This is a genomic window from Streptomyces sp. NPDC002092 (assembly GCF_053593775.1).
Window position 1 is genome coordinate 282,424 of record NZ_JBSFDG010000006.1, and the last position, 111,339, is coordinate 393,762.

The following is a 111,339-nucleotide window of genomic DNA, read 5'->3' on the forward strand; positions in this document are numbered from 1 at the left end:
TGAACGACAAGTCCACCTCCCTGTACCGCTCGACCGACGGCGGCAACACCTGGCAGGCCGTCTCCGGGCAGCCCACCGGCCGGCTGCCGCAGCACGGCGTGGTCTCCGGTGACGGCTCGCTGTACCTGACGTACACCGACGCCCTCGGCCCCAACGGCGTGACGGGCGGTTCGGTGTGGAAGTACACGCCGGCGAGCGGGGCGTGGAAGAACATCTCCCCGTCCCAGGGGTCCTACGGGTTCTCCGGTCTGGCCGTCGACCCGCGCAAGCCGTCCACGGTGATGGTCACCACCCTCGACCGCTGGTACCCCGAGGATGAGATCTACCGCAGCACCGACGGCGGTACGACCTGGAAGCCATTGGCCGGCAAGTCGGTCCGCAGCGCCTCCGCCGCGCCTTACGTCGGCACCCGCACCGGGCACTGGATGACCGCCCTGGCCATCGACCCCTTCGACTCCGGGCACGTGCTGTACGGCACCGGCAACGGCATCATGCGCAGCAAGGACGCCAACGCCTCCGACCGCGGCGGCACCAGCCACTGGAGCAGCGGGGCCCGCGGGCTGGAGGAGACCGCGCTGATGGACGCGATCGCCCCGCCCGGCGGCGCCACCGTCATCACCGCCATGGGCGACCAGGGCGGCTTCCGGCACGACTCGCTGACCAAGGTGCCCTCCGGGCGGCTGACGAATCCGCTGATGAGCAACAGCACCGACATCGACTTCGCCCAGTCCAACCCCGCGGTGATGGTCCGCGTCGGCCGGGGCGGCGCGCAGGACGGCGCCTACTCCACCGACGGCGGCAGCACCTGGAAGGGCTTCCCGGCGGAGCCGGTGGCCGCCGCCCAGGACGGCCATGTCGCGCTCTCGGCGGACGGCTCCACCATCGTGTGGACCGAGGCCGGCCAGGCCCCGTACCGCTCGACCGACAAGGGCGCGAGCTGGTCGAGGGTCGGCGGCCTGGGCACCGACGCCGTGGTCGTCGCCGACCGTTCCTCGGCCGGCACGTTCTACTCCCTGTCCGGTGGCACGCTCTACGCCAGCACCGACGGCGGCGCGACCTTCACCGCCCGGGCCGGCAACCTGCCCTCCGGCCGGCTCACCGCCGTCCCCGGCGTCGCCGGCGACCTGTGGATCTCCGGCGGTGGCAACGGGCTGCTGCACTCCACCGACGGCGGCCGGACCTTCATCACGCTCGGCTCGGTGCAGTCCGCCTCCGCCCTCGGCTTCGGCAAGGCCAAGCCGGGCACCGGCTATCAGGCGCTGTACCTGATCGGCACCGTCAAGAACGTCACCGGAGTCTTCCGCTCCACCGACAAGGGCGCCACCTGGCTCCGCGTCAACGACGACGCCCACCAGTGGGGCGCCATCGGAGCCGTAGGCGTCATCACCGGCGACCCCGACACCTACGGCCGCGTCTACATCGGCACCAACGGACGCGGCCTCCTGTACGGCGACCCGTCGTCCTGACCCTGACACCCGAGGGGGGCCGTAGCCACGACCTGCGGCCCCGCCAGGGATGAGGGCCCGGCCCACCTGGTTACCGCGCCCCTGCTCAGGACGTCCCCGGAGGAGCCGAACAGGCCGCCCGCGACACCGCGAACGGCCTGGACGGACTCGCTGGGAATCGGGGAGTCCGTCGGATGCCTGCACCGGTTCACGCCCGCCTCACGTCTTGGCAGGCGGTCGGCCGGGCTGGACTCGTCAAGCGGCGCGGCACCTGCTCGGGGTCGCGCCGCCCCGGTACTCCGGGACGCCCCGACCCCGACCGGTGCCCCCGTGACGTACGGCATGGAGCCGGGCTCACCTCCGGGGACGTATGGCGGCTGCTGTCGAGCGGGGGCGCGAAGGCCCGAGCCCCTTCACTCCGGCACCTGTCAGCCCGTACGCACCGGCCGGAGCGCCGTGGACCGCGGGACGACCTAGGCTGGAGGCAGCCGCTGGAAACCAGCCCTGACGGGCACGGATGTCCGGACGGAGGCATGGCGCGTGGAGATGGCCGGCAAGCAGGACGCCCCCACTGCCGTTGCCGTGGTGGGCCCCGACGGTTTGGTGAGCGGCTGGAGCGAGGGGGCCCGGCTGCTGCTGGGCTGGACGGCGCAGGAGACCGTCGGCCGCCCCGTGGCCGATCTGCTGGTCGATCCACCGCCACCCGGCTTCCCCGAGGGATACGGAGCCGGTCCCGACCCCACGGATTTCCTCCCCTTGCGCCACCGGGACGGCTCCACGCTGGACACCGTGGTGGCCGCTCACCCGTTGTTCGGCCCCGACAGCCGGGTGCTGGGCCACGCGCTGACCATCCAGCGCTGGGGACGCCGCCCGGTGATCGCCGATCGGGCCTTCGAGCAGAGCCCCTTCGCGCTGGGCGTCTACGACCCCCATCTGCGGTTCCTGTGGATCAACGCCTCCTCGGCCCGGGTGATCGCGCACACAGAGGCGCAGGTGCTCGGCAGGAAGTACCGCGAAGTGCTCCCCGAATTCGACCGCACCCTGTTCCCCGAAAGGGACGACAAGCCCTACACCGACGCGCTCGCCCAAGTGGCGAGGACGGGCGAGCCCATGCGTCTCATCACGGTCTTCCAGCCGCGTGGCAGCAACTACGCCAACGCCTGGGCCACCAGCATCTGGCCCGTCCGGGATGCCGAGGGCAGGGTCCGCGCGGTCGCCAACTGGGGATTCGACATGAGCGCCGAGTACTGGGCCCGGCAACGCCTGCTCCTCCTCAACAAGGCCAGCGGAGGCATCGGCCGGACACTCGACGTGATCGGCACCGCCCAGGAACTGGCCGACACTCCCGTGCCGGGATTCGCCGACCTCGTCACCGTGGATCTCTTCGACGAGGTACTGCGTGGGCAGGAGCCGCCCTCCGTGTCCGCGTTCGGCCCCGGCGAGACGATCGTGCTCAGCCGTGCCGCCCAGCACAGCGCGAACGAGGACACCGACCGCGCTCCCGGGCCCACGCCGCCGGTCGGCCACACTCCCGGTTCTGTCGCGGCCCGCTGCATGGCCACGGGCAGGTCCACGGTCCAGCTCGCCGCCGAGCCCGGCGAGGGCGGCGAATGGGCCTTCGGGCCCGGACTCGCCGCTGACCCGGCGCACTGGCCGCCGGACAACCCGGTGATCGACGAGTCCCTGGCCGCGGAGGGGCTGACCGGCCGGATCACCGTGCCGCTCCGGGCCCGCGGCGCGCTGCTCGGCGTCGTCGCCTTCTCCCGCCTCGACCGGCCCGAGGCCTTCACCGCCGACGACCTGATCCTCGCCGAAGAGCTGACCGCGAAGGCCGCCGTCGCCATCGACAACGCCCGCCGGTACTCGCGTGAGCGCACGACGGCGCTGACCCTGCAGCGCAGCCTCCTGCCGCAGGGGCTGCCCAGCCAGGAGGCGGTCGAGGTGGCATCCCGCTACCTGCCCGCCGGGACCGGCGCGGAAGTGGGCGGTGACTGGTTCGACGTCATTCCGCTGTCCGGTGCCCGGGTCGCCCTGGTCGTCGGTGATGTCGTCGGTCACGGACTGCACGCCTCGGCCAGCATGGGCCGGCTGCGCACGGCGGTCCGCACGCTCGCCGACGTGGACCTGCCGCCGGACGAGCTGCTGACCCACCTGGACGACCTGGTCCTGCACCTCGCCAGCGACCTCCAGGCCACCGGCGACTTCCAGCCGACGGGCGAGTCCGGGGCCACCTGCCTGTACACGGTGTACGACCCCGTCTCCCGCCGCCTCACGCTGGCCAGCGCCGGCCATCCCCTGCCACTGATCATCTCCCCGGACGGCACCAGGAGCCCGGTACCTGCCCATCCGGGGCCACCGCTCGGCATCGGGGGGCTGCCTTTCGAGGCCACCGAGCTGGAGCTGCCCGAGGGCAGCCTGCTGACCCTCTACACCGATGGACTGCTGGAAAGCCGCGAGCGCGACGTCGACGTAGGGATCGCCGAACTGCATGCGGTCCTGAACCGCTCGGCCACCTCACTGGAGGCCCTGTGCGACACGGTGATCGACGCCATGCTCCCCGAACGCCGTACGGACGACGCCGCCCTGCTCCTCGCTCGCACTCGCGCGCTGGATCCCCGCCACGTCGCCGACTGGGACGTCGAGCCCGACACCGCCCAGGTGCCGCTCGCCAGGAAGTTCGCCGTCGACCAGGTGGACGCCTGGGGCCTGGAGGAGGCCGCCTTCGTCACCGAACTGGTCGTCAGCGAGCTGGTCACCAACGCGATCCGATACGGCGAGCCGCCGATCACGCTGCGGCTGATCCGGGACACCTCCCTGATCTGCGAGGTCTCCGACGCCAGCAACACCGCTCCGCACCTGCGCCGGGCCCGCGCCTTCGACGAGGGCGGCCGGGGCCTGTTGCTCGTCGCCCAGCTCACCGAGGGCTGGGGCACCCGGCACACGACCAACGGCAAGACGATCTGGTGCGCGCAGTCCCTCGACGAGCAGCCGCACTGATCGCCGGATCAAGGGCCCAAGCCGTCCTCCACCTTCTCGAAGAAGAACTCGTGCTTGAGGAAGGAGACGTCGTACTCGTGGCCGGGCTGCGGTGGCAGCAGTTGGGAGGCCTGGAACAGACGCCACCCGTCGTGCAGTGCGGCAAGCCCTGTGGCGTAGGGCGGCTCGTCGCTGTCACCGGTCGTCGGACGGGTCCGGCCGGTCCCGTCGTATCGGGACCAGCCCACCACGGGAGAGTCCAGCGCGGACGTGGCGAGGTAGAGGACCAGAACCTGCTGCCTCATGCGTGGCTCCTCTTCAGGGTCGGCCGGTTGCTGACGCGCGTGACCCAGTACTCGACGTCGAACGAGTCGTCACCGGTCAGGGCCCGCCACAGCAGGACCCGGTTGTGGACCTCCAGTCGGCCCGTGGCCCACTCGTACCAGGGGAAGTACGTGTTGAGTTCCGCGGTCACCGCGGGGTCGTGCAGATCGGAGAGGTCCCACAGACGCACCTGCGGCACGGTCGGGTTGAGGCGGAGCTTGTACATGTAGCGGCGGCCCGCGGTGTCGTTGCGGCGGCCACCGTGCCAGATGCCGTGGTGCAAGAGAACGACCGTGCCTGCCGGGCAGGTCAGACGGGTCTGGCCCTTGAGGTTCTGGACGCGGCCGACGTCCGTCTCGTTGATCCTGCGCAGATGGCTTCCGGGCACGCTGAGGGTGCCGCCCATCTCGGCGGTCACCTCGTGCGGGTAGTACATGAGCTGGATGTCGAACGCATCCGGCCGCACATCGATGATCGCGTCTGCGTGGAGCGGCTGCGCCTGTCCCTCGTGCGGCTCGCGCACATGAACCGCATGGTGGTCGACGGTGGGCTCGGGGCCGACCAGGCTCTCGACGGCGCCCGCGACGACCGGCAGGGCGAGCAGTTCGTGGACGAAGGTGTCCGGCGCGAACGCCCCGCCCAGCGGGGTGCCGTAGGACACTTCCGGCAGGCCCTCGGTCAGGGCCGCGATGGCCCCTTCATTGATCTCCTGCGGCACCACCCCGTCCAGGCGCAGGTATCCCTGCGCGACGAAGCGCGCCACCTGAACCGATGTCAGGAGTTGCTTACTGGTTGACATGCGACGAACGTACGTGCCGAGTCCGGCTCGGTCGTGGGCTGAAATCGTCCAGTGCTGGTAGTTTTCCGACCTCGTGAAGCATGTGACGCTACGGCTCGACGAGACGCCCACCGTGGTCGCTGCCGGTATCGGGGTTCACGGCGTCTCCACCGCCCACGACGTCTTCCGGCTGCCCGACCTGTGGCAGCTGCACCTCTACCACTACGAGGGTGCCCTGTCCCTCGGGCAGTCGGTCCACCCCATACGCCCCGGCCACGTCAGCCTGGTGCCACCGAACACCGAGGTGCACTTTCACTACCGGGGCAGGTCGGAGCATTTCTACGTCCATCTGCGGCTGCCCGACGGCGGAACCGCGCGGGTGGTGCCGGTGATGCAGGACGCCGCGGCCGAGAGCACCCGCCTGGCCGATCTGCTGCGACACGCCGTCACGGCCATGCCGACCTCTCCCCCGCGAGCCACGGCCGAGGTCTGGACCGCTCTGTGGCGCATCGCCGAGTTGCCGAGGGGCGAGGGAGCCGGGCGCCGCCACCCCTTCGTGGCCGCCGCACAGGCCTACGTCGAGGAACACCTGGCCGGACCGCTGTCCGTACCGGAGGTCGCTCACGCCGTCGGAATCTCCCACACCCATCTGACGCGCGTGTTCCGTGCCGAAACCGGACTCACGGTCGTGTCGTACATCCGGCACCGACGCCTTCAACGCGCCCGCCACCTCCTGTTGTCGTCCACCCTTTCCATCACCGCCATCGCCGCGGCCGTGGGCATCGCCGACCTCCAGGCCTTCAACAAGGCCTGCCGCCGTGAACTCGGCGCCAGCCCACGTGACGTACGTGCGCACGCCCTCGCGGGGCTGGACATCAGGGATGCCACCGGGGCGGCGCCGGTCAGCCGACCGGGCTGAACATCCACAGCAGGTTGGTGCTCTGCTGCCACGCCCACTGCTTGGTCACGGCCCCTTCGGCGACCATTCCGCCGCCGTCGAGGACCAGTCCCGTACTGCGGTTGGCGATCGAGTACCGGCCTTGCCCGCGGTGGACGATCTGCCACTGCTGGGTGTTGCCGCCGTCCCAGGCCTTCTGCCGGGCCGGGTCGCCGTTGCCGGTGGCGCCCCAGCCGTCGGCCACCATGCCGTTGGTGCGGTTGACGAGCCGGTAGTAGCCGTTCCCGAGTTCGACCGCCTGCCACTGGAGATTGGTGCTGTCCACCGCCTCCCACTGCTTGAGGTTCGATCCGCTCGCGACGTCGCCACCGCTGTCCAGCACGAGGTGGTTCGTGACATTGGTCAGGCGGAAGTACTTGTCGGGCCGGAACGTCACCTTCAGTGATCTGATGACGTCGTTGTTGCCGGTGACCCGAAGGTCGGGGGTGTTCGAGGTGAACGTCCAGGCGGTGCCGGTGAAGTTGTCGCCCAGGTAGCCCGTCACCTGATAGCCGTCGGGTACCAGGACGGACGATGCCGTGGCGGGCGCCAGGCCGGCGGCGGACAACTGGGAGGACGTGTAGCTGCCCAACGGCAGGACGGCGCGGGCACCTTCGTAGTTGACGTCCGAGGTCACCGCCGCGGAAACGCTCACGGGCATGCCCTGGACCTCGACGCACACCACGGGGACGTCGGCGTTCGGCGCGGTGGCCGGCACGGTGACGTCGATCTGGTCGGTGACGGTGTACGGGAGTGACACCGAGGGGTTGTTCAGCAGGTAGACGCGGCTGATCGTGTTGTCGATCGCCGGGATCCGCAGCCGGCCGTTCGTGGGCCAGGTGAAGACGTGGGCGAAGAGCTTGCCGTCCTTCTTGGTGACCTTCCCCCATGAGGGTTCGGTGGCGAACGGGCTGCCGCTGGTGCCGTGAATGCTGTCGCTGTGCGTCGACATCCATGAGGCCAGGCCGTTCAGGACGGTCTGGGATCCGGCGGTGACCGATCCGTCGCCCTTGGGGCCGATGTTCAACAGGAGGTTGCCGTCCCGGGAGACCACCGTGATGAGTTCCTGGAGGATGTCCTTGACGGATCGATAGGAGTTCTCACGCCCCGCGTTGTAACCCCACGCGCCGTTCATGGTGGCGCACCGCTCCCACGGCCGGCTCATCGGCGCGGAGGGGATCCCGAACTCCGCGACCGCGTAGTCGCCGAGACCGTGGTCCCGCTTGACCCTTTCGTTGACGATGAGGCCGGGCTTGCGGGCGATCAGCCAGTTGTAGAGGTCGATGCCGTCCGACTTCAGCCACCAGTCCTCCAGGGTGGGGCTGGAAGGCTCGCCGAACCAGTCGCCGTCGAACCACAGCAGTGCCGGGTCGTAGCGGTCCAGCAGTTCCTGAAGCTGCGCCTTCAGATCGGCGATGTAGGCGGTGCGGGCGGCCTGCGAGGACATCGTGGTGAGACCGCTTTGGTGACGGTCCGTCTGGGACGGGTGGTTCCAGTCGAGTATCGAGTAGTACAGGCAGAACTTGATGCCACGGCTCTCGCACTCCCTCTTGAGGTCCAGGAGGAGGTCGGTCTGGACGCCGTTGTAGTCGTGCAGGTTGTACTGCCTCGTGCCGGTGGTGTCGGTGAACCCCGCGACGTCGGAGTCCCACATCGCGAAGCCCTCGTGGTGCTTGGAGGTGATCACGAGGTACTTCATGCCAGCGTTCTTGGCCAGTTCGGCGATGGTGGCGGCGCTGAACTGGGTGGGGTTGAACTGCTTGGTGACCTGACTCTGGTAGTCCGCCTTGCTCCACTGCTGGCTGTCGAAAGCCCACTCCCCCTGGCCGAGCTGCGAGTAGGACCCGAAGTGGATGAACATCCCGAACCTGGCCTGGTACCACCAGTCCATCTTCGAGGGGACGGCGTACGCCTCGGCGGTGGAGGGCCACAGGATCTGCGGCAGCCCGAAGGCCGCCACTCCCCCGGCAAGGGCGGCGGCCTTCATCAGAGAGCGTCTGCTGAGGGAGGCAGAGGACATGGGTGCGGCTCCATGAATCGAGGGAGACATCGGATGGATTTATAGGAGACATAGGATGGCTGCGTCTATAGCTGGGGCGAGATTGACCCAAGGAAGGGAACAGACACGGTATTTGAGAGACCCATGGAGACGTGACGCCCTACTCACCCATCGAATGAGCGCTATAGATAGGATCTATCGCAGGACCAGGTGCAGGACGTACATCAGCGTTCCGGGAAGCTGGGCGGCCGGCTCGGCGCGGGTTCCTCGCGGTGGAGCCGGCCCGAGGTTGGATTTCGGGAGGCACCCACGTCGGTCAAGCCACGGTAGGGCCGAATTTCGGCCACGACTTACTCAGTAACAGCACATGAACGCCCCAGGAAGAGCAAAGGAACGTTCCTGATTCAACCGCCACCTTGTTGTCGTGACCGCGACATCCGTACGGTCTGCGCGATCACGGTGCACACCCCGCACCGAGGTCGTACCGCGCACCCCCCACAGCCCTTCCCGGTTCACCCGCTATGTGAAGGACGTACGTTGCGCAGAACCGTTTCCCTTACCGCCGTGGCCACGCTCGCCACGGCCGCCCTCGCCCTGGCCGCCCCGCTCGGCCACGCAGCCCAGGCCACCGCCTCCCCGTCCCACGGTGTCACCGTCGCCCACGCCTGCGCGGCCCCGACGCAGAAGGGCGAGATGGCCTGCAACGCCCTTCAGGTCACCGCCGGCACCCCGAAATCGGCGCACGCCGAGAGCGACCTGACGGCCGCCGCCGCACCCTCCGGCTACGGCCCCGCCTCGCTGCAGTCGGCGTACAACCTGCCCTCCGCGAGCGGGGGTTCGGGCCAGACGGTGGCGATCGTCGACGCCTACGACGACCCCAACGCCGAGGCCGACCTCGCCACCTACCGCTCCCAGTACGGCCTGTCCGCCTGCACCACCGCCAACGGCTGCTTCAAGAAGGTCGGCCAGAGCGGCGGCACCAGCTACCCGCGCGGCGACTCCGGCTGGGCCGAGGAGATATCCCTCGACCTCGACATGGTCAGCGCGGCCTGCCCGAACTGCAAGATCCTGCTGGTGGAGGCCAGTTCGGCGTCCATGACCCACCTCGGCACGGCCGTCAACACCGCTGTACGGCTGGGCGCGAAGTTCGTCTCCAACAGTTACGGCGGCTCCGAGTCCTCCAGTGACTCGACGTACGACTCCAGCTACTTCAACCACCCGGGTGTCGCCATCACCGTCTCCTCCGGCGACAACGGCTACGGCGTGGAGTACCCGGCCGCGTCCAAGTACGTGACGGCGGTGGGCGGTACGTCCCTGAAGACCGCGTCGACCTCGCGCGGCTGGACCGACACCGTGTGGAGCGGTGCGGGCTCCGGCTGCTCCACGTACGACGCCAAGCCCAGCTGGCAGAAGGACACCGGCTGCACCAACCGCACGGTGGCGGACGTGTCCGCGGTCGCCGACCCGAACACCGGTGTCGCGGTCTACGACAGCTACCGCTCGGCCACCGGCTGGATGGTCTTCGGCGGCACCAGCGCCTCCTCCCCGCTGGTCGCAGCGACGTACGCACTGGGCGGCGCCCCGTCCGCCGGTTCCTACCCCGCGTCCTTCCCGTACGCGCACACCTCGGCGCTGTACGACGTCACCAGCGGCTCCAACGGCAGCTGCGGCGGCTCCTACCTCTGCACCGGCACCACCGGGTACGACGGCCCGTCCGGGCTCGGCGTCCCGAACGGGACGGCCGCGTTCACCGGCTGAACACCCGCATGACGTAAGCCGGTTGGACGTGTGCACCAAGCGGAGGACCACCGCCTGGTCGTTCGGGCATTCGTGGTCCTCTGCCATCGGGTCGGAGCCGGCGGCGACGTCGGCTCGTTGGTTACGGATGCCGGCCGCGGCCAGTGGGGCTCGGCGTGGGTGTCGGTGTGGGTGAGGTGCTGCCACCGGTGGTGCCGCCGATCAGCCCGCCGTCGCCCGCACCGCCGGTCGAGCCGCCGCCGGTGGTGGGGCCGGCGGTGTCGGTCGGGGTCGGGCTGGGGCAGTCCTTCTTCCGCCCGTGGCATGTTCCGGTGGTGGGGCTCGGTGCCGTTGGGGTGGCCGACGGCGTGCTCGCGGTGGCGGAGGGGGTCGGCGAGGGGGCGCCGTACTCGTCGCTGCTCTGGCCGAGTTGGGGTGCGGGCGGGAACTGTTGGACGGGTCGGCCGTTCAGAGCGGCGGTCATGTAGCCGGTCCAGATCTCGGTGGGCATGTCGGCGCCGAAGACCTTGGAGTAGCCGCCGACGCCCTGCATCGACTGCAGACCGGCTTTCTTCGGATCCTCCTTGAACATGCTGACCGACGTGACCAGTTGCGGGGTGTACCCGATGAACCAGGCGGACTTGTAGTCGTCGGTGGTGCCGGTCTTGCCGGCCGCCGGGCGGCCCAGCGCCTGGGCGTTCGTGCCCGTGCCGTGTTTGACCACGTCCTGCAGCACGTCGGTGACGGTGTCGGCGGTCGAGGCGGGCATGGCTGTCGTCCCCTTGGGCGCCTCGAATCCGGGCAGCTGCCGGCCGTCGGCGATGACCTTGGTCACCGAGTACGGCTCGTGCTGGACGCCGCCGTCGTCGAAGGTGGCGTACGCGCCGGCCATGCGGATCGCCGAGGGGGTGGAGGTGCCGATGTAGAAGCCGGGGGTGTCGTACTGCAGGCTGCCCCGCAGCAGTCCCGCCTTGAGGGCTTCGTTCTCCACGTTGTCGTAGCCGACGTACTCGCCGAGCTGGACGTACGGGGTGTTCACCGACTGCTCCATGGCCTTGCGCAGGGTGATGTAGCCCCACTTCGTGGAAACGTCGTTGCGCTGGTGCAGGAGCCCCGTGGGGTCACCCGGGTTCGGCATTTCCTGGCCCTGCTGGTTCTTGATGGTGATGCCGTCGTCGCCGTTGAACTTGGAGTCCGGGGTGATCGGTGAAGGCGAGTGGCCCGGGGAGAGTACGGCGCCGTGGTCAAGGGCGGCGGCCAGGTCGAACGGCTTGAAGGTGGAGCCGACCGGCACCCCCTTGGCGTCGGCGTTGTCGGTCCAGTGGCCCTTGTCCCAGCCCGCTCCGCCGTACAGCGCCACGACCGCACCGCTCGACGGATCGACCGACGCCGCACCGACCTGGACATCCTTGTCGGCCGAGCGGTGCTTCGGGTCGAGGTGCTTCTTCTGCATCGCCGCGACCGACGCCGCCAGCGCCTTCACCTTCTTCTTGTCGAAGGTGGTGTAGATCTGGTAGCCGCCGTGGCCGAGCTGCTGGTCGGTGAGGGACGTATGGGCCTCGACGTACTTCTGCGCCGTCTGCACCAGATAGCCGGTCTGCCCTGACATCCCCGCCGACGGCGTGTAGGGCTTGGGCGTGGGGAATCCGGCGGCCAGGTACTGCTGTTCCTGCGCATCGGTGATCTTGTGGATCTTGGCCATGCGCTGCAGGACGTACGTCCAGCGCGCCGTGGCCTGCGCCTTGGCCTGCGGGTCGGTGTCGGCGAGCATCATCACGCTCGGCTCATTGACCGTGGCCGTGAGGAACGCGCCCTGGCTGACGGTCAGTTGGGAGGCGTGGACGTGATAGTAGGTGTTGGCCGCGGCCTCAATGCCGTACGCGCCCCGCCCGTAGTAGCAGCTGTTGAGATAGCCCTGCAGGATCTGCTGCTTGGACATCTGCCCACCGATCTTGAGGGAGATCATGATCTCCCTCAACTTGCGGGTGACCGACTGGCTCTGGTCGAGGTAGGTGTTCTTCACGAACTGCTGGGTGATGGTGGATCCCGACTGCACCTCGCCGCCCGTGGCCATGTGGTAGACGGCACGCAGCATGCCCTGCGTGTCGATGCCGGGGTCGGAGTAGAAGGTGGCGTTCTCCGCGGCCAGGAAGTCCCACTGCACCGCCTTGGGCACCTGGGCCAGGTCGACGTTCTGCCGGTTGGTCGAGCCTTGCGTGGCCATCACCGAGCCGTCGGACCAGTAATAGGTGTTGCTCTGCTGCTGGGTGCTGGGATTCGCACTCGGAATCCTCGTCGTGGCGTAGGCGTACGAGAACAGGCCCAGCAAGCCCCCGAAGAAGAGCAGGAAGGTGCCCAGCATCTGCTTCCACGAGGGCAGCCACCGCCGCACGCCCCGCTTGCCCGCACGTGGGTAGTCGATCAGGCGCCGGCCGGAACGTGCCGCATTCGTGCGCCGCGCGGCCGCCCGGCCGGAACGCCCGGCCGCCGCACGAGGCCTGTCCGCCGCGCGGTGGCCCCGCCTGTCCCCCGCCCGCGCAGCCCTGCGCGCCTCGGCACGGCCGCCGTACGGTACACCGTCCGAGCCGGACGGCTCGGTCCTCCCCGACGGTCGGCGCCGGTGTTCACTCATCCTCGCCACTCCTCAGCCAGGCACAGGCCTGCTCGCCGCTGCGAAGCCGACCGGCCCCGCCATGACGCGTGAAGGGCCTGGCCTGGGGCCCACTGCCACTCTCGCCAATTACTACAAGTTGTAAGATTAAGCGGTGCGGAGCATACGACGGCAACCGGCTCCGCCAAAGCCCGGGTGGCCGGCGTGGGCGAAGCGCGGACGACCGCCGTCGATGCACGGCGCCGGTTTCTGGAGCAACGGGCCAGAACCTCTGCAACCGGCAAAACGGCTGGACCCGCCCGCACGAGGATTGGCTCAGAAAGCGTCATTCCGAAGGAATGCGAAACTCGAATTCGGGACGGTCCCACGGCACGGCGGGCGGGTTCGCGAACACGGTCCCGGTCCGCACCGCACCAACACGGCGATAGAAGTCCTCGGCGGGAACATGCGACACGACCCTGAGACGGTCGATCCCGGCGGCACGGGCCTCGGACTGCATATGCGCCACGAGCAGCCGTCCGATGCCCCGCTTCTGCACGTCGTCGGCGACGAACAGCAGGTCGAGCTCCGGTGGAGCGAGGACTAGCGAGTAGAACCCGAGGACCCGGCCTCCATGCTCGTCGGCGCCGACGGCCACGAAGGCACGGTGGGCCTCGATGTAATCAGGACCGACCCGGTAGCCCGCGACCGCGGCTGCGTACTTGCCCTCGTAGGCGCCTGAGCCGCGCACGAGCCGTGTGAGCCGTTTGGCATCCCGCGCGACGGCCCTCCGTATCGTGATCGGCTGGCTGACCGGGGAGGTGCGTGGACTCATCGGGAAAGTATTTCGCACCGGGGAGGGTCTTCGTGCGGCGGGTCGGCTGCTCGGGCAGGCGTTCCTGCACCGCTCCCGGGGCTGCCGTGGCGAGGCGGGTCGGCGTATTCGTCCAGCAGCGCGGACGAAGACGCCGCCGGCAGCTCGCGAAGCCGGCTCAGCCGCCGCGCCGCACCCGGGCCGCCTTACGGGCCTCCGCGAGCTTGCGGGCTTCGCTGCTCTTGCGGGAGGACGACCTGCCACCGGAACCGCTCTTCGCGTCCTTGGTGCTGCCCAGGCCGCCGAACGGGATGTTGTGGTTCTTGGGGCGCGGTACGGCCGGTCCGCCGTCGAGAGGCTTTCCGGAGGGGGCCCTGGCGCCGGTGATCCGGCTCAGCTCCGCCTCGCCGGACCGCACTTTGCTGACCTTGGGGGCGACGTCGGCGTCCGCCATGACCTGGCTCGTCTCGCGGCGCTGTCCCGACAGGACGAGTGTCACGACGGTGCCGGAGCGGCCGGCCCGGGCCGTGCGGCCCGCGCGGTGCAGATAGTCCTTCGGGTCGGTGGCCGGGTCGACGTTGACCACGAGGTCGAGGTCGTCGACGTGCAGGCCGCGTGCGGCGACGTTCGTCGATACCAGCGCGGTGATCTGCCGGTTCTTGAACTGGGCCAGGGTCCGGGTGCGCTGCGGCTGGGACTTCCCGCTGTGCAGGGCGGCGGCGGCCACGCCGCTGGCCCGCAGATGCCGCGTGAGCTGGTCGACGCCGTGCTTGGTGTCCAGGAACAGCAGAACGCGGCCGTCCCGGGCGGCGATCTCCGTGGTCACGGCGTACCGGTCCGGGCCGTGCACGACGAAGACGTGGTGCTCGATCGCGGAGACGGCGCTGGACGAAGGGTCCACCGAGTGGACGGCGGGGTCGCGCAGGTAGCGCTGCACCAGCTGGTCGACGTCGCCGTCGAGGGTGGCGGAGAACAGCATCCGCTGCCCGTCGGGACGCACCTGGTCCAGGACCCCGATGACCTGCGGCAGGAACCCCATGTCACACATCTGGTCGGCCTCGTCCAGGACCACGATGCGCACCCGTCCCAGTCCGCAGTCCTTGCGCTCGATGAGGTCGTGCAGCCGACCGGGCGTGGCGACGACGATCTCGGCGCCATCCCGCAGCACGGCTGCCTGCCGTCCGATGGACACGCCGCCCACCACGGTCGCGAGCCGCAGCCGCAGCGCCTCGGCGTACGGGGTGAGCGCCTCACCGACCTGCTGCGCCAGCTCCCTGGTGGGCACCAGAACGAGCGCCAGCGGCTCCTTCGGCTGCGCGCGCTGCCCGGCCGTCCGGGCGAGCATCCCCAGGCCGAAGGCGAGCGTCTTGCCGGATCCTGTGCGGCCCCGGCCCAGGACGTCCCGTCCCGCGAGCGCATTCGGCAGCGCCGCCGCCTGGATGGGGAAGGGCACCGTCACGCCCTGCTCATCGAGCGCCCGCAGAACCTCGGACGGCAGCCCCAGCTCGGCGAAGGACACCGCGGTGGGTCCTGCCGGAGTGGCGCGCGACGCCTCGGACACATCGCCCTGCTGCCGGGCATCGGCACGTGCTGAATCGCTCACAGAGAGCCTTCCTGCGAAGGGACCGTACCGAGGAAGGCGCGGCGGGGACGCGGCCGCCGACCAGCGACACTCAACGGAGCGCCGACACAGCGGCACAGCAAAAGCGCAACGCTAGCACGTGGCACACCGTCCGCGCCTCCCCGAGCCGCGCCGCTCAGCCCAGGAACGACAGCCGGACCTGGGATCCGGACCAGGAGCGGACCAACTTCGCTTCTCCACCCTGGAGACAGCTCCCTGCGGCGGGACGGGCGGGGCGTCGAGTTCTCACGTGCGGCTCCTTGGTCCCACTGAAAACCCTGATGTCCGGTATATCAAACAGAGTTCGACAAGTCGGCCAGAAGGTGAAGGTGAGCCCTGTGTGCGTCAATGGACTGAGCAGGCCTGGATGACACCTGCGCGGCGGTTGTGTTTCTGGCGAATCGCCGCCGAGGGAAGGGATGTTCGAGATGCCGTACCGCTTCGGCCCATGGGACGTTACCGTTCAGTAGACAACGCCGTCCCGGAGAGGTGTCCCGTATGACGCTCGACCGTGCCGCAGGCCTGGCGGAGTCCGCCCGAGCTCTCGCCGAGGGGGAGACCACCTCCCGGGCGCTCGTCGAGCAGGCCCTCGCGCGGATCGAGGCGACGCAGCCCTCCCTCAACGCCTTCCGGGTCGTGCGCGCCGAGGCCGCCCTCGCCGAGGCCGACGCGGCGGACCGGCAACTGGCCGCCGGGGTGCGCAAACCGCTGCTCGGCGTGCCCGTGGCCGTCAAGGACGACATGGACGTGGCCGGTGAGCCGACCGCTTTCGGCTGTGACGGGGAGTTCCCGCCGGTCGCGGAGGACGGGGAGGCCGTACGGCGGCTGCGGGCGGCCGGGGCCGTGGTCGTCGGCAAGACCAACACCTGCGAGTTCGGGCAGTGGCCCTTCACCGAGGGGCCCGCCTTCGGCGCGACCCGCAATCCGTGGCATCCGGAGCACACGCCCGGCGGCTCGTCCGGCGGGTCGGCCGCCGCCGTGGCCGCCGGTCTCGTGCCCGCCGCGCTCGGCTCCGACGGCGCCGGATCCGTGCGCATCCCCGCCTCCTGGACCCACCTCGTCGGCATCAAGCCGCAGCGCGGCCGCATCTCCACCTGGCCGCGCGGCGAGTCCTTCCAGGGCATCACCGTCAACGGCACCCTCGCCCGCACGGTCGCCGACGCGGCCCTGCTGCTCGATGCGGCGAGCGGCAACCACGAGCGCGATCCGCACCGGCCGGAGGCCATCAACGCCCTGGAAGCGGTGGGCCGCGAGCCCGGGCGGCTGCGCATCGCGCTCTCCCTCAAGCCGCCGTTCACCGCCGTGCCCGCCCGCCTCCAGCCGGGGGTACGCGCCCGGGTGCTCCAACTGGCCGAGCAGCTCAGCGCGTTGGGGCATGTCGTGGAGGAGGCCGACCCGCCCTACGGGCAGATCGGGCTCACCTTCGTTCCCCGCGCCACCGCCGGCATCGCAGAGCGCGTGGCCGAGACGCCGTTCCCCGCCCTCCTGGACCGGCGCACCCGCGAGGCCGCCCGGCTGGGCCGGCTGCTGGGCGGGGTGCCGCTGCGGGCGGCGCGGCGGGCGGAGGCGGTGCTGCAGCGCCGTATCGGCACCTTCTTCGAGTCGTACGACGTCGTCCTCGCGCCCACGACCGCCGCTCCCCCGCCACGCATCGGCGCGATGCTGCAGCTGAGCGGTTTCGCCACCGACCGGGCGATGATCGCCGCGTGCCCGTATGCCTGGCCGTGGAACGTGCTGGGCTGGCCCGGGGTCAACGTGCCCGCCGGGTTCGTGAACGGCGGACTGCCCGTGGGGGCGCAGTTGCTCGGGCCGGCCGGGAGCGAGCCCCTGCTGATCTCGCTCGCCGCGCAGCTGGAGGCGGAGCTGCGCTGGCACGAGGCGTGGCCGCCGCAGCGGGCCGTCACGGATTCCCCGGCGGCATAGGCGGTTTCGGCCCGTACCCTGTGCCCATGGACGATGCGTCGATGGTCGGGCTCATGGGGCGGGTCACCGGTACGGTCGGGCCCGGGCTCGTCGGCGAGGTGATCGTCCGGGTGCGGGGCGGGGCCGAGCACTTCCTCGCGTACGCGGCCGCCGGGAGCGACCGGATCGAGCGGGGCACGGTCGTGATGGTCGTCGAGTACCTGCCGCCCAGGACCGTCTACGTCACCGCCGCATACGACAGTTGAGCATGCTCCGCCCCAGGTGAGAGCCTTGGCAAGGGTCGGGCGTCAAGAAAACGACAAGGATTCCCAGGCGTCTTCTCACCGGCCTCGCGCAGGAGCACACTCCCTTCGTTCGGTGCCGGAAGGGCACCATGCAAAGGGGGCGTATGCCGATGGTTGTCGGCGTCGTTGCGGGAGTGGTGGTTGCCTCCATTCTCGTTCTGATCGGTCTGTTCAAGCTCATGTGGCGCGTCGCCGAGCCCAATGAGGCGCTCGTCATCTCCGGCTCGAAGCACAAGACGGAGGGGCTCGGCGAGGGCATGGGATTCCGCATCGTCACCGGGCGCGGCACGCTGGTGCTGCCCGGTGTGCAGGCGGTGCGCAAGCTCTCGCTCGACCTGAACGAGACCGAACTGCATGTGGACTGCGTGACCCACCAGGGCATTCCGCTCAAGGTGCGGGGCGTGGTCATCTTCAAGGTGGGCGACGACTACGTGTCGATCGCGAACGCGTCCCGCCGCTTCCTCGACCAGCAGAAGCTGATGGCGGAGCGGGTGCACAACGTGTTCGCCGGTCATCTGCGCTCCATCGTCGGCGGCTTGACCGTCGAGGACATGATCCGCGACCGGGAGAAGCTCACCGCGCAGACCCGGGCCGCCTGCGGCACGGAGATGGAGAAGCTGGGGCTCATCGTGGACTCCCTGCAGATCCATGAGATCGAGGACCCGACGGGGTACATCCAGAACCTGGCCGCGCCGCACGCCTCCGCCGTCCAGCGGGACGCGCGGATCGCGCAGGCGGAGTCGAACCGGCTGGCCACCGAGGCCGAGCAGCAGTCGTTCGCGCGGATGGCGGAGGCCACCCGGGACAGCGAGATCCTGCAGGCCGGCTACCAGGCCGAGCGGGACAAGGCGGCCGCACAGGCGCGGCAGGCGGGTCCGCTCGCCGATGCCGCGGCCCGGCAGGAGGTCGTCGTGCAGGAGACCCGGGTCGCCGAACTCGAGGCGCACCGGCGGGAGCAGCAGCTCCAGGCGGACGTCCGCAAGCCCGCGGACGCCAAGGCCTACGAGAAGCGCACGCTGGCCGAGGCCGAGCGCGACGCGCGGATCTCGGCGGCACAGGCCAAGGCGAAGGAGACCGAGCTGGCGGCCGCCGCCGAGGCGACCCGGGTCAAGACGGCCGCGAGCGCCGAGGCCGAGGCGACCAAGGCACGCGGTGCGGCGGCCGCCACGGCGACCAAGGCCACCGGTGAGGCCGAGGCCGCCGCCGCGCAGGCCAAGGGTCTGGCGGACGCCGAGGCCACCAGGGCCAAGGGGCTCGCCGAGGCGGAGGCCATCAAGGCGAGGGCCGCGGCCCTCGCCGAGAACCAGGAGGCGGTCGTCGCCCAGCAACTCGCCGAGAACTGGCCGGAGATCGTCAAGGCGGGCGCGTCCGCGTTCGGCAGCGTCGACAACATGGTGGTGCTCAACGGCGCGGACGGCATGGCCGACATGCTCGCCAAGGCGCTCACCATGGGCGGCACCGGCCTCGGGCTGGCCCGCCAGCTGCTGGCCTCGATGAACCAGAACGGGCAGACCCCGCACGGCACTTCGCCGTCCCTGAACGGGACAGCGGCACCGCCGTCGCAGAAGGTGCCGGTGGAGAAGGAGGGATAGCGGCACCGGCACGGTTACGACAACAGCTCCCGGGGGTCCTCGGTTTCGAGGGCCCCCGGCCTGCTGAGGCGCCCCGCCCCTCTAAGGTGCCTGCGTGACTGCGTTTATGGATGAGAACGTCCCGGGCCGCTTCGGCCCCACCGCCACCACCGAGGCCGACCCCCGCCAGGTCGGCAGGGTGCGCACCGAGTACTCCCCCGCGCACGACGGCGACCCCGACCCCGGCGAGATCGTGTGGACCTGGGTGCCCTTCGAGGAGAACGACGGCCGCGGCAAGGACCGCCCGGTGCTCGTCGTCGCCCGTGAGAGCGGCGGCACCCTGCTCGCCGTGCAGTTGTCCAGCAAGCGGCACGACGACGACCGGGAGTGGGTGGCAATCGGCAGCGGGCCCTGGGACCGGTCCGGGCGGGACTCCTGGATCGACGTGGACCGGGTGCTGCGGCTGCACGAGGACGGCATGCGCCGCGAGGCCTGCGCCCTGGACCGCGGCCGGTTCAACCTGGTGCGGCAGCGGCTGGCGGAGCGCTACGGCTGGAGCTGAACGCCAGGCCCCGGCCTGACCGGCCGGGGCCTCGCGCATGTCACGCGAGCTCGGGCTGAGGCTCCAGTTGCCGTGCCGGAGCTGCCGTCGGTTCCCACGCTCTGGTGGTCCGCACATAGTCGTGGATCACCGAGATCATCGCCAGCAGGAGCAGCGGCCCGAACAGCCACGCGTGCCTGGCCATGTCCATCGGCAGATAGCGGTACGACACCAGCAGTGCGGCGAAGACCGTTGCGCCGTGGGCGACCAGCTGGATCCCCGACCGGTCCCAGCCGCGCGTGTTCGCGCGCAGGGCTGCCTCGATGGTGAGGGTGAACACCGCGCCCGCGATGAGGTCCGCGCCGTAGTGGTAGCCGAAGCCCAGGGTGGCGCAGAGCGTCGCGATCAGCCAGAACGTGCCGGCGAAGCGCAGCGCCCGTGGGCCCTTCCGGGAATGGATGAAGATCGCGGTGGCCCATGCCGTGTGCAGGCTGGGCATGCAGTTGCGCGGGGTGAACGCGTCGAACGGCATCGGGTGCGGGGCGTTGAGCGGCGGCGCCGTGCCCGGCCACAGGTCGGCCACCGCCCAGTGCACGGTGGGCAGCGCGTCCGGCCCCAGGTCGGGTGAGGGCCACTGGTCGGTGCCGGTGCCGTAGGCGAAGATCGGCCCGACCACCGGGAAGATCATGTAGATGGCCGGTCCGAGGAGGCCGATCACCAAGAACGTGCGCACCAGATGGTGGCTGGGGAAGCGGCGCTCGGCGGCCACATTGCGCAGTTGGTACAGCGTCACGACGACGGCGGCCACCGCGAGTTGGCCGTAGACGAGGTCGAGCAGGTGGAAGCCGACCGGGCCGGTGGCCTTGACGACCCGGCCCACCAGCCATGACGGATTGCCCAGCGCGTGATCGGCGGTTGCCACGTACTGGTCGAGCACCATCGTGCGCGTCTTCGAGGTGATGAGCAGCCAGGTGTCACCGGTCTTGCGGCCGGCCACCAGCAGCAGGGCCAGCCCGACGCCCTTCAGCAGCAGGACACGTTCCTGGCCGGTGCGGCGGGTGACGGCGATGACGGCGCAGCCCAGAATCACCCACAACGCCCCGTTTCCGAACGGATGATGGCCCTCGGTCACCCTGACGTCACACGCCCAGCGCACCACCAGGAAGACGATGTCGATGCCGATCGCGGTACCCGCCGCGATGAACCGTTGCCGCCGGGTGAGCACCACCATCATCAAGCCCATGCTGGCGTAAAGCAGGAAGCCCGATTTCGGGGGCAGTACCACCTCTTGCACCTGGGTCGTGAGTGGCCCCGGCAGGCCGTAGCGGCGCGCGGCGACCTCCAACGCGAGGAGGAATCCGAGCACCACTGCACCCGCCGCGGTCCACAGCACCGTCCGCGGCCGCCACGAGGTGGCGAAGGAAGAACTGGATCTTATTCGCGAGAACAACCGCGATTCTCTGGGTATCAATTGGCCGGCCGATTTTTTTAGATGTTGGTTAGTCAGGTCGCTTTTTGTACTGGATGGCGAGGTTTTTCGGTAGAGGGCGGACTATGGCGGCGATCGCCGTGGGCTCGAACATGCTATCGGGGCAGTGCAAGTGGGTTTCGCTGGTCACGGGCGGTCTCGCAACGCCCGCACCGGCTGAGAAGACCTGTTCGGCCCGAACAAGGTTGCCTCACCGGGCAGTCAGCAGGCCGATTCCCAGGGCGATCAGCGCCGCGACCTTGGCGGCCTCGAGGGCGACGTAGTAGAGGTGGTCTCGCGAGCGGGGCAGGTCCTCGCCCGCCAGGACCCGGTCGGACCTACGGTTGAGGCGCGGGCGTACCGCGAGCAGTTGCGCGAGGAGCAGCGCCGCCGCCGCGGCGACCGGCCCCACGACCCGGCCGGGCGGATCGCCCGCCGCGACGGCGGCCACGACCACGACGGCGAGCACGGCCTCGGTGAGGTTCAGCGCCCGGAAGACCAGCCGGCCGATCCCCAGCCCGATGGGAATGGTCACGCCAGGCGCACGGAACTTCAGCGGTGCTTCCAGGAAGGAGATCGCCAGGACCATGCCGAGCCAGACGAAGGTGATCGCGGCCGCCACCGCGGCCCACGTGGGGTACATCAAGGATGCCTCTCTGCTGTCTGCTGCGGTGCGGGCGCCAGGTGGGCCAGGCACGCATCGGGTTCGGCGAACGGTTCCAGATCGGTCGCGGCCAACGGGGCGCGCAGCTCGGCCAATGCGCCCTGCATCAGCGCCAGATGCAGCGGGCAGACCAACTGGCCGTACTCCTCGGCGAGTTCGAGGAAGGGGCAGTGCCGCAGCCGGATCCGTGCGGGGACCTTGCCGCCTTCCGGGTCCGGGGCGAAGCCGAGGCCGTCCAGCAGCTCGACGAGCCGGCCCGCCGACTCCTCGGGGGTGGGCCGCCGGGACGGGGGCGGCGGCTCGACCAGGGAACGGCCCCAGGCCCGGCCGGCCTCCATCGCGGTGGACCGCGCGTCGGGCCCCGTGGCGGCGATCCGGCCGAGCAGCATCTGCGCGAGCAGCCGATAGCTGCGGGTTCCGCCTCGGTCCATGCCCGGCCTCGGGGCGTAGACGGTGCGCGGCCGCCCGGGCCCGGAGGGCTCCAGCACCTGCCGCTCGACGAGGCCCTCTCCGGCCAGGGCCTCCAGGTGGAAGCGAACGGTGTTCGGGTGAACACCGATGCGCTCGGCCGTCTCCGCGACGCCGAGCGGGACCGCGGCCGTGCGCAGCACGTCGAGGACCTCGCGCCGACGCCGGCTTCTGTGCGCCCCCGACATGCCCCTCACTCCCCTCCCACCTGCGACCATTTTCTCCAAATAATACTTGTAATAATTGGGGGCAAGCGGCAGGGCCGGCGAGTGCGCACAGATGGAGGGGAGCCGATGAGCAAGGCCGAGAGGCAGGCCGGCCGGGAGGCGGAGGTGGCGGTCCCGCGCATCCTGGGCAACACCGACGCCTTGAGCGCCACGGCTTCGAGCGACACCGCGGTGCTGTGGAAGCTCGCCGAGAGCGGACGCCAACTCGACGCCAATGTGGTCCGGTTGACTCCGGGCCGCCATATCGCCCCGCACGCGGAGCCCGACCTGGACGTACTGGTGCTCGTCGTCGCAGGCGACGGCGTCCTCGGCGCCGGCCGGCAGGACGAGCCGCAGTCCCTGACCACCGGCACCCTGCTCTGGCTCCCCCACGGCTCCACCCGCAGCATCACCGCGGGGGACGACGGCCTCGCCTACCTGACGGTCCACCGCCGCCGCCCCGGCCTGCAGATCGGCCAGGCTCCCTGAGACCACGTTCGCCAGCCCTCTGAGGCCTGTGCGAACGCAACGACAAGCAAAGTACTGGACCGGGGAACTCGGACCGACTTCCGTCCGTCTTCCTAGGTGAGTCCCCCGCAGCATCCCCCGTCTGCGGGGGACTCACCGACTCGGCTGCGGCTGCGCCACCGGAAACGCCTGTGCGAACGCACCTCGGACGGTATGGCCCGTCGTGCGGTCCAGGATCCCGAACGTCACCCGCTCGAAGGTCCGCGCGAATCGGCCGTCGGGGCCGAGCAGCGCCCGGAAGGCGCCCGCCACCTGCGCCGGGTCGTTCTGGAAGACCCCGCACCCCCAGGCGCCCAGCACCAGGCGCCGGTAGCCGTGGGCCGCCGCCGTCTCCAGCACCCGCTCGGCGCGCACGGCCAGGGCCTGCGGCAGTTCAGCGGCGCGCTGCGGCGCCGTACGCCTGATCACTCCGGCGTTCGGGGCGGCGGCGGTCAGGAAGCCCGCGGTGCAGGGCTCGTCCAGCAGGCGGCCGCGGTCGTCGCGGAAGACGGGCACCGCCGGGGAGTGGATGACCCGGTCGGTGTAGAACGGGTCGCGGTGGGTGCGGTGGTGGTCGTAGAACTCCGGGGCCCGCAGCAGGCACGTGTACAGCGCGGAGGCGCGGCACAGGGCCTCTTCCTGGGCCTGGGCGCCGTTGAGGAAACCACCGCCGGGGTTGCGGGCCGAGGCGAAGTTCAGCACCGCGACCCTCCCGCCGAGCCGGCGCGCCGCCTCCAGGCTGCTTTCGCCCGTGACCTCGAAGAACGTGTCGGCGGTGGCGGTCGGTGACACGGGCACGGGCTCCGGACCGTACATCCGCGTACCGGCCCGCGCCGCCTCCACCTCCGCGGCAATGGACACCTCGCGCCCGTCGGACGCCTGATACCCGCCCGCCGCCACGATCTGTTGCGTCTGCTGTGCGACGCCGCGCAGGCGCGCGCTCATGGCGCCACCCCCGTGTGCGCCGTGCGCGCGCGCCGTGCGCGCTCCCCCGTCGTGCTCATGGACCGATCATGGGCGATCCTGGACATGCGGTGCAACAGAGTTTCCGCGTCCGCGAACGCCCAGGAACGCCACAGGAAACGCCGGGAACGAGGAGATTACCGAGCCGGAACATGCCGATACGCACCCTTGTGCGATGCGGCGGGAGGGTCTTGGGTGGGACGGGTGCTGCCGTCCGGGTACCTGACGGGCCGGGCCGGCGACACGGTCGAATCTCAGGAGGTTCCCGACATGTCAGATACGCCGAGCGCCGCTCCGGCGAGCGACTGTACGGAGCCCCGCACCGCCCTCACCCCAGCCGAGGTGGAGGCACTGGTCCGGGGCATCTGTTTCAAGACCGGCCCACCCCGCACCGTCGGGGTCGAAGTGGAATGGCTCGTCCACGAGCTGCGCACACCGCAGCTCCCCGTCACATCCGAACGACTCGAAGCGGCCTACGCCGCACTGCGGACCGTGCCCCTGAGGTCGGCGCTCACCATTGAGCCCGGCGGCCAGCTGGAGCTGAGCTCGCCGCCCGCCACCTCCCTGATGGAGTGCATCGGTACCGTCTCCGCCGACCTCGACGCCGTCCGCTCGGTCCTCGCCGGGCAGGATCTCGGCATCGTCGGCATCGGCCACGACCCCTGGCATCCGCCCCGCCGGTACCTGCACGAGCGGCGTTACGACGCCATGGAGACCTGCCTGGACCGCACCGGCCCGTCCGGGCGCCGCATGATGTGCACCTCGGCCTCCGTCCAGGTCTGCCTGGACGCCGGATACGAGGAGCCCGGCCCCCTCGGCCACGGCCGCCGCTGGTGGCTGGCGCACCAGCTGGGCGCGGTCCTGGTGGCCGCCTTCGCCAACTCCCCGCTGGCCGGACACGAACCCACCGGCTGGCGCTCCACCCGGCAGCTGCTGTGGCTGGAGATCGGCCCCGGCCGCGCGGGCGCACCCCCGCTGGACGGCGATCCCCGTCGGGCCTGGGCGCGGCACGTCATGGACGCGCCGGTGATGTGCATACGGGGGGACGACGGGCCCTGGGACGTTCCGGAGGGGCTGACCTTCCGGGAGTGGACCAGGTCGGGGGCGCCGCGGCCCCCCACCCGCGAGGACCTCGACTACCACATCACGACGCTGTTCCCGCCGGTCAGACCGCGTGGCTTCCTCGAACTGCGCATGATCGACGCCCAGCCCGGCGAGGACGGGTGGATCGTCCCGCTCGCCGTGACGAAGGCGCTCTTCGACGACCCGCAGGCCACCGAGACCGCGTACCGCACCGTGAAGCCCCTGGCCGAACGGGCGCTGACGCTGCCGGCGCCGCACAATCCGCTGTGGATCGACGCGGCCCGGGTCGGCCTGGCCGACACTGAGCTGCAGGAGGCGGCGGTCACCTGCTTCACGGCAGCGCTCGACGCCCTGCCCCGGCTCGGCGCCACCACCCAGGTCACGGACGCCGTGTCGGCGTATCTGGACCGCTATGTCAGTCAGGGCCGCAGCCCCGCCGACGACCTGCTGGACCGGGTGCGTGGCACCGACCGGCGCCCGCACGGGAAGGACCTCCGCACATCATGACCGACCCCGCCCTCGACGAATCCTCGATCGACGCAGAGACCCTGCGCGAGCGGGCCCTGACCACCCTGACCACCGCTCGCGCCCGCACCACGCTCCTGACCAGCTGTGTCGAGGAGACCGACCTGACCGCGCAGCACTCACCGCTGATGTCACCGCTGGTGTGGGACTTGGCGCACATCGGCAACCAGGAGGAGCTGTGGCTGCTGCGGGCCGTCGCCGGCCGGGAGGCGATGCGCCCCGAGATCGACGGCCTCTACGACGCCTTCGAGCACCCGCGCTCCGAGCGGCCCTCGCTGCCGCTGCTGCCGCCCGCCGAGGCCCGCGCCTACGCGGCCGAGGTGCGCGGCCGGGTGATGGACCTGCTGGAGAGCGCCGACTTCCACGGCACCCGGCTCACCGAGGCCGGTTTCGCCTTCGGGATGATCGCGCAGCACGAGCAGCAGCACGACGAGACGATGCTGATCACCCATCAGCTCCGCAAGGGCCCGCAGGCCCTGACCGCCCCGGACCCGGAACCCGTGCCGCTGTTCACCGGCCCGGCCGAAGTCCTCGTCCCGGGCGGCCCGTTCACCATGGGCACCTCCACCGAGCCATGGGCGCTGGACAACGAACGCCCCGCGCACCGGCGCGAGGTGGCGTCCTTCTACATCGACACCACGCCGGTGACGAACGCCGCCTACCAGGCGTTCATCGACGACGGCGGTTACGACAACGAGCGCTGGTGGACGGCCGCCGGCTGGGCGCACATCCGCGAGCACACCATCCACGCACCGCTGTTCTGGAAGCGTGACGGCAAGCAGTGGCTGCGGCGCCGCTTCGGCATCACCGAGGTCGTACCGCCCGACGAGCCGGTCGTGCACGTGTGCTGGTACGAGGCCGACGCCTACGCCCGCTGGGCCGGACGGCGGCTGCCCACCGAGGCCGAGTGGGAGAAGGCCGCCCGCCACGACCCGGCGAGCGGCCGCTCGATGCGCTACCCGTGGGGTGACTCCGACCCTGCGCCCGAGCACGCCAACCTCGGGCAGAGGCATCTGCGCCCGGCCCCGGCCGGCAGCTACCCCGCGGGCGAATCCCCGCTCGGCGTAAGGCAGTTGATCGGTGACGTGTGGGAGTGGACGTCGAGCGACCTCGCACCCTACCCGGGCTTCGAGGCCTTCCCGTACAAGGAGTACTCGGAGGTGTTCTTCGGGCCCGAGTACAAGGTGCTGCGCGGCGGTTCGTTCGCCGTGGACCCGGTGGCCTGCCGGGGGACGTTCCGCAACTGGGACTACCCGATCCGGCGGCAGATCTTCTCCGGGTTCCGCACCGCCCGCCCCGCGGGAGACGTCTGATGTGCCGACACCTGGCCTATCTGGGGCCCGAGGAGCCGCTCGGCAGGGTTCTCGTGGAGCCCGCGCACGGCCTGTACCGCCAGTCGTGGGCGCCCCGGCGGCAGCAGTACGGGACGGTCAACGCCGACGGTTTCGGGGTGGGTTGGTACGCCGAGGGCGACCCGGTACCGGCCCGCTACCGCCGGGCCGGGCCCATCTGGGCCGACCTGTCCTTCGCCGACCTGGCCCGCGTCGTGCGCTCGGGGGCGGTCCTGGCCGCCGTACGGGATGCGACCCTGTCGGGTGCCGACGCGGAGGCCGCGGCGGCGCCGTACGCGGCCGGGCCCTGGCTGTTCAGCCACAACGGTGCGGTGAAGGGGTGGCCGGGTTCGCTGGCGCCCCTGGTGGCGAGCCTGCCCGCGGTCGACGTGCTGTCGATGGAGGCCCGCAACGACTCGGCACTCGTGTGGGCGCTGGTCCTGGCGCGACTGCGGACCGGGGACGACGAAGGGCAGGCGCTGGCCGACACGGTCGTGGAGGTCGCCGAGGCAGCCCCCGGTTCCCGTCTCAACCTGCTGCTCAGCAACGGCGAAACCATCACCGCGACCACCTGGGGCGACACCCTCTGGTACCTGTCCCGGCCCGGCCGCAGCGTCGTCGTCGCCTCCGAGCCCTATGACGACGATCCGCACTGGCAGGAGGTCCCCGACCGCACCCTGCTGGCGGCGAGCCGCACCGACGTGCTGCTCACTCCCCTCAAGGAGCCGAGCGACGCCTCGGCCCCCGCACTGCCGAAGGAGCCCCGTACGTGAGTCCGTTCCTTCTCACCCGCACCCTGCCCGAGGACGCCACGGACGCAGCCCTGCGCGCCGACGTCCTGCAGGGCCTCACCGGCAGCCCCAAGACGCTGCCGCCGAAATGGTTCTACGACGCCCACGGCAGCGAGCTGTTCGAGCAGATCACCGAGCTGCCCGAGTACTACCCGACGCGCGCCGAGCGGGAGATCCTCATCGCCTGCTCCGCCGAGATCGCCGCAGCGACACACGCCCGCAGCCTGATCGAACTCGGCTCGGGGTCGTCGGAGAAGACGCGCTATCTGCTGGACGCGCTGACCGGGCTGCACACGTACGTGCCCGTCGACGTCAGCGAGAGCGCGCTCACCCAGGCCGGGCAGGCGCTCGTCGCCGAGCGTCCCGGCTTCCAGGTCCATGCGCTGATCGCCGACTTCACCGCGAGCGTGACGCTGCCGGACACGCCGGGTCCCCGGCTGATCGCGTTCCTCGGCGGCACGATCGGCAACCTGCTGCCGGTAGAACGGGCCGCCTTCTTCGCCTCGATCCGCTCCCTCCTCTCCCCCGGTGACGCGCTGCTTCTCGGCACGGACCTGGTCAAGGACGAGCAGGTGCTGGTCCGGGCGTACGACGACGCGGCCGGTGTGACGGCGGCCTTCAACAAGAACGTCCTCGCCGTCGTCAACCGCGAGCTGGGCGCCGACTTCGACCCCGGCGCCTTCGACCACGTCGCCCTGTGGGACACCGCCAACGAATGGATCGAGATGCGCCTGTGCTCGCGCACCGCGCAGTCGGTGAAGATCCCCGCACTCGATCTCGCCGTCGATTTCGAGGCGGGCGAGGAGCTGCGCACCGAGGTGTCGGCGAAGTTCCGCAAGGAGGGCGTACGGACCGAACTGTCCGTGGCGGGACTGGAGTTGGCCCACTGGTGGACGGACGAGGAGGGCCGTTTCGCGCTGTCGCTGAGCGTGGCGCGCTGACCTGCGCACCCCGGGCCCGACCGCCGGGAACGGCGGTCGGGCCCGTAGCCTCCTGCAGGGAGACGTCGGACGCCGCGAGGAGGCCATGGTGCTCGAAAGGGGCACGCGGTTGCTTGCCGGCGCCATGGTCGTGGCCTGCATACTGCTCGTCGGACCCAGTGTCCCGGGCGGTGCCCTGTTCGCCAGGTCACTGCCCGCCGATGCCGCCAGGGATGTCGTACCGAACCGGGTCATGACGTGGAACCTCTGCAACCCCTGCGAAGCGGGCAACGTCGACCGGGCGGCGGAGATCGCCACGTATGCGCCCCAGGTCATCGGCTTGCAGGAAGCGTGCGTGAGTGACGTCGAGCGGATCCGGGACCACCTGAAGCGCCTCTACGGGCTGGTCTACCACGTCGAGTACGGGCCGGTCCTACGGAGTTGGGGTCGCTGCGGTGGGGCGCCGTGGAGTCCGGGAGGCTTCGGCCAGGCGGTCCTCGCGGCGGCGCCGATGACAGACCGCGCCACCGTGGAATACCCCGAAGGCGGCTCCGAGGACCGTGGCTACCTGGCCGTCACCACCACGGTGGACGGCCGGCCCGTCCGGGTCTTCGACACCCACCTCGCCCAACGGCGTCAAGAGGCAGTCCGCGCGGACCAGACCGCCGTACTCGCCACCGAGGTCGCGCGACACGACCGTGCCATCGTCCTCGGCGACTTCAACGCCGCACCTGACGCCCCCGAACTCGCCCGGATCTGGGCACTGGCCGCGGACACGGACCCCCGGTGCCGCCCCTCGCACGCCGGCAGCTGCGAGCCGACCACCGACTGGCACAGCAGGTTCGACTACGTCTTCCTGCGAGGCATCGCCCCGCTCGCGCACCGCGTGCAACCCACCACGTACTCGGACCACCACCTGCTCTTCGCCGACCTGGACGTGACGTAAGCGCATTCATCGACTTCGACGGTCCGGAAATCCTTCGAAACATTCGAGATGTCGCGCCCAGTCCTGGTTTGGATATCTCCTCCTCTGGCAGATAACTGCTGCCCAACCCTACGAATGTTTCGCGATCAATGCCGAAACTATTGACGCTTGACGGGGACAGGCCAACACTCTGGACCACAACCCGGCCTCAATCCGGCCTCGGACGACGAGGAGGAACCCCGCACATGGACATCGCACCCGCACACCCGATGAGCCGCAGGGGCGCCTGCGCGCTGCTGCTGGGCACCACCGCGGCGCTGGCCCTGCCCGGCACCGCCCGCGCCGCCACGGTCATCACCACGAACCAGACCGGCACCAACAACGGCTTCTACTACTCGTTCTGGACCGACGCCCAGGGCACGGTCTCCATGACCCTGAACTCCGGCGGCAACTACAGCACCAACTGGAGGAACACCGGCAACTTCGTCGCAGGCAAGGGCTGGAGCACCGGCGGACGCAGGAACGTGAGCTACTCGGGCAGCTTCAACCCGTCCGGCAACGGCTATCTGTCCCTGTACGGCTGGACGTCGAACCCGCTCGTCGAGTACTACATCGTCGAAAACTGGGGCACCTACCGGCCCACGGGGGCGTACAAGGGCACGGTCTCCAGCGACGGCGGCACGTACGACATCTACCAGACGACGCGGTACAACGCGCCGTCCGTCGAGGGCAACAGGACCTTCAACCAGTACTGGAGCGTGCGACAGTCGAAGCGGACCGGCGGCACCATCACCACCGGCAACCACTTCGACGCCTGGGCCCGCGCCGGAATGCCCCTCGGCAGCTTCAAGTACTACATGATCCTCGCGACCGAGGGTTACCAGAGCAGCGGCAGCTCCAACATCACGGTGTCGGGATGAGCACCGGACGAGGCCTCCCGTTACGCCCATGGACGACGACGCTGGCCGCCGTCGCCCTGGCCGCCACGGGCACCCTCACCCTCCACACCGCCCCGGCGCAGGCCGCCACCTGCAACGGCTATGTCGGGCTCACCTTCGACGACGGCCCGTCCGGCAACACACCGGCCCTGCTGGGCGCCCTGAAGCAGAACGGGCTGCGGGCCACGATGTTCAACGAGGGCCGCTACGCCGCCGCCTACCCGGCGCAGGTGAAGGCCCAGGTCGCCGCGGGCATGTGGGTCGGCAACCACAGCTACACCCACCCGCACCTGACCCAGCTCGGCCAGGCGCAGATCGACTCGGAGATCTCCCGCACCCAGCAGGCCGTCGCGGCCGCCGGCGGCGGCACGCCGAGACTGTTCCGGCCGCCGTACGGCGAGACCAACGCGACCGTGAAGGCCGTGGAGGCCAAGTACGGCCTGACCGAGGTCCTCTGGCAGGTCGATTCGCAGGACTGGAACGGCGCCGGTACGGATGCGATCGTGGCCGCCGCCGGCCGGCTCACCAACGGGCAGGTCATCCTCATGCACGACTGGCCCGCCAACACGGTCGCCGCGATCCCCCGTATCGCGCAGGGCCTGGCCGCCCGCAATCTGTGCGCAGGCATGATCTCCCCGCGGACCGGCCGCGCCGTGGCCCCGTCCTGACCGGAACCACCCGCACGAGCACCGGCCGCCATCCCGGTCACGATCCGACGGGGTGGCGGCCCTCCACTGCCACCATCACGACCAGTACGACCACGAGCAACAGGACGTAGGCGATGGAGTGGACGCGGTCCGTGACCCGGGCGGTGAGCCGCCTCGCCAACGCGATGGTGGGCAGTGAGCCGAGAAGCAGTGCGGCGCCCGCGGTGAGGTCGACGTAGCCGAGTCGCCCCGTACAGGCCGGTGCGGTCGGGGCGAGGGCGTAGACGAGGGTCGCGGCCACGGCGACGGGGACGCTGAGCGGGTTGGCCATGGCGGTCGCCTCGGCCATGGGCAGACCCCTGCGGCGCAGCAGCGGGACCGTCATGACGCTGCCTCCCACGCCCAGACCGGCGGCCACGAGACCGATTCCGGTTCCGCCGAGGGTGGTCGTGGCCCGCCCCAACGGCTTCGGGCCCGTCCGGTGGGCCACCGCAAGGAAGCCCTTGCGCAGCACACTGTCGGCGATCGTCACCAGCAGGTAGGCGGCGAACAGCAGCCGCAGTGCCGTACCGCCGATCAAAGTGGCCGCGAAGGATCCGGCACCCGCGCCGACGGCGATGAACGCCGCCAGCGGCCACACATACGCACGGCGCAGTCGGCCCTGACGCCACTGGGCCAGCGCGGCGGCCACGGAGTTGACGACCATGACCGCCGCGGAGGTCGCCACCGCGATGTGCATGGCGTCCGCCCCGGAACCCGTCGTCACGCTCAGGACGCCGTAGACGACGGGGACCGTGATGAAGCCGCCGCCGAAGCCGAAGAGGACCGTCGTCAGGCCGGTCAGGCAGCCGAAGAAGAGGAGGGTGGAGAAAGAGATCAGCACTGCTCAGACGCTACGGATCAGGCGACATGGCGGGCAATCGATGAATTGCCGATCTCCTACGCGCAGCAGACACAGCCGCGTGGTGGTGCGTAGTCTCGCGGCATGCGCAACATCCCGGTCGCGGAGGTGGACGACCTCGGCCGTGCCGTGCTGGCCATCGGCACCGACTACCCCCACGACCATCTGCTCGTCTGGCACGAGCACCGCCGCGCCCAGGTCCTGTATGCGGCCACCGGCGTCATGCGGGTCGAGACGGACGACGGCAACTGGACGATCCCCACGGCCCGCGCGGTACTGATCCCGCCCCTGACCAGGCATCAGGTCGCGATGACGGGCGTCAGCACCCGCAGTCTCTACATCGAACCGGCCACCGTGCCGTGGTTTCCCGCCCGCTGCCAGGCCGTCGACGTCTGCGACCTGCTGCGGGCACTGATCCTGGCCGCCGTCGACATGGAGCCGTGCTACGCCGAGCACAGCCGTGACGCGGCGCTCGCCGCCCTCCTCCTCCACGAACTCAGGAACCTCACCCCGCTGCCCCTCGATGTGCCGCTGCCGTCCGAGCCGCGGCTGCGCGGACTGTGCGAGGCGTTCCTGCAGCAGCCGGACATCCATGACCCGCCCGCGCGCTGGTGCGCGGCCCTCAACATCAGCGAACGGACCCTCGCCCGTCTGTTCCGCAGCGGCACCGGACTGAGCTTCTCGCAGTGGCGCGGGCGCGCCTGCATCCTGCACTCCCTGCAGCACCTCACCGCGGGCATGCCCGTCACCCGCATCGCGGCCCGGCTCGGCTACGACAACCCCGCCGCCTACACGGCCGCGTTCAAAAAGCTCCTCGGCCGGCCGCCCACAGCGCACAAGCCACAACCGACCCCATGAAAAACGGCGTTATAGGGGCGCCGGGTGAACGGTGGGCGGTAGGCGGGACGTAAAGAGATATGCCGGGCCTGCGTCGAACGTCAGGCGATCCCGCAGCGATAGGACGATCTTGCCGAACACGGTTTCCCCGACATCCGAAGACCGACCACGGAGGTCCCTGACCGGCAACTGGCCCGTGGCCAGGCGCCTGAGGGCCGTGCTGCTGATCCCGGTCATCGTCGCCCTCGTCCTCGGCGGCATCCGGGTCAAGCACTCCGTGGACACCTGGCAGGCGGCCGACGATGCGGTCCGGGTGGCCGAGTTGGTGCAGGCGGCGAACAAGTACGCCAGCGACGCGATCAACGAGCGCGATGTGTCGGTCATCCCGCTGCTGAAAGGCGAGCGGACCGCCGCCGCGGTCGTGCAGGCCCGCAGGACCACCGACGAGGATGCCAAGGCATTCGACCGGGCCGTCGACCGCATGCCGCAGAACTCCGGCCTGCTGCGGCGCGTCGGACTGGTCCGCGCCGGCGAGAGGCAGCTGCCGGCGGTACGCGCGAACGCCTTCACCTCCCGCCTGGCCGGTGTGCAGACGGAGGAGAGCTACCACCTCGTCCAGCACCCCCTGATGGAGATCTCGAACGAGCTGGGCTTCGGCAGCAACAACCAGGCGAGCTTCGGCCGCACCCTCTACGCCATCTCGCTGACCCAGGCGGCCGAGTCCCTGATCCGCTCCATCGGCACCCATCTGCTGGCCGAGGACCGCGGCACCCTCGCCCCGGGCGAACTGGGCACCCAGCTCGCGTCCTTCCGCTCGTACGCCTACCTCGAAAAGGTCGCGCTCCAGGAGTACGCGGGTGCCGGCATCGCCGACGACATGGCACGGCTGCGGAAGGCGCTGGCGGCCGCGGCAGCGCAGGGCGAGCAGCGGCGGGCCGACGCGGTGGCCGAGGCCAAGGCGGCAGGCCGGAGTTACGTCGCCCCGCCCGACCTGGACAAGATGGTCGGCGAGATCGCCGCCGGCCGGACGACCGCGCAGCTCACCGCCGAGGGCATCACGCCCGAGTCGTTCTTCGCCGCGTCCACGCTCGGCTTCGACGCCTACCGCAGCATCGAGGTCCACCTCACCGACACGGCCCTCGCGGGCGCCCGCGACATCGCCGACGACGCCCGCCGTGACGCGATCATCAACGCGGTGCTCGTCATCGCGTCGGTGCTCGTCGCCTTCCTCCTCGCCGCCTGGGTGGCGCGCACGATGAGCCGCCGTATGCGCCGGCTGACCGCCTCCGCCATCGAGATCGCCGGGCAGCGGCTGCCCGCCCTGATCACCCGGCTGTCGCGGGCCGCTCCCGTCCAGGTCGACTCCCGGGTCGCCCCCATCCCGATCACCAGCACGGACGAGATCGGCGAGGTCGCCCGCGCATTCGACCATGTCCACCGTGAGGCCGTGCGGCTCGCCGCGGAACAGGCGCTGCTGCGCGGCAACATCAACACGATCTTCACCAACCTGTCGCGGCGCAACCAGTCCCTGATCGAGCGTCAACTGGCCCTGATCACCCACCTGGAGGGCCACGAGACCGACCCCGACCAGCTGGAGAACCTGTTCCGGCTGGACCACCTCGCCACCCGGGTCCGCCGCAACGGCGAGAACCTCCTCGTGCTCGGCGGCGAGAAACCCGCCCACCAGTGGGACCGGCCCCTGCCGCTGATCGACGTCATCCGTGCGGCCTCCTCCGAGGTGGAGCAGTACGAGCGCATCGCCTTCTCCGGCATTCCGGAGGCCGAGATCCACGGCCGGGCCGTGACCGACCTCGTCCATCTGCTGGCCGAGCTGCTGGAGAACGCCACCTCGTTCTCCTCTCCGCACTCGGAGGTCCGCGTGACCGCCGTCCATCTGCCGGACGGCCGCATCATGCTCGAGATCCACGACCAGGGCATCGGTCTGCCGGCGCAGGACTTCGCGATGATCAACCGCAAGCTGGCCAATCCGCCGACCGTGGACGCCGAGATCTCCCAGCACATGGGGCTGTTCGTGGTCGGCAGACTGGCCGGCCGGCACGGCATCCGCGTCCAGTTGCGCCCCGCCGGCGAGCAGTCCGGGACGACCTCGCTCGTCATGCTGCCGGACACGATCACCTACCGGACGGCGGCAGAGGAACCCGACGCCGAAACCCTGGCCCTGGCCGCCGTGAAGGAGGCCTCCTCATCGCGACGCGGCATCCCGGCGGCATCCTTCACCCCACAGGAAGCGCCGCCGGTCGGGCTCGACGGGCTCCAGGGATACGAGGCCTGGAACGACCGCCCGGCCGACACGCCGGCGCCCAGCCGCGACGAGGCCGCCCGCAAACCGCGGGCCAAGGGCGCCGGCTCGCGACGGCGCGCGCGCCGCAAGCCCAAGCAGGAAAGCAGCCCGGACGTGTCGCGCTCCGCCCCGCCTTGGGGCACGGTGGAGTGACGCGTGACGCAGGTGTCACGGAGAGGAGCACCCGCATGACGAACCACACCTACCGGGTCACTGAGATCGTCGGCACCTCACCCGACGGAGTCGACCAGGCCATCCGCAACGGCATCTCCCGCGCCTCGCAGACCCTCCACAATCTCGATTGGTTCGAGGTGACCCAGGTCAGGGGCCAGATCGAGGAGGGCCAGATCGCCCACTGGCAGGTCGGCCTGAAGGTGGGCTTCCGCCTGGACGAGTCGGCCTGACGGGACAGGTTCCGGGCGGGCCGGCCGGAGGGTGCAGGGTTCGGGCCGGCGCCGGGGGGACAGGCAGACGGAGCAGGGCGGACGCCGGACGGGACAGGCAGACGGGGCAGCCCCGGCCAGGCCACTGACGAGTCGGTCCGGGGGGCAACATCTGGCAGGTGCCCGGGAAGCGGTGCCGTTGCATGAACCCCGGGCTCGCTGCACGCCCCTGGCTGAGGTCAGTCCGCGTAAAACGCCCGGCCGGCCTCGCAGGCGGCCGGCCGCCGGACCGGCACCTCACACGCCGGGCAGACGGCGCAGCCCGCGGAAACGGGTGCAAGGCGAGCGGGGGACGCCGCCGGCGCGCTGCGCCGACCCGCCGGCCTCCGCACTCGTGCGAGACAGCTCGTCCCGAACTGGTACCTGACGAGCCGGGGAGACGATACGGCCACCACGCCAGGGCCTCGCCCAGCCCGGCCGCACAAGCGGTCCGCCGCACGGTGCCGGACGCGCGGGGCGGGTCGGGCCCCGGCCGGACTTGTCAGGTCCGGCCCTCCACCTCCTGCGCCGTCTCCAGGGCGGCTGACGGGGCCGTCCAGTGGGCCCGTACGACCGGGAAGCCGGCCCGTTCGGCGTCCCCGCACACCAGTTCGTCGTCGTCCACGAGCACGCGCACGTCCCGGGTGCGGGCCAGGCTGCGAAGAATCTCCAGCTTGGTGCGGCGGGCGGGCCTGCGGTCGTCGTTGCGGCGCATGTGGACGCGCCCGTCGGGCAGCCCCTGCGCGGCGAGCCAGTCCAGTGTGTCGCGCCGGCAGCGCTCGGGCCGGCCGGTGAGATAGACGATCTCGCACTCCTTAGCGCTCTCCAAGACCAGCGCGATCCCCTCCGGGATCGGCGGGTCGTCCGGTGCGGCGGCGAAGAACGCGTCCCAGTCGCGCGGCCTGCGTTCCAGGAACCGCTGGCGGTGGGCCGTGTCGGCGAGGGTGTTGTCCAGGTCGAACACGGCGATCGGGCGCTTGCTGCTGTCGGTCACACGCCCACCCTAGATCCGTCCCGCATTCCCGGTTCAGGGCGTGACTCCGTAAGTGGGAGCGAGCGAAACCTGTCGACGATCAGCGATTGGCCGCCAGCACTGCCGCTAGGCCTTCTTGCAGGTCCTTGACGAAATACTCGGGAACTTCCAGCGACGGGAAATGTCCCCCGGTTTCGGGCGAACTCCATCGGACGATCTGCCGATACCGCTCCTGCGCCCAGGGGCGCGGGCACTTCTCGACGTCGCGGGGATACATGGTGACTGCCGACGGCACGTCGACCCGGAGTTCCGGATCGAGCGAGTTGTGGCTCTCGTAGTAGATGCGGGCCGCCGACGCACCCGTCCGCGTCAGCCAATACAGGGTGACGTCGTCGAGAACGCGGTCTCTTGAAATCGTCTCGAACGGGCTGTCCTCCGTGTCCGACCACTCGGCGAACTTGTCGAGGATCCAAGCGAGAAGCCCGACCGGTGAGTCGACTAGCGAGTAGCCGATGGTCTGCGGCCTGGTCGCCTGCTGCTTCGCGTAGGCCGCCCGGTGACGCCAGAAATGGCGGGTCTCCTCAGCCCACTTGCGCTCGACCGCGGTCAGCCCGTCCGTCGACAGCCCGGGCGGTCCCTCCGCGAACGTCGTGTGGATACCGAGAACGTGCGACGGGAACCTGCCGCCGAGAACCGTGGTGATATTTCCTCCCCAGTCGCCGCCGTGGGCCAGGAACTTGCTGTAGCCGAGCCGCCTCATCAGTTCCACCCAGGCGGCCGCGATCTTTTCGGTTCCCCACCCGGTGGTGGCCGGCTTGTCGCTGTAACCGAAGCCCGGCAGCGAGGGGACCACGACGTGGAACGCCGGAGTGTCCGCATCTTTCGGATCCGCCAGCTCGTCCACCACATCGATGAACCGAGCAATGCTGTCCGGCCAGCCGTGCGTCATGAGCAGAGGAGTGGCGTCCGCACGCGCGGATCGGCGGTGCAGGAAGTGGATTCCCAGATCATCAATGGTCGTACGGAACTGGCCGATCCCGTTGAGGCGCTCTTCGAACGACCGCCAGTTGTACCCGGTGCGCCAGTAGTTCACGACGTCGACGAGGTCGGCGAGAGGAACGCCCTGTTCCCAGCGGCGAGGGCCGGGCGCGGCGGGATGGACCGTCTCGGGCTCCGGTAGCCGCGCCGCGGCCAATCGCGCGCGCAGATCGTCGAGGTCGGCGTCAGCCGCGTGGGCTTCGAATGCTTGTACGCCGTTGGCTGGACGGGGCATGAGACCTCCTGGCCATCGAGGAACCGGCTAAGAAGGTTCTAACAGTTCTCCCAGCCACGCCGCAACCGGCTAAGATGGTTCCATGCGTGATGGGTTCCCCGACTTCCGCCTCGGCAGCGTGCTGGCCACCAGCTTCACGGGCACTTTGTCGGAGCGTCACGGCAACGCCGTGGAGCGCATTCCCACCCCGCAGCGACTCGTCGACTGGCTGACGGTGAGCGGCCTCGCAGTGGACTCCTGCACCCCCGCCCAGCTCGAACTCGCCCGGAAACTCAGGGAGTCGATTCACGCAGTGGCAACAGCGGCCGCGCTCCAGGGCGCACTCCCTGCGCCTGCCGTCCAGGTCATCAACGACTGCAGCGCTCAGGGCCGGGCCGCGGCGTTCCTGACGGCCGAGGGCAAGCGGCAGTGGCGGCTCAGCTCGGCTTCCCGCGTGGAAGACGCCCTCGGCGTGATCGCCGCCGACGCGATCAGCATCATCGCGGGCGAACGCGACGGAAAACTGGCCTTGTGTGCATCGCCGACCTGCCGAGCGGCCTTCTTCGACACCAGCCAGAGCCGCACCCGCAAATGGTGCGACATGAACACGTGCGGGAATCGTCAGAAGAAGGCGCGCTTCCAGGCCAAACAGCGCAACCCCGGAGCAGCGGAGTGATCGTTGCCTTGGAGACAAGCGCAGACCCGACTGGGCAGGACCCACCCCAAGACCGAGGACGCCTTCGCTCCGGTCGGCCGGCTGCGGTGGCGCCGCCGTCCCGGGCGGCCTCCGCTTTGGCCTCGAACAGCCGCGTGACCTGGGTCGATCCGAGGTCGTTGACTGGGCTATGAAGAAGATCAGCGTGCTTGCCGTGCTCACCATGACCGGACTTGCGCTCGCCACCCCAGCCCACGCGGACAACGACGACACCCCCCGCGGCCATATGAACGTCAGCCACCGAAGCCCTCTCGCCACCGGGCTCTGCAAGGAGGCACTCGCGCTCGTCCCGGTGTTCGCACCCGTCACCGATCAGTCGGTGGACGACGCCTGCAACAACCGCGACCACGCCGGCGACTGACGCGAACTCCGGTTCCGTATCCCGCCGCCGGTGGTGGGCAACCTTCCCGTCACCGGCGGCCACTGCTGAGCGACACCACAGGCAGTCGGAGGCGGGAGACAACCTTTCGGTCGCCGACGGACGCGCCGCCGCGCTCGGCTCGGAGACCGTCTCCAAGGGCAACTCCTGTGATGTGGGCGGCAGTTGGGACGCTTCCTCGGTCCTCAGCACGGACCCGGCCCCGCTCACGGGCCCGCGCGCGGCCGACGGTTCGCCGCCGCCGGCACCGCAGTTCCTGGTGCCACGGGGCGGGGCGGACATCGGCGCCCGGTTCTGATCGGTCCGCCCCGGTGCGGTGGGAGGCAAGGTGGATGGATCATGCTTCTCCCATGCCATCCGCGTTTCCCTCCCCCGGCCGCACGTTGATCGGCGCGGCCCAGCAGCGCCCCTGCACCCTCGTCGTCTGCCGGGGCTGCTGCTGCGGCGACCCGCGCAAGCACCCCGGCACCGACCATGCCTGGCAGCTGGAGCGGCTGCGCGCCGCGGCTGCCGAGCACGGCTTCCAGGTCCGCACGACCGACTGCCTGGGCCCCTGCGACCAGGCGAACGTCATCGTCGTGCAGCCGTCGGCGGCGGGGCGCCGGGCCGGCGGGCGGGCCACCTGGGTCGGCTTCGCCATGGACGACGACTGCACGGAGGAGCTCGTCGGCTGGGCGGCGGCGGGCGGTCCGGGCATCGCCGAGCCGCCCGTGACGCTGGAGCTGCAGTTCATCCAGCCACCGCGGGACGCACGCGTGCGGAGCCGCCGGTGAATCACCGCCCTCAATTGTTAATGGGATTCATTTTCATGTAGCGTCCTCGGTGCTTGCCCACCGAGGAGGTTTCCCATGGCTGTCCCCAAGCGGAAGATGTCCCGCAGCAACACCCGCCACCGCCGCGCCCAGTGGAAGGCGACCACCCCGCAGCTCGTACCGCTCACCCTCGACGGCGTGCGCCACCTTGTGCCACAGCACCTGGTCAAGGCGTACGAGCGCGGGCTGCTGCGCCCCGAAGGCTGAGCCCGCGATGCCCTACGACGCCAATCGGTCGCGGACCGAGGAACGTCTCGTCGAGATGACTGTGACGAACTCGCCGAGCGCGGCCTCGCCCCGTACGAGGACGACGGGCGGACCGTCAGCGATCTCCTCGTCGACCAGGTCGAGTTCGCGGACGTCATCGTGCTCAACAAGGTGGACCTGGTCGACTCCCGCGCCGCCGACCGGCTGCGGGCGACGCTCGCCCGCCTCAACCCCCTCGCCCGCATCGTCCCGGCCACCCATGGACGCGTGGACGTCCGCCAGGTCCTCGGCACCCGCCTGTTCGACCTCGAACGCGCCCAGCACGCGCCGGGCTGGGTGCGGGAGCTCAACGGCGACCATGTGCCGGAGAAGGAGTACGGCATCTCGTCGACCGTCTTCCGCTCCGAACTCCCCTTCCATCCGAGCCGGTTGTGGACCTTGGTGACCGAGGACCTGGATGGCGGCGCATTCGGCCGGGTGCTGTGCTCGAAGGGCTTCTTCACCCTGGCGGGCCGCTCGCAGGTCCCCCTGGGGCTCGCCTTCCTCGGCGCTCTGCAGAAGCTGGGCGCCGAGCACACCGTACGGCGCGTGGCGGGCACCTCGGCGGGCGCGGTCATCGGGCGCGAGGTCGGTGTGGTGATGCTGCTCGGCGCCGCCCTGCACGTGGCGGCGCGGCTCCAGCAGAATGCGCGGCAGCTGAACCCGTACGGGCTGTTCCAGAAGCTGATCGAACTGCCCACCGGCGCCCTGACCGCGGTGGAGGCAGCGGCCCTGCCGGCGATCCGACAGCAGGAGCGGGAATGCCGTGGTCTGTCACGCGTTGAAATTCGTGTGAGTTCCCTGATTGCCGCCACCCGCTTCTCCGTCCTCGACCGCTCCCGCATCCGCGAGGGCCACTCGGACGCGGAGGCGCTGCGCGACACGGTGCGGCTGGCCCAGGAGCTGGAGGGGCTCGGCTATCACCGCTTCTGGGTGTCCGAGCATCACGGGGTGCCGGGCGTGGCCGGTTCCGCGCCCACCGTCCTGGCCGCCGCCGTCGCGGGGGCGACGCGCACGATCCGGGTCGGCACGGGCGGTGTGATGCTGCCCAACCATCAACCCCTGGTCGTGGCCGAGCAGTTCGGGGTGCTGGAGTCGCTGTTCCCCGGGCGGATCGACATGGGGCTGGGGCGGTCGGTCGGCTTCACGGGTGGGGTGCGCAAGGCGCTGGGGCGGGACAAGGGCGACGCCGAGGACTTCGGGGCGCAGCTGGAGGAGCTGCTCGGCTGGTTCCGCGGGACGTCCCCGACGGGTGTTCATGCACGCCCCGCGGAGGGCCTGACCGTGCCGCCGTTCGTGCTGGCCATGGGTGAGGGCGCCGCGGTCGCCGCCCGCGCGGGCCTGCCGATGGTCATCGGTGACCTGCGTGACCGCGAGAAGATGCGGCGCGGCATCGACCACTACCGCGCCCGCTTCCGGCCCTCCCCGTGGGTGAGCGAACCGTACGTCGTCATCTCCGGCACGATCGCGGTGGCCTCCACACCCGAGGAGGCGCGGCGGCTGCTCATCCCGGAGGCGTGGTCGATGGCGTACTCCCGCACACACGGCACCTTCCCGCCGCTGCCGCCGGCCGGGCGCGTCGCGGCACTGGCCATGACCGACAAGGAGCGCGGCTTCTACGAGTCCGGGCTCGCCGGCCACCTCGCCGGCACCGAGGAGCAGGTCGGGTACGAACTGGAGACGGTGCTGAAGGAGACCGGCGCGCAGGAAGTGCTGGTCACCACCAGTACGTACGACCGTGCGGCGCTGGTGGACTCGTACCGGCGCCTCGCCCGGATCACCTCCCGGTAGCGATCACCGTTCGGAAGCGGGGCACGTGTGCCGCAGCCGGGCTTCGGCCAGGTACGGGTGGCGGTGGGGGCCTGCCGCCTCGCGCTCGACGATCTGGAACGGGCCCGGCCTCGACCGCCTGGGGACGATGGCCCGGCTCTACGAAATCGCCCGCAGCCCGCCGCGGGACCGGCCGCGGAGTTGGCCGACGGCCTGGGCCGTCTGTTCGTCCGCGGGCAGGAAGACCACCAACTGCTGGGCGTCCGACGGGAGTTCGAGCACCTCGCGGGTCAGCCGGAGCCCGTAGCCGGACGGGTGGTCGAGGCGCAGGTCCCCGCGCTGCGGCACCACATGACGGTGCAGGCGGCGCGTGAAGTCGGGGCCGGCGACGGGGGCGAGTTCCGCGCTGAACCACTCGGAACTCTCGACGGACGGTGCCAGCCACAGGTCGAAGGCCTGCTGGTCGGCGACGTCGTCCCAGTCGGCGAAGAACGTCCGGGCGCGCGGGTCGGTGAAGACGTAGCGGGTGAGGTTCGGGGTGTCCGCGTCGAGCAGTCCGGTGCCGCCCATCACCGACGCGTAGCCGCTGGTGTGGGCGAGGACGTCGCCCAGCCGGTTGGTGACCATGGCGATGCCCGGTTCGAGGAGGCGGAGCGTGTCCAGGACGGTGGGACGGACCTCGCGGGGCGGCGGCGCGGGCTGGGGGTGAGCGACACACTCGCCACCGCTGATCTTCGCGAGGTAGCGCAGATGGTTGCGCTCCGCCGCATCGAGGCCGAGTGCGTCGGCGAGCGCGTTGACCACCGCCACCGACGGGTTGCGGTCCCGGCCCTGCTCAAGGCGGGTGAGGTATTCGACGCTGATGCCGGCCCGCGCGGCGAGATCCAGTCGCCGCAGCCCTGGTGAGCGGCGGCGGCCGTGATCCGGCAGTCCCAGCGACTCGGGCTGGATGCTGTCGCGCTTGGCTCGGACGAAGTCCCCCAACGGTGTCCCCATGGGGCGAGCATAGGCCGCTGCCCGCTGCTCGCGCAGGGCTCAGCCTGGCCCTGCGGGGGCCAGCCTGAGCACGGTCTGGCCGGCGCCACGGCGTGGCGTGATCGTGGTGGGCATGGACAACAAGGAGCAGAGCAAGCACAAGCTGGTGATCATCGTCGGAAGCGTCCGGGACGGACGGTTCGGCCCGGCGGTGGCCTCGTGGGTGGCCGAACAGGCGGGCGCTCACGGCGGTTTCGAGGTGGAGGTCGTCGACCTGGCCGAGATCGACATCCCGTTGGCGCTGCCCGCCCAGTCGCCGAAGTACGCCGGTGACGCCTACCCCCGTCCGGCGGGGATGGCGGCGCTGACGTCGGCTCTGGAGGGCGCCGACGCGTTCGTCGTGGTCACACCGGAGTACAACCACAGCTATCCCGCCTCCCTGAAGGCGGCGATCGACTGGCACTTCACCCAGTGGACGGCCAAGCCCGTCGCCTTCGTCAGCTACGGCGGCGCGGCAGGCGGCCGGCATGCCGTACTGCACCTGGAGAACGTGCTCACCGAGCTCCATGCGGTGACGATCCGGGACGGTCTCGCCTTCCCGAACTACTTCACCGCCTGGCAGGACGGCCGCCCCCTCGACCCCGACGCCGCCGGGTACGCCAAGACGCTGCTGGAGCAGCTGGCCTGGTGGGCCGGTGCACTCCGCTCGGCCCGCGAGGCCACGCCCTACCCGGCGTGACCTGGGACGACGTCGCACAGGCGACGCCGACGGCTTAGAATCGCGGCGTTTGTCCGCCGCAGTCGAAGACCCGTCCGGAGTTCCCGTTCATGCACGACCCACATGACCCCTGCGTCCGCGTCCGCGGCGCCCGCGAGCACAACCTCAAGGGCGTGGACGTCGACATCCCACGGGACGTGTTGACCGTGTTCACAGGGGTCTCCGGGTCGGGGAAGTCCTCGCTCGCCTTCGGCACCGTCTACGCCGAGGCCCAGCGCCGCTACTTCGAGTCCGTCGCCCCGTACGCGCGCCGCCTGATCCACCAGGTCGGCGCGCCGAAGGTCGGCGAGATCACGGGGCTGCCGCCCGCGGTCTCCCTCCAGCAGCGCCGCTCGGCCCCGACGTCCCGCTCGTCCGTCGGCACGGTCACCAACCTGTCGAACTCGCTGCGGATGCTGTTCTCCCGCGCCGGCGACTACCCGCCCGGCGCCGAGCGTCTCGACTCCGACGCCTTCTCCCCCAACACGGCCGCCGGTGCCTGTCCGGAGTGCCACGGGCTGGGCCAGGTCCACCGTACGACCGAGGAGTTGCTGGTCCCCGACCCGTCGCTGTCGATCCGCGAGGGCGCGATCGCCGCCTGGCCGGGCGCCTGGCAGGGCAAGAACCTCCGCGACATCCTCGACGCGCTCGGCCACGACGTGGACCGGCCGTGGCGTGAACTCCCGGCCCACCAGCGGGAATGGATCCTCTTCACCGACGAGCAGCCGGTCGTCACCGTGCACCCGGTACGGGACGCGGACCGCATCCAACGGCCCTACCAGGGCACCTACATGAGCGCCCGCCGCTACGTGATGAAGACCTTCTCCGACTCCAAGAGCCCCACGCTGCGGGCCAAGGCCGAAGGCTTCCTGACCAGCGCGCCCTGCCCGGCGTGCGGCGGCAGCAGGCTGCGCCCGGAGGCGCTGGCGGTGACCTTCGCGGGCCGTACGATCGCCGAGCTGGCCGCGCTGCCGCTGACCGACCTCGCGGGCTGTCTGGTGGCCGGCGACGAGACCGCCCGCGTCCTCACCGAGGACCTCACCTCCCGTATCGCGCCGGTCCTCGAACTCGGTCTCGGCTACCTCAGCCTGGACCGCTCCACCCCCACCCTCTCGGCGGGCGAGCTGCAACGGCTGCGCCTGGCCACTCAGCTGCGCTCCGGACTGTTCGGTGTCGTCTACGTCCTCGACGAGCCGTCCGCGGGCCTGCACCCGGCGGACACCGAGGCCCTGCTCACGGTCCTGGAGCGGCTGAAGTCGTCCGGCAACTCGGTGTTCGTGGTGGAGCACCACCTCGACGTCATGCGTGGCGCCGACTGGCTGGTGGACGTCGGCCCGCTCGCCGGCGAGCACGGCGGAGAGGTGCTGTACAGCGGGCCGGTGGCGGGCCTCGCCTCGGTCCCGCAGTCCGCGACGGCCCGCTTCCTCTTCGACCGCTCCCCCACCGCCGTACGCCAAGTGCGCTCCGCTCGCGGCCAGTTGAAGGTCGGGCCCATCACCCGGCACAACCTGCGCGGGGTGACCGCCGAGTTCCCGATCGGGGTGTTCACCGCCATCACCGGCGTGTCCGGGTCAGGCAAGTCGACGCTCATCGGCGAGATCACCGAGGACCTGCCGGGCGTGGAACGCCTGGTCTCCGTCGACCAGAAGCCCATCGGCCGCACCCCGCGCTCCAACCTCGCCACCTACACGGGGCTCTTCGACGTCGTACGCAGGGTGTTCGCGGCCACCGAGGAGGCGCAGGCCCGCGGTTACGGCGTCGGCCGCTTCTCCTTCAATGTCGCCGGCGGGCGCTGCGAGACCTGCCAGGGCGAGGGGTTCGTCAGCGTCGAGCTGCTGTTCCTGCCGAGCACGTACGCCCCGTGTCCGGACTGCGGCGGGGACCGCTACAACCCCGAGACGCTCCAAGTGACGTACCGGGGCCGGAACATCGCTCAGGTGCTGGACCTGACGGTGGAGAGCGCGGCGGAGTTCTTCGCGGACACCCCGGCGGTGGCGCGCAGTCTCGCCACCCTGCTGGACGTGGGCCTGGGCTATCTGCGTCTGGGCCAGCCCGCCACCGAGCTCTCCGGGGGCGAGGCCCAGCGCATCAAGCTGGCCGGCGAGTTGCAGCGCGGCCGCCGCGGCCACACCCTCTATCTGCTCGACGAGCCGACCACCGGTCTGCACCCGGCGGACGTCGAGGTCCTGATGCGGCAGTTGCACGGTCTCGTCGACGCCGGTCACACGGTGATCGTCGTCGAGCACGACATGTCGGTCGTCGCCGGCGCGGACTGGGTGATCGACCTGGGGCCGGGCGGCGGGGACGCGGGCGGGCGGATCGTGACGGCGGGAACGCCGACGCAGGTGGCGGGCGTGGCGGGGAGCGCTACGGCACCGTATCTGGGACGGGTGCTGCCACCGCGGCAGGCGTGAGAACAGGCGCCGAAGCCGCTTGCGGCATCACAGGGATGCCAACCAGGCGGCGGTGTCGTCGGGATGCGGGAACCGGACGGTGTGGAGGGGCGCGAAGCGGGGATCGCTCGTACGGCGTGCGATCTCGCTGCGGCGGCCCGCGTGCTGGGACCAGGCCCACCACACCGGGTGTTCCCTGCTGAGCCAGCCCGCCCAGGTCTCCCTGTTGCCGCCGAAGACCCGCTCACGGGTCACGGTGCGCCGCAGGGAGCGGCGCAGGACGCGCGGCATCACGACACGCTTGCCGTAGTCCAGCCAGAGCACGGTGTCGGCCTGCTCCCACAGCAGGTCACGGACCTCCGGACAGCCGATGCTGTCGATGATCCAGCGGGGTTCGGCCAGTACGCGGGACACCGCCTCGCCCAGCTTGTCGTTGACAGCCCAGTCGGGGCCGACGAAGTACAGCGCGTCCATCTCGTGGTAGGGCACGTCCAGACGCTCACTCACGGCCCGCGCGAGCGTGGACTTGCCCGCGCCCGTGACACCCACCACCAAGATCCGCTCCATGCGCGCACTGTATGGGGCCGACGAGACCGCACCCCGAACGGATTCTCACCGGAAGGCGTCAGCAGGTGCGGCAAGTACCTCGGCGGCCCCGGGTGCGCAGCCGTCATTCGTCGGTGAGCAGAGCGGCCACCAGGTCGCGTGGCAGGCCGTGGGTGTCGTGGAGGTAGTGGTAGTCGTCCTCGCTCAGCGGGATCTTGAACTGCGGGCGGGAGAGGATGCGTTGGCCGCGTTCGAGGAGCTTGGTGAAGCGGTGCTCCTCGTCGAGGAGCAGTGTGCGGACGGTGTCGGAGCGGCAGGGCTGGTGGAAGTGGTTCAGGGTGTGGTCCACGAGGTCCAGGGGCAGGTCCGTCAGGGTGCGCGAGGGGTCGTCGCGGCGCAGTGTGGTGAGGAGGCGGCGGACGAGGCGGCGCAGTACATGGCCGCGGCCGGTGTTGGACGGGCGTACGCCGTCACCGAGTACGACGATGCTCGAGCGCAGGTGGTCGCTGACGAGACGGGTCGAGGGCTCGTCCAGGTCCCACAGCGGCGCGAGCAGCCGCATCCACGGTTCGAACAGGTCCGTCTCGTAGACCGAGCGGTGGCCTTGCAGGACGGTCGTCAGGCGTTCCAGGCCCATGCCCGTGTCGATGCCGGGCTGGGGCAGAGGTTCGAGGGTGCCGTCCTCGTTGCGTCGGTAGCGCATGTTGACGTGGTTCCAGATCTCCACCCAGCGCCGGTCGGTGGTGGGGGTGCCCTGGGGTGGGGTGCCGACGTCGCCGGTCCAGACGAAGATCTCCGAGTCCGGGCCGCAGGGGCCGACGGGGCCGTTGGACCACCAGTTCTGGTCGTCCGTCAGCTCGACGGGCAGTCCCAACTCCTGCCAGGTGCCCAGCGATTCGGTGTCGGGGCCGACCCCGTCGTCGCCGCCGAAGACCGTGACGTGCAGCCGCTCCTGCGGGATGCCGAATCCGTCGCGCAGCAGCTCGTACCCCCAGCGCAGGCTCTGTGAGTGGCCGTAGTCGCCGAGCGACCACGAGCCGAGCATCTCGAAGACCGTCAGATGGGTCGGGTCGCCGACCTCGTCGAGGTCGGTGGTGCGCAGGCAGCGCTGGACGTTGATCAGGCGCCGTCCCCGGGGATGGGGCCGGCCCAGGAGGTAGGGGGTGAGGGGGTGCATGCCGGAGGTGGTGAACAGCACCGGATCCGAGGGCGGCGGCAGCAGGGAGCCTCCGGTGATGAGGTGGTGGCCGCGTTCACGGTAGAAGTCGGTGAACGTCCGTAGGGTCTGGTCGGTGTTCATGGGGGTGCTCATGGCATCTTCCTTCGGGTCGTGGGGACCGGAAGGGACCGCGGGAGCAGCCTGTGAGCCCTGCGCGGCTGCGCAGAAGGGTGGCACCACATCCCGGCGGTCCGTTTCCGGCCGCCGGGGAAAGGTGGAGAGGTCAGGCGTCGGCAGCCGGGGAGCTGGTCGCTCGCGCGGCTGCGGTGTGGGTACGACAGGTCCTGACCTTCATGGAAGGAACGCTAACAGGGGGCGGTACGGCCCGTCTTCCGAGTTTCCGGGCCCCTCGCGGCCAGGTCTCGTGCCGTGCCACCGGTTAAGGTACGCCCGCCAGGCGGGCGCCGCCCGGCTTCTGCTCACCCACCTGTGGCCGGGTACCGATCCAACGGCCGCACGGGAGGCGGCCGCGGAGTTCTTCGAGCGGCCGGCCGGCGTCGCCACCCCGGACCTCGTCACCGAGATCACCGGGGCGGCCTCCTGATCCGGGCGCTGATGGCGGGCGGGCGGCAGGAATGCGTCTCTTCGAGGCTTCCGCAGGCGAGGGCTCTGGTCCTATCGTCTGAGCTCGTGATCAGCAACAGCGTTCCGCTGCCCCCGACGGTCTACCCCCTAGCCAAGGGACGCGGGTGGGCCATGCTGGCCGGCTCTCTCGTCTTCGTCGCTCTGGGCATTGTTTTCCTCGTCGCCCACAGCACCCTGAAGATGACGGTGGCCGGGGCACTGGCCGTGCCCTTCTTCGGGTTGTGCGCGGTACTCATCCTCCAGCGCCTGCTCCGTGACCGGCCGGAGCTGGTGCTGGACGACGCGGGAGTGGACCATGTGCGGCTCGGCCGGTTCGGCTGGGGCGAGATAGCCGCCGTGCGGATACGCGAGCAGCGGGTACGCACCACCTCGCAGTTGTTCATCGAGCTGGTGCTGCACGACCCGGACGCCTATCTGGCCCGCGCATCCAAGCTCGTCCGCAGCACGGCGTCCATGAACGCTCGACTCGGCTTCGGTCCGGCCATCATGGCCACGAACACCCTTCCGGTGCCGCCCGAGGCGGTCCTGGACGCGATGCGGCGCCACTGCCCCCGACTCGCAGCACAGCAGTGAACGCTGCCCGTGTACCGCTGCTAGGCCACCAACGCGGTGTGGATCCAGTCCGCCTGAGCCGTCGCCCCCGGCTGGGCGGCGCGGGCCAGTGAGCGGCGGTCCGGGTGGCTGCCGGGCGCGAGGACGTCCCGTACGTCGACCTCGGCCACCAGGCCCCGCGCCGACACCACCCGCCACACCGACGCCAGCAGCGAGTCGTCGCCGATGAAGGCGGGCGCCGTGCTGGCCGTACCCCCGGCGATCCGGTAGCGCAGACGTACCGGCTGTACGGGAACGTCCGCGTCGAGGGCGGCCTGGAAGACGGCGCGGCGGAAGGTGCCCTGGGCGCGTCCGCACCAGGTGCTGCCCTCGGGGAAGACCCCGACGGCCTGACCGCCGCGCAGCGCGTCCGCGATGCGGGCGACGGTTTCCGGCAGGGCGCGCAGCCGGTTGCGGTCGATGAACAGGGCGCCGCGGGCCGCGAGGGGGCCGGCCACGGGCCAGTCCCGGATGTCGGACTTGGCGAGCATGCGGGCCGGGCGGACGGCGGCGAGCAGCGGGATGTCCAGCCAGGAGATGTGGTTGGCGACCAGCAGCAGGCCGCCGGTGGGCGCGGCGGTGCCGGTGATACGGACCTGGACCCCCGCGGCCCGCACGATCCACCGGCACCACCGCTTCACCAGCTCGGCGGGGATCCTCCCGCCGAGCGGCGACAGCGCGACCCCGGCGAGCACCAGGGCCACGACTGCCGCCATCCGCAGCACGGCACGCGGTACGGCCGTGGCCGACCCCCTCGTCTCTATGCACGCCCCGGGGGTGCAGGGCGCGCTGGGCTGCCAGACGCTCATCAGGCCGGCACGAGGGAGAGGAAGTGCCGCAGATAGCGCGGGTTGACCCGGCGCATCGACAGCAGCACATACAGGTCGGCGACCCCGAAGTCCGGGTCGTGGGCGGGCTGGGCGCACACCCAGGCGCCGAGGCGCAGGTAGCCGCGCAGCAGGGCGGGCAGTTCGGCGGCGGCGGCGGCCGGGGTCGCGGCGTCCGGGACCCAGGGCAGCAGCGGCCGTACCCGGTACTCCTCCGGGGCCAGGTACTTGCCCCGTACCTTCTCCCAGGTGGCGGAGGCGAGCGCGCCGCCGTCCGCGAGCGGGACGGAGCAGCAGCCGGCCAGCCACTCGTGGCCGCGGTCGACCATGTAGCGTGCGATGCCGGCCCAGATGAGGCCGATGACGGCGCCGTCGCGGTGGTCGGGGTGGACGCAGGAACGGCCGACCTCGACCAGGCCGGGGCGGATCGCGTCGAGCGCGGTCAGGTCGAACTCGCCCTCGGAGTACAGCCGTCCGGCGATCGCGGCGCGCTCCGGCGGCAGCAGCCGGTAGGTGCCGACGACCTGGCCGGTCGTCTCCTCGCGGACCAGCAGGTGGTCGCAGTACGCGTCGAACGCGTCGATGTCGTGGCCGGGCTGCGGGGTGGCCAGCAGGGCACCCATCTCGCCGGCGAAGACCTCGTACCGCAGCCGCTGCGCGGCACGCACGTCGGCCTCGTCGCGGGCGAGGGACACGGTGTAGCGGGCGGGTGCGGCGGGCTTCGGGGGACGGTCCAGGGTGGTGACGCCGGTCATGGCTCTCTCCAGGTCGGCTGCCGGGGACGGCGGAGCGGGAGCAGACCGTTGGCGCGTGATCTGCCGCCCCTGTTCTTCCGATGCCGGCTGACCTTCGCGTGACAGGCGCAGAGAGAGCGGGTGTGGGGTTGTTGAACGGCTCGCCCCGCACAAGCGAGACGGGGCCGGGGAGCACCTCCCGACCCCGCCCGTCCGCACATCTTCGGCGAACGTTCACTACAGCGCCCCGAAAAGGGACCACCGGCAGCCGCCTCGGCGACCGCGTCCCCCACGGCGTTACCGCGCGACCTTCCGCGCAGCCCGCAGCCACTCCTTGTTCATGCTCGTGATGGACACCAGCGGAATGCCCTTCGGGCAGGCGGTGGCGCACTCCCCGGTCAGCGTGCAGCCACCGAAGCCCTCCTCGTCCATCTGCGCCACCATGTCCAGCACCCGCGTCTCACGCTCGGGCGCACCCTGCGGCAGCACGTTCAGATGGTTGATCTTGGCGGAGGTGAACAGCATCGCCGCCCCGTTCGGGCAGGCCGCCACGCACGCCCCGCAGCCGATGCACTCGGCGTGCTCGAAGGCGAAGTCGGCGTCCGGCTTGGGTACGGGTGTGGCGTGGGCCTCGGGTGCGGAGCCGGTCGGGGCGGTGATGTAGCCGCCGGACTGGATGATCCGGTCGAAGGCCGACCGGTCCACCACCAGGTCCTTGATCACCGGGAAGGCGGAGGCCCGCCAGGGCTCGATGTCGATCGTGTCGCCGTCCTGGAAGGACCGCATGTGCAGCTGGCAGGTGGTGGTGCGCTCGGGCCCGTGGGCGTCGCCGTTGATGACGAGCGAACACGCACCGCAGATGCCCTCGCGGCAGTCGTGGTCGAAGGCGACCGGGTCCTCGCCCTTGAGGATGAGCTCCTCGTTGAGGGTGTCGAGCATCTCCAGGAACGACATGTCGGAGGAGATGCCGTCCACCTCGTACGTGGACATGGCGCCTTCGGCGTCGGCGTTCTGCTGCCGCCAGACGCGCAGGGTGAGCTTCATGCGTAGCTCCGCTGAGTGGGGTGGACGTACTCGAAGACCAGGTCTTCCTTGTGCAGGGTCGGGGCCTCGCCGGTGCCGGTGAACTCCCAGGCGGCGGCGTAGGCGAACTCGTCGTCCCGGCGGGCGGCTTCACCGTCCGGCGTCTGGGACTCCTCGCGGAAGTGGCCGCCGCAGGACTCCGCCCGGTGCAGTGCGTCCAGGCACATCAGCTCGGCGAGCTCGAGGTAGTCGACGATGCGGTTGGCCTTCTCCAGCGACTGGTTGAACTCCTCGCCGGTGCCCGGCACCTTGATGCGCCGCCAGAACTCCTCGCGGATCTGCGGGATGCGCTCCAGCGCCTTGCGCAGGCCGGAGTCCGTACGGGCCATGCCGCAGAACTCCCACATGAGTTCGCCGACTTCGCGGTGGAAGGAGTCGGGGGTGCGGTCGCCGTCGACCGACAGGAGGAGGTCGAGGCGGTCCTGGGTCTCCGCCAGCACCTCCTGGACGACCGGATGCTGGACGGTGACCGGCTCGTGGTGGGGGTGGCGGGCGAGGTAGTCGTTGATGGTCGCCGGCAGCACGAAGTAGCCGTCGGCCAGGCCCTGCATCAGTGCGGAGGCGCCGAGGCGGTTCGCGCCGTGGTCGGAGAAGTTGGCCTCGCCGATCGCGAACAGGCCCGGGACGGTGGTCTGCAGGTCGTAGTCGACCCACAGTCCGCCCATCGTGTAGTGCACGGCGGGGTAGATCCGCATCGGGACGGTGTACGGGTCCTCGGCGGTGATCCGCGCGTACATGTCGAAGAGGTTGCCGTACTTCTCCTCGACCGCCTTGCGGCCCATCCGCTTGATGGCGTCGGCGAAGTCCAGGTAGACGCCCTGCCCGCCCGGGCCCACTCCCCTGCCCTCGTCGCAGACGTTCTTGGCGGCTCGGGAGGCGATGTCACGCGGGACCAGGTTGCCGAAGGAGGGGTAGATGCGCTCCAGGTAGTAGTCGCGCTCGTCCTCGGGGATCTTGTTCGGCGGCCGGTCGTCACCCTTGGCCTTGGGCACCCAGATCCGGCCGTCGTTGCGCAGCGACTCGCTCATCAGGGTCAGCTTCGACTGGTGGTCGCCGGTGCGCGGGATGCAGGTGGGGTGGATCTGGGTGAAGCAGGGGTTGGCGAAGTAGGCGCCGCGCCGGTGGGCCCGCCAGATGGCGGTGGCGTTGGAGTTCATGGCGTTCGTCGACAGATAGAAGACGTTGCCGTAGCCGCCGCTCGCCAGGACGACGGCGTCCGCGAAGTAGGTGTCGATGCGGCCGGTGATCAAATCGCGCGCCACGATTCCGCGCGCCTTGCCGTCGATGACGATCAGGTCGAGCATCTCGGTACGCGGGTGCATCTCGATGTTGCCCGCGGCGATCTGCCGGCTCAGGGCCTGGTAGGCGCCCAGCAGCAACTGCTGGCCCGTCTGTCCGCGGGCGTAGAAGGTCCGTGAGACCTGGACGCCGCCGAAGGAGCGGGTGTCGAGCAGGCCGCCGTACTCCCGGGCGAAGGGCACGCCCTGGGCCACGCACTGGTCGATGATCTCCACGGAGATCTGCGCGAGCCGGTGCACGTTCGACTCCCGGGCGCGGAAGTCCCCGCCCTTGACGGTGTCGTAGAACAGGCGGTGGATGGAGTCGCCGTCGTTGCGGTAGTTCTTGGCGGCGTTGATGCCGCCCTGCGCGGCGATGGAGTGGGCGCGGCGCGGGGAGTCCTGGTAGCAGAACTGGACGACGTGGTAGCCCTGTTCGGCGAGGGTCGCGCCGGCGGAACCGCCCGCGAGACCGGTGCCCACCACGATCACCGTGTGCTTGCGCCGGTTGGCCGGGTTGACCAGCTTGGCCTCGAAACGGCGCTTGTCCCAGCGCTCGTTGATCGGTCCGGCGGGCGCCTTGGAGTCGACGACCGGCTCACCCGTCGTGTAATCCACGTACTCAGCGGTCATGTTCAGCTCACCACTCCGGTCATGACGCCCACGGGTACGGCGATGAAACCGGCCGTGAGCAGCAGTGCGAGGATGTTGGCCACGGTCTTGAGCGCGCGGTCGCGGCTGCGGCTGCCGACGCCGAGGGTCTGGGCGGCGCTCCAGAAGCCGTGCCGGATGTGCAGGCCGAGCGCCAGCATCGCGACGATGTAGATGACGTTGCCGTACCAGGTGGAGAAGGTGTCCACGACGTTCTGGTACGGGTGGCCCTCCTGGAAGCCGCCCGAGTGCACGGTGCCGGTGGTCAGGTCCAGGATGTGCCACACGATGAACAGGCCGAGGATGATCCCGCCCCACCGCATGGTCCGCGTCGCATAGCTGGCCTTCGCCTTCTTGTGGACGTACTTGCTGGGCCGTGCCTTGATGTCGCGGCGACTGAGCTGGTACGCGGAGACGGCGTGCGCGACGACGGCGACGATCAGCACGACGCGGACCAGCCACAGCGTCCACTCGTAGTGCATGAACGGCTCACCCACGGTGCGCAGCCAGTGCGCGTAGTGGTTGAACTCGCCGGCCCCGAAGAAGATCTTCAGATTGCCGATCACATGGGCGACCAGGTACAGCAGCATGATCATGCCGCTGACGGCCATCACCGTCTTCTTGCCGACGGAGCTGTCCCATACCGTGCGCGCCATCGACGGCCGTCGGTCCGTCCGCGTTGCCAGAGCCATGACTCAAGACGCTAGAGCCGAAGGTCCCGATCGGTCCAAGACATGGTCCGGCTTGATTCCATAGGAAGGGGCTATCGTACGAGGGTGCAGTTCCAGCAGCTCCAGTACTTCGTGGCGGTCGCCGAGACCCGGCACTTCACCCGGGCCGCGGACCTCGTCCATGTCGCGCAGCCGTCCCTGTCCCAGCAGATCAAGGCGCTGGAGCGGGAGCTCGGGGCCGATCTGTTCCTGCGGGCACGCGGCAACATCACCCTCACCGACGCGGGCGAGGCGCTGCTGCCGCTGGCCCGCCGCATCCTGGCCGACGCCGACACGGCCCGGCACGAGGTGCAGGAGCTGGTGCAGCTGCGCAGTGGCCGGGTGCGGCTGGGCGCGACCCCGAGTCTGTGCACGGGCCTGCTGCCCGACGTCCTGCGCGCCTTCCACGACCGCTATCCCGGCATCCGGCTGCTGATCGAGGAGGGCGGCTCCCACGATCTCGTACGGGAACTCGCCCGCGGCGCCCTTGACTTGGCGCTGGTCGTGCTGCCGCTGCCGTCCCCCTCTCCGGCGCTGACGACGGTGGAGCTGCTGCGCGAGGACCTGGTGGTGGTGTCGTCCCCGGAGTCGCCCGCGCCCGCCGGCCCGGGCCGGCGTACGGTCCGCATCGCCGACCTGGAGAGTGAACCCCTGGTCATGTTCCGGCACGGCTACGACCTGCGCGAACTGACCGTGGCTGCCTGCCGTGCCGAGGGCTTCGAACCGGACTTCGCGGTCGAGGGCGGTGAGATGGACGCGGTGCTGGGCTTCGTCCGCGCGGGGCTCGGCCTGGCCGTCGTCCCCCGTATGGTCGCCACACGCTCCGGGCGTGGGCTGCGGGTCACCCCGCTGGCCCGCCCCGGCCTGCACCGCACGATCGCCCTCGCCCACCGCAGCGATGTGGCTCCGCCGCGGGCGGCTCGGGAGTTGCAGCGGATGCTGTTGGAGCGGTGAGCCGACGTATCGCAGGTGATGTTTGCTGTTCGGAAAGGGAGTGGACGAGTGGTGCAGACGGCGTTCGATGAGTCCGAGCGGCGGGCGTGGGCGGACAGGCCGACGCCTATGGTGCGAGTTTTGCCGAACTCTGCGCGTATCCGGTGCCTGGGCTCCTCGACGCTGCCGGGGTCAGGAAGGGCGTACGGGTCCTCGATGTGGGCACGGGCACCGCTGCCGCCGGTGCATGTGAGCGGGGGGCGAAGGTGACGGCGGTGGATGCCGAACCCGCCATGAGAATCGGCAGGCACCGGCGTGCCCTGGTGGTGGTACATGCGCCAGCCCGTCTCCTCGTCCCGTTTGCGCCAAAGGGAGCTGCGGCGGGCCCGTCGGCCGTCGACGACGGTCTCGAACGTGAGGTGCACCAGGCCCGGCGCGAGCAGGACCCCCTTGATGTCCGACGGCTCGTAGCGCGGGCCGTCCACGGAACTGCCCGGCTTGTCGGGCAGCGCGGCGATGGTCTCCTCATAGGTGTAGCGCCGGCCCGAGGCGCCGACCTCCACGAACTCGGGGTCGATCAGACGGGCGCCCTCGGCGGAGGAGCGGACGGCGGGATCCAGCAGGCTCAGTTCACCCTCGATCGCCTGGTTCACTGCGTCGGTTTCGTCGTTCACCCACGCATCCTCGCGCCCGAACCCGGCGCGTCCGCAACCGGGTTGCCCGGCGCCGTGCGGGCGGCACGGGAGTTGCAGCGGATGCTACTGGAGCGCTGAGCGGTCGTAGCATGGGGTTCTCTCACACGGGGGTGAGCGGGGATGAAGCAGCGGATCGTTGCGGTCGGCGCGGCACTGCTGGTGCTGGTGGGGTGCGCGGGGAACACGTCGGGGGGACCGAGGAGCCCGGCGGCCTCGTCGCCGTCGGACGGCTCCGGACCGACGGTGGAGACGGCCTCCCGGGCCGTCTCGGGGCCTTGGCGCGCCTGGGCGGTGACCCTGTCCAGCAAGGAGGCCCACGGCAGTTGCGGCACGACGACGCATCAGGTGGTGTGCGCGACCGACTCCGGCGGATTGGTGGGGCGTTCGCGGGCCGACGGCCGTATCACCTGGACGGTGCCCGCGGGCGACCGCGGCAAGAGCGCCGGACTGGTCGTCGACGCGGCCGAGGAACGGGCCGTGACGGGGGTCGCGGGTGTGCTCCGCGCGGCGAACCTGCGGACGGGTGCGCGGGCGTGGACCCATCGACTGCCCACCGGCCGCGCCTACTTCGCCCTCGGCGCTGCGGACGGGATCGTTTACGCTCTCCACGCACATCACTTCACCGGCACCTCAGCCGTCCTCGACGCCGTTCGCGCATCCGACGGCACGCCCCTGTGGCACCGGCCCATCGCCTGGAGCACGGGCGAACCCCTGGCCGCCTTCGGGGGCCGCGTCTACACGGCCGACGGCACCCGGGTCACCGCCCGCGACGCCCGCACCGGCGTCACCGTGGCGACCAGCCCCACAGGCGTCGAGTGCCCGCACCTCGTGACCGGCGGGCACTACCTGGTCTGCACCGGCAGCCCGTTGTCCGCCGGGGACACCTTCCCGCCCATGCGGCGCCTGGATCCAGCGACGCTGAAACCGCTGCCGACCCCGCGGAACACGATCGACAAACCCGTACGCGGGGTGATCTCCGACGACGGCGTCCTGGTGCTGTACGAGGCCGGCGCCGAGGACACGAGCGCCGGCAACTGGTACGCGTACGACCTCGAGAACGACCGCAAACTGTGGAGCACATACGCCACCGAGGCGGACGCCACCGTGGCCGGCGGCCGGTTCGTGACCTTCACCCCCGTCAACGACCCCACCACGCGGGGCCGCGTGATCACGATCGACCTGCACGCCGGTCCGCAGGGGACCGGAACCGCCGCGCCCCGCATGTCCGCCGCGTACTCGCAGACCAGAGGCGGCGAGTACCCGTTGGTCTTCGCCCCGGGCGGGGACACGGGCCACGTCGTCGTCATGGCCCGTACCCACGGCTCCCTGCGCTCGCTGCCGCTGCCGTAGGACCGGGGCGGGACTCAGCCCGTCGCGTCCACCAGCGCCAGTTCATGCAGCCGGTCCGGTGGGCCCGGGCGGGCGTAGTACCAGCCCTGGGCCGTGTCGCAGCCCAGTATCCGCAGCTGCTCGGCCTGGGCTCCGGTTTCCACGCCCTCCACCGTCACCGCGAGGTCGAGGCTGTGGGCGAGGGAGACGATCCCTTCGACGATCTTGAGGTCGACGGGGTCCGCCGGGAACTGCTGCATGCTCTGGGTGAAGGAGCGGTCCAGCTTGAGGATGCTGACCGGGAGGCGGCGCAGGTTCGCCAGGTTCGAGTAGCCGGTGCCGAAGTCGTCGAGGGCGATGTCGACACCCATCTCGGCCAGCCGGCGCAGCGGCTTGAGGAGGTCGTCGTCGGCGCCGATCAGCGCCGACTCGGTGACCTCCAGGCACAGCGCGTCCGGGTCGACGCCCGTGCGTTCCAGGATGTCGACGGTGTCCTGGACCAGGCCGGGGTGGGTGAGCTGGCAGGGCGAGAGGTTGACGTTGATGCGCAGGGGGCCCGCATCGTCGTAGCGTTCTCGCCATTCGCGGGCCTGGCGGACGGACTGTTCCAGGACCCAGCGGCCGAGCGGCACGATCAGGCCGGTGTGCTCGGCGAGCGGGATGAAGCGGTCCGGGCCGAGGATGCCGTGCTGCGGGTGCAGCCAGCGCACCAGGGCCTCGGCGCCGCGCACGCTGCCGTCGCCGAGGTGGACCAGCGGCTGGTACTCGATGAAGAACTCGCCCCGGTCCAGGGCCGCCGGCAGCGCGGTGGTCAGGCCGTGCCGGGTGATGGCGCGGGCGTCGGCCTCCTCGTCGGCGAGCTCGAAGCGGTTGCCGCCCGCCGACTTGGCCCGGTACATGGTGATGTCGGCGCTGCGCAGCACCTCCGCCGGGCTGCGCTCGCCCGCCGGGCCCTCGACGATGCCGATGGAACCGCGCACCGTCAGCTCCCGGCCGTCGATGCTGATCGGGGCGATGAGGGCGTTCATGATGCGGGCGGCGAGCTCGTCGACCTCGCGCTCGGTGTCGGTTCCGGTGGTCAGCGCCACGAACTCGTCGCCGCCGAGCCGGGCGACCATCTCGCCGGGCGCGGTGGCACACCCCTGCAGCCGGTCGGCGACCTCGACGAGCAGCCGGTCGCCGGCCGCGTGGCCGAGGCTGTCGTTGACGGTCTTGAAGCCGTCCAGGTCGAGGTAGCACAGGCCGTAGCGCTGGCCCCGGCCGGCGCCCAGCGCCTTCTCCAGGCGTTCGAAGAAGAAGGTGCGGTTGGGCAGGCCGGTCAGCGCGTCGTGCGTGGCCTCGTAGCGCAGCCGCAGGTTGAGCAGCCGACGCTCGGTGGTGTCCTCCATGAGGGCGAGCTGGTACTGCGGGTCGCCGTCCGCGTCGCGCAGCAGGGAGACCGTCAGGTTGGTCCACAGGACCGTTCCGTCAGGCCGGTAGAAGGCCTTTTCGACGTGGTAGTGCTCGCGCTCGCCGCGGACGAGTTCGTCGTAGAGCTTCCAGGTCTGCGGCGCGTCCTCCGGGTGGGTCCACTCCTGGACCTTTCGGCCGTGGGCCATCGCGTCCGTGATGCCGAACATGCGCAGCAGGGCGCCGTTGACCTGGAGGATGTTGCCGTCCAGGTCGGCGATGCCGATTCCTATGGCCGCGCCCTCGAAGACCGCGCGGAAGCGGGCCTCGGTGTCGTGCAGGGCCTGCGCGACGACACCCTGCGCCTTCAGGGCGGCCGCGGAGATCGCCTCCTGCTCGGCCAGCGTCCGCTCGCGCAGCGCCTCGGCGAACCCGGCGGCCATGGCGTGCTGCAACCGCGAGGAACGCGCCCGCAGTTCCTCCTGGTCGCCGTCCTCGCCGCAGTAGAGCACCAGATAGGCGTCCACGCAGTCCAGGGTGCGGCTCAGCGCGTCCGGGTCGGTGCAGTGCGCGGCGACGAGGGCGGCACCGACCGCGCGGCCCGCGTCCGCGTCGAGGGTGCGGGTGTGCAGCGCCCGGCTCAACCGACGGGCCAGCGGCAGGAGTTGTTCCTCGAACTCCGGCCTGGTCAGCGACGTCGAGGTCACCGGGAACACGGCCCGGCTCCAGATCGTCGCGAACCTGCGCAGTCTGTCCTGCTGCCCGTCCGGCTCCGCGATCACGCCGTACGCCCCACGCCGGCGAACCCGGAGAAGGCATACGGATCCTCGTCCTCCGGTGCCTCCTGCGGCCGCCACAGCGGCGGCGCCACCAGTCCCGGTTCCACCATGTCGTACCCCTCGAAGAACCGCGCGATCTCGTCGCGCGAACGCATGATCAGCGGATTGCGGATGTCCTTGTACACGTCCACCGCGCCCTCGGCCCGCTCCGCCGGCAGCGGAATGCCCTCGTACGAGGCGTGCGTGAGGACGAGCAGGCTGCCCGGCGCGAGCGCGTCGCGCAACTGAGCCACCGCCTCATAAGGGTCGTCCGCGTCTTCCACGAAGTGCAGTATGGCAACGAGAAGCAGCGCCACTGGCCGGTTCAGGTCGATCAGGCGCTCCACTTCGGCGCTCGCGAGGATCTCCTGGGGCTTGCGGAGGTCGGCGGCGACGACTCCCGTGCCCTCGTTGCCCGCCAGGACCGCCTGGCTGTGCGCGACGGCCACCGGGTCGTGGTCGACGTAGACCACGCGGGCGCCGGGGTCGGCCGACTGCGCCACCTCGTGGACGTTGCCGAAGGTGGGGATGCCGGAGCCGATGTCCAGGAACTGGTCGATGCCCTCGCCGACCGCGAAGCGGACCGCGCGGCGCATGAACGCCCGGTTCGCCTGCATGATCTTCGGGAGTCCCGGCATGAACTCCATCGCCTTGCGGGCCGCCTCCCGGTCGACCTCGAAGTTGTGCGAACCGCCCAGGTAGTAGTCGTAGATCCGCGAGACACTGGGCACCGAGATGTCGATGCTCCGGGGGGCCCAGGCGGGACGCTCCATCTATCTCTCCAAGGCGTAGGCGATCCGGTGTTCGAGCTGAGGCTACTGATCGCCCGCCAACGGGGCGAGCCCAAACGGAAATTGACCGTCCGTTCCCGGTCACTGCCTGCGGCACTTGCCGCATTCGCCCGTAGAAAAGCGGCAAAACGCCAAAGGGTCCGCCCCCTCCGTGCGGTGCGGAGGGGGCGGACGGGGCCGAGCGCGCTGTCCGGTGCAATCAACCCTGGGGAGGTGATGGCTACTTCTTCGGCGCGCCGACCGGCTTTCCGTCGGGCGCCATGGCGTACCAGGTGCCGCCCACGCCCTGACCGTTGGTGTCCCCGGGCTTGGTGTCGCCGGAGAACGTGTACGCGGGCCAGCAGTCGACGGTCATCTGCTTGACGCCGTCGGGCCGGGTGAAGCCCATCAGGCCCTTCTTCTCGATGCCCTTGGTGTCGTCCTTCGAGACGATCCCGACCGCCGGCCACTTCTCCAGGCAGGAACCGGTGCAGTTGGAGATCGGCTTCGGCCAGGCCACGTCCTTCAGGAAGCGGTAGACCGTCATGCCGTTCTTGTCGACGACGATGTCGCCGAGCTTGGGGTCCTTGCGCACGGACAGACCGGGCAGGCTCGCCAGGGTGGCCTTCTTCCCGTCGGGGGCCAGCGCGAACCACTTGCCGCCGACACCCTGACCGGCGACGTCCCCGGCCTTGGTGTCCTTCGCATAGCGGTACGCCGGCCAGCCGCCGATGGTCAGCTGCTTGGTGCCGTCGGCCCGGGTGACCTCGCCGAGCAGCGCCTTGTCGATGCCGGCGCCGGCCGCGGCGTCGTTCGCGGCAACCGGCGGCCAGGCCTTGGCGCAGTCGCCGTCGCAGTTGGACTTGGGCGGTTCGGCGGTGTCCTCGTCGAAGCGGTACAGGGTCATGCCGTTGCCGTCCGTCAGCACCTTGCCGAGCTCGGCGTTCTGGCTGACGGCAAGCTTGCCCGCGGCCGCGGACTGGGCCCCGGAGTTCTGGCCGTCGGCACCGTAGCCATTACTGGGGCTGGCGCTCGCACCGGCACCGGCTGCGCCGACACTGCCGTAACCGCCCGCCGGGGCGGTGGCGCCCACGTTCTGGCTGCCCACCGAGGACGTGCCGCTTTCCTGACCGCACGCCGTCGTCAGCGCCAGTACGGCCGCGGCGCTTGCCATGAGTGAAGCGCTCCGCCAGGAGGTCTTCATCGTCAACTCCCCAATATCGCAAAGGTGTTGCAGCGCCCTGCTGCGTCGCCGCACGAGCATGGGTACGAATGGGACCCGCGGTTGTGTTCAACCGCCTCACAAATTTCTTTTTTGAACCTGGGGCGCCGGGGCAGCGGTTCGCACGTACGTGCGCCTTTTTGTGCGCCGGGGTGCGCGGCGATCAAACCGCCGTGCGGGGAACGTCCCCCGTTCGAGCCAATCGGGGCGCGATACGGCGCGCCCCGGCGCACCAGGGTTCATGATCTTCGGCGTGTATGGACTCGAACCGACTCAAAATGCCTTCGCTGCACGGGCGTTGGCGCGTGGCGCTCCGCGGAACGGGGGGCGATCGGTCGTCTTTTGTCTGCGGACTCGTCGTCGCTCGTCGCGCCCCGCGGCGGAGCCGCAATTCAACACAGCCCCGCGCCCCTTCAGGGCGCGGCTGGCCTGCATGGTGTCTCTGAGCTGGCTCCTGGTGGGGGCGCCGGCCGGCGTCGCATCGGCCGATGCCTGTGCGTATGCCTCCGTCGGGCCGGACGGCACTCAGGCCGTTGCGGTTGCCGGGGACCTCGCCTGGCCGACTCCGCCGGTCTGCCCTGTGCCCACGCCGACGCCGACGCCTCCGCCTCCACCTCCGCCGGCTCCGACGCCCAAGCCCACGCCGCCCGAGCCGAAGCCGCCGCCTCCGGCGCCCGCCCCCGCACCGAAGCCGAAGCCCACACCGAAGCCGGAACCGCCGTCGCCTGCCCCGCCCGCTCCGAAGCCCACGGCACCGCGGCCGCGTGTCACTCCCCCGGCCGCGCCGCCCCCGGCCCCCGGCCCCCCGAGGCCATCGGCCAAGCCAGCACCCCCGCACGCCCAGGCGCCGGTGGCCTATCCGCGCTACCGGGCGCCGGCCCCCAAGTGGTCGCCGCGCGGCGGCCCTTCACCCCTCGTCTTTGTTCTGCTCATCACGGTTCCCGCCGTGATCGCCGTCGCCGCGCTGCGGCCGCGCTGATTCCAGGAGGAATCTCTTGTCGGAATGGCTTGTTCTCACCCTCGCGATGCTGGCCGCCTGCGCCGTGGTGATCATCGTCACCTTCGTACGGCACCGGGCCGCGCCCGAGGACGAGGACCCCAGCGAGACCCCGGACGTCATCGAGTACATGACGATGTGGATCGGTGTGGTGTACGCCATCGTCCTGGGCCTGGCCATCGCCGGGGTGTGGGAGGGGCGCAGCGCCGCCCAGGACCATGTGCAGTCGGAGGCGGTCGCGCTGCACGAGATCTCGGAGCGGGTGCGGGTCTATCCGACCGAGGCCCGTGACCGTATTCGGGACGATGTCAACGCCTATGTCGGACACGTCGTGCACACCGAGTGGAAGGTGATGGACAAGGACGGGCATGTCACCCCACGCGGCGACGAGCTCTTCCAGCGCATCCGCCAGGACGTCACCGACTACCAGCCGAAGTCCGACTTCGAGGCCCAGGCCTACCAGCCGCTCCTCGACCAGGTCACCGCGGCGGACCAGGCCCGCAGCGCCCGGGCCAACTCCATGGGGGCGACCATGCCGGGCGTGGTGTGGTTCGGGCTGCTCGCCGGGGCCGTGATCACCATCGGCATGGTCTTCGCGCTGCAGATCCGGCGCACCATGCGCGAACTGGTCCTGGCGGGACTGTTCTCCGCCCTGATCGCGTTCCTGCTCTTCCTCATCTGGGACTTCGACGCGCCTTACACCCGCGGCATCACGGCGTCGGCGGCACCCTTCCTCAACCTCTTCCCGCACATCAGGGGCTGACGGGCGGGCCGTCACACGACGGGCCACCCGGGGACAGGGCGCCACGCCGCCGCCGTCCCCTGGGTGGCCCACATGTTTGCCCCATTCGCCCTACAGCGATCGCGCGATCGGACACCCGTTCCTAGCGTTTCGGTTATCGAGGTGCATTCAAGCCCCACAGCGGAACGGGTCCGCAACTGCTCCTCGGGGACCGGAGGAACCACCATGCGCGCGATACGCATTGCTTCGGCCGCTCTGCTGGGCATCAGCGCCCTCGCTCTCTCCGCACCCGCCGCCGTCGCACGGGACGACGGGCACAACATCACGCCGTTCGGCTTCAGTGTGCTGCCGTCCACCGCAGCGGCGGGCAGTGAGGTCAAGCTGCATGTGAACCGGGACGGCGACTGCAAGGGGCCTGCGAGGGTGACGTCGGTGGTGTTCGACACGGTCGTCATTCCGGTGGGACGGTCCTGGGCGACGGCGGTGGTGGACCGGGACGCGAAGCCGGGTGCGGTGTATCAGGTGACGTTCTCCTGCGACGGCGCGAGCGGATCCACGGATCTGACCATCGTGGGCGGCCGCCCGCACCACCCGACCCCGGTGCCGGTCGACCCCATTCCGGTTCCGGCTCACCCCCACCGGGGTGTGCACGCCGGTGTGGGCGGCAGCATCGCCGGGTTCGACCTCAGGGAACTCGGCATGGGTCTGGCCCTCATCATGGGCTCGGTCGGCGCGGCGTTCCACCTCTCGCGCCGCCGCAGCGGCGAGGAAGGTGCCTGACAAAGGGCCATCGCCCCGGTTCCTGTGGGGGAATCGGGGCGAGGGCCCTTCAACGTGCGATCTCCTTCACGGACTTGACCGGCGGTCCGCTTTCCGAAGCCGATGTGCGGTCCGCTCTCCGAAGAAGGGGAGGTCAGATCCGCTTCTCGGACCTGCGGCGCAGCCAGAACGCTCCGCCGGCGAGGACGGCCGCGGCCACGAGCCCGCCGCCGATGGCCACGTCGGTCGGCGTCGCCCCGGTGGAGCTGCCGCCGCCGAACCCGCCCTGGACACCGCCGATGACGGTGAACGCGGCGGGATTGGTCAGGGACTTGCCGCCGCAGGTGACGGTGATGGGGTGCGTACCGTTTCTCGCGTCCCGGTTCACCGTGGCGGTGCCCCGCGCCGTGTTGCTGCCCCCGACGGTCATCAGTTGCGTGCTCGGAAACGCGTCCGAGGTCGCGGTGGCTCCGCCCGGGCAGCCGTCGACGGTGATGGTCAACTGCCCGCCGCGGGCGATGACACTGGGCAGCGCGACGATGTTGCTGGGGTTGAAGTTCATGCCGTCCCGGGCGACGGCCGCCGGTGCGGCGAGGCCGAGCACGGCGACCGCGGCGGCCGAGACCGCCAGGGCACGATGACTACTCATGTGATCCTCCGCGGAAGGCGCCCCGGGTTCCGTCCCCGGCAATGTCGGCGAGAAAGCGCCTCCCAGAAAGACAGTCAGATGCACTGCACGTGCCCGCATTTCGGGGATGGTCCGTCCTGGTGAGAGGACACGCCGAGCAATAAGCAGATAATCACATATATCCGCAGGTCACGGACCGTCAGAAATTCCCTGTCCACGGCAACTCGGATGGCGCACCCCCCTCGGGCGTGCCACCCGTTCGCATCCGCCCCGTCGCCGGTTTCGCACAGGCCATTTAGCTTTGCGTCATGCGCGATTGACGCGGCGACTGCCTCGTCGAGAGGGGAAACGAATGTCTGCGTCCGAACTGGCCGAGCTGGCCGAAGAGGAGGAGCGACGGAAGAAGCGCGCCCCCTGGGGTGTCATAGCGCTTGTGCTGCTGACCGGCATCGCCCTCATTCGCAACGGTTCGGGGGAGTTCGACGTGGGTCCGCCGCAGCCCGCCACCGCGGCGGCGGCGGACACCCACGCCCCCGCCGCCGTCGCCGCCGGTGCCGTCCAGCCGCTGCCGGCCTCCCCGCCCGACCGGGTCAGGATCCCCACGATCCGGGTCGACGCACCGGTGTTGCCGGTCGGCCTGGCCGCGGACGGCTGGGTCGGGGCGCCGCCCCCCGAGGATCCGAACCTGGCCGGCTGGTTCACGGGTGCCGTCACCCCCGGCGAGAAGGGCACCGCGGTGGTGGTCGGCCACGTCGACAACAAACAGGGCCCCGCGGTGTTCTACAACCTCGGGGCGCTGAAGAAGGGAAATCGCGTCGAGATCGCCCGCAAGGACGGAAAGACGGCCGTGTTCGAGATCTACGGCATCGAGGTCTTCGAGAAGAACAACTTCCCCGGCGACCGCGTCTACGCCTCCAAGGGGGCCCCGGAATTGCGGGTCATCACCTGCGGCGGCGGTTTCTCCAAGAAGCACGGCTACGACGGGAACGTCGTCGTCTTCGCCCGCCTGGTCGAGGTCCGCTGAGCGTGCCCCGGCCCGGCGGGCGGGCGGAATCCGGCTATGCGTGCCGCCGTCTGGGCACAGTGATGTGGTAGCCGGATTCCAGCAGGTGCGGCAGATAGCGGCGCAGGGCCCGGACGCTCTGGGAGCGGTTGCCCCCGGCGTCGTGCGAGAGCACCACGACGCCGGGGGCCGCTCCGTCCTCGACCCGGTCGACGATCGTGCGGGTGCCGGGAGTGGTCCAGTCGAGGGTGTCGACCGTCCAGGCCAGGGGCTCCATGCCCATCTGGGCGCCGAGTTGGAAGGTCGCACGGTTCCAGGCGCCGTAGGGTGCGCGGAACCACAGGGGCCGCTCGCCGTAGGCGTTCTCGATGACGTCGCTGGTGCGTTCCATCTCGGAGCGGATCTGGGACCGCTTCAGACGGGTCAGCAGAGGGTGGGTCCAGGTGTGGTTGCCGACGATGTGGCCGTAGTCGGCCATGCGGGCCAGCAGGTCCTGGTTGTCGACGGCCATCTCCCCGCACACGAAGAACATGGCGCGGACGTCGTACTCGGCGAGGGTGTCCAGGATGTGCGGGGTGTAGCGGGGGTCGGGCCCGTCGTCGAAGGTCAGCACCATGGTGCGACCGCGTCCGCGCACGCGCAGGAACGGCTGGTGCCGTACCCGGGTCCTGCGGGGTGCCGCGCGCACCTGCTCGTACCCGGTCAGCGGCTGGAGGCGGTAGTCGGACGGCTCGAGCGCATGGCTCTCCTGAGGGGCGGGATCGGGGCCGGGCGCGGGAGCGACGGGCCGAGCCGTCTCATCGCCCCCGCCCGACGCGAACACCCCGGCGGCACCGGCCGCGCCCAGAGCGGCGGCACCCGCGATCAACACCCGGCGCCTCGTGAGCAACTGATCCTTCTTCATGACTCATCAGTCGCCCGAACCGGGACCGACGGCCCCTCACGACACCGCAGCGGCGGCAGGAAAACACACGCCCGGCCCAAGCCGCCGGGCGTGTCCCGGACGGGCAGGGTAACGACGGCCCGCGCGGTCGAATTCGCTTTCCTCCATGGGCACGTCGCCGGTACGGTCGGGTCCGTGCAGTGATCTCCCGCGCGGCGTCCCGGATGCCGCAGAAGCGAACCGGTCCGTCCTCGTGTCCGCGGCCCTCGGCTGTCGGCCGTCCACGCTTCCGCTCAGAGAGATCACCGATATGCCTGCGCTTCCTCCTGCTTCCGGCGACACCCCCGAGGCCACCTTGGCGGCCTTCGTCGCCCGGGCCGCTGCCGACCCCGGAGTCCTCGGGCTGGTCCTCAGCGGCTCCCAGGTGCACGACGGGATGCCGACCGTCCACTCCGACCACGATCTGCACGTCGTGCTGCGCGACCGCGACGCCTCGCCGCTCAGCGGGCTCGACGGGTTCCGCTCGGCCCATCTGGACCTGGTGGTCATCACGCTCGCCGAGTTCCGCCGACGCGGACTGCCAGGCGACCCGGCGGCCTTCAGCCGGTACTCGTACGTCCACGCACGGGTGCTCCTGGACCGGCTGGACGGCGAGATCGCCGCCGTACTCGACCGCAAACGGACCCTGCACCCCGACGAGGCGCACACCGCCGCGGCCGGCTGTCTCGACGCCTACGTCAACCAGACCTACCGCTCCCTGAAGAGCTACCGCGACGGCCGCGAGGCGATGGGGCACCTCGATGCCGCCGAGAGCGTGCCGTACGCGCTGGAGGTGCTCTTCGCCCTGCACCGGCGGGTACGCCCGTACAACAAGTACCTGCAGTGGGAGCTGGAGCGGCAGCCCCTCGGCGACGACCGGTGGAGCGCCGGACGGCTGCTGCCGGTGCTGCGCCGCATCCTGGCCGACGGCGATCCGCACACCCAGCGGGCCTTGTTCGGTGACCTCGCGCGGGCCGCGCGGGCCGCAGGGCACGGCGGGGTCCTCGACTCCTGGGGAGACGACCTGCGGCTGCTGCTCCCGCCGCGGCCCTGAGCGGTCAGCGGCGGCGCACCAGCGGGAACGGCAGCGTCTCACGGATCGTCAGGCCGGTGAGGAACATGACCAGCCGGTCGACGCCGATGCCCAGGCCCCCGGTGGGCGGCATGGCGTATTCGAGGGCGTCCAGGAAGTCCTCGTCGAGTTCCATCGCCTCGGGGTCTCCGCCGGCGGCGAGCAGTGACTGGGCGGTGAGGCGGCGGCGCTGTTCGACCGGATCGGTCAACTCCGAGTAGGCGGTGCCCAGTTCGGTGCCGAAGGCGACCAGGTCCCAGCGCTCGGCGAGCCGAGGGTCGCTGCGGTGCTGGCGGGTCAGCGGCGAGACGTCGGTCGGGAAGTCCTTGTAGAAGGTGGGGAGCCGGGTCTTCTCCTCCACCAGGCGTTCGTACATCTCGAGTACGACATCGCCACGGCCGTCCTCCGGCTTGTACGGCACGTCGGCGCGGTCGCACAGCCGGTGCAGCACCGGCAGCTCCGTGTCCGCGTCGACCTCCTCCCCCAGCGCCTCCGAGATCGCGCCGTGCACCGTCTTGACCGGCCAGGCGCCCGAGATGTCGTACTCCTGGCCGTCCTTGCGGGCGATCGGCGCGCCGAAGGCGGCGATGGCCGCGCCCTGGATCAGTTCGCGGGTGAGGTCGAGCATCACGTCGTAGTCGGCGAAGGCCTGATAGGCCTCCAGCATCGTGAACTCGGGGTTGTGCTTGTAGGAGACGCCCTCGTTGCGGAAGGTGCGGCCCATCTCGAAGACCTTCTCCAGGCCGCCGACGCACAGCCGCTTCAGGTACAGCTCGGGGGCGATGCGCAGGTAGAGGTCGAGGTCGTAGGCGTTGATGTGAGTCGTGAAGGGGCGTGCGTTGGCGCCGCCGTGGATCTGCTGCAGCATCGGGGTCTCGACCTCGAGGTAGCCGCGGCTCAACAGGCCCTGGCGCAGGGCCTGTACGGCGGTGGAACGGGCCCGGATCACCTGGCGGGCCTCGGGGCTGGAGACGAGGTCGAGGTAGCGCATGCGGACCTTGGCCTCGGGGTCGGCCAGGCCGCGGTGTTTGTCGGGCAGCGGGCGCAGGCACTTGCCGATCAGCTGCCAGGAGGTGACGAAGACGGTCGGTTCGCCCTTGTCGCTCACGCCGGCCCGGCCGGTGGCGGTGATGTGGTCGCCGATGTCGGAGTCGGCGGTGAAGCGGTCCAGGGCAGGCCCGGAGTCCGCGCGGGTGAGGGCGAGTTGGCGGTCGCCCGACCAGTCGCGCAGGGTGACGAAGACGATGCCGCCGAAGTCGCGCAGCAGCATGACGCGGCCGGCGACGGTGACCTGCTCGCCCTCGCGGACGTCGGCGAGGGCGTGGGTGCGCTGCGGGATGCCGACCGGGTAGGGGTCGATGCCGTCGGCGCGCAGCCGGTCGAGGGTGCGGTGCCGGATGCGGACCTGTTCGGGCAGGCCGGCATGGGGCTCGCCGGGCCCGGCCTCGCCCCCTCCGTCGAGGCCGAGCGCCGACAGCGACGGCAGGCCCTCGGTGGTCGCGGGCCTGGACGCGCCCTTCGGGTGCCCCTTTCCCCAGAGTTTGCGCAAGGACGGTACCGAAACGAAACCTTCGGCGATGCCGGAGGCCAGCCCGATCCGGGCGAGGGAGCCCGCCTCGCCGTAGCAGATGAAACGCGGGTACCACTCCGGCTGGTACTTGGCGTTGGAGCGGTACAGCGCCTCCAGCTGCCACCACCTGGAGAAGAACAGCAGCAGGCGGCGCCACAGGCGCAGCACCGGTCCGGCGCCGATACGGGCGCCCTCCTCGAAGGCCGAACGGAAGACCGCGAAGTTCAGCGAGATCCTGCGGATCCCCAGCTTCGGTGCCGCCTCGCACAGTTCGGCGACCATGAACTCCATGACGCCGTTGGGGGCGCTGCGGTCACGGCGCATCAGGTCCAGGGAGACGCCGTCGCGGCCCCAGGGCACGAAGGAGAGCAGCGCGAGGAGGCGGCCGTCCTCGCTGAGGGCTTCCACGAGGAGGCAGTCACCGTCGGCCGGGTCGCCAAGGCGGTCCAGGGCCATGGAGAAGCCGCGCTCGGTCTCGGTGTCGCGCCAGGCGTCCGCCTTGTCGATCACCTCCTCCATCTCCTCGTCGGTGAGGCTCGCATGGCGGCGGATGCGGCAGTGGGCGCCGGTGCGGCGCACCCGGTGCACGGCCTGCCGGGTGACGCGCATGTCGCGGCCGTCGAGGTCGAAGTCGGGTACGTACAGGATCGCCTCGTCGCCGAGTTGGAGCGCGCCGAGGCCGGCGCGGGCGAAGGCCTTGGCGCCGTCCTCGGAGGCGCCCATCACGGCGGGCGCCCAGGCATGCCGGCGGGCCACGTCCAGCCAGGCGGCGATGGCGTGCGGCCAGGCCTCCCGGTCCCCGACGGGGTCGCCGCTGGCGAGGCAGACACCGGCCTCGACGCGGTAGGTGACGGCGGCCTTGCCGCTGGGCGAGAAGACGACGGCCTTGTCGCGGCGGGTGGCGAAGTAGCCGAGGGAGTCCTGCTCGCCGTAGGCCTTCAGCAGGGCGCGGATACGGGGCTCCTCGTCGCCGTGCAGGGCGCCTTCCAGGCGTTGCGAACGGAACAGGGTGGTGGCGGCGTTGAGCAGGGCGAGCGCGCCGAACAGGCCGAGCAGGAAGAACAGGGCGCGGGGCGGGCGGCCGTCGAAGGAACTGCTGGAGACCAGGCCGCCGCAGACGCGGTTGGCGGCCCACAGCAGGTGTTGGCTCTCGGGCAGGGTGCCGGGGAAGAGGGCGACCAGGCCCCAGCCGACGAGGATGCCGACGGCGATCCCGGCCAGCAGCACCCCCAGGGCCCGGCGTACGGCGGCGCGGCGGGAGGCGGCGTAGAACTCTTTGCGGGCGACGATCAGCACAGTCAGGGCGAGACCGCACAGGACGAGGGATGGGACGGACTCCAGATACAGGCCCAGCACCACGCCGAGGATGTCGTCCAGGGCGAGCAGACCGAGGTAGACGACCACCAGCCACCAGGCGATCTTCTTGCGGGCGGCGATCGCGGCGGCGAGCAGGAAGAGGAAGACGGCGTAGGCGAGATTGGCACTGGCCGGGACGATGAGCTCGTCGAGGAAGCGGACCACCGGGCGCAGCACGATGCGCAGCGGAGGGATGAGGGCCAGCAGGCCGCACAGCAGGCCGAGGGCGCCGAAGAAGGCCGCGAAAGCCTCGGGCACCTTGCTCATCGGACCGCTGCCGGGCGGCCGTATCGGGCCCGGGGGGTCCTTGGGCGGGGAGGCCTCCGCTGTGGCACTCATGGTTCCGACTGTAGGAAGGGCTCGGCCGCCTCGCCCGTCGAGAGCCCCCGCACGGCGGCGGGACCTGCGGTTTCCGATAGCCTCACAGCCGTGACGGAACAGCACTCGCACCAGTTCGAGCGGGGTACGGACGGGCCCAAGGTCATCGTGGTCGGGGTGGACGGCTCGGACTCCTCGATGCGCGCCGCGGCATATGCCGGTGGCCTGGCCAGGCGCCAGCGTGCGCTGCTCGCCGTGGTCTATGTGCAGCCGGTGATGGCCGCGGGCGCGGCCATGGGCGCACCGGTCGCCGAGACCACGGACGAGATCGCCGAGGACCTGAAGACCTACATCCGGGACGCCACCGAGCGGCTCAAGGGGATATACGAGGTCCGCTGGGAGTTCCATACCTTCCGCGGCGACCCCTACAGCGGCCTGGTCAAGGCCGCGGACGAGCTGAAGGCGGACGCGGTGGTGGTGGGCGCCTCCGAGCAGGCCGGGCACCGGATCGTCGGTTCGGTGGCCGTACGGCTGGTGAAGGCGGGGCGGTGGCCGGTGACGGTGGTGCCATAAGGCTCACGGCTTGCGGGTGAGCAGTTGTACGCCCTGCGTGCGGTGGCCGTTCATGGTGAGGACGTCGATCCGGCGCTCGGCCACCGGGACGAGACCGGCCAGGAGGGCACGCAGGCCGGCGATGTCGTGGTGCCGGCAGACGGCGCCGTCGTCGGTGGTGAACACCCCGTACGGCGTGCCGGACCGGCGGGCGTGGGCGGTGTAGCGGTCCCGGTTGCGTTCGTCGTTCTGCAGGAGCAGATCGCTGACGTACAGCAGGCCGCCCGGTGCCAGGACGCGGACCAGCTCGGCGACCAGGGCCCGCTGGGCGGCGTCGTCGGGAACGCAGGTGAGCACCGCGAACAGCATGACGACGTCGACACTTGCCGAGGCCTGCGGCAGGACCGGCGGGGCGTGCAGGACCTCCAGGCACAGGTCGGGCCTCGCTCTGCGGCCCCGCTCGACCAGACGGGGCGACGGGTCCACCCCGGACACCCGGCTGAACCCGCGGTCCTGCAACTCGGCCGCCACCCGGCCGTATCCGCAGCCGTAGTCGAGGATGCGGGCGTCCTGCTCCACCCCTGCCAGCCACGGGTGGTGCACCGGGTGCGTGAACGTCTTGGTGGCGCCGGGGCCGTTCCAGTACGCGGCCTGGCCGCCGGGCTCGTTCATGCGGGTTCGGTGTCGAGCTGGTGGTCGGACCAGACGTAGCTTTCCGGCAGCAACTCGGTGACGGGGACGGCGCGGAGGCGGTCGCCCTGGCCGACGATGACCTTCAGGGCCGGGAAGTAGTCGAGCAGCACCTGCCTGCATCGCCCGCACGGAGGGACGACCCCTCGGTCGCGATCGCCCACCGCGACGATCGTGTCCAGCTCGTAGACGCCCTGCGTGGCCGCCGCACCGATGACGACCAGCTCCGCGCAGGGGCCTCCGGTGAAGTGATAGGCGTTCACGGCGGTGACGATCCGCCCGTCCCGGGCACGGGCGGCCGCGGCCATGGTGTGGTTGTCGCCCCGGCAGCGGGTACGGGCGACCTGGGCTGCGGCCTGGATCAGTTCGCGATCGAGGTCTTGGGTTCGCATCGGCATGTCGGCACGGTAGCCGGGGGAACGGCCGGTCGTGGACGGGTCTTTCGCGGTGTGGTTCCTGATCGGCACCGGGATCTGCTTCGGCTACTCCTACCGGCGGCCGGAGCCGGCCGGCCGCGAGGATAGGGAGGCCAGTGCGGCGGGCGGCACCGCGTCGGCAGCTGCCGAGCCGTGCAGCAGGTCGGCCAGGTCAAGGGGGCGTGTCTGCTCGCCGGTGGTGGCCGCCGCTGTGATCCGGTCCAGGCGGAAGCCCCGGCCGGCCCGCCGGGTGCGGCACCAGGCGATGAGGTACCAGCGGCCCCCGGCGGTGAGCAGTCCGGCCGGCTCCACTTCGCGCTCGCTCTCGCGTCCGGCCGCGTCGACGTAGGACAGGCGCAGCACCTTGGCATCGGTGAGGGCCCGCTCCACGGCGGCGCGGACGGCAGGATCGGTCCGCGCCGGCAGCGCGACGATCCGTGCGGCGAGTTCCCGGGCCGCCGCCGAGCCGGGACCGGTCATCGAGGCCACGATCTTCTGGTACGCCGTACGGGCCGCCCCGGCATAAGGAGCAGCGGCGTCGGCCGCGGCCAGCGCGGCGGCCAACGCCGCTGCCTCGTCGGCGGTGAAGTGCATCGGAGGCAGCGTCGTCGCCGGGTCGATCGTCCAGCCCCCGCCTCGCCCGGGCGTGGTGCGCACTGGCACACCCGACTCCATCAGCGCCTGCAGATCGCGCTGGACGGTGCGCGTGCTGACCTCGAACCGGGCGGCGAGTACGGCGACCGTCAGCGACCGCGGCGCCGCCGCGCGCAACTCCTCCACCAGCGCATAGAGCCGGGCAGTGCGGTTCATGGGCCCGACGCTACCGTCCCGCCGCGGCAAGGAACTCCCGCTCCCGCGCCTGCTCCCGCTCGGTGACGGTCAACGGGAACAGGGTGAATCCGTGCATCGCCCCGGCGACGACCCCGAGCTCGACGGAAGCACCCGCCGCCTGCCACCGCTGGGCCAGAAACAGCGAGTCGTCCAGCAGCGGATCCTCGGTGCCGACGACGATCCGGGCGGGCGGCAGCCCGGTCAGGTCGGCGAAGAGCGGCGAGATCTCCGGGTCGCGGCGCTGCTCCGCCGCCATTCCCGGGGTGAACAGCTCATAACTGCCGCGCAGCGATTCGGTGTTGCTCAGCAGCCGCTTCGAGCCGAACGACCGCTGGCTCGGCGTCATCGACAGGTCGTACGGGCCGAAGAGCAGCTGCGCCGCACGGAACGCGCCGGTGATGCGGTGCCGGTCGCGCAGGCGCAGCAGGGTGACGACGCTCAGGTGGGCTCCGGCCGATTCGCCGCCGATCAGCAGCCGCCCGGTGCCGAACTCGGCTGCGGCGTGCTCCACCAGCCACCGGGCGGCCGCTTCGCAGTCGTCGGGTCCGGCGGGGAACGGGTGTTCCGGCGCCAGGCGGTACTCCACGCTCACCACCGCCAGCCGCGCCTGCACGGCAAGCCGCCACAGCCTCTCGTCCTGCCCGCCCGCGGAGCCGATCGCCCAGCCACCCCCGTGCAGGTGCAGATATACGCCGTCGATCTGGTCCGGCACGAACACCCGGACCCCGACGCCGCCCGCAACGACGCGGTCTCGGCCCTGCGGCAGGCGTACCGGTGGTGTGTGGCCGCCCAGCCGGTTGCGCCGCAGCAGCGCCAGCACGTTCGCGTCCGGCGTCTGTCCGCGGGGCGGGCGGCTTGCGGCAGTGGCCTCGAAGTGCTCGTTGAAGGCCAGGGTCTCGGCGAGGCAGTCCTCGTCTGTGATGGTCATGACGCCGACCCTCGCAGCCGTCCGCGACAACACCCTGTCGCCCTTTTCCGGTGAACTGCGTCACGGCAGCTGGAGTTCTGCGTCGGCCCGGACTGCACCGGTGCGACACGGGGGGGGATTGAGCGCTGATGGAATCAGCTGGTAGACGTGGCGGGCGCGGGGCGGTCGTGGCCGCCGCGCTCGGTGTGGTGGCCGTGCTGCGGCTCGGCGGGTGCGGGACGCAGTTGCCGGCCGGAGCGGCGCCGTCGGCAATCGGGCCGCCGGGGGACCGGCGGTCGGGCTGCACCAAGGAGCGGTCGGCGACGGCGCGGGCTGGACCGGCCTGCGACGACGCCTTGGCGTTTCCGGCCTCGCTGTGCAGGGGCCTGGCTCCGCTTTTCCGCCTCCCTGCACCCGAGTCATCCGCCCGCGTCCGCCCCCCGAGCCCGTCCCGCTCGCCGGGCCGCTCCTAGAGAGTGTGGAGGAACTCCAGCAGGATCTTGTTGAAGACCTCCGGCTTCTCCATGTTCAGGTAGTGGGCGGTGTCCTCGACGGTCTGCGCACGGCCGTCGGGGACGGTGCGCGCGAGGCGTTCGGCCGCCTCCAGCAGCTCGGGGGGCTCCAGGGTGCCGTTGACGGTGAGCACCGGGACGTCGATCTTCGGCAGGCGGGACCAGGAGTCGCTCACGCGCACGTGCCAGTCCTTCTCGTCGGGAGAGTGCTTGGAGATGGTGCGGAAGGCCATCTCCTTCAACCGGCGTGCGATGTCCGGGGCGACATCGTCGGCACCGCGGTAGGGGCCGGGCACGACCCGCACGAACGCTTCGAGCCAGCCCTCGACGTCGCCGGCGCCCAGGGTGCGGGCGTACTCGGCCTGGATCTGACGGGTCCAGTCGTCGGTGTACTGGAAGTCGCCGGTGGCCGCGCCGCAGGTGACCACCGCGCGCACGAGCTCGGGGTACTCCAGCACGGTGTCGGTGGCGATCACGCCGCCCATCGACAGGCCGACGAGGACCGCGGGGCCCGCGTCGAGGTGTCGGAGCAGGGCGGCGAGGTCGTCGGCCCAGCGGAACGGCTTGGTGGCGTTGGCGGAGGATCCGTGGCCGCGTACGTCCGGGGCGATCACTCGGTACTCGGCGGCGAGGGCCGGTGTCTGGTCGTCCCAGACGCGGTGGTCGACGTACCCGGAGTGGAGGAGGACGACGAGATCACCGGAGCCCGTGTCGAGGTAGGCGAGGTCACCGTCCAGGGACGGGAAGAGGCGAACGTCCGAAGCACCATTCATGACAACCAAGGTGTCATCTTCGAAGGGATTTGACAACCGGGATGTCATGATGGACGGGTGAACGACATCGACAAGCCCCTCACCCCCGACGAGCTGGGCCACCGTCTGACCGAGGTGTTCGACCTGGTCGGCCCGCTGTACCGGCGAGCCGTTCGCAAGGTCGAGCAGGGCGAGGCGGTCGAGGGGGTCTCCGTCGGCATACGCGCCGTACTGGACCTGCTTCGGCAGAGCGACCCCATGACGGTGCCTCAGATGGGCCGGATCCTGGCGCTGAGCCGGCAGTTCGTGCAGCGGATGGTCAACGACGCGGCGGCCCAGGGATGGGTCGAGGCCATCCCCAACCCCGCGCACCAACGGTCGTTGCTGATCCGGATCACAGACGAGGGCCGGGCGACCATCAACGCGATCCTGGGCCGGGAGCACCATCTCAACCGGCAGGTCGGCGGCGATCTGACGGATGCCGAACTGCGGGCGACCGTGCGGGTGTTGAGGGAGATGCTGAAGGCCTTGGACCACGTGGACGTCGACTGACCTACTGCCCCATGGTCAGCCCGTCCTTCGCCGCGCCCCTGCTGAGCACCACGTTGCGGATCGCGTCGCGCACGGCCTTCACCTCGGCACCCTGGGCGATGGCCTGGTTGAGGTTCACCGCCCGCCCGGCGTCGACGTCGAACGCCAGCGGGACGAACTCCGCCTTGGTGACCTCCCAACGGCCGCCCTCTCCGGCGGGCCGGGTGAAGGTGAAGCGGCCCAGGGTGGACTCGTTGCCGCGCGGGTCCTGGGCGCCCGATCTGTTGGACATCTCGCCGGCGATCTGATCGCCCAGGCCGTACACGACCCAGGTGCCGTTGACCTTCTCGTACGCCTGCGGGACATGGGCGCGGGTGCCGAGGACGAGGTCGACGTCGGGGCGGCCGCCGGTGCGGGAGGCCGTGAGCTGCCGGGCCAGGGCGAGTTGCTGCTGGTCGGGCGCGTCCTGCCATTCGGTGCCCCAGTGCACGGAGACGACGACCACGTCGGCGCCCGCCCGCCGGGCCGCCCGGGCGTCCTCGATGATCCTGTTCCCGTTCAGGAGGCTGACGGCCCACGGCGCGCCCTGGGGCAGCGGGATGCCGTTGGTGTCGAAGGTGTAGGCGAGGTGGGCGACCCTGGCGGGGCCCGCGCGCAGGATCGTGACGGTGTGTGCCTCGGCCTCGGTGCGGGCCGAACCGGCATGCCGCACGCCCGCGCCGTCCAGGGCATCGAGGGTGCGGCGGACGCCGTCGGTGCCGTCGTCGAGGCTGTGGTCGGAGGCGGTGGAGCAGCCGTCGTAGCCGGTGGCGGCCAGGCCCTGGGCGATCTCGGGCGGGGACGTGAACGGAGAGCGGCCTGCGTAGTGGCCGTTCGCCCCGTAGACGGTGTCCATGTGACACAGCGCCAGATCGGCGCGGGAGACGACCGGTTTGATGCCGGAGAACATCGGCCGGAAGTCGTAGCCGGTGCCGCCGCCGTCGAAGCGGGCGCGGTCGATGATCGAGCCGTGCGGGATGATGTCGCCGGAGGCCACCAGCGTGAAGGTGCGGGCCGCGGACGCCGCCGGCGCCCCCGGGCCACCGTCACGGGTGGAAGCCGGCCGATGCTGTGCCTGGCAGGCCGCGCCCGCGGTCAGTACGGCCATCAGGGCCAGGGCAACCTGTCGTCTCCGTGCAATCATCAGCTCACCCCACTGTTGTCAGATTTACGCATAAATAGGTACGAACCTGAATGCGCGGCCAAACAACCGCGCCGTCCCGATTAACCCGTCCGGTGCCCGCGAACGGGCGCGCGGGACCGTTCGTCGTACCGTTCGTCGACGCGATCGACCGTCCGCCGCAGATCCCGGCACGGACCCTGTCCCGAGGCGGCACCCTGCGGTGCCATACGGCCATGACGGCCGGAACCACCCTCACGAACGCGACGACCGCCGAGCACGAGCTCGCCGCGCTGCAGCGCGAGCACGGCCGCCCCCTCTTCGCACTCCTGCTGCGGCTCTGCGACGGCGACCGGCAGCGCGCCGAGGACCTGGTACAGGAGACCCTGGTGCGCGCCTGGCAGCATCCGGAGGCGCTGCGCGCCGAAGACTTCGACTCCGTACGGCCCTGGCTGATGACCGTGGGACGGCGGCTCGCCATCGACGCGCGGCGGGCCCGCCAGGCACGGCCGCCCGAGGTCGGGGACGCGGTCCTGGAGAACGCGCGGGTGATCGGCGACCACGCCGAGCGGGCCGCCGCCGCCCTCGATGTCCGCGAGGCTGTGAAGACACTCACTCCGGAGCACCGTGAAGTCCTGGTGCTCGTGTATTTCCAGGGGGCGAGTGTTGCGGAAGCCGCTCAGACCCTTGGAATTCCTCCCGGTACGGTGAAGTCCCGCGCGTACTACGCGCTGCGCGCCCTGCGCCGGGTGCTTCCCGGATATGCGGCCGACCTGCGGTGAAACCGACGGCTGAGTCAAACCTCCGTAAAGCGCCTTGCTGAGGACCCCGGTTGAGCAATCAGCTGTCCTCATCCGTGTTCCGGACTGGGGGCTCGGGGCCCCGCGACCGGGGCCCGGAGTCGGGCGACGCGCACGCACCGGAGGAAGGCAGGAAGGGATGCTGCACAGAGGTCAAGAGAGCACGGACGGCACCGGCGGCGGTGAGCTGGTCGTCCCGATGGCCTGGCTGTACGCCGAGTACATCGCCGACGAGCTGCTGCGGACGGGCGATCTGATGCCGCCGACGTCCTTCGAGTTCCGCGCCGGGCGCGACGCCCTGGCGCTGACCGTCTTCCTCTCGGACACGGACGGCGAACTCCCGGGGATCCGGGTGGTCTCCCAGCTGGAGACCTGGCTGTCGCTGACGGCGTACGACCAGCCGTGGCAGGACTGGGTGCGCGAGCGGATGGCGAAGCTGGTCGCCCAGGCGGCCGAATCCGGCGGCCCCGCTCCCGACGTCGAACTGGCCCGGGCGGCCTGGCGCTGGCTGGAGGAGACCGAGCTGCTCGCGCCCGACCTGAACGCGGTGCCGGGCGGCGCGGCGGTGGTCGGCGAGGACGAGGGTCCGAAGGTGTGGACGAAGGCGTGGCAACTGGGCCTGCCCCTGGGCCACCTCGCCATCCACCTTTTTTAGCCTCGTTTTGATTTGGACCAATCCGCGGGCCGGGCGGCTCCGAATCCCAAGGTTGCGATTCTCCGCATGCCCTGAGTGATTCGACTGTCTGGTGCGTACCTGTGGGAGCAAGGAGTAACCCCACCCGCACCCAACGGCACGAGGATTCGGCATGAGGTCCCAGGAGAGGCATCGCGACGTCGCCGCGTACGCGCTCGGCGTGCTGGACGAGGCGGACGCCTTCCGCTTCGAGGACCACCTCATGGAGTGCGCGCGCTGCGCCGCTCACGTGACCGAATTCGGGCCCATCACCCGGCAGATGATGCTGTACCGCCGGGCGACGCCACGGTTCGTGAGCCCCATGACCAGGCCCGGCCCCCAGCTGCTCGACCGGCTGCTCGGCGCGGTGGCGGCCCGGCACCGGGCCGGCCGGCGGCGCTTCCTGTACGCCGTGGCCGCGTCCCTGGCGATCGGGGTGGCCGGGCCTGGCATCGCGATGACGATGGCCGGCGGCGGCACCACCGACACGGTGCGGATCGCAGCGACCGACGCGAAGTCGGGCGTATGGGCCCAGGTGACCACCCAGGACGAGTACTCGGGCAGCCAGATCAAACTCGAGGTGAAGGACGGCGCGGGCCCGCGCCCCTGTCGTCTGGTCGCCATCGGCCGCGACGGCTCCGAGCAGATCCTGACGAGCTGGACCGTCCCCAGCCACGACGCCCGCCCGATCACCATGCAGGGCAGCTCCTCCATGCACCCCGGCGAGATCGCCCGCTACGAACTGCGCACCTCGGACGGGGAGCATCTCGTCACACTCCAGTCCCACTAGCGCCACCGCAGCAGTGGCTCACCGCCCGGTGTGACACCCCCGTCCGGCGCTGCGCTGTAGGCAGTGGCGATGTCGGAATTCGGGATGGGTGTGCACGTGCTGCTGGCGGACCGCTATCAGCTGGAGGAACTGCTGGGCAGCGGCGCGATGGGCGAGGTGTGGCGCGCGGCCGACCGGGTCCTGGGCCGTCCGGTGGCGATCAAGCTGCTGAAGGCGGCGGACACCACCGACATCGAGCGGTTCCGCATGGAGGCGCAGACCACGGCCCGGCTCAACCATCCGCATGTGGTGGGCGTGTACGACTTCGGCTCCGACCACGGCCGGCTCCATCTGGTGATGGAACTCGTGGACGGCTGGACCCTCGCGCGGGAGAGATCGCAGCGCGGAAGCCTGGCAGCGCGGGAAGCGGCCGCCATCGCGGCGCAGGTGGCGCAGGGGCTGTCCGCCGCGCACCGCCAGGGAGTGATCCACCGGGACATCAAGCCCGCCAACGTCATGCTGACCGCCGACCGCACCGTGAAGATCACGGATTTCGGCATCGCCCGCTTCACCGACGACAGCGCCGGCACCGCGACCGCCACCGGAAAGATCCTCGGCACCGCCGACTACCTGGCTCCCGAGCGGGCCCTGGGGCGGTCCGCGCAGCCCGCCTCCGACATGTACTCGCTCGGCTGTGTGCTGTACGAACTGCTCACCGGCCGCCCGCCGTTCAGCGGCACGACCTCGCTCGCCGTGGTGCAGCAGCACGTCGACACCGCCCCGCCGCCGCCCCACCGGTTGAGCACCGCCGTACCCCGGCCGCTGTCCGACTATGTGCTGCGCCTGCTGGCCAAGGATCCCGCGCAACGGCCGAGCGCGGAGGAGGCGGCCGAGTGGCTGGGTGCGCAGGAGTGGGAAGCAGACCCGTCCGAATCGGCACAACCGACGGAGCCGCTGGACCCCCCGGCCCCGGACAGGGCTCTCAGCCCGTCGGCCGGCACGTCTGCACCGCCGCCCCGAACCGGCGCCCCCGCAACGCATTCCCGCCCCCACAACCGCCGAAGGCAGGCGTCCAAGGCCCTGCTGGGCGGCGCGGCCGTCGCTCTGTTCGCCGCGGCCACGGCCCTCGGGGCCGCGCTGAACTCCGACCGCGACAGCCCTGCCTCGACCGCCTCGCCGAGGCCGGCGCCGACTCGGACTCCTTCCCCGCACCCGCCGGCCGTCAGCTCGTCGCCCGCGGGCGAGACCGCCACCGCACCCGCCGCGCCGCCGTCCGCCGTCCCGTCCATCAGGCCGCTTCCGCCGAAGAACCACAAGGACGGGCGGCACGGCGGGAAGGACAAGCACGGCAGGGACGAGACGAAGGGCCGCAAGGGGCCGGCCGGCTGACCCGCGCGGCTACTTCAGCAGCCGCGACATCCTCCGGTCCGCGAGCGGTTTGCCGCCCGTCTGGCAGGTCGGGCAGTACTGGAGCGAGGAGTCGCTGAAGGAGACCTCACGGATGGTGTCGCCGCACACCGGGCAGGGCTCGCCGGTACGGCCGTGGACGCGCAGGCCGCTCTTCTTCTCCGCCTTCAGACGGCCCGCCGCCACGCCCCGCGAGCGTTCGACCGCCTCGGTGAGCGTGCTGCGCAGGGCCTCGTAGAGGCGGGCGGTGTCCTCGGGGGTGAGGGTCGCGGCCAGTTTGAAGGGGGACATCTTCGCCGCGTGCAGGATCTCGTCGCTGTAGGCGTTGCCCACGCCGGCGATCAGGCTCTGGTCGCGCAGGGCGCCCTTGAGCTGGCGGCGCTCAGGTCTGAGGAGTTCCGCAAGGCGGCTTTCGTCGAAGTCGTCGGCGAGCGGGTCGGGGCCCAGGCGGGCGACGCCCGGAATCTCCTGCGGGTCGTGGACGACGTAGACAGCGAGGCGTTTCTGGGTGCCCGCCTCGGTGAGGTCGAAGCCCTCGCCGTCCTCCAGGGCCACTCGCAGGGCGAGGGGGCCCTTGCCGGGGCGGGGCGGGCCGTCCGGGAGCCGGTCCTTCCAGTGCAGCCAGCCCGCGCGGGCCAGGTGGGTGACGAGGTGCGGGCCGCCGTCCGTCTCCAGGTCGAGGAACTTGCCGTGCCGGTGCACGGCGGTGACCTCACGGCCCTCGACGGCGGTGAGAGGAGGGTCGTACGTCTTGAGGACGCTGATCGCGACGGGCAGCACCCGCACGATCTCGTGACCGACCAGGTGCTCGGTGAGGAAGTCCTTGAGTGCTTCGACCTCGGGGAGTTCCGGCATACGTCCAGAGTGCCACCCGGCACCGACAGTGGCGGGCGGGAGCGGTCGTGGCGGGTTCAGTGACCTTCGGTTCAGTCGCCTTCGGGGACCACGAACTCGCACCACACGCACTTGCCGCCGCCGCGCGCCTCCACCCCCCACACGTCCGTCAGCAGGTCGACCAGGAGCAGGCCGCGCCCGGACACCCCCGACTCCCCCGCCTCGCGGCGGCGCGGCAGGGCGCTGGAGGAGTCCTCGACCTCGACGCGCAACCGCCGCTCGCTGCCACCGAGGACCCGGAGGGTGACGATCGCGGACCCCTCTGTGTGCATCAGCGCATTGGTGATCATTTCGTCGGCGACCAGCTCGATCTCGTCGGCGCGCTCCTTTGCGCCCCAGGCGTGGACCGCGGCCCGGATCATGTGCCGGGCCTCGGTGAGGGCCTCGGGGTCGCCGGGGGCCACGTGCTGCTGGAGCCGGCCGCCGGAGCGCTGGGCCTCCAGGCCGCGGCGGCGCAGCAGGAGCAGGGCCACGTCGTCGTCGCCGCCGCGTTCCTCGGCCACGGAGATGAGACAGTCCGCGAGATCCCGTACGTCGTCCGGGCCGCTGGTGATGAGGGCGGTGAGGGTGCGCATGCCGTCGTCGAGGTCGGCGCCCGGCTGTTCGACCAGGCCGTCGGTGCACAGCAGGAGGGTGTGGCCGGGGTCGAGTTCGAGGGTGCCGACCGGGTACTCGAGGCGCCCGAACTCGGCGGACAGACCGAGCGGCAGTCCGCCCGGCAGGGAGATGCGGCGGCAGCTGCCGTCGGCGTCCCGGATCAGCGGGTCGATATGGCCGGCCCGGACCACCTGGACCACTCCGGTGGCCAGGTCGGCCTCCGCGTACAGACAGGTCGCGAAGCGGTCGGTGTCGAGTTCGTGGAGGAAGACGGAGGCGCGGGCCATCACGGTGGCGGGTGTGTGGCCCTCGGCGGCGTAGGCGCGCAGCACGATGCGCAGCTGGCCCATGACGGCGGCCGCGTGCGTGTCATGGCCCTGCACGTCGCCGATGACGGCACCGACCCGGCCTCCGGGCAGCGGGATCAGGTCGTACCAGTCGCCGCCGATGTCGCGGCCCAGGGAACCCGCGGTGGAACCGGAGCGGTAGCGGACGGCGACGTCGGCGCCGCGGACGCTGGGGATGGTACGCGGCAGCATCGCCTGCTGGAGGCCGGTGGCGAGGTCCTTCTCCTGCTCGTAGAACATGGCGCGCTGCATGCTCTGCGCGATGCTGCTGCCGAGGGCGAGCAGGACGTTGCGCTCCTCGGGCGAGAAGCCGCGCCGGTCGCTGTAGAGCAGGCCCATGGCGCCGATCGGCCGGGCCTGGACGATCAGCGGGAGATAGGCGGCCGCCGTGATGTCCAGGCCGGTGAGGTGCGGCCACAGCAGGGGGTAGCTCTCGGCGAACTCCTGCGGCGACTCGATGAAGCGGGGCGTGAGGGTCCGTACGACCTCGCTCATCGGGTACGGCTCGTCGATGCGGGTGACGTCGGTGCCGGGGACGAAGCTGCCCGCCGGGCCCTCGGCTATCAGCCGGATGCGGCCGGCCTCCACCAGGCCCATGACCAGGCTGGTGGCGCCGAGGTGGGTGAGACCGTGGGTGTCCTTGACGACGTCGATGACGTCCTGGACGGTGCGGGCGTGGGCCAGGGCGGCCGTGGTGAGCTGGACGACGTTGGTCTGCTCGCGCCGCGCCGCGTCCTCGGCGGCCGCCTCGCGGCGGTCCCGGCTCTCGCTCAGCTCCTGGGTCGCGTCCCGGACGATGCCGATGATCCGGCGCGGGCGGCCCGTCTCGTCACGCCGTATGTAGCCCTGGGTGTGGGTCCAGCGCAGGGTGCCGTCGCGGCAGCGGATGCGGAAGTAGGCGCCGTAGTTCTCGCTGCCGTCCTTAAGTGCCTGGGCGACCAGGCCGTCGAGCCGGTAGGCCTCGGCCCTGGGGACCCGGACGGCGAGCGTTTCGGGGTGGTCGTCGTATTCGTCGGGGCGCACGTCGAAGACCTCGTGGGCCTGGGCGTCCATGTGGAACAGACCGGTGTCCAGGTCCCAGTCGAAGCTGCCCATGCGGTTGAGCGCCAGGATCGGATCCGGGTGGGCGGGCCAGTCGTCCGGGAGAGACAGGGCGCTCACGCCCCGATCAACCATGGGCCCACCTTGCCAGGGTTCCCCCGATTCTTCGACCGGGAAGCGGCGACGAATTCCCGGCTCTCCGGTAGCCATCGCTGCTCGGCCGTCGAAACCGTTCCTCCCGCCCCGCTTCAGGCAACGCGTCACTCCTGTCTGCGTCACTCACCTGGGTTACGCAAGCGGAAGGTGGACATACGGAGAGTGACATAGGGTTCGGCGCGACAATGGAGTGAGGAGCGCACGGCCGTGGAGTGGTTCACCGCACCCGAGTACTGGTGGAGCCGGCTGGTCTTCCAGCGGGCTCTGGCCGGGCTGTACCTGGTGGCGTTCCTGACGGCGGCCCTGCAGTTCCGTGCGCTGATCGGCGAGCGGGGCATGCTGCCGGTCCCCCGCTTCGTCGGCCGGGTGCGCTTCCGGCAGGCCCCCAGCCTGTTCCAACTCCACTACTCCGACCGCTTCTTCGCCGCCTGCGCCTGGACGGGCTGTGCGGTCTCGGCGGCACTGATCGCCGGACTGGACTCCCGACTCCCGCTCTGGGCGGGACTGTTGCTGTGGCTGATCCCCTGGGTGCTGTACCTCTCGATCGTCAACGTCGGCCAGACCTGGTACGCCTTCGGCTGGGAGTCGCTGCTGCTGGAAGTCGGGTTCCTGGCGGTCTTCCTCGGCAACGACGAGGTGGGGCCGCCGATCATGGTCCTCTTCCTGCTGCGCTGGATCCTGTTCCGGGTCGAGTTCGGGGCGGGCCTGATCAAGATGCGCGGCGACGCGTGCTGGCGGAAGCTGACCTGCCTGTACTACCACCACGAGACCCAGCCGATGCCGGGTCCCCTGAGCTGGTTCTTCCACCACCTCCCCCGGCCGCTGCACCGCATCGAGACGGCCGCCAACCACGTCACCCAACTCGTCGTCCCGGTGCTGCTGTTCACCCCGCAGCCGGTCGCCACGGCCGCCGCCTCGCTGATGATCGTCACCCAGCTGTGGCTGGTCCTGTCGGGCAACTTCGCGTGGCTGAACTGGATCACCATCGTCCTCGCCGTCTCCGCCCTGAAGCTCCCGGGCGGTCCGCCGTCCGCCATGTCCGGCGCCCCGCTCTGGTACGAGGTCGTGGTCCTCGCGGTCGCCGCGCTGCTCCTCGGGCTCAGCTACCACCCGGTCACGAACATGATCTCCCGCCGCCAGATCATGAACCGCTCCTTCGACCCCCTGCACCTGGTCAACACCTACGGCGCGTTCGGCAGCGTCAGCCGCATCCGCTACGAGGTGGTCGTCGAGGGCACGGACGATGCCGTACCGCGCGAGGACTCGGACTGGCGGGAGTACGAGTTCAAGGGCAAGCCGGGCGATCCACGGCACTGGCCGCGCCAGTTCGCGCCCTACCATCTGCGCCTGGACTGGCTGATGTGGTTCGCCGCGCTCTCGCCCTCCTACGCCGGTGCATGGTTCGGCGCCCTGGTGGAACGGCTCCTGGAGAACGACCGCGACACCCTGCGCCTGCTGCGCCGCTCCCCGTTCCCGCCGGACGCCCCGCCCCGCTACATCCGGGCCCGCCTCTTCCGCTACGAGTACACGAGCTGGCGGGAGCTGCGGGAGACGGGGGCGTGCTGGGAGCGGACGTATGTGCGGGAGTATCTGCCGCCTACGCGGTTGGCGGGGGTGGCTCAGCGGAGCTGACCGGCGCGCACGGCGATACCCGGCTTGTCCTTTTCGTGCAGGTCAAAGGCCGTAAACGCGGGTGGCCGTGCCGGCGAAGACGTCCGCCCTCTCGGCTGCGTCGAGGGCCGCGGTCAGCTCCTGTGCGGCGGACAGTACTTCGCCGTACGTCGCCCTTTCCGTGCACACCGGCCAGTCCGAGCCGAACATCAGGCGGGCGGGGCCGAAAGCCTCCAGGGCGGTGTCGGTGTACGGGCGGAGGTCGTCGACGGTCCATGAGTCGGGGGCCGCCTCGGTGACCAGGCCGGAGAGTTTGGCGCTGGTGTTGGGCAGGGCGGCGAGGGCATGGAGGTCGGTCGCCCAGGGTTTCAGGGCTCCGGAGGCGATGGGCGGCTTGCCCAAGTGGTCGAGGACAAAGGCGAGTTGGGGGAGGGTGGCGGCCGCCTTGGCGCAGGCCGGCAGTTGGTGCGGGAGGACGACGAGGTCGTAGACCAGGCCCGCGTCGGCCACGGCCGCCAGGCCTCTGCGTACGTCCGGGCGCAGCAGCCACTCGGGGTCGGGTTCGCCCTGGACCTGGTGGCGGACGCCTTTGAGGCAGTGGCCGCCGGGGAGTTCGCGCAGACGGGCGAGTTCGTCGGTGATGTCGGAGCGGGTGAGGTCGGTCCAGCCGACCACGCCCGCGATCAGGTCGTGGGCGGCGGCCAGGGCCAGGAACTCCGGGGTCTCCTCCGCAACCGTGATCGTCTGCACGAGGACCGTGCGGTCGACTCCGGCCGCGTGCGCCTCCGGAGCGAGGTCGGCGAGGGTGAAGTTGCGGCGCAGCGGGCTGCGTTCGTGGATCCAGTCCTGGTCCCTGACGGCGAGGTCCCACACGTGGTGGTGGGCGTCCACCGTCACGGCAGCTCCCGGACCACGGGCAGACCGGCGGCCGCGCCCTCGTCGGAGTAGTCGTGCACGACGTCCAGCAGCTGCGCCATGCGGGCCTGCCAGGCGATGTTGACCGGGAGTTTCTCCAGTTCGGCGAGGAGGCGGGCGTAGTCCTCGCACTCCAGGACGTGGAAGAGGTCGGAGCCTCCCCCACGCTCGAACACGCTCGCGCGGGGGGACCCCCACCGCCAGATCGTCCAGGAGGCGGCTCCGGCCGCGCGGATCGCGGCCGTGAGTTCGTTCGGGACCTCGCGGTGGGCGGCCTCGTACTCGGCGATGCGGTCCGCGCGGACCTTGGTGTGCAGGGCGACTCTCATGAGGCTCCCTCGGCGGGTACGGGAGCTTCGGGCGGCAGGAGCCCTTCGGCGCGAAGTTGCTGCCAGAAGGCGGCGGGAGGGGCCGCCGCGAACTGCTCGGCGCAGTCGCGGACCTCCGCAGCCGAGCGAGCACCCACGAGCACGCTGGCGACCGCCGGATGGGCGGCGCAGAAGGCGAGGGCGGCGGCGCGCAGCGTGGTGCCGTGCCGGTCGGCAACCGCCTTCAGATGCAGGGCGCGGTCCAGCAACTCCGCCGGCGCGGCCGCGTAGTTGTACGTCGCGCCGGGCTTCGGGTCCGCGAGCAGACCGGAGTTGAAGGCTCCGCCGATGACCACCGACGTGCCGCGTTCCTGCGCCGCGGGCAGCAGTTCGGTGAGCGCCGGCTGCTCCAGGAGCGTGTAGCGGCCGGCGCACAGGACCACGTCGACGTCGGTGTCGCGGACGAAACGGGTGAGCATCTCGGCCTGGTTCATGCCCGCGCCGATGGCGCCCACGACGCCTTCCGAGCGCAGCTTCTCCAGGGCCGGATAGCCCTCGTGGAAGGCCTGCTCAGCGTGGTCGTCGGGATCGTGGAGGTAGACGACGTCGACGCGGTCGAGGCCGAGCCGTTCCAGGCTGGCCTCAAGGCTGCGGCGTACGCCGTCGCCGCTGAAGTCCCACACGCGCCGGTGGGTGGCGGGCACGGCGAAGCCGTTGGCGAGGTCGTCACCGCCCTCGCCGGAGGGCTCCAGGCGGCGGCCGGCCTTGGTGGAGATCGTGTAGGCGGTACGGGGGTGTGCGCGCAGGGCGGCGCCGAGGCGGCGTTCGGACAGGCCGAGGCCGTAGTGCGGGGCGGTGTCGAAATAGCGGATGCCCTGCTGCCAGGCGGTGGCCAAGGCGTCGTGCGCCTGTTCCTCGCTCACCTCGGTGTACAGGTTGCCGATGACGGCACCGCCGAAGGCCAGGGCGCTGACCTCGACGGCGCTGCTGCCGAGCCGGTTCACTGGCCCACCGGCCTCAGACGCAGGCCCTGCATGCCGCCGTCCACGGCGAGCGAGGTGCCGGTGGTTGCACCGGACAGCGGGCTCGCCAGGTAGGCGATGGCACCCGCGACTTCGGCCGCGCTGACGAGGCGGCCGGTGGGCTGGCGGGCCTCCAGCGCGGCGCGCTCGGCGGCGGGGTCCTCGGCCGCGTCCAGCAGGCGGCCGACCCACGGGGTGTCCGCCGTGCCGGGGTTGACGCAGTTGACGCGGATGCCCTCGCGGACATGGTCGGCGGCCATGGCGAGGGTCAGCGAGTACACCGCGCCCTTGCTCGCGCAGTACAGGGCGCGCTGCGGCAGGCCCGCGGTGGCGCCGATGGAGCAGGTGTTGACGATCGCCGCGTGCCGCGAGCGGCGCAGATGGGGCAGGGCGGCGCGGGCCACGCGGACCATGCCGACCACGTTGATGTCGAGGACGCGGTGCCATTCGGCGTCGTCGTTGTCCTCGATGGTGCCCAGCGCGCCCACCCCCGCGTTGTTGATCACGATGTCGAGGCCGCCGAGCTCGGTGACCGCGGCGGCCACCGCCTCCCGTACGGACGCGTCGTCGCTGACGTCGGCGCGGAAGCCGAGCAGCGGCTTGTCGACCGAGGACGGGTCGAGGTCGAGTACGGCGACCTGGGCCCCGCGGGCGGCGAGGAGTTCCGCCGTCGCCCGGCCGATGCCGGAGGCCCCGCCCGTGACCAGGGCCTTCAGGCCCTCGAAGTCGCTCATGCCGCCCGTCCTTCTTTCTTCTCGTCGAGGTCCGCGGCCCAGAAGGTACCGCCCGGGAAGGTGTACCGCGAGATGGACTCGGGGCGCATGGCCGCCGAGAAACCGGGCGCGGCGGGTGCCGTGTAGTGACCCTCGCGGATCACCACCGGATCGAGGAAGTGGTCGTGGAGATGGTCGACGTACTCGATGACCCGGTCCTCGGTGGTGCCGGAGACCGCCACGTAGTCGAACATCGACAGGTGCTGGACGAGTTCGCACAGGCCGACGCCGCCCGCGTGCGGGCACACCGGCACCCCGAACTTGGCCGCGAGCAGCAGGATCGCCAGGTTCTCGTTGACGCCGCCGACCCGGGCCGCGTCGATCTGGAGGACGTCGAGCGCACCCGCCTGCAGGAGCTGTTTGAAGACGATCCGGTTCTGGACGTGCTCGCCGGTCGCCACCTTCACCGGAGCAACCGCCGTGCGGATGGCCGCGTGGCCGAGGACGTCGTCGGGGCTGGTGGGCTCCTCGATCCAGTACGGGTCGAACTCGGCGAGGGCCTGGGTCCAGCGGATCGCCTCGTCGACGCCCCAGCGCTGGTTGGCGTCGATGGCCATGCGGACGTCGCGACCGATCACCGAGCGGGCGACCCGGCAGCGCCGTACGTCGTCGTCGAGGTCCGCCCCCACCTTGAGCTTGATCTGGGTGAATCCGTCGGCGACCGCCTGCGCAGCGAGCCGGGTGAGTTTCTCGTCGCTGTAGCCGAGCCAGCCCGCGGAGGTGGTGTAGCCCGGGTAGCCGCGCTCCAGCAGCCGGGCCGTGCGCTGTTCGGAGCCCGCGCGGCCCCGGCGCAGGATCTCCAGCGCCTCCTCGGGGGTGAGCGCGTCCGTGAGGTACCGGAAGTCGATCTGGGCGACCAGCCACTCGGGGTCGGCCTCGGCGAGCAGCCGCCACAGCGGCTTGCCGGCGCGCTTGGCCGCCAGGTCCCACACGGCGTTGACGACCGCGCCGATCGCCATGTGCATCACGCCCTTCTCGGGCCCCAGCCAGCGCAGCTGGCTGTCGCCGACCAGGTCGCGGTAGACGGCTCCCGGGTCGGCGCACACCTCGTCGACGGACCGTCCCACCACGTGGTGGCGCAGCGCGTGGATCGCGGCGACCTGGACATCGTTGCCACGCCCGATGGTGAAGGTGAAGCCGTGCCCCTCCGGCTCGTCCTCGCCGTCGGTGCGCAGCACCACGTACGCGGCCGAGTAGTCGGGGTCCGGGTTCATCGCGTCGGAGCCGTCGAGCTCGCGCGAGGTCGGGAACCGGATGTCGTAGGTGTCGACCGCGGTGATGCGGCGGGAGGGGCCGGGCGTCGGGGACACGGAGGGCCTTTCGGTCGGGGGCAGGGGGCGGGGGTCAGTCCTGGGCGCGGCCGGTGGTGAGGCGGGCGAGGATGAGCGCGAGCAGGATGATTCCGCCGTAGATGGCGTCGATCCAGAACGACGGCACCTGGGCCATGGTCAGCATGGTCTTGACCACGCCCAGCAGGAGTACGCCGGTCAGGGCGCCGAACATGGTGCCCTTGCCGCCGTCGAGGCTGATCCCGCCGATCACGGCGGCGGCGAACACCGTGAAGATCATGTTCTGGCCCTGATTGGCACCGATGGCGCCGACGTAGCCGGTGTACATCAGACCGCCGACCGAGGCGAGGACACCGGCGACGACATACACGCCGAGCCGGACGCGGTCGACGCGGATGCCGGCGGCGCGGGCCGCCTCCAGGTTGCCGCCGATCGCGTACAGCGAACGGCCCACCCGGTGGTATTTGAGCACCAGCCCGGCGACCGCGAAGGCCGCGGCGGCCACCCACACGGAGATCGGGATGCGCAGGAACGTGGTGGTGGCCAGCGAGAAGAACGCGTCGGGCATCCCGAACAGCGTCTTGCCCTTGGTGGCACCGACCAGCAGCCCGCGCAGGACGATCAGCATGGCGAGGGTGACGATGAACGCGTTGAGCCTCACCTTCACCACGAGAATGCCGTTGAAGGCACCGATGGCCGCGCCGACCAGGGGGATGGCCAGGAGGGCGAGCCCGGCCGGGAGTTCGGTGCCCCAGCCGGCCTCGGCGGCCGGCAGCACCAGGAGCGCCGCCACCGCCGGCGCGATGCCGACCACCGACTCCAGCGACAGGTCGAACTTGCCGGTGATGAGGACCAGCGACTCGGCCAGCACCACCATCGCCAGCGACGCCGACGAGGCCAGGATGGAGATCAGGGTGGCCTCGGTGAAGAAGGAGTCGTTCAGGAGGGCACCGAGCAGGAGCAGCAGCAACAGCGCGGGTACCAGGGCGAGTTCGCGGGCGCGGCGCAGCAGGACCGCCCTCGCCGCCCGGGCGTCGGGCATGCTCACCGGCTTCACCGGCGGAGCCTTGGTGTCAGCCATGGTCCACTCCTTCGATGGAGGCGATCAGCTCATGGTCGCGCCAGCCCGCCGGGTGCTCGGCGACGACGCGGCCGTGGAAGAGGACGAGGACGCGGTCGCAGCGCCGCAGGTCGTCGAGTTCGTCGGAGACGACCAGGACCGCGGTGCCGTCCTCGCGGGCGCTGTCCACTCGGGCCAGCAGTGACTCCTTGGACTTCACGTCGACGCCCGCGGTGGGGTTGATCAGGACGAGCAGACGGGGGTCGGAGGCGAGGGCGCGGGCCATGACGACCTTCTGCGCATTGCCGCCGGACAGAGCGGAGACGGGCTGCTCGGGGCCCTCGGTGTGGATGTCGAGTCGGTCGATCAGCTCGGCGGCGAAGCCGCGTCTGCGGTCGGTTCCGATGAACCCCAGGCGGCCGAGCCGGTCCAGGACGCTCATCGTCGCGTTGTCGCCGATGGTCATGCCGGCGACGAGGCCCTGGTCGTGCCGGTCGCGCGGGACACAGCCGACCCCGGCCCTCAGGGCGGCCTGCACCGATCCGAACTGCAGCCGTTCACCGTCCAGTCGGGCACTTCCGCCAGTGGGTGTGCGCAGGCCCGCGATGGCCTCCGCCAGCTCGATCTTTCCGCTGGCGCTGGATCCCGCGAGCCCGACGACCTCGCCGCGTCGCACGGTCAGGTCGACGTCCTCGTACGTGTCCGAGGTGAGCCCGCGGGCCTCCAGCAGAACGGGCGCGTGCTCGTCCACGAGCCTTTCCTGTACGGCCTGTTCGGCGATCACCTCGATGGACTCCCCCGCCATGGCCTCCACCAGCGCCGCCGTGGGCAGGTCGGCGACGGGGGCGGTGGTGATCCAGCGTGCGTCACGCAGCACGGTGACGGTCTGGCAGACCTCGTACACCTCCTGGAGGTGGTGCGAGATGAACAGGAACGTGACACCGGAGTCCTGGAGCGCGCGCATGCGGCTGAAGAGCCGCTCGATCTCGCGCTTGTCCAGCTGCGCGGTCGGCTCGTCGAGGACGATGAAGCGGGCGCCGAAGCTGAGCGCCCGGGCGATCTCCACCATCTGGCGGTCCTCGACCTTGAGGTCGGCGGTGCGCGCCTCGGGGTCCACGTGCACGTCCCAGGTGTCCAGCAGGGCGGCCGCCTCGGCCTTCAGCCTCCGCCAGCTGATGAAGCCGCGGAGCAATGGCTGCCGGTTGATGAAGAGGTTCTCGGCGACCGTCAACTCCGGTACGACCGTGGGGTGTTGGTAGACGCAGGCCACCTTGCGGCGCCAGGCGTCCCGGTCGGCGAGCGGGGGTGCGGGTTCGCCGTCGAAGCGGACCGTGCCCTCGTCGGGCGCCTGGAGTCCGGTGAGGACGTTGACCAGGGTCGACTTTCCGGCGCCGTTGCGGCCGACGAGGGCATGGGACTCGCCGGACAGCACGGTGAGCCGGCCGTCCGCGAGTGCGGTGGTGGGGCCGTAGCGCTTCACGATGCCCCGCGCCTCGACGAGGGGCACGGGCGGGCTGTCCTGGACGCTCACTTGACCGTGTTCCCCCACAGCTTGGGGTCGTCCACGTTGTCCTTCGTCACCAGCGGGGCGGGCAGCTGGTCCTCGAGGATGCCGCTGGGCAGCTTGACGATGGTCGAGTCGTGGTCGGTCGGGCCGGGCTTGAAGGTCTTCCCCTCCATCGCCGCCTTGATGTAGTACATGCCGTACTTGGCGTAGGCGTCGGCGGGCTGGGAGACGGTCGCGTCGATCTCGCCCTTGCGGATGGCGTCGAACTCCTGCGGGATGCCGTCGTTGGAGACGATGGCGATGTGGCCCGCTGCGCCGGCCTTCTTCAGCATGCCCTTGGACTTGAGGGTCTGCAGGGTCGGCGCCAGGTACACGCCGCCGGCCTGCAGGTAGATGCCCTTGATGTCGGGGTTGGCGTTGAGAAGGGTGTCGAGTTTGGAGGCCGCGGCGTCGGACTCCCACTTGGCGGGGATCTCCAGCACCTTGAGCTTGGGGTACTTCTGCTTCACGCAGGAGCGGAAGGCCTCGGAGCGGTCCCGGCCGTTGACCGAGGCCAGGTCGCCCATGATCTGCACGACCTTGCCGCTGGTGACGTGTTGGCCGAGGTAGTCGCAGGCCTTGGTGCCGTACGCGACGTTGTCGGCGCGCACGACCATGGCGACCTTGCCCTTGTCGGGCGCGACGTCGACCGCTACGACCGGCACGCCCTTGCGGTCGGCCTGGTCGAGGCCGGCCTCGATGGCGGCGCTGTCCAGCGGGGCGACGACCAGGCCCTTCACACCCTGGTTGAGCTGGTTGTTGATGTCGGTGATCTGCTGGGAGGGGTCGCTGTTGGAGTTGACCGTCTTGAGCGCGTCCACGCCTTCGGACTTCGCCATCTTGGGCACGTAGTCGTTGTACGACTGCCAGAACGGCGAGGTCAGCAGGGGCAGGATCACCCCGACCTTGCCGGTGCCGCCGCCTCCGGCGCTGCCGGAGCCCCCGGTGTCCTTGGTGCTGCCGCACGCGGCGAGCGCGAGCGAGGCGCCCGCGGCCACGGCCATCACGCCGACCATTCGAAACCTGTTCCGCTTCCCCACTGTCCTGCCGGGCATCTGGCGGCTCCTCGTTGAGGGTGTTCGAGCAGATGCCCGCATATTTATCAGACCACTTCCCCGGAACAACACCCTCCGACACCAGTTTTTCGGGGCTTCTGACGGTATTGGTCGGACCACCCCCGCGATTAGACTGCGGCGCACCGGGTGACAGGAGGAACGGCGTGGACGAGACCGCCCCGCAGAAGGGCACGGTGACGCAGCGCGCCATCGAGCGGATCAAGGCGATGATCGGCGAGGGCCGTCTGGAGCCCGGCCAGCGGCTGCCCACCGAACGCGATCTCGCCGTCCAGCTGGGCATCTCCCGCAGTTCGATGCGTGAGGCGATCCGTGCGCTCACGGTGCTCGGCGTGCTGGAGGCCCGGCACGGCTCCGGCATCTACGTCACCCAGTTGGAGGCCGGCGACCTGCTGGAGACGTTCGGGGTGGTCGCCGACCTGTCCCGGGGGCCGCGCCTGGTGGAGCTCCTGGAGGTGCGCCGCATCCTGGAATCGACGGCGACCGCGCTGGCGGCCGCCCGCATCACGCCCGGCCAACTGGCCGAGGTGGAGAAGCACCTGACGGCGATGAACGCCACCGAGGACCCGGAGGTGATCCTCGCGCACGACCTCGCCTTCCACCGCGAGATCGCGGCCGCCGCGGGCAACGACACCATGGCAGCCATCCTGGAGGGTCTGTCCTCGCGCACCTTCCGCGCCCGCGTGTGGCGCGGCTACCAGGAGGAAGGCGCCTTCGCCCGCACCCGCCGTGAGCACGCGGCGATCCACCGCGCCCTGGTGGCCCACGACCCGGAGGCGGCCCGGGCGGCGGCGGCCGCGCATGTGGGCGAGGTGGAGGAGTGGCTGCGGGCGCAGTTGGGCGGTCAGGCGCGACCGTCGGCCCCGCCGCCCTGACGGCGTCCTGACGGACAGGCCGCCTCCGGCTCCGGCCGTCGATACGTTGTAGTCATGCGATATGCCATCTCCATCCCTCAGTTCTATCGAGACGGCCAGTTCGATCCGGGGGCCTTCCGCGAGTACTTCGCGAAGGCCGAGGACCTCGGATACCACAGCGCATGGGCGCAGGACTCGCCGTTGGGGGCCGGGTCGGTGCTGTCGCCGATGGAGGCCATGACGTACGCCGCCGCGTGCACCACCCGGCTGCGGCTGGGCACCACCGTGTTCGTCAGCACGCTGCACCAGCCCGTCCACTTCGCCAAGGCGCTGGCGACCATCGACCAGATGAGCGGCGGCCGACTGGAGGTGGGCGTCGGCTCCGGCGGCCCCCACCGGCCGTTCGCCGCGTTCGGCATGGACAAGGCCCGGTACCTGGCCCGGTTCACCGAGGGCATCACCGTCACCAAGGCCCTGTGGACGCAGCCGAGCGTCACCTTCGACGGCGAGTTCTGGCAGCTGGAGGATGCCGTGCTGGAGCCGAAGCCGCTTCAGAAGCCGCATCCTCCGCTGTGGTTCGGCGGATCAAGCGAGTCGGCGCTCCGGCGTGCGGTGCGGCTGGGCAACGGGTTCTTCGGCGCGGGGGCGTCGACCACGGCCGCGTTCAGGGAGCAGGTCGCGTGCGTCACCGAGGCGGCGGCCAAGGCGGGCAGGACGGACTTCTCGATCGCGAAACGGGTCTACATCGACATCGATGCTGATGCAGGCCTGGCGCGTGAGCGGGTCAACGCCGGTCTGGCCCGCATCTACGGCCGGCGCATTCCCGGCATCGAGGCCGCCGCTATCGCCGGCACGCCGGACGACTGCGTGGCCGCCGTCCGCGAGGTGATCGACGCCGGCGCGGGTCTCGTCCTGTTCACACCGACCGGCGACCCCACCGCCCTCGCGGAGCGCATTGCCACCGAGGTGATCCCCGCACTGTCGGTCTGACCCGGGTGAGCAGTGGCTGCGCTCGCAACTCGCGGGCCTGATCCCCCCACTGCGCGCACGCGGCCGCGTTCAGCCGCTCGCCGCCGGCAGCGAGGCATGGGCACGCTGCGCCTGCGTCTCGGCCCACTCCCGCAGCTCGTTGTTGCCCACCTCCTCGACCGCTGTCTGCAGTGCGGCGCGCGCCGCCGCATCGCGTTCCGCCGGCGGCAACAGCAGATAGCGGTCGACGGCTCGTCGCAGAGCCTCGTGGGACTGACCGCCGGCGATCCAGCGTGCGCCCGGGTTGAACAGCTGCCGCACGCCGGTGAAGAAGACGGCGCCGCCCGCGATCAGCGCGGTCAGCCAGGCCGGGGCATGCAGCCCGGCTGCCACGACCGTCGCCGACGTGGAGGCGAGGGCGCCCAGTTCCGTGGCGTAGTGCAGCCGTCTGGCCCGGTCGCGGGTGCGCCCGTAGAACGCCAAGTCCTGCCGCGCGAGGGCCAGTACCGGGTCCGGCTCCGCGGACCAGTCCGGGTCGGTGACCGTGCTTCGTCTCATCGGCACATCATCGGGGGCGCAGGCGCGCGGAGGAAAGGCCGACCGGGCGGCAACCCGGCCGGCAGTCCACCGATCCCGTCGCCGGGCCGTCTCAGGCCCGCCGGAACCGCAAGGTCAAGGACCGCACCTCCTCGGCTCTGGTCCTCTCGGTGTACCCCGCCTTCCGGGGTCTGGCCGGCCGGTGCGTCGGCCGAAGCGACCGCGGGGTCAGAGCCGGAACAGGGCCCAGACGAGCTTTCCGCCGGCGGCCCGCGGGTTCCATCCCCATGCGTCGCTCAGCACCGAGACGACCTGCAGCCCCCGTCCCGACTCCACGAGCTCGTCGGCCTGCATGGCGACGGGGACCAGGTCGCTCTCGTCGGTGACCGCGCACACGGCGCAGGACCAGCGGTCCCAGTACGCGAGCCACAGCGCCGGCTGCAACTCGGCCCCGCCGTCCGCCGCCTGGCCGTAGCGCAGGGCGTTGCTCAGCAGTTCCGAGACGGTGACCGCCACGTCCTCGACGCGTTCCTGGGTGGCCCGGTCGACCAGTGTCGTTCGCGTGAAATCGCGGGCGACGTGGGCGGATTGGGCGATCGGCGGTACGGCGAGGACCGAGCAGTGGGCGGGGCCGGGGCCGTCCGCGGAGCTCGGGGCGAGGGGAAAGCTCAGCCCGGGCCCGGGCCGGCCGATGTGGTCCACGGCCTGGCACAGCCACTGCCAAGTCTCCTCGATACGCAGGGGGTTGACCGGTTCTGCGACTTGCTCTGCGGACATCGCGACCCCTGGTACCCCTGCGGAGAGAACAACCGAGCGCTACACCTGTGCGAAGTATCGTGCTACGTCCGGCAGTCCGTACGCAAGTGCATCGGCAATTACCGCTGCAATTGCAGATGATCTTGCGAGCAGTGGACGCCGGGCGCTATCGTCCCGCACACCACCCGTGGATGCAATTGAAGATGCAATTGCAGCGCCGACCACGAGTCCACTCAACGCGACTACATCTCAAAGAGGTTCAGATGCAGCACGTGAGCAACGGCATGCCCGCCACCCAGCTGGCGGGGGCGGTTTGGCGCAAGAGCCACCACAGCAACCCCGAGGGCAACTGCGTCGAGCTCGCCGCCCTCCCGGACGGCAGCGTCGCCGTCCGCAACTCCCGCCACCCCCAGGGTCCGGCGCTCGTCTACACCGGCGCCGAGATCTCCGCCTTCGTCCGCGGTGTGAAGGACGGCGACTTCGACGGCCTACTCCCCGCCGGCTGAGGTCGGGCACTCCCGCCGACAGCCGGAGGGCGCAGGCCACCGGTCGGCGCCCTCCGGCCACTTCACGCACCGCAGCCGTACGACGCCTCGGTGCTACCCTCCTTGGTTGAGTCCCGAACACATGCAGCAGACGCAGCCGGTGCGGCGGCGAGGGGATGACCATGACGGCAGTTCAGCGAGAACCCGCTCCCTCCGAGGTCGACGTCCTGAGCCTGCGACGCGGCGGGCCGACCGTGCAGCGCATCATGCTGGGCACCCGGCTGCGCCGCCTGCGCGAGTCCCTCGGCATCAGCCGGGACACGGCCGCTGCGGCCATACGCGCCTCGGACGCCAAGCTGTGCCGCATGGAGCTGGGCCGCGTCGGCTTCAAACAGCGCGACATCGCCGACCTGCTCACCCTGTACGGCGTCCAGGACTCCGCGGTACGCCAGGAGTTCCTGGACTCGGTGCGGCGGGCCAACGAACCCGGCTGGTGGCGGGCGTACGGAGACGCCTTCCCGAGCTGGTTCGAGCAGCACCTGGGCCTGGAGGAGGCCGCCTCCCTCATCCGTACCTACGAAGTCCAGTTCATCCCGGGCCTGCTGCAGACCCCGGAGTACGCCGAGGCTGTCATCCGGCTCGGCCACCCCATCACCTCCCCGGACGCGATCGCCCGCCGGGTCGAGTTGCGGATGACCCGGCAGGAGCTGCTCTCCCGGCCGGACGCGCCGAAGCTGTGGGTCGTGGTGGACGAGGCAGCGCTGCGCCGCCCGCTCGGCGGGGCCGAGGTGATGCGGGCCCAGCTGCAGCACCTGATCGAGGCGGCCGCCTGGCCGAACGTGACGCTCCAGGTGCTGCCCTTCCACGTGGGCGGTCACGCGGCGGCCGGCGGACCGATCACCGTGCTGCGCTTCCCCGTGCCGGACCTGCCGGACGTCGTCTACCTGGAGCAGCTCTCCAGCGCCCTGTACCTGGACAAGCCCGAGGAGGTCGACCACTACCTCGCGGTCATGGACCGCCTGAGCCTGGTGGCCTCGCCGGCCGTGCACTCGGTGCCCTTCCTGGAACAGGTGCTCAAGGAGATCTGAGCCCGCCGCGCCGCGAGATCGACTCACCCAGCGGCCAGCTGATCGCCAGCGGCTGGCATACCTGCGCCGTCATGATGCGGCTGTACGCCGACCGCTACATCAGCAAGGTGGGCGGCCTGGCCTCGCCGGGCATCGACGACTGCGCTGGGTACGGCCGGAAGCCGGACCGCGGACTGGTCCACACCGGAATCGAGGTCCTCAACCAGGACGGCGAGCCGGTCCTGACCATGACCGCCGTGAACTTCCTGCTGCGCCGCACGGCCGCGGGCTAGGCCGCCGCTGCCGGGTACTCGTACCCGGCAGAGAAGGGGGTCGGCAGATGCACGCTCTTGTCGACTGGCTCGCCGACCTGTCCGGGCCCGTGGTCTACCTCGTGGTCACCGCCCTGGTCTTCGCCGAGGACGCGCTGTTCTTCGGGTTCGTCCTGCCGGGCGAGACCGCGGTGATCGTCGGCGGTGTGCTGGCCCGGCGGGGCAACGTGGAGCTGGTCTGGCTGACGCTCGCCGTCGTCCTCGCGGCCATCGCCGGGGACAGCGTCGGCTACGAGATCGGCCGGCGCGCCGGACCGCCGCTGCTCTCCCGCGGGCCCCTGCGCCGACGGGCCGAGCGGGTGGAGAAGGCGCGCGAGCTGATCCGCCGGCGTGGTCCGACGGCGGTCTTCGTCGGCCGCTTCGTCGCCCTGTTCCGCTCCCTCGTCCCGGCGCTGGCGGGCGCCTCGAACATGCGGTACCGCCGCTTCCTGCTCTACAACGCCCTCGGCGGCCTGGTCTGGGGCGTCGGCAACGCCGTCCTCGGCTATGCCGCGGGCGCCGCCTACGAACGCGCCGAGACCATGGTCGGCCGCACCGTCGCCCTGGCCTTTGCCGCCCTCGTCGTCGTGGCCCTCGTGGTCTGGCGAATCCGCCGACACCGCCGCTCCCACTCCTGAGCGACCGCCCGGGCGGGCTCAGACCCGTGACCGGTACAGCTCGAACCGAGCGATGCGTGCGGCGTCCCGCGTCCCTGTCACCCGCAGCCGCCACCGACGGGCCCGTACCGGCGACGGCAGGAGCAGGATGCGGCTCGCGCCGATCGTTCCGGCCCGGGTCACCTCTGCCCAGGCTCCGTCGCGGTACGCCTCCACCACGAAGGACTCCACCTGCTGGCCGTGGCGGATGTCCTCCGCGAGGCGGATACGGTCCACCTCCTGATCGGTGCCGAGATCGACGGTCCGCACGAGGGGCGAGGCGGTCACCCGTGCCCCGCGTGCCAGGTCCTCGGGCAGCTCGCGCTCGATCCGCTCGCGGAACTCCCGCAGCCGTACCACGTCGGTGTCGTGCAGCCGGCCGTCCGTGTCCGGGGGGACATTGAGCAGCAGGACGGAGTTGCGGCCGACCGAGCCGAAGTAGATCCTGGTCAGGTCGTCCACGGACTTGGGCTGCTGGTCCGCGTGGTAGAACCAGCCGTCGCGAAGGGACACGTCGCACTCCGCCAGCCACCACTGGAGGTAGTCCGTCCTCGGCTGGGCGGCGACGAGCGCGGCGCGGCTGCCCTCGTCGGGGGTGTCGTAGGACAGGGCCCAGTCGGTGCGGCCGTACTGGTTCTCCTTGACCGGGATGACGCTCCACTCGTCCTCGCGCGCCAGCCCGCTCTCGTTGCCGACCCAGCGCAGATCCGGGCCGGTGACGGCGATCGCCGCGTCCGGGGCGAGCGTGCGGAGCAGGGTGTACCAGCTGTCCCAGTCGTAGTCCTCGACCTTGCCGGGCGGAATGCGGCCCTGCGCGCCGTCGAACCACACCTCGTCGACGGGCCCGTACTCGGTGAGCACCTCGTAGAGGGTGTTGAGCATGTGGGCGCCGTAGTCGGTGGCCGGCAGGGTGAACGTGCGGTCCGGACTGCGGTCGTCGCCCGGCACCGGGGTGGGGATGGTGCGCTCGGTGCGGGCACTGCCGTTGGCGTACACGCCGTGCAAATACTGGTTCTCGTCGGCGGGCGAGATGTAGACGCCGACCTTGAGGCCGTGGCGGCGCATGGAGTCGGCGAAGGAGCGCAGTACGTCGCCCCGGCCGTCGCGCCAACTGCTCGATGCCATAGCCCTCGGCGCCGAGTGAGGTCGTGGCGGGCCGTACGTCGCTCACGATGTCGCCGGTGCGGGCACCGCCGCCGACGACCGGGACGGTGCCGTGGCCCGCCGCGCGCAGGTCGTCGGCGAGGGTGTCCGCGACCCGGCGCCCGGCGGGGCTGTCGGCCACCAGTCGTGCGCTCTTGCCGTACTGGTAACTGCCCGGTTCCGAAGCCCAGTTGGCCAGCGCGGGGACTGTGAACGGCGTCTTCTCCTGGTCCTGTGCGACCGCCGACGTCGGCGCCGCGAGCAGCGTCAGCGCCGCGGCGACGCCGAGCAGCCGCAGCAGTCTCTTCCTGAACTCACCCATGCCACTCCACCTTGAACACCCACACGTGCTGTCCCGACTTCCTGGCTGCCTCGGGTACGTCGATCACCAGTGCCCCCTTGCTGACGGTCCAGGTCAGCGGGCGGTCGTGGCCGAGCATCGTCACCTTGTCGCCGCCGCGGACGGGCACCGGTGCCTCGACCGTGAGCTTGGCGCCCGGGCGGGTCAGGGAGTGGATGTAGAAGGCCTGGTCGGGGCGGACCGTGAAGCGCAGGTCGTCGCCGAGTTGCGCCATCCGCGACCAGTACGTCGTGTCGTAGATCGCCTCGCCGTTGACCTTGAGCCAGGCGCCCGTCTCGCGCAGCCGGGTCTGCATGATCCCAGGGATGGTGCCGTCGGCGCGCGGGCCGATGTCGAGCAGGAAGTTGCCGTTCTTGGAGACGATGTCGACGAGACTGTGCACGACCTCCTCGGCGGTCATGTAGGCGTCGTCGGGGGTCGCGCTGTTGTAGCCGTAGCTGAAGGGGTCCAGGCCGCGGCTGGACTCCCACTTGGCGACGACCGTGTTCTCGTACGTCGTGTACTCGGGGGTCGTGAAGTCGTGGAAGGCGATGCCCGAGCGGTTGTTGACCGTGACATCGATCGGACGGGCCCGGTTCTTGGCGTGGTTGAAGTACTCGGCGAGGACGTGGAGGCTGTCGTTCACGCCGCCGATGTCGCACCAGATGAGCTCCGGGTCGTAGCCGTGGATCAGTTCGAGCAGCTGCGGGGCCTGGTAGTCCTTCACATAGTCCTTGCCCGCGGTGTATCCGGTGTACGGGACCGGCTCCAGGGTGTATGGATTGCGCGGGGCGTGGCCCATCCACGGGTTGTCGGGGTTGAACCACTCGGGCATCGAGAAGTAGAGGCCGCGGTGGAGTTTCGGTGCGTAGCGCCGGGACGCCTCGAACAGCTCCTTGACCAGGTCCCGTTTCGGGCCCAGCTTCACGGCGTTGCGGTCGGAGACCTTGGTGTCCCACAGGGCGAAGCCCTCGTGGTGCTTGCTGGTCAGCACGTGGTACTGGGCGCCCGCGTCCCGGAACAGCTCCACCCATGCGCGCGGGTCGAACTTCTCGGCGGTGAAGCGCGGGATGAAGTCGTCGTAGGCGAAGTCCTCGCCGTAGGTGGTCCGGTGGTAGGCGTAGGTGGGGTTGTCGGGGTCCTGCATCTGGTCCCAGTACCACTCGGCGTACTGCTTGCCGACCGGCGCCCAGGCGGGGACCGCGTAGACGCCCCAGTGGATGAAGATCCCGAACTTGGCGCCCTGGAACCAGTACGGGGCCTGGTGGGCGGAGAGGGAGGCCTCGGTGGGCTGGTAGTCGGCCGTGCCGAGCGTCAACGGGCCTTTTTGTACGGCTACTTGGGTGCCCCGTCCGGCGACGGACACCGAGCCGTCCCGTTGCGTTCCGGGTGCGGTGCCCGTGCGGTTGCGGATGCCGACGCGGACGCGGGCCTGTTCGCCAGGGTAGAGGCGGCGTATCCGGGCGGGTTCGACGGTGCGGGCGCCGGTGACGTCGACCCGTACGGACACGTCGTCGGCGGCCAGGACGGCGACGGTGCCCGCGTTGACGACGGTGGCCTCGACGCTCTGGGCGCCGGTGGCCGGCAGCAGGGAGTGGGTGGAGTGGGCTTCACGCAGGGCCAACGCCCGTCCCTGGGCGGCTGGTTGCAGGGCGAGTGCGAAGACGTGCAGAGCTGCTTTGTTCGCCTCGGCCGGGTTGGTGACCGGAAGGGTGACGGCGACGGCCTCGCGCTGCGGGTCCAGCCACACCTCCGAGGTGCCGATGCCGACGCTGTGCTCGTCCTTGGTGCCGTCCGGTTTGTAGCGGTAGGGAGCGGACAGGGAGCCGCCGGCCGCGTACCAGTCGGCGCCGGTGAGGCCGGCGGTGCTGGTCGAGCCGTCGGCGTAGTGGACGGTGGCCTTGCCGGAGGCGTTGCCGTAGCTGCCGGCGGTCAGGAAGACGGCCGACAGATAGCGGCCCTTGGGCAGGTCGATGCGCTGGCCGAGTGCGACGACGTTGTTCTTGGCGCCCGCCGTCGCGGCCGGGAAGAGGAAGGGGATGCCGTCGACCTCGACGCGGCCCGCGGGGAGCTCCTCGCCCGGGAACGTGTAGCCGGAGCCGTCGAAGTCGCCGCCGGGGGCGGAGGCGGTGTCGATGCCGTCGTTGTCGTAGAGACCGTCGAGCGGGACCGGGACCGGGTCGGGGACGGGGACCCAGCCCGAGGATGCAGCCGGAGCGTCGGCCGGTTCGGCGGCGTGCGCCTCGGGTGCGATGGTGAGGGGCAGGGCGGCCGCGGCGGCGACTCCGGCAGCGGCCGTCAGGACCTGACGTCTTGGACAGGGACTCATACTCATGAGCGGCTCCCGATTCATCCGATGTCTGATGATTAGATGACCTCAGGGACCTGTCAATGGGGCGTGATCTCACGGGAGTTGCCCTATTGATCGGATGACCTGCGGCGAAGGCGCTACGGCCGACCGGTGCCCGGCAAAAAGTCCAAGAAGAGCCGCCCGAATGTCCAAGAGCGAGTGCTCTCGACGCGGAGGCCGCGGCGGGGCAGAGTGCTCTGCGTACTCATGAGTAGTTGCCTGATCCGCACCCCGAGGAGCGCCCGTGACCAGCTGGGTCGGCCGGACCGCCGCCGAGATCGCCGCCGCCGTACGCGAGAAGCGGGCCACGCCCCGTGAGGTGGTGGCCGAGCACCTCGACCGGATCGAGCGGCTGGACGGGCGGGTCGGGGCGTTCCGGGTGGTACGGGCCGAGGCGGCGCTCGCCGAGGCCGACGAGGTGGCCTCCCGTGATGATCTGGCCGAACTGCCGCTGGCCGGTGTGCCGGTGGCGGTCAAGGACAACCTGGCCGTGCGGGGTGAGTCCAATCGTGTGGGCTCCGCCGCGACGCCGGACACGCCCGCCACCGACGATCACATCACGGTGGCCCGGCTGCGGGCGGCGGGCGCGGTGGTCGTGGGGCTGACGAACGTGCCCGAGCTGTGCGTCTTCGGCACCACCGAGGGCGTCCACGGCACCGCCCGCAACCCCTGGGACCCGAGCCGCACGGCGGGCGGTTCCTCGGGAGGCAGTGCGGCCGCGGTCGCCGCCGGCCTGGTGCCGATCGCTCTCGGCAACGACGGCATGGGCTCGTTGCGCATCCCGGCCGCCAACTGCGGCCTGGTCACCATCAAGCCGGGCACCGGGGTCGTCCCGGCGGGCATCAGCGACGGCGACTGGTTCGGCATGTCGGAGAACGGTCCGCTCGCCACGACGGTCGAGGACGCGCGCCTGATGCTGGCGGTGCTGGCGGACACCGAGACGGCGCCGCCGTCCGAACCCGCCATGCGCAAGATCGCCGTCTCGCTGCGCAGTCCCTTGGCCGGCGTCACCATCAGCACGCCGTACACGACCGCGGCCCGCGACGCGGCCGGGGTGCTGATCAAGGCCGGCCACCAGGTCCGCCGCGCCGACCCGCCCTACCCGCTCTCCCTGAGCACGATGTCCCTCGCCCACTGGACGGCGGGCACGGCGGTGGACGCCCAGGGCCTGGACCCGCGCCTGCTCAACCGGCGCACCCGCGTGCACGCCACCATCGGCCGCCGCTTCCTGAGCAGCGTCCGGGGCGGCGACAGCCGGGAGCGACTGCGCCGCCGGATGGAGCCGTTCTTCGCCGAGTACGACGTCCTGCTCACCCCCGCGCTGGCCCGCCGCTCCCCCAGGTCGGTGGCCTGGCACGAGCGGGGCTGGCTGGTCAACGTCCTCGCCAACACCAACTACTCGCCCCTGACCCCGCCGTGGAATCTGACCGGCTGGCCCGCCATGTCCGTCCCCTTCGGCACCCTGCCCTCCGGCGCCCCCTGCGCGATCCAGCTGGTGGGCCGCCCGGGCTCCGAGGCGATGCTCCTGGAGGTGGCGCAGCAACTGGAGAAGCTGCATCCGTGGCAGCGGACGGCGCCGCTGGACTGACGAGCGCGTGCACGGTCCAGGGTTTTGGTGCGGGGCGACAGCCGCCACTGAGCAGAGCCCCAAGTCCCTTGGTACGGTGCCCCGGTGTCAGCGATCAAGGAGTTCCAAGTCACCTTCGACTGCGCCGAACCCGAGCGCCTCGCTCGTTTCTGGTGCGAGGTGTTGGGGTATGTCGTGCCACCGCCACCCGAGGGGTTTGCCACGTGGGATGATTTCAGGCGTTCGCAGCCACCCGAGCAGCGGGATTCATGGTTCGCCTGCATGGATCCCTCAGGTGTGGGCCCGCGACTGTACTTCCAGCGCGTTCCCGAAGGGAAGGCCGTCAAGAACCGGGTGCATCTTGATGTGCGGGTCGGCACCGGACTCGTGGGGGAAGAACGCCTCGCCGCACTCGAGGCCGAATGCGCGCGGCTGGTTCCGCTCGGTGCGGTGCACGTGCGAACGCTGTACGACGGCAATGATGCGTGCATCCCGATGCTGGACATCGAGGGCAACGAGTTCTGCATCGACTGAGCGGAAGCCCGTGGCCTCCGGGAAAATGGGCTGAAGACGGGATCCTGCCCGTGCTTGCATGGATCGCATGATGTCCACCGACCGTCTGCTCGCCTTCGCGGCGCTGTCCTTCCTGCTGATCGTGATACCGGGGCCCAGTGTGCTGTTCGTGATCGGACGGGCGCTCGCGCAGGGGCGCCGGGCCGCGCTGACCACCGTCGTGGGCAACACGCTCGGCGCCTATCTGCTGGTGGTGGCGGTGGCGTTCGGCATCGGCTCCGTCGTGGAACGCTCGGTCCTGGTCTTCACCGTGCTCAAGCTGGCCGGCGCGGTCTACCTGGTGTACCTCGGGGTGAAGGCGTGGCGTGAACGGGGGTCGCTGCGGGCCGCGTTCACGGGCGGCGAGGCGCCCGCGCACAGCGGGCTGCGTACCTTCTGGGAGGGGTTCGCGGTCGGTGTCACCAACCCGAAGACCATCGTGTTCTTCGCGGCCGTGCTGCCGCAGTTCGTGGACCGCGACAGCGGACACGTCACGGTGCAGATGCTGCTGCTCGGCCTGGTCTTCAACGTGATCGCGCTGGTCTCCGACAGCGTGTGGGGCCTGATCGCGTCCACCGCCCGCGGCTGGTTCGCCCGCTCCCCGCGCCGGCTCTCCCTGGTCGGCGGCGTCGGCGGCCTCACCATGATCGGCCTCGGGGTGACGGTGGCCGTGACGGGACGCAAGGACTAGCCGGGCCCTACAGCGCGCGGTACATCACATGCAGTCCCACCCGGCCGTAACGCGGATGGTCGTACGCCTCCGGGACCGTGCCCAGGATCTCGAAGCCCAGGGACGTCCACAGCTGCACGGCCGGGTTCGTCTCGACGACGGCGTTGAAGACCATCCCCCGGAAGCCCTCGGACCTGGCGGCGGCCAGGACGTGTTCGGCGAGGGCGCTGCCGATGCCGCGGCCCGCCCGGTCGGGGTCGACCATGAAACCGGCGTTGGCGATGTGCGCCGCGGGGCCGCCGTAGTTGGGGGTGACGTAGGCCGAGCCGACGACGGAGCCGTCCTCGTCCTCGACGACGAAGACACGCTTGGCCGGGTTCATCCAAAGGGCCCGGGCCGCCTCCTCGGAGGTGTCCGGGTCCCAGGTGTAGGTCTCTCCTGCGGCGACGATACGGTGCCAGAAAGGCCAGATCCGCGGCCAGTCCTCGGCCGCGGCTTCTCTGATCTGCATGGGCGTGAGTCTCGCACGCCCATGCAGCCGGCGATCGCGAAGGTCCTGCCGGGTCAGTCCACGCTGGGCAGGATGTGGGGCTCGGCGAGGTCGTCCTCGTAGCCTGCCAGGCGAATGGGGGCCGCGTGGGCCCAGACTTCCAGGCTGCCGAGTTCGTCCGACCGTCGGCCGGGGCGCTCCGTGCGTTCCTTGGGGCGCTGTTCGCGATTCGTCTTCTCCGGTGTCACCGCGCACTCCTTATGTGTCGGGTCACCCTCGGGGCGTGCCGACCACTTTGCGGTCCGGCGCCTGACGCCCGCTCGGGTGTGAGTCGAAAGCAGTTCGGACGCGGTGGCGCCGGCAACTCTTGTAGAACAGGCCGTTGTCTGCCGGCTTGCCCCGGGACGGACGTGGGTGTGGGTTGGACCCGTTGGTGCTGTCCGTCCAGTCCAGATTAACCAAATGAGCGGGCATCCGCTCTATGGCGCTGAAAACTTGGGGTTACTGTCATAAGTCGTCCGGTTTCAGACGCCTCTCTTGTCACTCGTTCGGTCTACAGGCGTGCCGAAGGGGCAACACCCGTTCCATGCTGGGTGCGAGGGACCTGTCCGGGAGGGGGATGTCATGGCGTCCGTCACCTTCGACCGGGCCACCCGGTGCTTCCCGTCGATGGGCCGGCCGGCCGTGGACTCGCTCGACCTGGAGATCGGGGACGGTGAGTTCATGGTCCTGCTCGGCCCTTCCGGTTGTGGAAAGTCGACCTGCCTGCGCATGCTCGCCGGACTTGAGGACGTCGACTCGGGTTCGATCCTCATCGGCGTCCGGGACGTGACCCATCTTCCGCCCAGGGAGCGCGACGTCGCGATGGTGTTCCAGGACTACGCCCTGTACCCGCATTTGTCGGCTGCCGACAACATCGGCTTCGCCCTGAGGATCGCCCGCATGGCCAGGGTGCGCGCCCGGCAGCGCGTCGAGCACGCCGCTTCCGTCCTCGATCTGGAGCAGTTCCTGGGCCGTCGTCCCAGGTCGCTGGCGGGCGGCGAGCAGCAGCGTGTCGCGACGGGCCGGGTGCTCGTGCGGGACCCGCGGGTCTATCTGATGGACGAACCGTTGTCCAATCTCGACGCCCGGCTGCGGGCGCAGACCCGTAGACAGATCGTGCGACTGCAGCACCATCTCGGCATCACGACGGTGTACGTCACCCACGACCAGGCCGACGCGATGGCCGTGGGTGATCGCCTCGCCGTGCTCAAGGACGGTGTGCTGCAGCAGGTGGGCACGCCGAAGGAGGTCTACACGCACCCGGCCAACACGTTCGTGGCCGGTTTCATCGGCTCGCCCGCGATGAACCTCTTCCGGCTTCCGCTGTCCTCGGCCGGGGCCCGGTTCGGCGCCCTCGACGTGCCGCTGCCCCGCGGCACCTTGCGCGCGGCCGCGGCCGGAGGCCCCGACGAGATCGTGCTCGGCGTCCGGCCCGAGCAGTTCGAGTTCCTGTCGCCGGAGGACCGGGAGACGCCGGGACTGGACCTCGTGGTGGAGAGAGTCGAGGACACCGGCGCTGTCGTCCACCTCCGTACGACGGCGTGGTCCGGCGAGGGGCTGGCCCGCCTCGTCGTCCGGCTCCCGGGACGCCCCACCTACGACGCCGGGGCCACCCTGCGGGTGACGGTCCGCACGGACGGCGTGCACTGCTTCTCGGCCCTGACCGGGCAGCGGCTTCCTGAGGACACGGGTACTTCGCCGGCGACGTGAGGCCCACGGAGCGCTGCGAACTGGCCACGCAGGTCCGGCCCCATACGCGAGGCCTGTCCGGCGAAGGGACTCGGCCGCCTCGCCATCCGGCTCCCGGGCCGCCCCGCCCACGGCGCCGGGGCCACCCTGCGGGTGACGGTCCGCACGGACGGCGTGCACTGCTTCTCGGCCCTGACCGGGCAGCGGCTTCCCGAGGACACGGGTACTTCGCCGGCGAGGCGAGGTCACGGAGCGCGGTGAACCGGCCACGCAGTTCAAGTCCCGTTGGCCGAATCGCAAGGCGGCCATGATCTGCTGACGGGACGGCAACGGCTTGTCCGGCGGAAGGACTGGCGCATGGAGCTGCGCAGTGTCGAGGAGCTGATGGATCTGCTGTACGCCTGCCGGGGCTCGTGGGGCGCCCCGGGCCTGCGAAGTCGCCGGGTCGATCTGCACCAGCACGCGCTGCAGACCGCCGCACTGCTGCGGCGCCGCCGCCCCGCCGACAAGGAGCTCCAGGTCGCGGGCCTGGTCCACGCGATCGGCCCGCTGCTGCGGCCGGGCGACGAGAGCGCCCACTCCGAGTGCGCGGCCGACGCGGTGCGGGGCCTGCTCGGGGAGCGGGTCGCCCGGCTGGTGCGCGAGCAGCATCGCGGCGGGCTGCCCGCCGACGACGATCTGCAGCGCCTGCGCCAGGCGGACGAGGAGGGCCACAGCGCCGGCTTCGACGCGGGGGTGCTGGAGGACTGGCGCACGGTGCTGGAGCTGGTCGCCGCACGCAACTCCCGTCTCGGGGCTGTCGACTGACGGCCCGTCATGAGACGGTACGGCGATGACGTCGTCGTACGCACTCAAGGGGCACGGAGCCGGCGGGTACGGGCTCGAGGGGAGAGCTGCCGTCGTCACCGGGGGGACCCGCGGGATCGGTCGGGCCGTCGCCGGGCAGCTGGCCGCGGCGGGGGCTCTGGTCTGTGTGACCGCGCGCGACGCGGACCAGGTGCGCTCCACGGCCGAGGAGCTGGGCGGCATCGGGGTGAGCGGCAGCGTCGCGGATCCGGATCATCTGCGGGAGGTCACGGAGCGGGCCCTGCGCGCGTTCGGCCGAATCGACGTCGTGGTCAACAACGCGGCGACGAACCAGCCGTACGGACCGCTCATGGACGTGGATCCCGATGCCTGGCGGAAGGCGTTCGCCGTGAACGTCGAGGCGCCGCTCAGGCTGGTGCAGTGCGCGTGGCGGGCCTGGATGCACGAGCACGGCGGCTCGGTCGTCAACGTCTGCACGGAGGGCGCGGGCCATGTCGGGCCGAACGTCGGCGCGTACGGCACCAGCAAGGCGGCCCTGCTGCATCTGACGCAGCAGCTCGCCGGGGAGCTGGCGCCGAAGGTGCGGGTCAACTCGGTCTCCCCCGGCCTCGTGCGCACCGAGATGGCGCGGTTCGTGTGGGAGCCGGGCGAGAAGGAGGCGGCCGCCGGGCTGCCGCTGGGGCGCATCGGTGAGCCTGAGGACGTCGCGCGGGCCGTGCTGTGGCTGGCCTCGGACGCCGCGCAGTGGATCACCGGCGCGGATCTGCTGGTGGACGGCGGCACACGTGTCAGGACGGCGCACTCCGCGCAGGGGTACGCCGTCCACGACCGTCTTCGCTCATACGCACCACCTCGCTCGTGACGGTGGCTACGGCTGTGGCTCCCTCACGGGAACAGTGCGATCCCCAGGAGGATCAGCAGGATGATGCCGGCGACGAGCGCGACCGTGGCCCACGTGCCGCGGTGCTTCACCGAACTCGTGCCCCCGCCGCCGCGCGGCCGGTCCTCCGGCAGTACGGCGTGGTCGGGGCGGTCGCTGCCGTAGAACTGTTCGTCGGTCGGATAGCGGTTGCGCGGGTCGTTCTGCGCTCGCGGATCAATGCTGTGTGGACTGCTCATGGTCACTCCCTGGCACGGTAGATCACCAGGGTCCGGGTTCCCTACGGGCGCCGGGCCACACGTCGGGGCCTGTGGTTCACCACTTGCCGGGCGCGTAGTCCTTCAGGAAGACGCCGTACAGGTCCTCGCCCTGCTCGCCGCGCACAATCGGATCGTAGACCCGTGCGGCCCCGTCGACCAGGTCGAGCGGGGCGTGGAAGCCCTCCTCGGCCAGGCGCAGCTTGTCGTAGTGGGGACGCTCGTCGGTGATCCAACCGGTGTCGACCGAGGTCATCAGGATGCCGTCGGTCTGGAACATCTCCTGGCCGCTGGTCCGGGTGACCATGTTCATGGCGGCCTTGGCGGCGTTGGTGTTGGGGTGGCCGGCGCCCTTGTAGCCGCGGCCGAAGACGCCCTCCATCGCGGAGACGTTCACGACGTACGCGCGTCCACTGGTCGCCTTCCTCGCGGCGTCCGCCATGACCGGGCGCAGCTTGCTGATCAGGATGAACGGCGCCGTGTAGTTGCACAGCTGGGTCTCGAGGAGCTCGACCGGGGAGATCTGCTCGATGGTCTGCACCCAGGTGTTGGTGTCGACGACGTCGGGGACCAGGCCGCCGGCGTCGATGGCGGTGCCGTCGAGGTGCCGGGCGACGCTGGCGTTGCCCGCGACCAGGGCGAGGTCGGCGACCTGCTGGGCGTCCAGGCCGCTGGTGCCGAGCGGCAGTGCGGCGAGACCGTCGACCGCGCCGGAGTTGAAGGCGCCGATGACGTGGTGGGCGGGCAGCTCACCGGCGGGCAGCGGGGCGCTCTCGCCGTCGACGAGGGCGGCGTAGGCGGAGGGCAGGCGCCGTACGGTCTGCGTCGCGTTGTTGACGAGGATGTCGAGCGGGCCCGCGTCGGCGACCTGGTCGGCGAGGGCCACGGCCTGGGCCGGGTCGCGCAGGTCGATGCCGACGACCTCCAGGCGGTGCATCCAGTCCGCGGAGTCGTCCATGGCCTTGAAGCGGCGGATGGCGTCCTTGGGGAAGCGCGTGGTGATGGTGGTGTGCGCGCCGTCGCGCAGCAGCCTGAGCGCGATGTACATGCCGATCTTGGCTCGGCCCCCGGTGAGCAGGGCGCGCTTGCCGGTGAGGTCGGCGCGGGCGTCGCGCTTGCCGCGGTTGAGGCGGGCGCAGTCGGGACAGAGCTGGTGGTAGAAGTAGTCGACTTCCACGTACCGGGTCTTGCAGGTGTAGCAGGAGCGAGGGCGCTGGAGTATCCCCGCGATCTTGCCCTGCTCCGTCGCCGACGACGGCAGGATGCCCTCGGTCTCGTCGTCGATGCGCTGGGCGGAGCCGGTTGCCGTGGCCTCCGTGACCGCCTTGTCGTGGGCGGTCTTGGCCGCCCGGCGCTCCTGGCGGCGGCGCTGCTTGACCGTGCGGTAGATGCCCGCGGTGGCCCGGCGCACGGCGATCGCGTCCGGGTGGTCGACCTCGAGCTTGTCGAGTTCCTCCAGGACGCTGAGGCAGACGGCGAGCCGCTCCGGGTCGATGCCGGGGCCGTACACGACCTCGTCACCGGGCTCGTACACGACCTCGTCCGTGATCGCCGAGCCTTCGTCTGTCACCGTCATCGCGCTGCCGTTTCCCTGATCACCCGCGCGGCGCTCCGACCGCGTCCGCTTTCGAACGGGGAATTGTACGGAGCGCCGGGCCAGTCCTCCAAAATCCGGGAGGCTATGAACCGCAGGCGGTGATGAGCGTGTCGACCTCCTCGGTGAGGGCGGCGGCCAGCCGGTCCAGGTCCGGTACGGCCTGGGCGTCGGCGACGAGGCCGTAGTGGACGTGTCCGCGGTAGGTGGAGACGGCCACCGCCAGGGACTGGCCG

Annotated in this window: 104 protein-coding genes and 4 pseudogenes (2 of these 108 cut by a window edge); 54 read left to right on the plus strand and 54 right to left on the minus strand. The window is 70.9% G+C overall.

The window, feature by feature from the left end:
- Positions 1–1,466, plus strand: partial view of an RICIN domain-containing protein gene (locus ACWCRD_RS16330; RefSeq protein WP_450966471.1) — the 3' portion only. 1,189 nt of this gene lie to the left of the window's left edge; only the last 1,466 of its 2,655 coding nucleotides appear in the window; its start codon lies off the left edge, out of view; its stop codon occupies positions 1,464–1,466.
- A 525-nt stretch (positions 1,467–1,991) separates the two neighbouring features.
- Complete coding sequence (locus ACWCRD_RS16335; RefSeq protein ID WP_450966638.1) at positions 1,992–4,442, plus strand: SpoIIE family protein phosphatase; 2,451 nt, start codon at positions 1,992–1,994, stop codon at positions 4,440–4,442.
- An 8-nt stretch (positions 4,443–4,450) separates the two neighbouring features.
- On the opposite strand, the gene ACWCRD_RS16340 is transcribed toward ACWCRD_RS16335, so the two are convergent.
- Both ACWCRD_RS16340 and ACWCRD_RS16345 read right to left on the minus strand, forming a co-directional pair.
- A complete protein-coding gene (locus ACWCRD_RS16340) occupies positions 4,451–4,726 on the minus strand; it encodes a hypothetical protein (protein WP_450966472.1) in 276 nt (91 codons plus the stop codon).
- Positions 4,723–5,544: a phytanoyl-CoA dioxygenase family protein gene (locus tag ACWCRD_RS16345; RefSeq protein WP_450966473.1), complete on the minus strand. Its 822-nt coding sequence runs from the start codon at positions 5,542–5,544 to the stop codon at positions 4,723–4,725. Before ACWCRD_RS16345 ends, ACWCRD_RS16340 begins: the two co-directional genes overlap by 4 nt.
- An 82-nt stretch (positions 5,545–5,626) precedes the next feature.
- Here ACWCRD_RS16345 and ACWCRD_RS16350 point away from each other — a divergent pair, with 82 nt between their 5' ends.
- Positions 5,627–6,442 (plus strand): helix-turn-helix domain-containing protein, encoded by an 816-nt coding sequence (locus ACWCRD_RS16350; RefSeq protein ID WP_450966639.1) that lies wholly within the window; start codon positions 5,627–5,629, stop codon positions 6,440–6,442.
- On the opposite strand, the gene ACWCRD_RS16355 is transcribed toward ACWCRD_RS16350, so the two are convergent.
- Positions 6,426–8,480 carry an alpha-L-fucosidase gene (locus tag ACWCRD_RS16355; protein WP_450966474.1) on the minus strand — a complete coding sequence of 685 codons (2,055 nt, stop codon included), beginning with the start codon at positions 8,478–8,480 and terminating at the stop codon, positions 6,426–6,428. The genes ACWCRD_RS16350 and ACWCRD_RS16355 overlap by 17 nt on opposite strands.
- Positions 8,481–8,996: 516 nt before the next feature.
- On the opposite strand from ACWCRD_RS16355, the gene ACWCRD_RS16360 reads away from it, so the two are divergent.
- Positions 8,997–10,217, plus strand: coding sequence for a S53 family peptidase (locus ACWCRD_RS16360; protein ID WP_450966475.1), 1,221 nt, complete (start codon positions 8,997–8,999; stop codon positions 10,215–10,217).
- A 121-nt stretch (positions 10,218–10,338) separates the two neighbouring features.
- Here ACWCRD_RS16360 and ACWCRD_RS16365 read toward each other — a convergent pair whose 3' ends face one another.
- The 3 genes from ACWCRD_RS16365 to ACWCRD_RS16375 form a co-directional block, all read right to left on the minus strand.
- The gene (locus tag ACWCRD_RS16365; RefSeq protein ID WP_450966476.1) at positions 10,339–12,828 is read right to left on the minus strand and encodes a transglycosylase domain-containing protein; all 2,490 of its coding nucleotides are present in this window, start codon (positions 12,826–12,828) and stop codon (positions 10,339–10,341) included.
- Between the two features lie 304 nt (positions 12,829–13,132).
- Positions 13,133–13,621, minus strand: coding sequence for a GNAT family N-acetyltransferase (locus ACWCRD_RS16370; RefSeq protein WP_450966477.1), 489 nt, complete (start codon positions 13,619–13,621; stop codon positions 13,133–13,135).
- A gap of 157 nt (positions 13,622–13,778) precedes the next feature.
- Positions 13,779–15,203 carry a DEAD/DEAH box helicase gene (locus ACWCRD_RS16375; RefSeq protein ID WP_450966478.1) on the minus strand — a complete coding sequence of 475 codons (1,425 nt, stop codon included), beginning with the start codon at positions 15,201–15,203 and terminating at the stop codon, positions 13,779–13,781.
- Positions 15,204–15,719: 516 nt separating this feature from the next.
- On the opposite strand from ACWCRD_RS16375, the gene ACWCRD_RS16380 reads away from it, so the two are divergent.
- The 4 genes from ACWCRD_RS16380 (at position 15,720) to ACWCRD_RS16395 (ending at position 19,561) form a co-directional block, all read left to right on the plus strand.
- On the plus strand, positions 15,720–17,144 hold the full coding sequence (locus ACWCRD_RS16380) for an amidase (protein WP_450966479.1): 1,425 nt from the start codon (positions 15,720–15,722) through the stop codon (positions 17,142–17,144).
- 26 nt (positions 17,145–17,170) lie between these two features.
- On the plus strand, positions 17,171–17,389 hold the full coding sequence (locus ACWCRD_RS16385; protein ID WP_344400764.1) for a hypothetical protein: 219 nt from the start codon (positions 17,171–17,173) through the stop codon (positions 17,387–17,389).
- 143 nt (positions 17,390–17,532) lie between these two features.
- A complete protein-coding gene (locus tag ACWCRD_RS16390; RefSeq protein WP_450966480.1) occupies positions 17,533–19,020 on the plus strand; it encodes a flotillin family protein in 1,488 nt (495 codons plus the stop codon).
- Between the two features lie 94 nt (positions 19,021–19,114).
- Complete coding sequence (locus ACWCRD_RS16395) at positions 19,115–19,561, plus strand: type II toxin-antitoxin system PemK/MazF family toxin (RefSeq protein WP_450966481.1); 447 nt, start codon at positions 19,115–19,117, stop codon at positions 19,559–19,561.
- A gap of 40 nt (positions 19,562–19,601) precedes the next feature.
- Here the strand turns inward: ACWCRD_RS16395 and ACWCRD_RS16400 are convergent, their stop codons facing one another.
- The 3 genes from ACWCRD_RS16400 to ACWCRD_RS16410 all read right to left on the minus strand — a co-directional run bounded on the left by ACWCRD_RS16400 (position 19,602) and on the right by ACWCRD_RS16410 (position 22,328).
- Positions 19,602–20,933: a phosphatase PAP2 family protein gene (locus tag ACWCRD_RS16400; protein WP_450966482.1), complete on the minus strand. Its 1,332-nt coding sequence runs from the start codon at positions 20,931–20,933 to the stop codon at positions 19,602–19,604.
- A gap of 286 nt (positions 20,934–21,219) precedes the next feature.
- Positions 21,220–21,651, minus strand: a complete 432-nt coding sequence (locus tag ACWCRD_RS16405) for a hypothetical protein (protein ID WP_450966483.1) — start codon at positions 21,649–21,651, stop codon at positions 21,220–21,222.
- Positions 21,651–22,328 carry a helix-turn-helix transcriptional regulator gene (locus ACWCRD_RS16410; RefSeq protein WP_450966484.1) on the minus strand — a complete coding sequence of 226 codons (678 nt, stop codon included), beginning with the start codon at positions 22,326–22,328 and terminating at the stop codon, positions 21,651–21,653. Before ACWCRD_RS16410 ends, ACWCRD_RS16405 begins: the two co-directional genes overlap by 1 nt.
- A gap of 105 nt (positions 22,329–22,433) precedes the next feature.
- Between ACWCRD_RS16410 and ACWCRD_RS16415 the strand changes: the two genes are divergently transcribed.
- Entirely contained in the window at positions 22,434–22,835 is a 402-nt protein-coding gene (locus ACWCRD_RS16415; RefSeq protein WP_450966485.1) for a hypothetical protein, read from the plus strand.
- 132 nt (positions 22,836–22,967) lie between these two features.
- On the opposite strand, the gene ACWCRD_RS16420 is transcribed toward ACWCRD_RS16415, so the two are convergent.
- Positions 22,968–23,798, minus strand: a complete 831-nt coding sequence (locus ACWCRD_RS16420) for a TIGR02452 family protein (protein ID WP_450966486.1) — start codon at positions 23,796–23,798, stop codon at positions 22,968–22,970.
- A 288-nt stretch (positions 23,799–24,086) separates the two neighbouring features.
- Here ACWCRD_RS16420 and egtA point away from each other — a divergent pair, with 288 nt between their 5' ends.
- The 7 genes from egtA to ACWCRD_RS16455 all read left to right on the plus strand — a co-directional run bounded on the left by egtA (position 24,087) and on the right by ACWCRD_RS16455 (position 30,997).
- Positions 24,087–25,406 (plus strand): ergothioneine biosynthesis glutamate--cysteine ligase EgtA, encoded by a 1,320-nt coding sequence (gene egtA, locus ACWCRD_RS16425; protein WP_450966487.1) that lies wholly within the window; start codon positions 24,087–24,089, stop codon positions 25,404–25,406.
- Positions 25,403–26,737, plus strand: coding sequence for an ergothioneine biosynthesis protein EgtB (gene egtB, locus ACWCRD_RS16430; protein WP_450966488.1), 1,335 nt, complete (start codon positions 25,403–25,405; stop codon positions 26,735–26,737). The genes egtA and egtB overlap by 4 nt, the downstream gene beginning before the upstream one ends.
- Positions 26,737–27,528, plus strand: a complete 792-nt coding sequence (egtC, locus tag ACWCRD_RS16435; protein WP_450966489.1) for an ergothioneine biosynthesis protein EgtC — start codon at positions 26,737–26,739, stop codon at positions 27,526–27,528. The genes egtB and egtC overlap by 1 nt, the downstream gene beginning before the upstream one ends.
- Positions 27,525–28,487: an L-histidine N(alpha)-methyltransferase gene (egtD, locus tag ACWCRD_RS16440; RefSeq protein WP_450966490.1), complete on the plus strand. Its 963-nt coding sequence runs from the start codon at positions 27,525–27,527 to the stop codon at positions 28,485–28,487. The genes egtC and egtD overlap by 4 nt, the downstream gene beginning before the upstream one ends.
- 85 nt (positions 28,488–28,572) lie before the next feature.
- Positions 28,573–29,412: an endonuclease/exonuclease/phosphatase family protein gene (locus ACWCRD_RS16445; RefSeq protein ID WP_450966491.1), complete on the plus strand. Its 840-nt coding sequence runs from the start codon at positions 28,573–28,575 to the stop codon at positions 29,410–29,412.
- Positions 29,413–29,636: 224 nt separating this feature from the next.
- Positions 29,637–30,311, plus strand: coding sequence for a glycoside hydrolase family 11 protein (locus ACWCRD_RS16450; protein ID WP_450966492.1), 675 nt, complete (start codon positions 29,637–29,639; stop codon positions 30,309–30,311).
- Entirely contained in the window at positions 30,308–30,997 is a 690-nt protein-coding gene (locus ACWCRD_RS16455) for a polysaccharide deacetylase family protein (protein ID WP_450966493.1), read from the plus strand. The genes ACWCRD_RS16450 and ACWCRD_RS16455 overlap by 4 nt, the downstream gene beginning before the upstream one ends.
- A gap of 37 nt (positions 30,998–31,034) precedes the next feature.
- On the opposite strand, the gene ACWCRD_RS16460 is transcribed toward ACWCRD_RS16455, so the two are convergent.
- The gene (locus ACWCRD_RS16460; protein WP_450966494.1) at positions 31,035–31,859 is read right to left on the minus strand and encodes a sulfite exporter TauE/SafE family protein; all 825 of its coding nucleotides are present in this window, start codon (positions 31,857–31,859) and stop codon (positions 31,035–31,037) included.
- Positions 31,860–31,961: 102 nt separating this feature from the next.
- Between ACWCRD_RS16460 and ACWCRD_RS16465 the strand changes: the two genes are divergently transcribed.
- The 3 genes from ACWCRD_RS16465 to ACWCRD_RS16475 all read left to right on the plus strand — a co-directional run bounded on the left by ACWCRD_RS16465 (position 31,962) and on the right by ACWCRD_RS16475 (position 35,420).
- Positions 31,962–32,735: an AraC family transcriptional regulator gene (locus ACWCRD_RS16465; protein WP_450966495.1), complete on the plus strand. Its 774-nt coding sequence runs from the start codon at positions 31,962–31,964 to the stop codon at positions 32,733–32,735.
- A gap of 175 nt (positions 32,736–32,910) precedes the next feature.
- Entirely contained in the window at positions 32,911–35,169 is a 2,259-nt protein-coding gene (locus tag ACWCRD_RS16470; RefSeq protein WP_450966496.1) for a nitrate- and nitrite sensing domain-containing protein, read from the plus strand.
- 35 nt (positions 35,170–35,204) lie between these two features.
- Entirely contained in the window at positions 35,205–35,420 is a 216-nt protein-coding gene (locus tag ACWCRD_RS16475; protein ID WP_389085964.1) for a dodecin, read from the plus strand.
- Positions 35,421–35,940: 520 nt separating this feature from the next.
- On the opposite strand, the gene ACWCRD_RS16480 is transcribed toward ACWCRD_RS16475, so the two are convergent.
- Complete coding sequence (locus ACWCRD_RS16480) at positions 35,941–36,432, minus strand: phosphatase domain-containing protein (protein WP_450966497.1); 492 nt, start codon at positions 36,430–36,432, stop codon at positions 35,941–35,943.
- Positions 36,433–36,511: 79 nt separating this feature from the next.
- Positions 36,512–37,684, minus strand: coding sequence for an epoxide hydrolase family protein (locus ACWCRD_RS16485; RefSeq protein WP_450966498.1), 1,173 nt, complete (start codon positions 37,682–37,684; stop codon positions 36,512–36,514).
- Positions 37,685–37,766: 82 nt separating this feature from the next.
- Here ACWCRD_RS16485 and ACWCRD_RS16490 point away from each other — a divergent pair, with 82 nt between their 5' ends.
- From ACWCRD_RS16490 to ACWCRD_RS16515, 6 genes and pseudogenes are all read left to right on the plus strand, one after another.
- Positions 37,767–38,339 carry a CGNR zinc finger domain-containing protein gene (locus ACWCRD_RS16490; protein ID WP_450966499.1) on the plus strand — a complete coding sequence of 191 codons (573 nt, stop codon included), beginning with the start codon at positions 37,767–37,769 and terminating at the stop codon, positions 38,337–38,339.
- Positions 38,340–38,508: 169 nt separating this feature from the next.
- Positions 38,509–38,739, plus strand: coding sequence for a hypothetical protein (locus ACWCRD_RS16495; protein ID WP_450966500.1), 231 nt, complete (start codon positions 38,509–38,511; stop codon positions 38,737–38,739).
- A 368-nt stretch (positions 38,740–39,107) separates the two neighbouring features.
- Positions 39,108–39,530: a (2Fe-2S) ferredoxin domain-containing protein gene (locus ACWCRD_RS16500; RefSeq protein ID WP_450966501.1), complete on the plus strand. Its 423-nt coding sequence runs from the start codon at positions 39,108–39,110 to the stop codon at positions 39,528–39,530.
- A gap of 75 nt (positions 39,531–39,605) precedes the next feature.
- Positions 39,606–39,776: a 50S ribosomal protein L32 gene (rpmF, locus tag ACWCRD_RS16505; protein ID WP_115910778.1), complete on the plus strand. Its 171-nt coding sequence runs from the start codon at positions 39,606–39,608 to the stop codon at positions 39,774–39,776.
- A 156-nt stretch (positions 39,777–39,932) separates the two neighbouring features.
- Positions 39,933–40,283, plus strand: a pseudogene (locus tag ACWCRD_RS16510) (GTP-binding protein); the annotation flags it as partial.
- Between the two features lie 324 nt (positions 40,284–40,607).
- The gene (locus ACWCRD_RS16515) at positions 40,608–41,606 is read left to right on the plus strand and encodes an LLM class flavin-dependent oxidoreductase (protein WP_450966640.1); all 999 of its coding nucleotides are present in this window, start codon (positions 40,608–40,610) and stop codon (positions 41,604–41,606) included.
- A 138-nt stretch (positions 41,607–41,744) separates the two neighbouring features.
- Here the strand turns inward: ACWCRD_RS16515 and ACWCRD_RS16520 are convergent, their stop codons facing one another.
- Positions 41,745–42,581: a helix-turn-helix domain-containing protein gene (locus ACWCRD_RS16520; RefSeq protein ID WP_450966502.1), complete on the minus strand. Its 837-nt coding sequence runs from the start codon at positions 42,579–42,581 to the stop codon at positions 41,745–41,747.
- A gap of 112 nt (positions 42,582–42,693) precedes the next feature.
- Here ACWCRD_RS16520 and ACWCRD_RS16525 point away from each other — a divergent pair, with 112 nt between their 5' ends.
- On the plus strand, positions 42,694–43,299 hold the full coding sequence (locus tag ACWCRD_RS16525; RefSeq protein WP_450966503.1) for an NADPH-dependent FMN reductase: 606 nt from the start codon (positions 42,694–42,696) through the stop codon (positions 43,297–43,299).
- 89 nt (positions 43,300–43,388) lie between these two features.
- Complete coding sequence (locus ACWCRD_RS16530) at positions 43,389–45,731, plus strand: ATP-binding cassette domain-containing protein (RefSeq protein ID WP_450966504.1); 2,343 nt, start codon at positions 43,389–43,391, stop codon at positions 45,729–45,731.
- A 27-nt stretch (positions 45,732–45,758) separates the two neighbouring features.
- On the opposite strand, the gene ACWCRD_RS16535 is transcribed toward ACWCRD_RS16530, so the two are convergent.
- Both ACWCRD_RS16535 and ACWCRD_RS16540 read right to left on the minus strand, forming a co-directional pair.
- Complete coding sequence (locus ACWCRD_RS16535; RefSeq protein WP_450966505.1) at positions 45,759–46,277, minus strand: adenylate kinase; 519 nt, start codon at positions 46,275–46,277, stop codon at positions 45,759–45,761.
- 103 nt (positions 46,278–46,380) lie between these two features.
- The gene (locus ACWCRD_RS16540) at positions 46,381–47,556 is read right to left on the minus strand and encodes an alanine--tRNA ligase-related protein (protein ID WP_450966641.1); all 1,176 of its coding nucleotides are present in this window, start codon (positions 47,554–47,556) and stop codon (positions 46,381–46,383) included.
- A 283-nt stretch (positions 47,557–47,839) separates the two neighbouring features.
- Between ACWCRD_RS16540 and ACWCRD_RS16545 the strand changes: the two genes are divergently transcribed.
- Together ACWCRD_RS16545 and ACWCRD_RS16550 are read left to right on the plus strand one after the other, a co-directional pair.
- Entirely contained in the window at positions 47,840–48,019 is a 180-nt protein-coding gene (locus ACWCRD_RS16545) for a hypothetical protein (RefSeq protein ID WP_450966506.1), read from the plus strand.
- An 86-nt stretch (positions 48,020–48,105) separates the two neighbouring features.
- The gene (locus ACWCRD_RS16550) at positions 48,106–48,633 is read left to right on the plus strand and encodes an STM3941 family protein (RefSeq protein ID WP_450966507.1); all 528 of its coding nucleotides are present in this window, start codon (positions 48,106–48,108) and stop codon (positions 48,631–48,633) included.
- A 20-nt stretch (positions 48,634–48,653) separates the two neighbouring features.
- Here ACWCRD_RS16550 and ACWCRD_RS16555 read toward each other — a convergent pair whose 3' ends face one another.
- The 5 genes from ACWCRD_RS16555 to ACWCRD_RS16575 all read right to left on the minus strand — a co-directional run bounded on the left by ACWCRD_RS16555 (position 48,654) and on the right by ACWCRD_RS16575 (position 53,879).
- Positions 48,654–49,460 (minus strand): lysophospholipid acyltransferase family protein, encoded by an 807-nt coding sequence (locus ACWCRD_RS16555; protein WP_450966508.1) that lies wholly within the window; start codon positions 49,458–49,460, stop codon positions 48,654–48,656.
- The gene (locus ACWCRD_RS16560) at positions 49,460–50,233 is read right to left on the minus strand and encodes a GNAT family N-acetyltransferase (protein ID WP_450966509.1); all 774 of its coding nucleotides are present in this window, start codon (positions 50,231–50,233) and stop codon (positions 49,460–49,462) included. The genes ACWCRD_RS16555 and ACWCRD_RS16560 overlap by 1 nt, the downstream gene beginning before the upstream one ends.
- Before the next feature lie 276 nt (positions 50,234–50,509).
- On the minus strand, positions 50,510–51,256 hold the full coding sequence (locus tag ACWCRD_RS16565) for a succinate dehydrogenase/fumarate reductase iron-sulfur subunit (RefSeq protein ID WP_450966510.1): 747 nt from the start codon (positions 51,254–51,256) through the stop codon (positions 50,510–50,512).
- Positions 51,253–53,205, minus strand: coding sequence for a fumarate reductase/succinate dehydrogenase flavoprotein subunit (locus ACWCRD_RS16570; RefSeq protein WP_450966511.1), 1,953 nt, complete (start codon positions 53,203–53,205; stop codon positions 51,253–51,255). Before ACWCRD_RS16570 ends, ACWCRD_RS16565 begins: the two co-directional genes overlap by 4 nt.
- Before the next feature lie 2 nt (positions 53,206–53,207).
- Entirely contained in the window at positions 53,208–53,879 is a 672-nt protein-coding gene (locus ACWCRD_RS16575) for a succinate dehydrogenase (protein ID WP_450966642.1), read from the minus strand.
- A gap of 120 nt (positions 53,880–53,999) precedes the next feature.
- Here ACWCRD_RS16575 and ACWCRD_RS16580 point away from each other — a divergent pair, with 120 nt between their 5' ends.
- Positions 54,000–54,887, plus strand: coding sequence for a LysR family transcriptional regulator (locus ACWCRD_RS16580; RefSeq protein ID WP_450966512.1), 888 nt, complete (start codon positions 54,000–54,002; stop codon positions 54,885–54,887).
- A gap of 281 nt (positions 54,888–55,168) precedes the next feature.
- Here the strand turns inward: ACWCRD_RS16580 and ACWCRD_RS16585 are convergent.
- Positions 55,169–55,540: pseudogene (locus ACWCRD_RS16585) on the minus strand (nuclear transport factor 2 family protein); the annotation flags it as partial.
- Between the two features lie 141 nt (positions 55,541–55,681).
- On the opposite strand from ACWCRD_RS16585, the gene ACWCRD_RS16590 reads away from it, so the two are divergent.
- Positions 55,682–56,911, plus strand: a complete 1,230-nt coding sequence (locus tag ACWCRD_RS16590) for an outer membrane protein assembly factor BamB family protein (protein ID WP_450966513.1) — start codon at positions 55,682–55,684, stop codon at positions 56,909–56,911.
- A gap of 14 nt (positions 56,912–56,925) precedes the next feature.
- Here the strand turns inward: ACWCRD_RS16590 and ACWCRD_RS16595 are convergent, their stop codons facing one another.
- From ACWCRD_RS16595 to ACWCRD_RS16605, 3 genes are all read right to left on the minus strand, one after another.
- Complete coding sequence (locus ACWCRD_RS16595) at positions 56,926–59,061, minus strand: putative bifunctional diguanylate cyclase/phosphodiesterase (protein WP_450966514.1); 2,136 nt, start codon at positions 59,059–59,061, stop codon at positions 56,926–56,928.
- Entirely contained in the window at positions 59,058–59,870 is an 813-nt protein-coding gene (locus ACWCRD_RS16600) for an SAM-dependent methyltransferase (protein WP_450966515.1), read from the minus strand. Before ACWCRD_RS16600 ends, ACWCRD_RS16595 begins: the two co-directional genes overlap by 4 nt.
- A 238-nt stretch (positions 59,871–60,108) precedes the next feature.
- Positions 60,109–61,071: an SCO0930 family lipoprotein gene (locus tag ACWCRD_RS16605; RefSeq protein ID WP_450966516.1), complete on the minus strand. Its 963-nt coding sequence runs from the start codon at positions 61,069–61,071 to the stop codon at positions 60,109–60,111.
- 1,013 nt (positions 61,072–62,084) lie between these two features.
- On the opposite strand from ACWCRD_RS16605, the gene ACWCRD_RS16610 reads away from it, so the two are divergent.
- Together ACWCRD_RS16610 and ACWCRD_RS16615 are read left to right on the plus strand one after the other, a co-directional pair.
- Positions 62,085–62,849, plus strand: coding sequence for a bestrophin-like domain (locus ACWCRD_RS16610; protein ID WP_450966517.1), 765 nt, complete (start codon positions 62,085–62,087; stop codon positions 62,847–62,849).
- A gap of 204 nt (positions 62,850–63,053) precedes the next feature.
- Complete coding sequence (locus tag ACWCRD_RS16615) at positions 63,054–63,608, plus strand: hypothetical protein (protein ID WP_450966518.1); 555 nt, start codon at positions 63,054–63,056, stop codon at positions 63,606–63,608.
- Between the two features lie 133 nt (positions 63,609–63,741).
- On the opposite strand, the gene ACWCRD_RS16620 is transcribed toward ACWCRD_RS16615, so the two are convergent.
- Complete coding sequence (locus ACWCRD_RS16620; RefSeq protein WP_450966519.1) at positions 63,742–64,236, minus strand: hypothetical protein; 495 nt, start codon at positions 64,234–64,236, stop codon at positions 63,742–63,744.
- Positions 64,237–64,567: 331 nt separating this feature from the next.
- On the opposite strand from ACWCRD_RS16620, the gene ACWCRD_RS16625 reads away from it, so the two are divergent.
- Complete coding sequence (locus ACWCRD_RS16625) at positions 64,568–65,239, plus strand: class F sortase (protein WP_450966520.1); 672 nt, start codon at positions 64,568–64,570, stop codon at positions 65,237–65,239.
- A 34-nt stretch (positions 65,240–65,273) separates the two neighbouring features.
- Here ACWCRD_RS16625 and ACWCRD_RS16630 read toward each other — a convergent pair whose 3' ends face one another.
- On the minus strand, positions 65,274–66,122 hold the full coding sequence (locus ACWCRD_RS16630; RefSeq protein WP_450966521.1) for a polysaccharide deacetylase family protein: 849 nt from the start codon (positions 66,120–66,122) through the stop codon (positions 65,274–65,276).
- A gap of 289 nt (positions 66,123–66,411) precedes the next feature.
- Between ACWCRD_RS16630 and ACWCRD_RS16635 the strand changes: the two genes are divergently transcribed.
- Positions 66,412–67,194: a hypothetical protein gene (locus tag ACWCRD_RS16635; RefSeq protein WP_450966522.1), complete on the plus strand. Its 783-nt coding sequence runs from the start codon at positions 66,412–66,414 to the stop codon at positions 67,192–67,194.
- 4 nt (positions 67,195–67,198) lie between these two features.
- Here ACWCRD_RS16635 and lysX read toward each other — a convergent pair whose 3' ends face one another.
- On the minus strand, positions 67,199–70,477 hold the full coding sequence (gene lysX / locus ACWCRD_RS16640) for a bifunctional lysylphosphatidylglycerol synthetase/lysine--tRNA ligase LysX (protein WP_450966523.1): 3,279 nt from the start codon (positions 70,475–70,477) through the stop codon (positions 67,199–67,201).
- Between the two features lie 90 nt (positions 70,478–70,567).
- On the opposite strand from lysX, the gene ACWCRD_RS16645 reads away from it, so the two are divergent.
- Complete coding sequence (locus ACWCRD_RS16645; protein WP_450966524.1) at positions 70,568–71,029, plus strand: universal stress protein; 462 nt, start codon at positions 70,568–70,570, stop codon at positions 71,027–71,029.
- Between the two features lie 3 nt (positions 71,030–71,032).
- Here the strand turns inward: ACWCRD_RS16645 and ACWCRD_RS16650 are convergent, their stop codons facing one another.
- From ACWCRD_RS16650 to ACWCRD_RS16670, 5 genes are all read right to left on the minus strand, one after another.
- Complete coding sequence (locus tag ACWCRD_RS16650; RefSeq protein ID WP_450966525.1) at positions 71,033–71,680, minus strand: class I SAM-dependent methyltransferase; 648 nt, start codon at positions 71,678–71,680, stop codon at positions 71,033–71,035.
- Positions 71,677–72,096 carry a cytidine deaminase gene (locus ACWCRD_RS16655; protein ID WP_450966526.1) on the minus strand — a complete coding sequence of 140 codons (420 nt, stop codon included), beginning with the start codon at positions 72,094–72,096 and terminating at the stop codon, positions 71,677–71,679. The genes ACWCRD_RS16650 and ACWCRD_RS16655 overlap by 4 nt, the downstream gene beginning before the upstream one ends.
- A 90-nt stretch (positions 72,097–72,186) precedes the next feature.
- Positions 72,187–72,924: a helix-turn-helix transcriptional regulator gene (locus ACWCRD_RS16660; protein WP_450966527.1), complete on the minus strand. Its 738-nt coding sequence runs from the start codon at positions 72,922–72,924 to the stop codon at positions 72,187–72,189.
- Between the two features lie 10 nt (positions 72,925–72,934).
- Positions 72,935–73,873 carry an alpha/beta hydrolase gene (locus ACWCRD_RS16665; RefSeq protein WP_450966528.1) on the minus strand — a complete coding sequence of 313 codons (939 nt, stop codon included), beginning with the start codon at positions 73,871–73,873 and terminating at the stop codon, positions 72,935–72,937.
- Between the two features lie 448 nt (positions 73,874–74,321).
- Entirely contained in the window at positions 74,322–75,137 is an 816-nt protein-coding gene (locus ACWCRD_RS16670) for an alpha/beta fold hydrolase (protein WP_450966529.1), read from the minus strand.
- A 57-nt stretch (positions 75,138–75,194) separates the two neighbouring features.
- On the opposite strand from ACWCRD_RS16670, the gene ACWCRD_RS16675 reads away from it, so the two are divergent.
- Positions 75,195–75,668, plus strand: a complete 474-nt coding sequence (locus ACWCRD_RS16675; protein WP_450966530.1) for a MarR family winged helix-turn-helix transcriptional regulator — start codon at positions 75,195–75,197, stop codon at positions 75,666–75,668.
- A 1-nt stretch (position 75,669) separates the two neighbouring features.
- Here ACWCRD_RS16675 and ACWCRD_RS16680 read toward each other — a convergent pair whose 3' ends face one another.
- Positions 75,670–76,830: a CapA family protein gene (locus ACWCRD_RS16680; RefSeq protein ID WP_450966531.1), complete on the minus strand. Its 1,161-nt coding sequence runs from the start codon at positions 76,828–76,830 to the stop codon at positions 75,670–75,672.
- A 212-nt stretch (positions 76,831–77,042) separates the two neighbouring features.
- Between ACWCRD_RS16680 and ACWCRD_RS16685 the strand changes: the two genes are divergently transcribed.
- The 4 genes from ACWCRD_RS16685 to ACWCRD_RS16700 all read left to right on the plus strand — a co-directional run bounded on the left by ACWCRD_RS16685 (position 77,043) and on the right by ACWCRD_RS16700 (position 80,437).
- Positions 77,043–77,588, plus strand: coding sequence for a sigma-70 family RNA polymerase sigma factor (locus ACWCRD_RS16685; protein WP_450966532.1), 546 nt, complete (start codon positions 77,043–77,045; stop codon positions 77,586–77,588).
- Between the two features lie 157 nt (positions 77,589–77,745).
- The gene (locus ACWCRD_RS16690) at positions 77,746–78,261 is read left to right on the plus strand and encodes a hypothetical protein (RefSeq protein ID WP_123969135.1); all 516 of its coding nucleotides are present in this window, start codon (positions 77,746–77,748) and stop codon (positions 78,259–78,261) included.
- A gap of 151 nt (positions 78,262–78,412) precedes the next feature.
- Positions 78,413–79,069, plus strand: a complete 657-nt coding sequence (locus ACWCRD_RS16695; RefSeq protein ID WP_450966533.1) for a zf-HC2 domain-containing protein — start codon at positions 78,413–78,415, stop codon at positions 79,067–79,069.
- 69 nt (positions 79,070–79,138) lie between these two features.
- Positions 79,139–80,437, plus strand: a complete 1,299-nt coding sequence (locus ACWCRD_RS16700) for a protein kinase domain-containing protein (RefSeq protein WP_450966534.1) — start codon at positions 79,139–79,141, stop codon at positions 80,435–80,437.
- Positions 80,438–80,446: 9 nt separating this feature from the next.
- Here the strand turns inward: ACWCRD_RS16700 and ACWCRD_RS16705 are convergent, their stop codons facing one another.
- Together ACWCRD_RS16705 and ACWCRD_RS16710 are read right to left on the minus strand one after the other, a co-directional pair.
- Entirely contained in the window at positions 80,447–81,310 is an 864-nt protein-coding gene (locus ACWCRD_RS16705) for an Fpg/Nei family DNA glycosylase (RefSeq protein ID WP_450966535.1), read from the minus strand.
- Positions 81,311–81,381: 71 nt separating this feature from the next.
- Positions 81,382–83,469, minus strand: coding sequence for a SpoIIE family protein phosphatase (locus ACWCRD_RS16710; RefSeq protein ID WP_450966536.1), 2,088 nt, complete (start codon positions 83,467–83,469; stop codon positions 81,382–81,384).
- A 228-nt stretch (positions 83,470–83,697) separates the two neighbouring features.
- On the opposite strand from ACWCRD_RS16710, the gene ACWCRD_RS16715 reads away from it, so the two are divergent.
- On the plus strand, positions 83,698–85,122 hold the full coding sequence (locus ACWCRD_RS16715) for a lipase maturation factor family protein (protein WP_450966537.1): 1,425 nt from the start codon (positions 83,698–83,700) through the stop codon (positions 85,120–85,122).
- Between the two features lie 42 nt (positions 85,123–85,164).
- Here ACWCRD_RS16715 and ACWCRD_RS16720 read toward each other — a convergent pair whose 3' ends face one another.
- Genes ACWCRD_RS16720 through ACWCRD_RS16755 form a run of 8 tightly spaced genes read right to left on the minus strand, consistent with a single transcriptional unit; the run spans position 85,165 to position 93,069 of the window.
- On the minus strand, positions 85,165–85,998 hold the full coding sequence (locus ACWCRD_RS16720) for an amidohydrolase family protein (protein WP_450966538.1): 834 nt from the start codon (positions 85,996–85,998) through the stop codon (positions 85,165–85,167).
- A complete protein-coding gene (locus ACWCRD_RS16725; protein ID WP_450966539.1) occupies positions 85,995–86,345 on the minus strand; it encodes an L-rhamnose mutarotase in 351 nt (116 codons plus the stop codon). The genes ACWCRD_RS16720 and ACWCRD_RS16725 overlap by 4 nt, the downstream gene beginning before the upstream one ends.
- Complete coding sequence (locus ACWCRD_RS16730) at positions 86,342–87,328, minus strand: aldo/keto reductase (RefSeq protein ID WP_450966540.1); 987 nt, start codon at positions 87,326–87,328, stop codon at positions 86,342–86,344. The genes ACWCRD_RS16725 and ACWCRD_RS16730 overlap by 4 nt, the downstream gene beginning before the upstream one ends.
- The gene (locus tag ACWCRD_RS16735; protein ID WP_450966541.1) at positions 87,325–88,080 is read right to left on the minus strand and encodes an SDR family NAD(P)-dependent oxidoreductase; all 756 of its coding nucleotides are present in this window, start codon (positions 88,078–88,080) and stop codon (positions 87,325–87,327) included. The genes ACWCRD_RS16730 and ACWCRD_RS16735 overlap by 4 nt, the downstream gene beginning before the upstream one ends.
- Positions 88,077–89,429 carry an L-fuconate dehydratase gene (locus tag ACWCRD_RS16740; RefSeq protein ID WP_450966542.1) on the minus strand — a complete coding sequence of 451 codons (1,353 nt, stop codon included), beginning with the start codon at positions 89,427–89,429 and terminating at the stop codon, positions 88,077–88,079. Before ACWCRD_RS16740 ends, ACWCRD_RS16735 begins: the two co-directional genes overlap by 4 nt.
- 34 nt (positions 89,430–89,463) lie before the next feature.
- Positions 89,464–90,489, minus strand: a complete 1,026-nt coding sequence (locus ACWCRD_RS16745) for an ABC transporter permease (RefSeq protein WP_450966543.1) — start codon at positions 90,487–90,489, stop codon at positions 89,464–89,466.
- The gene (locus ACWCRD_RS16750) at positions 90,482–91,999 is read right to left on the minus strand and encodes a sugar ABC transporter ATP-binding protein (RefSeq protein ID WP_450966544.1); all 1,518 of its coding nucleotides are present in this window, start codon (positions 91,997–91,999) and stop codon (positions 90,482–90,484) included. Before ACWCRD_RS16750 ends, ACWCRD_RS16745 begins: the two co-directional genes overlap by 8 nt.
- A complete protein-coding gene (locus ACWCRD_RS16755; protein ID WP_450966545.1) occupies positions 91,996–93,069 on the minus strand; it encodes a sugar ABC transporter substrate-binding protein in 1,074 nt (357 codons plus the stop codon). The genes ACWCRD_RS16750 and ACWCRD_RS16755 overlap by 4 nt, the downstream gene beginning before the upstream one ends.
- Before the next feature lie 164 nt (positions 93,070–93,233).
- Here ACWCRD_RS16755 and ACWCRD_RS16760 point away from each other — a divergent pair, with 164 nt between their 5' ends.
- Entirely contained in the window at positions 93,234–93,962 is a 729-nt protein-coding gene (locus ACWCRD_RS16760; protein ID WP_450966546.1) for a FadR/GntR family transcriptional regulator, read from the plus strand.
- 54 nt (positions 93,963–94,016) lie between these two features.
- On the plus strand, positions 94,017–94,931 hold the full coding sequence (locus ACWCRD_RS16765; protein ID WP_450966547.1) for an LLM class flavin-dependent oxidoreductase: 915 nt from the start codon (positions 94,017–94,019) through the stop codon (positions 94,929–94,931).
- A 69-nt stretch (positions 94,932–95,000) separates the two neighbouring features.
- On the opposite strand, the gene ACWCRD_RS16770 is transcribed toward ACWCRD_RS16765, so the two are convergent.
- Positions 95,001–95,468, minus strand: coding sequence for a DUF4231 domain-containing protein (locus ACWCRD_RS16770; RefSeq protein ID WP_450966548.1), 468 nt, complete (start codon positions 95,466–95,468; stop codon positions 95,001–95,003).
- Positions 95,469–95,675: 207 nt separating this feature from the next.
- Complete coding sequence (locus ACWCRD_RS16775) at positions 95,676–96,224, minus strand: ATP-binding protein (protein ID WP_450966549.1); 549 nt, start codon at positions 96,222–96,224, stop codon at positions 95,676–95,678.
- A 242-nt stretch (positions 96,225–96,466) separates the two neighbouring features.
- Between ACWCRD_RS16775 and ACWCRD_RS16780 the strand changes: the two genes are divergently transcribed.
- The 4 genes from ACWCRD_RS16780 (at position 96,467) to ACWCRD_RS16795 (ending at position 98,704) form a co-directional block, all read left to right on the plus strand.
- Positions 96,467–96,709 carry a DUF397 domain-containing protein gene (locus tag ACWCRD_RS16780; RefSeq protein WP_450966550.1) on the plus strand — a complete coding sequence of 81 codons (243 nt, stop codon included), beginning with the start codon at positions 96,467–96,469 and terminating at the stop codon, positions 96,707–96,709.
- Between the two features lie 161 nt (positions 96,710–96,870).
- Positions 96,871–97,776, plus strand: a complete 906-nt coding sequence (locus ACWCRD_RS16785) for a helix-turn-helix domain-containing protein (RefSeq protein WP_450966551.1) — start codon at positions 96,871–96,873, stop codon at positions 97,774–97,776.
- 71 nt (positions 97,777–97,847) lie between these two features.
- Complete coding sequence (locus tag ACWCRD_RS16790; RefSeq protein WP_450966552.1) at positions 97,848–98,048, plus strand: hypothetical protein; 201 nt, start codon at positions 97,848–97,850, stop codon at positions 98,046–98,048.
- Positions 98,049–98,095: 47 nt separating this feature from the next.
- The gene (locus ACWCRD_RS16795) at positions 98,096–98,704 is read left to right on the plus strand and encodes a DedA family protein (RefSeq protein WP_450966553.1); all 609 of its coding nucleotides are present in this window, start codon (positions 98,096–98,098) and stop codon (positions 98,702–98,704) included.
- An 18-nt stretch (positions 98,705–98,722) separates the two neighbouring features.
- Here ACWCRD_RS16795 and ACWCRD_RS16800 read toward each other — a convergent pair.
- The 3 genes and pseudogenes from ACWCRD_RS16800 to ACWCRD_RS16810 form a co-directional block, all read right to left on the minus strand.
- Positions 98,723–99,847, minus strand: a pseudogene (locus tag ACWCRD_RS16800) (alpha-L-fucosidase); the annotation flags it as partial.
- A 52-nt stretch (positions 99,848–99,899) separates the two neighbouring features.
- Positions 99,900–100,187: pseudogene (locus tag ACWCRD_RS16805) on the minus strand (glycosyl hydrolase family 20); the annotation flags it as partial.
- On the minus strand, positions 100,180–102,534 hold the full coding sequence (locus ACWCRD_RS16810; protein ID WP_450966643.1) for an alpha-L-fucosidase: 2,355 nt from the start codon (positions 102,532–102,534) through the stop codon (positions 100,180–100,182). The gene ACWCRD_RS16810 and the pseudogene ACWCRD_RS16805, both read right to left, overlap by 8 nt.
- A gap of 265 nt (positions 102,535–102,799) precedes the next feature.
- Between ACWCRD_RS16810 and ACWCRD_RS16815 the strand changes: the two genes are divergently transcribed.
- The 3 genes from ACWCRD_RS16815 (at position 102,800) to ACWCRD_RS16825 (ending at position 105,365) form a co-directional block, all read left to right on the plus strand.
- Complete coding sequence (locus ACWCRD_RS16815; protein ID WP_450966554.1) at positions 102,800–104,143, plus strand: amidase; 1,344 nt, start codon at positions 102,800–102,802, stop codon at positions 104,141–104,143.
- Between the two features lie 84 nt (positions 104,144–104,227).
- Positions 104,228–104,656 (plus strand): VOC family protein, encoded by a 429-nt coding sequence (locus ACWCRD_RS16820; protein WP_450966555.1) that lies wholly within the window; start codon positions 104,228–104,230, stop codon positions 104,654–104,656.
- A gap of 67 nt (positions 104,657–104,723) precedes the next feature.
- The gene (locus ACWCRD_RS16825; RefSeq protein WP_450966556.1) at positions 104,724–105,365 is read left to right on the plus strand and encodes a LysE family translocator; all 642 of its coding nucleotides are present in this window, start codon (positions 104,724–104,726) and stop codon (positions 105,363–105,365) included.
- 7 nt (positions 105,366–105,372) lie between these two features.
- Here ACWCRD_RS16825 and ACWCRD_RS16830 read toward each other — a convergent pair whose 3' ends face one another.
- Positions 105,373–105,855 (minus strand): N-acetyltransferase family protein, encoded by a 483-nt coding sequence (locus ACWCRD_RS16830; RefSeq protein WP_450966557.1) that lies wholly within the window; start codon positions 105,853–105,855, stop codon positions 105,373–105,375.
- A 53-nt stretch (positions 105,856–105,908) separates the two neighbouring features.
- Positions 105,909–106,082 (minus strand): hypothetical protein, encoded by a 174-nt coding sequence (locus ACWCRD_RS16835; protein ID WP_180292383.1) that lies wholly within the window; start codon positions 106,080–106,082, stop codon positions 105,909–105,911.
- 376 nt (positions 106,083–106,458) lie between these two features.
- On the opposite strand from ACWCRD_RS16835, the gene ACWCRD_RS16840 reads away from it, so the two are divergent.
- The 3 genes from ACWCRD_RS16840 to ACWCRD_RS16850 all read left to right on the plus strand — a co-directional run bounded on the left by ACWCRD_RS16840 (position 106,459) and on the right by ACWCRD_RS16850 (position 109,234).
- Positions 106,459–107,586 (plus strand): ABC transporter ATP-binding protein, encoded by a 1,128-nt coding sequence (locus tag ACWCRD_RS16840; RefSeq protein WP_450966558.1) that lies wholly within the window; start codon positions 106,459–106,461, stop codon positions 107,584–107,586.
- Between the two features lie 336 nt (positions 107,587–107,922).
- The gene (locus ACWCRD_RS16845; RefSeq protein ID WP_450966559.1) at positions 107,923–108,372 is read left to right on the plus strand and encodes a hypothetical protein; all 450 of its coding nucleotides are present in this window, start codon (positions 107,923–107,925) and stop codon (positions 108,370–108,372) included.
- Between the two features lie 25 nt (positions 108,373–108,397).
- Positions 108,398–109,234 (plus strand): SDR family oxidoreductase, encoded by an 837-nt coding sequence (locus ACWCRD_RS16850; protein WP_450966560.1) that lies wholly within the window; start codon positions 108,398–108,400, stop codon positions 109,232–109,234.
- Between the two features lie 23 nt (positions 109,235–109,257).
- Here ACWCRD_RS16850 and ACWCRD_RS16855 read toward each other — a convergent pair whose 3' ends face one another.
- The 3 genes from ACWCRD_RS16855 to ACWCRD_RS16865 all read right to left on the minus strand — a co-directional run.
- Positions 109,258–109,491 (minus strand): hypothetical protein, encoded by a 234-nt coding sequence (locus ACWCRD_RS16855; RefSeq protein WP_450966561.1) that lies wholly within the window; start codon positions 109,489–109,491, stop codon positions 109,258–109,260.
- A 76-nt stretch (positions 109,492–109,567) separates the two neighbouring features.
- A complete protein-coding gene (locus ACWCRD_RS16860) occupies positions 109,568–111,085 on the minus strand; it encodes an SDR family NAD(P)-dependent oxidoreductase (protein ID WP_450966562.1) in 1,518 nt (505 codons plus the stop codon).
- Between the two features lie 103 nt (positions 111,086–111,188).
- On the minus strand, positions 111,189–111,339 hold the 3' end of the coding sequence (locus ACWCRD_RS16865) for a wax ester/triacylglycerol synthase family O-acyltransferase (protein WP_450966563.1). The gene runs 1,184 nt beyond the window's last position; the window shows 151 of its 1,335 coding nt (coding positions 1,185–1,335); the start codon falls outside the window, past its right edge; its stop codon occupies positions 111,189–111,191.

Bases quoted from the DNA above. Each gene is read 5' to 3' on its own strand.
- ACWCRD_RS16335 (WP_450966638.1), top strand. From the start codon at position 1,992: ATGGCCGGCAAGCAGGACGCCCCCACTGCCGTTGCCGTGGTGGGCCCC.
- ACWCRD_RS16340 (WP_450966472.1), bottom strand. From the start codon at position 4,726: ATGAGGCAGCAGGTTCTGGTCCTCTACCTCGCCACGTCCGCGCTGGAC.
- ACWCRD_RS16345 (WP_450966473.1), bottom strand. From the start codon at position 5,544: ATGTCAACCAGTAAGCAACTCCTGACATCGGTTCAGGTGGCGCGCTTC.
- ACWCRD_RS16355 (WP_450966474.1), bottom strand. From the start codon at position 8,480: ATGTCCTCTGCCTCCCTCAGCAGACGCTCTCTGATGAAGGCCGCCGCC.
- ACWCRD_RS16365 (WP_450966476.1), bottom strand. From the start codon at position 12,828: ATGAGTGAACACCGGCGCCGACCGTCGGGGAGGACCGAGCCGTCCGGC.
- ACWCRD_RS16370 (WP_450966477.1), bottom strand. From the start codon at position 13,621: ATGAGTCCACGCACCTCCCCGGTCAGCCAGCCGATCACGATACGGAGG.
- ACWCRD_RS16380 (WP_450966479.1), top strand. From the start codon at position 15,720: ATGACGCTCGACCGTGCCGCAGGCCTGGCGGAGTCCGCCCGAGCTCTC.
- ACWCRD_RS16385 (WP_344400764.1), top strand. From the start codon at position 17,171: ATGGACGATGCGTCGATGGTCGGGCTCATGGGGCGGGTCACCGGTACG.
- ACWCRD_RS16390 (WP_450966480.1), top strand. From the start codon at position 17,533: ATGCCGATGGTTGTCGGCGTCGTTGCGGGAGTGGTGGTTGCCTCCATT.
- ACWCRD_RS16405 (WP_450966483.1), bottom strand. From the start codon at position 21,651: ATGTACCCCACGTGGGCCGCGGTGGCGGCCGCGATCACCTTCGTCTGG.
- ACWCRD_RS16410 (WP_450966484.1), bottom strand. From the start codon at position 22,328: ATGTCGGGGGCGCACAGAAGCCGGCGTCGGCGCGAGGTCCTCGACGTG.
- ACWCRD_RS16415 (WP_450966485.1), top strand. From the start codon at position 22,434: ATGAGCAAGGCCGAGAGGCAGGCCGGCCGGGAGGCGGAGGTGGCGGTC.
- ACWCRD_RS16420 (WP_450966486.1), bottom strand. From the start codon at position 23,798: ATGAGCGCGCGCCTGCGCGGCGTCGCACAGCAGACGCAACAGATCGTG.
- egtA (WP_450966487.1), top strand. From the start codon at position 24,087: ATGTCAGATACGCCGAGCGCCGCTCCGGCGAGCGACTGTACGGAGCCC.
- egtB (WP_450966488.1), top strand. From the start codon at position 25,403: ATGACCGACCCCGCCCTCGACGAATCCTCGATCGACGCAGAGACCCTG.
- egtC (WP_450966489.1), top strand. From the start codon at position 26,737: ATGTGCCGACACCTGGCCTATCTGGGGCCCGAGGAGCCGCTCGGCAGG.
- ACWCRD_RS16445 (WP_450966491.1), top strand. From the start codon at position 28,573: ATGGTGCTCGAAAGGGGCACGCGGTTGCTTGCCGGCGCCATGGTCGTG.
- ACWCRD_RS16450 (WP_450966492.1), top strand. From the start codon at position 29,637: ATGGACATCGCACCCGCACACCCGATGAGCCGCAGGGGCGCCTGCGCG.
- ACWCRD_RS16455 (WP_450966493.1), top strand. From the start codon at position 30,308: ATGAGCACCGGACGAGGCCTCCCGTTACGCCCATGGACGACGACGCTG.
- ACWCRD_RS16465 (WP_450966495.1), top strand. From the start codon at position 31,962: ATGCGCAACATCCCGGTCGCGGAGGTGGACGACCTCGGCCGTGCCGTG.
- ACWCRD_RS16475 (WP_389085964.1), top strand. From the start codon at position 35,205: ATGACGAACCACACCTACCGGGTCACTGAGATCGTCGGCACCTCACCC.
- ACWCRD_RS16485 (WP_450966498.1), bottom strand. From the start codon at position 37,684: ATGCCCCGTCCAGCCAACGGCGTACAAGCATTCGAAGCCCACGCGGCT.
- ACWCRD_RS16490 (WP_450966499.1), top strand. From the start codon at position 37,767: ATGCGTGATGGGTTCCCCGACTTCCGCCTCGGCAGCGTGCTGGCCACC.
- ACWCRD_RS16495 (WP_450966500.1), top strand. From the start codon at position 38,509: ATGAAGAAGATCAGCGTGCTTGCCGTGCTCACCATGACCGGACTTGCG.
- ACWCRD_RS16500 (WP_450966501.1), top strand. From the start codon at position 39,108: ATGCCATCCGCGTTTCCCTCCCCCGGCCGCACGTTGATCGGCGCGGCC.
- rpmF (WP_115910778.1), top strand. From the start codon at position 39,606: ATGGCTGTCCCCAAGCGGAAGATGTCCCGCAGCAACACCCGCCACCGC.
- ACWCRD_RS16520 (WP_450966502.1), bottom strand. From the start codon at position 42,581: ATGGGGACACCGTTGGGGGACTTCGTCCGAGCCAAGCGCGACAGCATC.
- ACWCRD_RS16525 (WP_450966503.1), top strand. From the start codon at position 42,694: ATGGACAACAAGGAGCAGAGCAAGCACAAGCTGGTGATCATCGTCGGA.
- ACWCRD_RS16530 (WP_450966504.1), top strand. From the start codon at position 43,389: ATGCACGACCCACATGACCCCTGCGTCCGCGTCCGCGGCGCCCGCGAG.
- ACWCRD_RS16535 (WP_450966505.1), bottom strand. From the start codon at position 46,277: ATGGAGCGGATCTTGGTGGTGGGTGTCACGGGCGCGGGCAAGTCCACG.
- ACWCRD_RS16540 (WP_450966641.1), bottom strand. From the start codon at position 47,556: ATGAACACCGACCAGACCCTACGGACGTTCACCGACTTCTACCGTGAA.
- ACWCRD_RS16555 (WP_450966508.1), bottom strand. From the start codon at position 49,460: ATGAGCGTCTGGCAGCCCAGCGCGCCCTGCACCCCCGGGGCGTGCATA.
- ACWCRD_RS16560 (WP_450966509.1), bottom strand. From the start codon at position 50,233: ATGACCGGCGTCACCACCCTGGACCGTCCCCCGAAGCCCGCCGCACCC.
- ACWCRD_RS16565 (WP_450966510.1), bottom strand. From the start codon at position 51,256: ATGAAGCTCACCCTGCGCGTCTGGCGGCAGCAGAACGCCGACGCCGAA.
- ACWCRD_RS16570 (WP_450966511.1), bottom strand. From the start codon at position 53,205: ATGACCGCTGAGTACGTGGATTACACGACGGGTGAGCCGGTCGTCGAC.
- ACWCRD_RS16575 (WP_450966642.1), bottom strand. From the start codon at position 53,879: ATGGCGCGCACGGTATGGGACAGCTCCGTCGGCAAGAAGACGGTGATG.
- ACWCRD_RS16590 (WP_450966513.1), top strand. From the start codon at position 55,682: ATGAAGCAGCGGATCGTTGCGGTCGGCGCGGCACTGCTGGTGCTGGTG.
- ACWCRD_RS16600 (WP_450966515.1), bottom strand. From the start codon at position 59,870: ATGGAGCGTCCCGCCTGGGCCCCCCGGAGCATCGACATCTCGGTGCCC.
- ACWCRD_RS16605 (WP_450966516.1), bottom strand. From the start codon at position 61,071: ATGAAGACCTCCTGGCGGAGCGCTTCACTCATGGCAAGCGCCGCGGCC.
- ACWCRD_RS16615 (WP_450966518.1), top strand. From the start codon at position 63,054: ATGCGCGCGATACGCATTGCTTCGGCCGCTCTGCTGGGCATCAGCGCC.
- ACWCRD_RS16620 (WP_450966519.1), bottom strand. From the start codon at position 64,236: ATGAGTAGTCATCGTGCCCTGGCGGTCTCGGCCGCCGCGGTCGCCGTG.
- ACWCRD_RS16625 (WP_450966520.1), top strand. From the start codon at position 64,568: ATGTCTGCGTCCGAACTGGCCGAGCTGGCCGAAGAGGAGGAGCGACGG.
- ACWCRD_RS16630 (WP_450966521.1), bottom strand. From the start codon at position 66,122: ATGAAGAAGGATCAGTTGCTCACGAGGCGCCGGGTGTTGATCGCGGGT.
- ACWCRD_RS16635 (WP_450966522.1), top strand. From the start codon at position 66,412: ATGCCTGCGCTTCCTCCTGCTTCCGGCGACACCCCCGAGGCCACCTTG.
- lysX (WP_450966523.1), bottom strand. From the start codon at position 70,477: ATGAGTGCCACAGCGGAGGCCTCCCCGCCCAAGGACCCCCCGGGCCCG.
- ACWCRD_RS16650 (WP_450966525.1), bottom strand. From the start codon at position 71,680: ATGAACGAGCCCGGCGGCCAGGCCGCGTACTGGAACGGCCCCGGCGCC.
- ACWCRD_RS16655 (WP_450966526.1), bottom strand. From the start codon at position 72,096: ATGCCGATGCGAACCCAAGACCTCGATCGCGAACTGATCCAGGCCGCA.
- ACWCRD_RS16660 (WP_450966527.1), bottom strand. From the start codon at position 72,924: ATGAACCGCACTGCCCGGCTCTATGCGCTGGTGGAGGAGTTGCGCGCG.
- ACWCRD_RS16665 (WP_450966528.1), bottom strand. From the start codon at position 73,873: ATGACCATCACAGACGAGGACTGCCTCGCCGAGACCCTGGCCTTCAAC.
- ACWCRD_RS16670 (WP_450966529.1), bottom strand. From the start codon at position 75,137: ATGAATGGTGCTTCGGACGTTCGCCTCTTCCCGTCCCTGGACGGTGAC.
- ACWCRD_RS16680 (WP_450966531.1), bottom strand. From the start codon at position 76,830: ATGATTGCACGGAGACGACAGGTTGCCCTGGCCCTGATGGCCGTACTG.
- ACWCRD_RS16685 (WP_450966532.1), top strand. From the start codon at position 77,043: ATGACGGCCGGAACCACCCTCACGAACGCGACGACCGCCGAGCACGAG.
- ACWCRD_RS16690 (WP_123969135.1), top strand. From the start codon at position 77,746: ATGCTGCACAGAGGTCAAGAGAGCACGGACGGCACCGGCGGCGGTGAG.
- ACWCRD_RS16695 (WP_450966533.1), top strand. From the start codon at position 78,413: ATGAGGTCCCAGGAGAGGCATCGCGACGTCGCCGCGTACGCGCTCGGC.
- ACWCRD_RS16700 (WP_450966534.1), top strand. From the start codon at position 79,139: ATGTCGGAATTCGGGATGGGTGTGCACGTGCTGCTGGCGGACCGCTAT.
- ACWCRD_RS16705 (WP_450966535.1), bottom strand. From the start codon at position 81,310: ATGCCGGAACTCCCCGAGGTCGAAGCACTCAAGGACTTCCTCACCGAG.
- ACWCRD_RS16710 (WP_450966536.1), bottom strand. From the start codon at position 83,469: ATGGTTGATCGGGGCGTGAGCGCCCTGTCTCTCCCGGACGACTGGCCC.
- ACWCRD_RS16725 (WP_450966539.1), bottom strand. From the start codon at position 86,345: ATGAGAGTCGCCCTGCACACCAAGGTCCGCGCGGACCGCATCGCCGAG.
- ACWCRD_RS16735 (WP_450966541.1), bottom strand. From the start codon at position 88,080: ATGAGCGACTTCGAGGGCCTGAAGGCCCTGGTCACGGGCGGGGCCTCC.
- ACWCRD_RS16745 (WP_450966543.1), bottom strand. From the start codon at position 90,489: ATGGCTGACACCAAGGCTCCGCCGGTGAAGCCGGTGAGCATGCCCGAC.
- ACWCRD_RS16755 (WP_450966545.1), bottom strand. From the start codon at position 93,069: ATGCCCGGCAGGACAGTGGGGAAGCGGAACAGGTTTCGAATGGTCGGC.
- ACWCRD_RS16765 (WP_450966547.1), top strand. From the start codon at position 94,017: ATGCGATATGCCATCTCCATCCCTCAGTTCTATCGAGACGGCCAGTTC.
- ACWCRD_RS16770 (WP_450966548.1), bottom strand. From the start codon at position 95,468: ATGAGACGAAGCACGGTCACCGACCCGGACTGGTCCGCGGAGCCGGAC.
- ACWCRD_RS16775 (WP_450966549.1), bottom strand. From the start codon at position 96,224: ATGTCCGCAGAGCAAGTCGCAGAACCGGTCAACCCCCTGCGTATCGAG.
- ACWCRD_RS16780 (WP_450966550.1), top strand. From the start codon at position 96,467: ATGCAGCACGTGAGCAACGGCATGCCCGCCACCCAGCTGGCGGGGGCG.
- ACWCRD_RS16785 (WP_450966551.1), top strand. From the start codon at position 96,871: ATGACGGCAGTTCAGCGAGAACCCGCTCCCTCCGAGGTCGACGTCCTG.
- ACWCRD_RS16790 (WP_450966552.1), top strand. From the start codon at position 97,848: ATGATGCGGCTGTACGCCGACCGCTACATCAGCAAGGTGGGCGGCCTG.
- ACWCRD_RS16795 (WP_450966553.1), top strand. From the start codon at position 98,096: ATGCACGCTCTTGTCGACTGGCTCGCCGACCTGTCCGGGCCCGTGGTC.
- ACWCRD_RS16810 (WP_450966643.1), bottom strand. From the start codon at position 102,534: ATGAGTCCCTGTCCAAGACGTCAGGTCCTGACGGCCGCTGCCGGAGTC.
- ACWCRD_RS16825 (WP_450966556.1), top strand. From the start codon at position 104,724: ATGATGTCCACCGACCGTCTGCTCGCCTTCGCGGCGCTGTCCTTCCTG.
- ACWCRD_RS16830 (WP_450966557.1), bottom strand. From the start codon at position 105,855: ATGCAGATCAGAGAAGCCGCGGCCGAGGACTGGCCGCGGATCTGGCCT.
- ACWCRD_RS16840 (WP_450966558.1), top strand. From the start codon at position 106,459: ATGGCGTCCGTCACCTTCGACCGGGCCACCCGGTGCTTCCCGTCGATG.
- ACWCRD_RS16845 (WP_450966559.1), top strand. From the start codon at position 107,923: ATGGAGCTGCGCAGTGTCGAGGAGCTGATGGATCTGCTGTACGCCTGC.
- ACWCRD_RS16850 (WP_450966560.1), top strand. From the start codon at position 108,398: ATGACGTCGTCGTACGCACTCAAGGGGCACGGAGCCGGCGGGTACGGG.
- ACWCRD_RS16855 (WP_450966561.1), bottom strand. From the start codon at position 109,491: ATGAGCAGTCCACACAGCATTGATCCGCGAGCGCAGAACGACCCGCGC.
- ACWCRD_RS16860 (WP_450966562.1), bottom strand. From the start codon at position 111,085: ATGACGGTGACAGACGAAGGCTCGGCGATCACGGACGAGGTCGTGTAC.